This is a genomic window from Ruegeria sp. AWH4_226 (genome assembly GCF_056159225.1).
This window is the reverse complement of the sequence record NZ_JBSWUU010000001.1, coordinates 567,036-680,182: the sequence shown is the minus strand read 5'-3', so window position 1 is coordinate 680,182 and position 113,147 is coordinate 567,036. Positions and strand designations below refer to the sequence as shown.

Genomic DNA, 113,147 nt, shown 5'->3' with positions numbered 1-113,147 from the left:
CTGCGACCGGAATATCTGTGCATCACCAATCGGATAGCGATTGGTATTGTATAGGCGAAGTCGCGTTGGACGCGCCGGATTTGAACGCGCAGTTGTTTGCGCTGAGGGACCGGGCCTTCGCGCTGGAAAACAACCTGACGTGTCAGATCATCATTCCAGCTGATCAAGTTCGGTTCCTGTCCGTGGAAGCTGACGCTGAATTCCAGAGCCAAAATGCCGAACAAACGCTGGCGGACGCGACGCCCTATTCGGTCGATGACCTGGTTTTTGACAGCGCCAAAATCGGCCCAACAACCCATATCGCGGCCGTAACCCGACAAACGCTGATCGAAGCGCAGGATTTTGCCACCGAACATGGATTTGTTCCGGTTCAGATCACGACAGAGTCGGCTCCAGAAGACTTTCCTGCAAAACCAGTGTTTCCGGTGCCGGACATTCCGTCTGCTCCCGAAGAAACAGCCGAGGCGATTGAGACGGACCAACTGCCTGCAAACGTACATGTGATCGCTGATGAAACGCCTCCGGAGTCTTTCCGGTCCGTACCAACGCCGATCTCGCCGGGACAATCGACCACCAACGTTTTAGCAAAAAACTATGTCATTCCAGGAGCGGTAGCACTGGGTCTGGCGGTGTCGCTCGGCGCATGGGCGTTGTTTGGTTCAGACGCAGACGAAAGCGTCCAGACCGGGTCGGTGCAATCCGAAGAGGCTGTGCCTGAACCCGACCCTCAGGCCGATGTCGTATCAGAGGCCACACCCGAAACGCCTGCGAGCGGTACCGCACAAGTCGAGCCGCAGATAACCGACCGGGAAGTGGAACAACCAGACGTGGCTGAGGACGCGCCTGACATCTCGCCCACGGATGCGGCGATACTTGAAGCGCTGACTGTCGCACCGACTGAGACGCCTCCGACTGAAAAGGCCGAGATTGCGTCCCCACCAACCTCGTCATCGTCGCCCTCCGCTGACGACGCGCAGCCCGACCTTACTCCGGCGGATGAGGCGATACGAAATGCCCTCAATATCGCGCCGACGGTTGTGGAAGATATCGCCCGTGACCCCGAGCCGCCAGAGGGTCAGGCCCTGCCCGGTGTAAAGATCACAGCCCCCGAACCGCTGGAGCCACCGGTCCCTCTGTCACAAGACGAACCGTATCTGGCTTCTGTTGATGGCACCAACCTGTCAAATGACGCGATCGCCCTGCCCTCGGTCCAGAGCTATGACACCGATGCCCCCTTTGAACGGGTTGCTTTGCCCAGCGTCGCCGGTACCCGTTTTGAGCTGGATGATAGTGGCCTCGTTGCGCCCACCGTTGAGGGAACACTGAACCCCGAAGGCGTGGTCGTCTATCTTGGCCGCCCGTCGAAAGTGCCGCCCGAGCCACCTGTCCGGTTTGAAGAGGAACCAACGCTTGAGGAAGCCCCAGACAGCAGGCTTGCCGGGTTGCGGCCAAAACTTCGCCCCGCAGATCTGACCAGCCGGTTTGAGCGACAGCAATTGGGTGGCCGCACCCGAGAAGAGTTGGCTGTCCTGCGGCCCAAACTGCGCCCGGCTTCACTGCAACAGCAACCAGAAGTGGACGAAACGCCAACCGCGCTGGCCGTTGTACGTGTGCCGCGCCCTAAACTTCGCCCGGCGGGGCTGGCCCCAGCCGCTGCCACTGCGCAGCCTAGCAACTTGGGGTCGACGGCTGCTGTTGATCAGCCCGAAGCCGACACGTTCCAGCCCAAGGCGGTTGCGCCAAAAATTCCGTCCTCGGCGTCGGTCGCGAGACAAGCGACAATCGACAACGCGATGAACCTTCGAAAATTGAACCTGATAGGTGTTTACGGCACGCCCGCAAACCGCCGGGCCCTGGTGCGGTTACCAAGTGGTCGTTACAAAAAGCTAAAGGTCGGGGATAGGATTGATGGCGGCCGTGTCCTCGCAATCGGCGACAGCGAGTTGCGCTATCAGAAAAAAGGCCGGAACGTCACGCTGAAAATGCCGCGGCGATGATGCGGGCGTTATCGCCCGCACATGTTTAACGTTGAGGCTCAAGCCGCTGAAATTTCGCCGCTTTCGATCTGCTCACGCTCAATGGATTCGAACAGCGCCTGAAAGTTTCCTTCGCCGAACCCGTCATCGCCTTTGCGCTGAATGAACTCGAAAAAGATAGGGCCAATCACGGTTTTCGAGAATATCTGGAGCAGGATTTTCGTCTCACCACCATCCAGCAGGCCTTCGCCATCGATCAGGATGCCGTGTTTCATCATCTGATCCAGAGGTTCTTCGTGACCGGCAACCCTTTCCTTGGACAGCTCATAGTATGTTCGGTTTGGGCCGGGCATGAACTTCAGCCCCTTTTCCGCAATCGCATCGGTCGAGGCATAGATGTCCTCGCTCCCCACTGCGATGTGCTGAATACCCTCACCCTTGTACTTGTTGAGGTACGACACGATTTGGCCCGTTTCGCCCCGGTCTTCGTTAATCGGAATACGGATGCGTCCGCAAGGTGAGGTCAACGCACGGCTATACAAGCCCGTATACTTCCCCTGAATGTCAAAAAAGCGGATTTCACGGAAATTGAACAGACGCTCGTAGAACTCAAACCACTTGTCCATATTTCCGCGATAGACGTTATGTGTCAGGTGATCGAGGTAGTAAAAGCCGTCTCCGCGCGGTTTAGACTGAGCGATCCAATTGAACTCTTCATTATAGGGGGACGTGTCGTAGTATTGGTCGATGAAATAGATCAGTGACCCGCCAATTCCCTTGATCGCCGGAACGTCCATTGTCTTGTCCACTCCGTCATAGGGTTCGGCCCCTTTTGCGATCGCATGGTCGTACGCTTTCTGCGCGTCTGCGACACGCCAACCCATCGCCGGCGCGCAAGGACCATGTTCGTCGACAAAGCGAGCTGCAAAGCTTTCAGGGTCGGCATTCAGGATATAGGTTACGTCACCTTGCTGCCAAAGCTCGACCGCGGGCCTTTCCTTGTGGTGTGCAACCTTTTCGAAACCCATCTTAGCGAACAAGTCGCGCAGTTCCTGCGGATCGGGATGTGCAAACTCAACAAACTCGAACCCATCTGTACCAACAGGGTTTTCGGGGCTAATGGTGGATTTTGGGGCATTATGAGGGAACGGGCCCATCACGGATCTCCTTGAAATAGAAGTTTCCTAGCTGAGTCAAAAATAAACCTTTTGTAGCGCTGTTTCTGCGCATTGTTTTAATGTAAAATGGCGAAAAGCGCGCAAAACACGCATCATAACGCACAGATTAGGGAAAACTTCGCATATGCTGGACTCCACCGATTTGCGCCTTTTATCCGCATTGCAGGTCGATGCCCATCTGACGGCACATCAGCTGGGTGAGTTGCTGAACCTGTCGGCCAGCCAGGCCGGTCGGCGCCGACAGCGGCTTGAGGCCGAAGGATACATTACCGGCTATGCTGCGCGGTTGGACCCGTTAAAGCTTGGATTGCACGTTCAGGGATTCATTCAGGTACATCTGGGTACACATGGCCCCGAACAATCCGCCAGCTTTGCCCGCATGGTGGACACGCGCCCCGAGATCACCAGCGCCTGGACGATGACCGGAGAGGCAGATTACCTGCTGCATGTCTATTGCGACGATCTAGCCGCACTCAATCGCTTGCTTCACCAGGTGATACTGCCGCATCCTGCAGTGGCGCGAGTCCAAAGCCAAATCGTAATGGACCAACTTAAACGCGACGCCCCTTTGCCCACCTGATCCGTCGAAAGGACGACCATGGACGATTTCCTCTACCAGGCTTCGATCTATCTGGCAGCCGCCGTGATCGCCGTGCCCCTATCGGCGCGTCTGGGATTAGGGTCCGTGCTGGGATACTTGGCCGCAGGGATCGTGATCGGCCCTATGCTCGGGTTAGTGGGTGCCGAGACCGAGAGCTTGCAGCACGTGGCCGAATTCGGTGTGGTCATGATGTTGTTCCTGATCGGGCTAGAGCTTGAACCCCGTGCCCTATGGGATATGCGTGACCGCCTTTTGGGTCTGGGTGGTTTACAAGTCGGCCTGTCGACCGCTGCGATTGCTGCGGTGGCTATCTATGCAAACCATCCCTGGTCGGTCGCTTTGGCTGTTGGGCTGACGCTTTCACTGTCTTCAACTGCGATCGTGCTGCAAACCCTTTCCGAAAAAGGGCTGATGCAGACCAATGGTGGCCGGGCAACATTCTCGGTGCTGCTAACCCAGGATATCGCTGTGATCCCGATATTGGCGCTGCTGCCGCTGCTGGCACTGCCTGCGATGCCACATCTTGAAAGCGACGGGTCCATCGACCGCGGCGTGAAAGACCTGCATGACGCCGGGCACCATAGCCTTTCACTGGTCGAGGGGTTGCCGGGATGGGCGGTTACATTGGTTACGCTTGGTGCCATTGCCTTTGTCATTCTTGCAGGTGTCTACCTTACCCGTCCCCTGTTCCGCTTTATTCACGCTACGCGCCTGCGTGAAATGTATACCGCACTGGCCCTGATGATCGTTGTCGGTATCTCCTTTCTCATGACACTCGTGGGCCTGTCCCCCGCTCTAGGCGCGTTTCTGGCGGGCGTTGTGCTGGCCAGTTCAGAGTTCCGGCACGAGATGGAAAGTGACCTTGAACCCTTTAAAGGTCTGTTTTTGGGCTTGTTCTTCATCACCGTCGGTGCCGGGATTGATGTTGCCTATTTCTTCAACGACCCTTTGGAACTGATCGGACTGGCCCTTCTTGTCATCCTGACCAAGGGTATCATTCTGTTCCTCGTCGGGCGGGCGTTTCGGCTGAAAGGCAGAGATCACTGGCTGTTTACGCTCGGGTTGGCGCAAGCTGGCGAATTCGGTTTTGTCCTGTTGGCCTTTTCCACGCAACAAAACGTCATCCCGCCAGACCTGTCGCAGAAGCTATTGATGATCATCGCTTTGACCATGCTGATCACGCCATTGTTGTTTATCGTCTACGATCTTTTGTCGCGCCGGATCGGGGACAGTGCGCCCCAACCGGAGCCAGATGAGATTGACGAAAAAGGTCCTGTCATTATCGCGGGTATCGGGCGCTTTGGTCAGATTGTGAACCGGTTGGTTCGCGCCAGCGGGTTCAAGACCATCGTGCTAGACCACAATATCGAGACAATCCAACTGATGCGCCGCTTTGGTGTCAAAGGGTTCTTAGGTGATCCGACCCGGCCAGAACTGCTGCGCGCGGCTGGGCTTGAGAAAGCCGCCGTTCTTGTCGCGGCAATGGACGATCCAAAACACGTGACCCGCCTGGTCAGTTTTGCGCGCCGTCAGCGCCCTGATTTGCACATCATCGCGCGCGCGCACGACCGCACCCATGTCTATGAACTGTATCAGGCTGGCGCGGACGATATCGTGCGGGAAATGTTCGATAGCTCGCTTCGCGCAGGGCGATATGTGCTGGAGAATATCGGCCTTAGCGAATACGAGGCCGCGCAAGCAGAGCAGACTTTTTATCACCACGACCGTGAATCGATCCGTGAGCTTGCTGAACTGTGGATCCCCGGTATGCCGACAGCAGAGAACAAAAAATACATCGAGCGCGCCCAGCAATTCGAAAAAGAGCTTGAGACCGAACTACTGGAATTGGCTGAGAAACACGCCCAAAAATCTGCCTGATCTTCAAGTACAGATCATTCCACTCATTCCACCGGGGTCAGGCGTCTGAAACGCCTGCCTCGGCAAAAGTTGCCATGCCCGAGTGGCAGGCCACCGCGCTTTTAAGGATGTTGATGGCCAACGCGCCACCCGAGCCCTCACCCAGACGCAGGTCTAGGTTCAATAGCGGCTCTTTCCCCAGCTTCTGCAACAGGGCACCATGTGCGCCTTCAGCGCTCTGGTGTCCTGCTACGACGTGGTCAAGTGCTCCTTCGGTGATATCTGCCAAACAGGCCGCCGCTGCCGAGCAGATGAAGCCGTCGAGAATTACCGGTATGCGCAAGATACGCGCAGCCGCGATTGCACCGGCCATGGCCGCGATCTCGCGCCCACCGAGGCAGCGTAGAATTTCCAATCCGTCTTTTCCATCCGCATGCAGGGCCACACCTTCGGCTACCACGCGGGTTTTGATGACCAACCCTGCGTCATCAACACCCGTTCCGCGCCCGGTCCACTCGGCTGCCTCACCGCCGAACAGCGCGCATGAAATTGCGGCGGCTGGCGTCGTGTTTCCAATGCCCATTTCTCCGACAACCAAAAGGTCGGCGCTGAGATCAACTGCATCCCATCCCGCGCGCAGAGCCTTCAGCAGCCCATCTTCGGACAGGGCGGGTTCTTTGGTGAAATCTGCGGTGGGCTGATCCAGATCCAAAGCATGCACATCCATCCTGGCCCCTGCTGCCATTGCAAGTTGATTGATTGCCGCGCCGCCATGTTCGAAATTCATCACCATTTGGGCGGTCACTTCGGCTGGAAAGGCAGACACGCCCTGCGCTGTAACACCGTGGTTTCCTGCGAATACGATGACCTGTGGCTTCGAAATCTGCGGGCGGGCATCAGCGCGCCAGCCAGCATACCAGATCGCCAGATCCTCAAGCCGCCCCAGCGCCCCCGGTGGTTTCGTCAGCTGCCCATTGCGGTCTGCCGCCCCTTGCAGCGCGTCGTCGTCCGGACCAGGTGCATTGCGCAAAGCTTCGCGGAACGTTTTCAGATCAATAAGTTCGGGCAGCATTCAAAGCCTCGTTGCATCGGTGTGATCCTGCGTGTTTAACCGAAGTGTCCGATCCAACAAGACCCCGAAAGGCGCGGGAGTGCATAAAAACGACACCAACCTGATCTCTGCCTGGGATATTTCGCTTTCGCTGGTCTTGCTGACCCGCCTGCCAGTACCGCGTCTGCCTGAACAGGTCTTTACTCGGCAGTCTGCTGCTGTATGGGCTTTCCCTTTGGTCGGCTTGGCTGTGGGTCTACTCGCCTGTGCAGCCGGGTGGGTTGCACTCGTGCTAAGCCTGCCTGTGCCGGTCAGTGCAGTTCTGATAGTTGCGGTGCTAGTCGTATCGACCGGCGCTATGCACGAGGACGGGCTGGCTGACACGATCGACGGCCTATGGGGCGGTTTCACGGCCGAGCGCCGATTGGAAATCATGAAAGACAGCCATATCGGCACCTATGGTGTGTTGGCACTGATCTTTTCACAGACCCTGCGTATCATGCTGATATCAGCGCTTTTGGCCTCCGGAGGATTTGCCACCATCCTTGCGGCCTGCATCACGTCGCGGGCTGTATTGCCGGTGCTGATGGCTGCCCTTCCGAATGCCCGAACCAGCGGCCTGAGCCATTCGGTCGGCGCACCACGGGCTGGAACGGTCGCATTAGGCCTTGGGTTGGCCGTACTGTGTGCGGCGCTTTTGATGGGCGCTGCCGCCGTCCTTCCCGTGCTTGTCGTTGGACTGGCGATTGGCTTTTTTGCTCAGGTCGCAAGGTCCAAGATTGGTGGCCAAACCGGCGACATTCTGGGGGCCAGTCAACAACTGGCAGAGTTGACGTTCATGCTTACTGCGGTTGCTATACTTTAACCCGTGCCGCCGGTTTCGATCCTCAGCGTTTCGCCACAGTGCTTACAATGCACCGCGTCGGGATCATGTCGGTAAAGCCCGCAATTGGGGCATTTGTGACGAACCTTCTGTGGCATGAATATAGCCTGCGCCAGTCGCACGAACAAAGCCACGCCAACAACCATGATGAACACCGAAAACAGTTTTCCACCGGGGGTCGCCAAGGTGATATCTCCAAATCCGGTTGTTGTTAGTGTCGCCATGGTGAAATAAAGCGCATCAATATAGGGCGTTTGACTATCCTCTGGGATGAAGAACACCAGAACTGCCGTTGAGGTGGCGAACACGAACACCATCAGATTTATTGCAGCGATGACCGCATCTTCGTGGGTTCGAAAAAACTGACTGTCGCGTCGTAGGTCCCGCAGTAGGTGATAAGAGTGGATCAGGCGCAAAGCGCGCAAAATCCGCACGAAGGCCAGGTTTCCGGGCAAAAACGGCTCGAGCAACAGCGAGGCGATCACGACGATATCTGCCAGCGTGTAGACTTTGTACAGCAGTTTCCAGCGGTCTTTCGCAATCCACAACCGGGCGAGAAAATCCAGCAGGATGACAAGCCCGACACCCAGGCTGGCAATCTTTATCCCGGGACCATGTGGAACATTCGCCGTGGCCACGAAGAAGACGATGGACGCCGCATCAAAGAGGATCAGCCCGTAGCGAAACCAGACTGAAACCGGTTCATGCGCGATATACAGAAACTTGATAGTTTGTTTTAGTCTGACCATGTATCCGCCTCTTGTTGCTGGAAAATTAGCCGCAAAGGCACAATTCACCAAGGCCGGACACAAAAAGGCCGCCCCAGTGACGGAGCGGCCTAAACGTCAGAAACGGTTGAAATCAGGCAGCGCGTGAAGTCAGAACTTCATCTACCTGTTTGGCGGCCGAAACTTCTCCGGCCCCGGATACAGCTGCGACCTCACGGGTCAGACGCTCGAGCGCGGCCTCATAAAGCTGACGCTCGGAATAGCTTTGCTCGCGCTGGTCATCGGTGCGATGCAGGTCGCGGACAACCTCAGCGATCGAGATCAGATCGCCGGAGTTGATCTTTTGTTCATACTCCTGCGCCCGGCGAGACCACATGGCGCGTTTGACCTTCGCCTTGCCCTTAAGTGTCTTCATCGCCTGGCTGATGACATCGGGGGAGCTTAGGGAGCGCAAACCAGATTCAGTAATCTTGTTTGTAGGCACCCGCAAAGTCATCTTGTCTTTTTCAAACGAAATGACGAACAGCTCAAGCGAGTATCCCGCGACTTCTTGCTCTTCGATCGATATGATCTGGCCCACGCCATGCGCAGGATAGACAACATAGTCGTTGGGGCGGAACTCAAGCTTTTTCGACTTAGACATACAGGATCATCCTTGGTTACAGAGCGAGGTGTGGACGACAAAAAACCAGCCGGAGCCACGCTCGGCCCCAACATGCGGTCGTTTTGTCACAAAATCAGAACTCCAAAGCAGTCATACTTACGGAGCACATCCCCATCTCATTCATCATTCAGGAATAGAGTATATCACAAAAATACGACGCCTGAAAGGTCACGCCCTTTCGGGGACGTGAAACCCCTTTTATACCAGCGCGTTACAGCCTGATTTTACACCTAAACGAACAAGTTCAGAGAGCGAATCGCTCAGCCCCCTTCACCGGGCGCTTCAGAGAAGTATTTCTCCATCTTGCCCTCTTCACCATCACGGTCCGCCGCCTCGGGCAGTGGATCTTTCTTGGTGACGATGACCGGCCACATTTCCGAATACTTCCGGTTGAACTCAACCCATTGATCCATACCCGGCTCGGTATCAGGGCGAATAGCATCCGCAGGGCATTCCGGTTCGCATACTCCGCAGTCGATGCATTCATCGGGGTGAATAACCAACGTGTTTTCACCTTCATAAAAACAGTCGACCGGACATACTTCCACACAGTCGGTATATTTGCAGCCAATGCAGTTTTCGGTGACAACATAGGTCATTGTTTGAATCCCATTTGCGGTTTGGGAGTTTAGCTAATCCAGTCTTTTGGTGTCTTCAAGGGCAGATCACCCCTCTTTGGTGCGAGAAAGATCAAGCGCGCGCCGATCTTTCTTTGTCGGACGACCCTTTCCTTCGAAACCGGGATTCTTGGGCGGTTCGTCCCTTTTTTCCGTCAAATCCGTGTAAAGTGTTTGCGCTTCCGATGCCGGGCCTCGGCGGTCACCCAGTTCTTCAACCCGTACAACCCGCACACTACGTCCTTGCGGGAAGGTTAAGACATCCCCGGGTCCCACGGGCTGCGCCGATTTCAGAACCCGGTTTCCGTTTAGCCGGACATGGCCGCCGCTGACCTGTTTGGCGGCCAGGCTACGGGTCTTGAAGAACCGCGCCTGCCACAGCCATTTGTCGATCCGTAGCCTGGGATTGACCATCCCTACTTAGTTGCCGTCCTTCAAACCCATAAGCGCAGCCGCAAATGGGTTGTCTGGGTCGATCGCTTTTTCTTTCTTGGGTGGCCGCGACGAGAATGTTTTGGCCCCTTGCGGCTTGCCGCCTTTCTTACCTTGCGGTTTGCCGCGCCCGTCCTGAGGTTTGCCGCGCGGTTTTCCTTTGCCCTGCCCCTGTCGGTGTTCTCGACGCGGACCACGGTTTGCCTGACGCTGGCGACCCCAGGTGAAGGTATAAAACACCTCAACCTCTGGCTCATCTGTCGCAGGAGCCTCGGCTGTCGCCTCGGTGCTGTCGGTGGCCTCGGCTATCGCCTCGGCGGGTGCGGCTGTTTCTTCGGGTGCCGCTTCGGGCAATTCGGTTTCCGTCCCAGATGCCGGGGTTTCTTCGACCGACGACTGTTCTACCGGTTGCTCAGCAGCTGCGGGTTTTACCTTTTCCCGCTCGCCCCGCTCAGCGTTATAGCCCAGCCCGCGCATTAGATCAGCAAATTGATCCAACGTCATGCCGGTAATCGATAACATATCCGGCTTGGCTTCAAACCCGCCACGGCTGTCTTCGGCGCGCAGCATGTCGGCCAGCCGTTCAAGCATATCGATCCTGATCGAGCGATCTCCGGCATCGCGGTAGCCGCACATGGTGTCGTAACCCTTGGGCGCATCTTTGGCGACGGGTACAGTGACAAGCCCCGGCGGCGGTGCCTCGGGAAATTCCTGCAAACCGCTGGACAGTGCCCACAGAACCAGACGCAGACGCGTCGGCGCGGGCTTCAGCAGCAGCGGCATAAATATGGTGAACTGACCAAAACGGATGCCGTGCTTACGCAAGGCACCGCGGGCGTCCTGATCCAGATCCTTAACGTCCTGAGCGACCTGCGCGCGCGGCAAAACGCCCAGAGCCTCAACCATTCGGAATGCAAAACCCTTGGCCAGTCCCGACAACTCTTCATCGCGCGACAGGTTCAACAGCGGCTCAAACAGCGCGGCGATTTTGCGGTCGATGAAATGCTGCAGGCGACGTTGAACTTTTTGCTCAACATCCGGCCCGGCTGATTCATCTACAAACACCTCAACCATGGGCTTGAGCGGTTCGGACCCGGCAACAAGTTTGCCGATCGCATACTCGCCCCACATCAGGCCACCCTGATCAGTGAAATCAATTTCGGTATCGGGCGCGTTGTAGAAGCGGTCGGCGCGCAGATGGAATTGCGGCGCGAGTGCTTGCAGAGAGGCCGATTTCAAAGCTTTTGCTTCGGTTCCTTGCGCGCTTTTGTCCGGAATGAACCGGAACCCTTCAAGACGACCGACAAATTCACCTTCGACGGTCACTTCACCCTTGTCATTTACTTCGGCCAAAAGGGCCTCCTTCTGTTTGAGCCGGCGCAGCAACACGGACGTGCGCCGGTCCACAAATCTTTGCGTCAAACGGTCATGCAACGCGTCCGACATTCTGTCTTCTACAGCGCGGGTTACCGCACGCCAATGTGATTCGTCGCGCACCCAGCCGTTTCGCTGCGCAACATATGTCCAAGTGCGAATATATGCCAACCTTTTGGACAACGCATCAATATCCCCATCCGTTCGATCAATCCGACGAATCTGTCGCATCATAAAATCATCGGGTATCGATCCGCTTTGGTGCAGGTGGCCATAGATCACTTCAAGAAGGCTGGCATGTTCGGCGTGGCTGATGCCCCGGAAATCCGGAATCCGGCACACATCCCATAGCAGACGAACAGATTGCGGGTCGCTGGCACGGGCGTCAACTTCGGCGACCTGCGAAAGCGACTTGAGCGCATTCAAATCATCTGCGGGCCGTGCCTTTGTGAGGTGTTCGTCATTCGGGCTTACTTCAAGCGAGTCGATCAGCGCGTCGATTGACCCGAACCGCAAGGCTGCATTACGCCAGTTGAGTTTTTTCACCGGAGTAAAACGGCTGTCCATCATGGCTTGTGCCACACCTTCATCCAACGGCGGGGCCTCTCCGGTGACACCAAAGGTGCCGTCGGACATGCCGCGCCCTGCGCGACCTGCAATCTGGGCCAGCTCATTCGGTGCCAGAGGCCGCATCCGACGACCGTCGAACTTGGTCAACGAAGAAAACGCCACATGGTTCACATCAAGGTTCAACCCCATCCCGATGGCGTCTGTCGCAACCAGATAGTCCACCTCACCATTCTGATACAATTCGACCTGAGCGTTGCGAGTGCGAGGGCTAAGCGCGCCCATGACCACCGCCGCGCCCCCCTTTTGACGCCGCAGCAACTCGGCAATGGCATAGACGTTTTCGACCGAGAACCCGACGATGGCGCTGCGTGGCGGCATGCGGCTGATCTTCTTGGAACCGGAATAGACAAGCTGCGACATCCGTTCACGGCGCACGAACTGAGCGTCGGGGACAAGGGCGGCGATAGGGCCGCGCATGGTGTCAGCACCCAGAAACAGCGTTTCATGCGTTCCCCGCGCGCGCAACAACCGGTCTGTGAAAACGTGGCCGCGTTCGGGATCGGCGCAGAGTTGAATCTCATCAATGGCAACAAAATCCGCGCCCAGTCCCTCGGGCATCGCCTCAACCGTGCAGACCCAGTACTGCGTGCGCGGCGGCACGATCCGCTCTTCGCCGGTAACCAGGGCCACAACGGACGGACCACGGATTGCAACGATCTTGTCGTACACCTCGCGCGCCAACAAACGCAGCGGCAGGCCGATCACGCCAGTTCGGTAGCCCAGCATCCTTTCAACCGCGTAGTGGGTTTTGCCTGTGTTGGTCGGGCCCAGTACGGCCACTATTCGGGATGACCCGCTCAATTCTGCCCCCTGCCCCGATTCGTCAGAGGGCCGAACCCTCGACCTGAGGCTTCAGTCGATTCACCGCATTGGTTACTTCTTCGTGATGCGGATGTATAGCCAGCGCCCGCTGATAAGCCTTCAGGGCCTTGTCTGGTTGCTCGACAATCTCGAAAATCAGGCCCAGCCCAAAAATAGCCTCGTAATTGTAGGGGTTCAGCGTCAGCGCATGCTCAAGGTCTGCCACGGCCATGCCGAAGCGATCCATGCCAAAGAACGCCGACGCGCGCAGGTGCCAGCCTTCGGCAAACCCCGGCGCATGGTCGGTCAGCGCGGTCAGATGTTCGATTGCGGCCACGGTATCCCCGTCGTCCAAAGCCTCGCGCCCTCGCTCAAGCAGCAAATCTGCCGATGCTGATCCCGATTGAGACCAAAGCGCCTTGAGCTGACGATCAATGCCAATCGCCTGTTCCGGCGTCGACTGGGCCAATTGCTTAAGCAAAGCGGCTTCATCCCGCGAGTCCGCTTGTTGCGCAAGCAGACTGGTGGAAAACATGACCGTGACAAAAAGTGCCGCTACGGTACGTTTGAGATTGTCGATTGCAATACCCATAACAATGCGCAGTGTAGCGTTGCGACCGGGGATGTCCATCCACGGCGCATCAACAAAATGAGGAACACCATGAGTGACACTCTTGAAAAAGCAGCGGCCGCGCTGAACGACAAACTCTCGGGCGGCGATTTCGACTCGACCGCCAAGTTTGACATCACGGGTATGGGCGCAATCGTTCTGGATGCAAATGGCGCGCGCGTCAGCGACGACGACGCAGAAGTGACGTTGAGCGCAGATGCGGATACGTTCGAGCAAATCCTGAGCGGTGACTTGAATCCGACCGGCGCATTCATGTCAGGCAAGCTGAGCGTGGACGGAGACATGAGTGTCGCCATGAAACTCGCCTCGGTACTGGCATGACCGAGTTGTCGCCGGCCCCATTCTTTGCGGACGTGGCCGGCGGACCCGCCGGTGGGGCGGCACATTGGATTACGACCGCAGACAACACCCGTATCCGTGTGGGTCACTGGCGCCCGGACAACGAAACAAACGGCACGGTGATGATGTTTCCGGGCCGGACAGAATACATTGAGAAATACGGTGCAGCGGCAACGGAATTCGTCGACCGAGGATTTGCATTTCTTGCAATTGACTGGCGTGGTCAGGGGCTGGCAGATCGGCCGCTGCCCGATCCGCGCGTCGGGCATGTTGAAAAGTTCACTGACTATCAGCAGGACGTGCTTGCAACTATGGAGCTCGCCGAAAAACTTGGCCTACCAAAGCCATGGTATGTGATTGGTCATTCGATGGGTGGTGCGATTGGTTTGCGTGCGGTGCTTGAGGGTGACAGCTTCGCCGCCTGCGCCTTTACCGGCCCGATGTGGGGCATCTTTTTCACACCTATCATGAAACCGCTCAGCCGGCTCACGGCGTATTGGGGCCCGCGGATCGGGCTTGGGCAAAAGACGCCCCCGACAACATCGATGGAAAGCTATGTCGTCTCACAGCCTTTCGAAGGGAATATCCTGACACGCGATCCCGCGATGTACCAAATGATGAAAGACCAGTTGGCGGCCCACCCCGAACTGGCACTGGCGGCACCGTCAACGATTTGGCTGCGCGAAGCATTGGATGAATGCGCTTGGCTGATGGCGCAAACCGCGCCCACGACGCCTGGCCTGACCTTCCTGGGCAGTCACGAGCAAATCGTTGACCGCAAGGCGATCCGCGCGCGGGTGGCAAACTGGCCCAATGGAACTTTGGTTGAAATACCTGACGGCGAGCACGAAGTACTGATGGAGCCGCCCGAAGTGCGTGGACCGGTATTTGATAAAATGGCGGCGCATTTCATGGCAATACAGTCGGGTACCAAGTCCGCGACTTCAGTGTCCAGCTAACCGCCCCCTTACGCGAAGGCGGCTTGTGATCCGGGCCGCCCACGCCTAGATGTTTGCCAAAGCAGATAATCCGAGGTGATCCATGCGCGACCTTCCCTTTCCCGTCCGTGACGCAAACGCAGCCGGAGGCACCGGCGATCTTGGCAACCTGCCGGAATGGGATTTGACCGACCTTTATAGCTCGGATGAAGCACCGGAACTGGACCGCGATCTAAATTGGCTAGAGGGCGAGTGTGCCGCCTTCGCAACGGACTATGAAGGCAAGCTTGCCGATCTGGACGCCGACGGGCTTTTGACCTGCGTCCAGCGAAACGAAAAGATCAACACGATTGCCGGGCGTATCATGTCCTTTGCGGGTCTGCGCTACTATCAGCTGACCACCGATGCTGAACGCGCCAAATTCCTGTCGGACATGCAGGAAAAAGTCACCATCTTCACTACTCCGCTGGTTTTTTTCACGTTGGAAATCAACCGGATCGACGACGATGCTTTGAAAGCGCGGTTTGACGCAAATGCTGATCTGGCGCGGTACGAGCCTGTCTTCCGCCGTATCCGCGCGATGAAGCCTTACCAATTGTCGGATGAACTCGAGAAATTCCTGCACGATCTGGGCGTGGTCGGCGACGCGTGGGAACGTCTGTTTGACGAAACCATCGCCGGGCTGACATTCGACGTCGACGGCGAAGAACTGAACATCGAGGGCACCCTGAACCTGCTGACTGAGCAGGACCGCAGCAAACGCGAAGCCGCGTCGCGCGAGTTGGCGCGCGTGTTTCAGGACTACATCAAAACCTTTGCCCGTGTGCACAACACACAGGCCAAGGAAAAAGAAATCGTTGACCGCTGGCGCAAGATGCCAACGGCTCAGACCGGTCGTCACCTGTCGAATGACGTGGAACCAGAGGTGGTCGAGGCGCTGCGCGAGGCCGTCGTTGCAGCCTATCCCAAGCTGAGCCACCGCTATTACGAGTTGAAACGCAAATGGCTGGGCCTGGACGTTATGCAAGTCTGGGACCGAAACGCGCCGCTGCCCATGGAAGACACCCGCGTTGTTAGCTGGGATGAGGCGGAAAAAACCGTGATGGAGGCTTACAACACCTTCGATCCTCGCATGGGTGAGATTGCATCGCCCTTCTTCAGCAAAGGTTGGATCGACGCGGCGGTAAAACCGGGCAAGGCACCGGGCGCTTTTGCTCATCCAACGGTGACCGAGGTGCATCCTTACGTGATGCTCAACTATCTGGGCAAACCGCGCGACGTGATGACACTGGCGCATGAGCTTGGCCACGGTGTCCATCAGGTTCTGGCCGCCGATCAGGGCGAAATGCTGTCATCGACCCCCCTGACGCTGGCCGAAACTGCATCTGTCTTTGGTGAAATGCTGACGTTCCGCAAAATGCTGGATCAGGCAGAGACCCCCGAACAGCGCAAGGTTTTGCTGGCCGGTAAGGTCGAGGACATGATCAATACCGTGGTCCGCCAAATCGCGTTCTATGACTTTGAGTGCAAGCTGCACGCGGCCCGGCGCGAGGGCGAACTGACCCCAGATGACATCAACGCCCTGTGGATGAGCGTTCAGGCCGAAAGCCTTGGCCCGGCATTCGAATTCATGGACGGGTATGAGACTTTCTGGGCCTATATCCCACACTTCGTCCACTCGCCGTTCTACGTTTATGCCTATGCCTTCGGCGACGGCTTGGTGAACGCGCTCTATTCGGTTTACGAAAGCGGTTCCGAAGGATTCGAGGACAAGTATTTCGAGATGCTGCGCGCTGGTGGGTCCAAGCACCACAAGGAGCTGCTCGCCCCGTTTGGGTTGGACGCAAGCGATCCCAAATTCTGGGACAAAGGCCTTTCGATGATATCTGGCTTCATCGACGAACTTGAGGCGATGGAGGGGTGACACCCTCATCGAAGGATGGGCGCTGGGCCACGTTCAAGGCCAAACTGCGCCCTATCCTTGCGCGCATCCGACGAACCGTGCCCCGTGGTTTGCGGTTCGTCGTAGGCATACTAATGATTATTGGTGGTCTTTTCGGGTTTCTTCCCGTGTTGGGTTTCTGGATGATCCCGTTGGGCGTAATGGTGGCCGCAATGGATGTGCGGTTACTCCTTCGCTGGTGGAGAATGTCCAAATGAATTGTCTGCGCAGGGATTGCTGGGCATGTGCACGTTTCGACATTCCTGCACATCCCGGCGTATCAAACTATTTAAGCTGACTGTCCTTTGACCCGCGCCGATTTATTCCGCCACGTGAGCTAAAAGCTGCATCACGTTCTTGCTGGCATTCCAGGCACAATTTGACACCAGGCAAGGCAATCCGTCGTTTTTCAGGGATCGGCTCTTCGCATTCAGCACAATAGATGAGGCTTTCACCAGAGGGCTGCCTACGCGCCTGCATCCGCGCCAATTCGTCCGAAATCGACGCTTCAATCTGTTCACTCACCGCGCCATCACGCGCCCAGCCGCCAGCCATGTTCTCCTCCTGATTTGCTGTTTTACACAGTAAACCCGCGGAACGCAGTGCGGCAAGTCAGAGGGAAACAGCCCGGTCCAACACAAGGTCAATCATCTGTTGCGTCCCGCGTGAAAATTCCAGCGGACAAGGGTATTCCACCCCGTCGCGGACCGAACGGCAAAACGCCTCGACCTGAAGTTTATAGTGATCGTCGCCGGGGAAACGTGTGACCTCAACCTCAAGCCCCGGTCGATGCAGCTCAACACGCGCCTCTCCGAACACACGGGCATTGAACGGAGCGGTCAGACGGATTACCCCACCTTCACCGTGGAGCACCATCTCCTGATGCGGGTGCATGCGGATTGAGACATAGCTTGAATAGGTGAATTCCGGGAACTGCGCCCGAATTTCGGTGAACGTGTCTATTCCATCCTCCCAGCGGATCGCTGATTGCACCTTCGTGGGTTCCTGACCCGTCGCGAACCGGGCGCTGCCGATCACATAGACACCAATATCCCGGAGCCCGCCCCCGCCTGTTTCCGCGCGGTTTCGTATGTTTCCGGTGTCCGCGCGGTTGTCAAAGCTGAACGCCCCGGTCACATGAACAAGTTTGCCTATAGCCCCCTCAGCAATCAATTTTCGCACAAACTGCCACTGCGGATGATGAACGATCATGTATGCTTCGGCAGCCAGCAGACCCGTCTCATCCCGTTTCTGGATCAACGGTGAAAACTCGTTCGCTGTCATGGTCATCGGTTTTTCGCACAACACGTGCTTTCCGGCCTCCAGCGCCCTGAGGCTCCATTCCGCGTGCAAGTGATTAGGCAGCGGGATGTAGACCGCCTCAATCTGAGGGTCCGCCAGCAAAGCTTCGTAACTGTCATAGACCGTCAGATCGGGGCAAAAGGCCTTAAATGGCTCAGCCTTGGCCGCACTGGACGTCGCCAACCCCGCCAAACGCGCGCCGTTAGCGGCATGAATCGCGGGGGCCATGAATTGCCGAGCGAACTTTGCGGCGCCCAGAACGCCCCATTGAACCGGTTTGTGCATTTTTCCCTCCGAGATTCGTAGGTAATTGGCCGAATCTGATGGTTAACGCTAACAGTTCGGAATGGTGAACTTCTATCAATCAAAAGGCTTCACGTCAGGCTTTTCTGTTTCACAAGCCCGTATGATTGTTGGAAACAGATTGTTTACGCAAAAACACGGTTCCGTCAGATGTTCGCGCAGGGCACCCCTATCGGTTGTCCCTAATCGCGTAGATTGCGGTTTTCTTGAGTGATCCTTCACCGGAACCAAAGCTGATTGAAGGCAATAAAAAAAGCCCGCCGTGATTGGCGGGCTTTCTTCAAGTACTGCGATTTAGACCGCGTTTAGCATTCCTTTTTCACGGGCCAATTCACGCATTTTTTTCTGCAGTTTTTCAAAGGCACGAACCTCGATCTGACGAATACGTTCGCGGCTGACATTGTACTGCACGCTCAACTCTTCCAGCGTCACGGGTTGGTCCATCAACCGGCGTTGCGTCAGAATGTCTTTTTCCCGGTCGTTCAGCACGTCCAGCGCAGCTGCCAAAAGTTCGCGGCGTGCATCTAATTCGTCGCGGGCTTCATAGTCTCCGGCCTGATCGGCATCTTCGTCCTCAAGCCAGTCCTGCCACTGCATCGTGCCTTCACCTTCGGACCCTACAGTCGCGTTCAGCGAGGCATCCCCACCGGACATCCGGCGGTTCATGCTGATGACTTCTTCTTCTGTCACGCCCAGATCATTGGCGATCTGCGCGACGTTTTCAGGACGCAGGTCGCCCTCTTCCAACGCACCTATGCGCGCTTTGGCCTTGCGCAGGTTGAAAAACAGCTTTTTTTGCGCCGAGGTTGTACCCAGCTTTACCAGTGACCAAGACCGCAGGATATATTCCTGAATCGAGGCGCGAATCCACCACATGGCGTAAGTCGCCAACCGGAACCCTTTTTCGGGATCAAAGCGTTTCACCGCCTGCATCAGGCCTACGTTGGCCTCGGAAATCACCTCGGCCTGCGGCAATCCATAGCCGCGATACCCCATGGCGATCTTGGCCGCCAGACGCAGGTGCGATGTCACCATTTTATGCGCCGCTTCTGTATCTTGCTCTTCCACCCAACGCTTGGCGAGCATGTACTCTTCTTCCGGTTCCAGCAGCGGAAACTTGCGAATTTCCTGCATATAGCGGTTCAGGCCACCTTCCGGCGTCGGCGCGGGGAGATTTGCGTAATTTGCCATGTTTCATGTCCCTCCGACAAATGTTTAAGTCTTTAACATTGGATATGGTCATCCATATCAACTCGTTCAAGAGGTCACATTACCAGTTTGGAATTAACGTTAGATAAAGGAAACCTAAGAAAATCTTATTCACGCAACTTTGCATTTTATGTCAGCGGTGCGCGAAGTTGATCAATTAGTTTTTGCATGTCGTCGGGTAAACGGGCCTCGAACCGCAAATTTTCACCCGTGACAGGATGCTCAAACCCTAAAACAGCCGCATGAAGCGCTTGTCTCGGAAAGTTCCGAACAGCCTCGGACGAAGTGACGCTGAACGCCTTTGCGCCCAGTTTTCGTTTGCCACCGTAAACCGGATCGCCCACCAGACCATGCCCTGCATGTGCCATGTGAACGCGAATCTGATGCGTGCGACCGGTTTCCAGCCAGCATTCGATCAGTGCCAGCCCTGCCGGCGATCCAAAAGTTTCAACCACGCGCGCCCGCGTAACCGCGTGACGCCCGCCGTGAAACAGGACGGCCTGTCGTTGTCGGTCGGTCTTGTGCCGGGCTAGCTGAGTCGTCAGGCGCATGATGTTTCCGGGCTCAAAGCTGACACCTTTGACACCGCGCAGACGCGGATCATTTGCATCGGGCACGCCATAGCAAATAGCGCGGTAGTACCGCTCGACCGTATGCGCCTCGAACTGAGAGGCCAGACCGTGATGCGCCGCATCTGATTTCGCAACCACCAGAAGACCGCTGGTTTCCTTGTCGATTCGGTGCACAATACCAGGCCGTTTCACCCCTCCGACACCAGACAGATGATCGCCGCAATGATGCAGCAGCGCGTTCACCAGCGTCCCGCTTGGTGACCCCGGCGCAGGGTGAACAACCATGCCTGCGGGTTTGTTGATGACAATCAAATCATCGTCTTCAAATACTATGTCCAACGGGATGTTTTCGGGGCCAATATGGCTGTCTTCGACCTCGGGCACGGTGATCGCGACACTTGCGCCGCCAATCACCTTGGCCTTTGGGTCGGTAGCCGGAACACCGTCGATCAGTACGGCACCTTCGTCGATCAGCTTGGCCAATCGGGTTCGCGACAGGATTTCCTCGGCTGGCACATCGCGCGAAAGCGCCTTATCAAGGCGTGACGGCGGATCGGCCGCGATCTGAAATTCAATCTGACGGGTGCCCATGACTATCCCTTCCGAACCCCAAGAACCGCAGGAAACGCCGCAACTTCGCCTGCTGCGGAGAATGGTCATGCTGCTGACCGCGGTGATGATTGGCGGGGTTCTAGTGACATTCGCCCTGATTGTCATCCGGCTATCGGACAGAACCCCCACCCTGCCCGATCAGGTCGACCTGCCCGACGGTGCAAAGGCACAGGCTGTGACTATCGGCAGCAATTGGTACGCGGTTGTGACCGATGACAACCGCATTCTGATATTCGACAAGACAACGGGCCGCCAGCGTCAGGAAATCGTGATTGAACCGTAACGCTCAGGTTTTCAATGCCATGCGGAAAACGATTTCAGTCGCGCGATGCAAAGCTTCGTATTCTTCGGGTGTATCCCGACGGAATTTCTGGTCTTCTTCCCCCAACTCCATCGGTTCGAACAAGCCGGGCCGATCCGGGAAGAACTCTTGCTGAAACGCAACATCTTTCGTGGTCAGGTAGTCGTCCAGCCACGCGCGTTCATCCGGTTCCAACACGTCGTAGCGTCGGATCATGACCGGATCGCTTGCCACTTGCCGACGGAGTTGGCGGCTTGTCTTGCGCCCCATTGCCCGGGACACGATACCAAAGGCCTCACTGGCCGCACGCGATTGAGACAGGTTCGAGGGCCGGTCAACCGTCCCGCCCTCCGGCAACGCGACCCCGATGCGCGACAGGAAATCATCCACGACATTTCCCCGCACCATCTGGGTGCGGTCGTATAGCATCGGCACGATCTCAACACCGGGAAACGCTTGTCGAAGGTGCTCCACTTTCGCTGTAAAGCTGGACGTGTCCGGGTTGGTCTTGATTGTTGCCAGCCGATCCCTGACAAACGCGGACCCACTGATACCCAAACGGCCATTCTTGGCGCGCTGCTTGTAATCGGCCTCAAAGAAATCCGAGTAACGGCGGCAATAGAAAGTGATCCGCATCTCGCGCGCCGGGATTTCGGCAAAAACTTGCGCCAGCCTGCTCAGATCACAGGTGTAAAACATCTCGGAAGACACCAGACAGGTCTGATCACCGTGCATCTGATACTCGGTCGCCATAAGCTCACGGAACGGGTCCATCGGCTTGTTGCTCTGATTGATATAAAACGCGATTGGGTTGTGGCTGATCGCGAGGCGATCGCTCCCCTCCGCGCGGCGGCGGCCAGCCTCCATGTAACGCAGACCGACATCAGCCAGTTGCGCCTTGTTCTGGCGCACGTAGGACTGAAGCGCCGTCGTCCCAGTTTTGGGCATGCCGATATGCAGCCAAAGCATCAGAGGCCTCCTGCTTGAGACGTAAACCCGCTCATCCCTTGGAGCTTGCCGCAAAATCCGCCGTCATTTGCCGCATCAGATCCCGCATTTGCGGTTGCGCCCGAAGTTCCGCAATCTTCTGTCGGTGCAGATCACAGGACAAATGGTGCAGCCGTGCGATTTCGGGGTCTGACAACATCTCATAATAGTGGTCACGCTTGCGGTCCAGAATGACATCGATCGAACCATCCTCCTCGGCGTTGTGGTTCATCATGTTCCAATAGTCCATGCCAAGGCTTTCACCCAAGTGGTGCGCTCGGCCGCGCATTTTCTTGACCAGGTAGCTTTCGCAAGACTTCAACGCATAGTGGTTGATCTGCACCAGATCATAACCGATGGAATCCCGCGCGGACCGCCAGCTGCCGGTGAAATAACGATCCGGCATCAACTGCCCTGATCCATTGTACCAATGGCACTGCTGCATAGTCTCGACTGTGGGGCGCTTTGGCCGGTGGACGCCCAGCGCATTCCAAAGCTGTCTTTGGAACATTGTCTTGAAACCCCAGGCCTGCGGCGGGCGATATTTTTTCTCTTGTGCGGCCATTCGAAACTGATCCGAGAGGAACCGGTCTTCATATCGCACGACACCCGCGTTTCCGAACAGCCGCCATGTCATAGAGATCATTTTCGCATCCGGGATAGCACCGGTCAGAGCGCGCAAAGTATTGTCACCGGTTTTGACGTTAATATGCTCATCCGCATCAATCACAATCACCCAATCCTGGGGTCGCGCGACATCCATGTTCAGAAACTTCTTGTACGCCCGTTTTTGCGGGCTGGTCTGGCGTCGCGTGGTGTTGTCGACATGGGTAACGACACCCATGGCGTGCAGTCGCTGAAGCAAAGCATCTGTGCCGTCCGTGCAATCATTGGTCATAACGACCATTTGGTCGATGCCAATTGCACGATTGTGGGCCACCCATTCCAAAACGAACGGACCTTCGTTCTTCATTGGGGTAATACTGATAAATCGGGGGTCCTGATCAGACACTTATTCGCCTCGTCTTGTACCGCTGTGTGAACCTGCACTCGATATCCTGCGGTTTCCGCTCGCGGCACAGCTTAGGCCGACCGAGCGAAACAGCCAAGAGCGACCCGAGGTCGTTGTGAAAGCCTCTACCATTCTCATCGGGTACGCGCCAACTGGTTTGCGAACCGCTTGAACGGCGGAAACAGGTCATGAGCCTTTTGCAAGTATGGTCTAGCCTTATCCTTATCGCCCCGCCGCAGGTAAATTTGCCCGGCCATGCCTTGAATCGACGCAGTAGCATCGTCCAAATCCGCCGCCTGTAGTATCTGACTTTCGCCTTGCTCTGACGCGCCATTTCGTTCCAAAAAACGTCCCATAGCAAAGATCAAAAAAGGATTGTCCGGGTCGCATGCCAACGCCTCCGCCATGGTCAGCCTTGCCCGCTGCTGATCACCGTCACCCTCGTACAATTCTGCAAGCCTCTTGTAATACAAGGGATTGTCGGGCCGGAGCGAAATAACCGCGCGTGTGATATCGATGGCCCGGGATCTGGAAAACTCTCCAGTTTGCAAGCGCAAAACTGCCTCGAAGCTCATTCGTCGAGGGTCATTGTCAGGAACATCCGTCGCCCTTTCCAGGTTTTCTACGAGCAACGTTATCCGAGCCGGGGTGCTAAACAGTCTTTTTGCTTTCTGATCCAAAGCCAAGTCCGACCAGTCAAGCAGTACAAGGTCGAAGTTACAGGGCAACCGTACAAGCGCCTTTCGCTGCGCAAGATGAGAGTTAAAGTTGAACCAGGGTCGTCTAATATTTTTTTGCAGCGACCAATCTGTGGGTGGCAGCACACGCAAAGCCAACTGATCCTGGTAGAGGGCACGCGATCCAAGTACGACGACGTCTGGCCTAAGCGGTTTTGCCCAGAAAGCCTGACTAAAGGCCCGTGCCGCGCGCCATCTCTTTTTTAGTCGCCCTAACACCGCACATTGCAATGCACAAAGAACAGCATAATCTTCCGGCCAAAGGTTTTCGTTTTTCAGGGCCGCTTCAGACATTTCAAGAGCTTCGCGATAACGACCGAGATAGAATAAGTTCAAGGCCTGAAGTAGCGGCATAAAGGCGTTTTGTGCACCGGCTTTTATTAAGGTGTCCGCTAAATCAAAAGCCTCCTGCGAGCGATCTTCGGACCCGAATCGATGCATGTGAAACAAAGACTTAGCATAGATATGGGATGCCTCGGACACATTCAAAAAATCGCTGACGCCGCCTTTCAGCCGATGAACCACACGCTCGTTTGCGATGTGAAATTCTTCTTCGCTCAGCACATCCCGAAACACCAGTCGTTGTTGTCCGGATATTCGTGCAGCCGCCATCGAAAAGGCTGAGATGACGGGCGCGATCACCTGCTTGGCCCGTGACATGGTGTAGAGTTCAAGAAAGTCGCGTTGCGCTCGCGTCATGCCTGACACATCCGCAATATCTGACATCCGCAGCACTTGCGGATACCGGTCTTGAAACCGCGTGATCAATTCCGGTTGATCGGAGAACATGATGGCTGTTTGCCCGGCGTTCGCCTCAAGATGCGCTTCGTACAGCTCTTCGGGTTCGATTTTGGCGGGCCATGTCGTGTGCTTCCATGGCACGCCATTCAGGATGTCGCCTCGTCTGATATGGTAGGCGGACACGCCCTGCCCCGACAGTTTTTCGTCGGCGCGCGCCATAACCTTGCGAATTTCCCCGATGAAACCGATCTGATGAATGAAATCCCGATACCTTGGGCGAATGGTTTCGATATCCTCCCACGGAAAGGCCAAAACCTCGAACCCTTCCTCAACCAGAACCGAGCGACCATCATTCAGGTGCGCGATCAGGCGCTCGGCAGAGTTGTCGCCCTGAAAAGCCCAGATCGGCAAGGCCTGAGCGTTGAGCCTGTCAAACTCCTCGGCATCCAGGAAATGCGCATCCATCCAATCCCGCGTGAACAACTCTTGCGGCTGACCCAATTCTGGCGCGTCAGACCCTTGCGGGAACCAATTGACCTTGTAAGAGGTGTCAAAATCCTCGGCCAGACGGATGCAGGTCAGCATCATCAGCAGGCGCGCACCAATCCGGTCCTTGCGTTGCCCGATGAATACCCCTTTTGCTGATGTCATGGCGACCTCTCGCCCTCGGCCATAGTGGCGCGGCGCAGTAACCGGAACCTCTGGCGCGCTTGCCGGACCAATTTGGGATGGCGCTCACCCGCCTGCGCCTCGATCGCGCGCATGACCATCGGAAGGTTTCGACGCGCGCGCATCATTCGATAAAATTCACCGGGTTCAAGCGAACCATCCATTGCCTTCAACATTACGGGCTTGAGAACATCCAGCTTTCTAAGCATCGGCGCCGCAAAATGGTTCGAAAACCAAGTTTTTAGAAGCACGACATTGTCGCCTTGCAGCCGCGTAACCTGCCGTCGATCCAAATCGAAGAACGGATCATAAAAAACATAGGCCTTACCGGCGCGTTTCACCGTTTGTGCGGCATCCCCCAAGGGCAGATCCCAATCCTGTACCTGCCCGAAACGGTATCTGGTTTCCCAAGGCACCAGCCGTTCGTCCAGCGATGTTTGCGGGTTAAACGCGACCACATTCGCACCCGGCACCACCCCGGAAAAGACCAGCGCCCCAAAACCGCCCATCGAAGCCCCGGCAAAGACAACCTGATCGAATTGTTTGAAAAATCCTTCTGCCGCGCGGTTCTGGAAATAGGTGATGATCTCGGGGTCACGGTACCATGCCTTGCTGCGCGCAAAGACACCCATATGAGACCAGCCCGCATCACGAAAGAACTTCCACCCCCAGGGCTCGCGGGCGAACGACAGATCGTTGGCGTTGGCGATATTATCAAAGCTGACTACCAACTGAGACGCCGAGCGTTGATGAAACAGCACCGAATGCCGTTCAAGCTTTTGCAGGAAACCAGCGCCATCGCCACCCGGGTAAAGCTCAACAAACCACGGTGGTGCGGGATCAGTCAAAATGCGTTCGAACCCCGTTTTTCGGTCGGGGTGATCAGGTTTCAACTGCTGTTTCGATAGGTCGTCTGCCATGATCCTCAGATTAGATTATCAGCCAGCCACAGCCGAAAATCCACCCAATCCGGGCGCATCTTGATTTCGGCGATCTTGGCCCGATGCCAATCACAGGCCTGTTTATGCAACGCGCCCAGGGTTTCGTCCGCCTTCAGCTTCTCCAAAAGCGGTGCGGCACGCCGAGCGATGGGTTGGATCGAGGGGTCGGGCTGTTTGTTGGCGTTCATGTCCTGCCAATAGGACTGACCCTGATCCACCTTGATGTGATTGGTGCGCCCGCGGTCACGCTTAATCAAAAAGCCATCCAACGACCGGACCGAATAATGATGCAGCCGCCCAAGCGAATGGTCGAACCCACGCCAGGCCCGCCAGCCCACCTTGTCAGCCGGAAACAACTTGCCGCCCGCATCAGACCACGCAATCTCAGCCTCCTTGCCTTGCGGGATGCCTTTTGGGCGGTGCGGCCCGAACCGGGTAAACTTACCGTTGTTTCGAAACAGCGTCTTTAGACCATAAGCCCGGCCCGAGTGATACGGAAATTCTGTATCCCCCATCGCAAAAGCCTCGGTCACTGGTTTGTCTTCAAAACTTATGTTTCCGGAACTTCCGAACAGCTTCCACGCGAATGAGATTGCATCCACTGGTTGACCCGCTCGGCTCTCAACCTCAGCGATAAGTGCGCCAAAGCTGTTGTCTCCGTGCCGGATATTCCAGAACTCATCCACATCAAGGCACAGCAGCCAGTCCGCCTCTTTGACTTTTGGATGGCGTCGCGCCTGCCGCAGCATCTGATGCTGTGGGTTTCCGCCCTCTTTTACTTTGTTCACGACATGCGTGGCCAACCCAAGATCTTGCAACCTACTGGCGATATCGTCGGTGCCATCCTCACAATCGTTGGTAAAGATCACAAAGTGATCCACCCCGATCGTTTTATGGAATGCGACCCACTCCAACATATAGGGGCCTTCGTTCTTCATCGTGGTGAATACGGTAATGGCCTGCGACATCAATACTTCCCGACTTTCGTTACCTCTTGTCATACACATCCGAACGTACCGCGGCGAGACTGTAATTGAACCAGTCATTCAACGCCGCACGGATCCGTGATTTTGACGTGGGTGTTCGAGACGACCATCTTTTGACACGGCCTGCATTCGACCGATGATTGCCTGATGTTCTGTCTGGTCGGGAATGTTAACAGTTCGACCTAATCTGCTGTAAGGCAAAGCCCCAAGACATCTGGTCACCCATCCATAAAAGGTTTGGTGGCCTTCACGTCTGGCGAAAGGGATTGAGACAGTCCATCACTTGGTGCGGTCGAGAAGACTCGAACTTCCACGGGTGTTACCCCACAGCGACCTCAACGCTGCGCGTCTACCAATTCCGCCACGACCGCACTGCCAGTGACTTGGTAGAGGGGCGTATAGACCCTAACGATCAGGATGTGAAGAGGCAAAAAACACGCCGGTTTTAATTCCTTTACGGCGCCGTATTCTGTATCGACAAGGTATAACGCAACACACCGCAAGGAGCATGAATATGTCTGCCGCCGATACGCACCCCGCTGTTCAAGTTGACATCGTATCGGACGTTGTCTGCCCTTGGTGTATTGTCGGATTTCTGCAACTTGATCAGGCCTTGCAGCAAACAGGTATACAGGCGCGTATCAGGTGGCATCCTTTTGAATTGAACCCGGCCATGCCACCGGAAGGCCAGAACCTGCGCGAGCATATAATGGAGAAATACGGATCGACGCCGGATCAAAGCCAGCAGGCACGGCAACAGTTGACGAAGCTGGGGGCCGAACTGGGTTTTGCGTTCCACTTCGACGATGACAGCCGGATCATGAACACCTTTGCGGCGCACCAATTGCTAGACTGGGCAGAGACGCACGGTCGTCAACACCCGCTAAAATTGGCTTTGTTCAAGGCGTATTTCTCCGACCAGAAAGACATTTCTGAAGTTGATACCCTCTTGAGTGCGGTTTCCGAGGCCGGACTGGACGCCGAGGCTGCGCGATCGGTACTCGAATCCGGCCAACAGGCTGGCTCCGTGCGCGAAAAGCAGGAGTTCTGGACCAGCCGTGGGATTTCCGGCGTACCGTCGATGGTGTTTAGCGGCAAATATCTGGTGACAGGGGCGCAAGGTGTGGACGCGTACCGTCAGATTCTGCACCGCTGTATGGCCGAGGCCGCCTGACCCCTTTCCCTTGCTGCATCCGCGCGATAAAGAACCGTCATGGAATGGAAGATCACCGATGGTTTGACCGATTACACCGAAGCCGTTGCCTTTATGGAGGCGCGCGTGGCTGCAATCGCGGCTGGTGAAACGGATGAATGCATCTGGCTGCTGGAACATCCACCGCTCTACACGGCAGGAACATCGGCCCGGATCGAGGATTTGACAGACCCTCATCGATTTCCAGTTTACGAGGCCAAACGTGGCGGAGAATACACCTATCACGGTCCCGGTCAGCGTGTCGCCTATGTCATGCTGGATCTCAACACGCGTGGCAAAGACGTGCGTGAGTTTGTGAAAAAGCTTGAGAACTGGGTGATCGCGGCCTTGGCGGAATTCAACGTTAAGGGTGAAATCCGCAATGGCCGCGTTGGTGTCTGGGTGCGGCGGGACGACAAACCGTTGACCGCCACCGGGCAGCCCGCAGAAGACAAGATCGCAGCCATCGGCCTGCGTCTGCGCAAATGGGTCAGCTTTCACGGGATCGCAATCAATGTTGAACCAGACCTTGAGCATTTTTCCGGCATCGTCCCGTGTGGCATTACCGAACATGGCGTGACCTCTTTGGTCGATCTGGGTTTGCCAGTGACCATGGCCGATGTTGACGCCGCCCTGCAAAAAACCTTTGTGGAATGTTTCGAACCGATTGAGGCCTGAGCACGACCGAATCGCTCGTTTTCCCTTAGGGCGATTGACAATGGGCGAGCCAAATTCGCTTTGTTTCCATGCGGGGCCGAATTTCTGCAATAAGATTGCTGAATCTGGGGTTATTTCGGGGAATACACACTCTGACGAATACAAAACGCCGAGTCACGGCTAATGTAGTTTAACCGTTCTGGAGTGAGTGGTGTGTTAACCGGATAGCCTGAATGTTTTAGGTACCGGAAAAGTGTTTGGTTACGAGTCTGCCGTTCCGATCCCCAATCGGAACGGCAATTTTCTTCCAGAAACGTAGCAAATCGTTCCCATACAATTAGCAGCCTGGTGACCAACTGCGGCAACTGACACGATGGCATTACCACCTCGGCTTCGTCGCATCGGTCCGGCCTTCACGGCCAACCGTTCGACATACATAGCAAAGGATCAGGCCAGAGCGGCCTTTATCTTGTCTGCGTGTTTGGAAATCAGGTCGAAATCCCCCATCTTGCCCGGTGGTCGCATCGCGACGCCTTCCTGACGCGGAAGGATGTGGAAATGCAGGTGGAAGACTTCTTGCCCTCCGGCGGCCTCATTAAATTGCTGGACGGTCACACCATCCGCATCAAACGCCGTGACCACAGCTTTCGCCAGTTTCTGAACGGTTGCAGTCACGGCGGCAAGTTGCCCGGGGGTTGCATCCAACAAGTTGCGGCAGGGCGTTTTCGGGATCACCAGCAGGTGCCCGTCGGATCGCGGCATGATATCCATGAAAGCCAACGTTTCGTCATCCTCGTACACGCGGGTTGAGGGGATTTCCCCGCGCAGGATCTTTGCAAAGATGTTTTCGGGATCGTAGGCGGCCATAGTTTTTCTCCGATTTCGAGTGTTGGCCTAGTTCTGCGACCCCGTTCCCTTAGGGTCAAGGCGGAACTCTGCGCTGCTACAGCACAGGGCCTTGACGACCCCTTGAAATCCCAAACTCAGCCGCCACATACACCGCGTCAATGGCAACGATTTTGCGGGTTCTCCTCCTACCCGCGACAATTATTCTTGATCCAGATCAAACTCGGCCATTGAAGGTGCGTTCATCGCAATTTAAAACCGGCAGGAATCCCGCGCGTTGGAGAGGTCCGGCTGCGCGGTGCAAATGCAACAGGAGGCACCTATAATGGCAGACGCAGCCATTCATGGTCACGATCATGAAGATCAGCGTGGGTTCTTTACCCGCTGGTTCATGTCGACCAACCACAAAGACATCGGGATTCTGTACCTGATCTTTTCGGCTTTGGCTGGTTTGATCTCGGTCGCGATGACCGTCTACATGCGGCTCGAACTGATGCACCCCGGCGTGCAATACATGTGCCTCGAAGGCTTCATGGCCGATCCTTGTACCCCTAACGGACATCTTTGGAACGTAATGATCACCTATCACGGTGTTCTTATGATGTTCTTTGTGGTCATCCCGGCACTGTTCGGCGGATTTGGCAACTATTTCATGCCGTTGCAGATCGGTGCGCCGGATATGGCGTTCCCGCGGATGAATAACCTGTCTTTCTGGCTCTACGTCGCTGGTACGTCTCTGGGCGTCGCTTCGTTGCTGAGCCCGGGCGGAAATGATCAACTTGGCTCAGGTGTTGGGTGGGTCCTGTATCCGCCGCTATCGACGACCGAAGGCGGCATGTCGATGGATCTTGCGATCTTTGCCGTGCACGTATCGGGCGCCTCTTCGATCCTTGGCGCGATCAATATGATTACAACGTTCCTGAACATGCGTGCCCCCGGCATGACCTTGTTCAAGGTACCGCTCTTCAGCTGGTCAATCTTTGTCACCGCGTGGTTGATTCTGTTGTCGCTGCCAGTTCTGGCCGGCGCGATCACCATGCTGCTGATGGACCGTAACTTTGGTTTCACCTTCTTCGATCCGGCGGGTGGTGGTGACCCGATCCTGTACCAGCATATCCTTTGGTTCTTCGGCCACCCCGAAGTGTACATCGTGATCCTGCCTGGGTTCGGTATTATCAGCCACGTGATCGCCACCTTCTCACGTAAGCCGATCTTTGGGTATCTGCCGATGGTCTGGGCGATCATCGCGATTGGGGTGCTGGGTTTTGTCGTTTGGGCGCACCACATGTACACCGTTGGCATGTCGCTGCGTCAGCAGGCCTACTTCATGCTGGCCACGATGGTTATTGCGGTGCCAACAGGGGTTAAGGTCTTCTCGTGGATTGCGACCATGTGGGGCGGCTCGATAGAGTTCAAGACACCGATGCTGTTTGCCTTCGGCTTCCTGTTCCTGTTCACCGTCGGCGGTGTAACCGGCGTGGTTCTGTCGCAGGCCGGTATCGACCGCGCCTATCACGACACCTACTATGTGGTGGCACACTTCCACTATGTGATGAGCTTGGGTGCAGTCTTCGCCATCTTCGCAGGAGTGTACTTCTACTTCTCGAAGATGACGGGCCGTCAGTACTCGGAGTTCTGGGGCAAGGTGCATTTCTGGATGTTCTTCATCGGTGCGAACCTGACCTTCTTCCCGCAGCACTTCCTGGGCCGTCAGGGCATGCCGCGCCGCTACATCGACTATCCGGAAGCGTTCGCGCAGTGGAACTTCGTGTCTTCGATTGGTGCGTTCATTTCGTTCGCCTCGTTCCTGCTGTTCTTCGGCATCGTTTTCTATGCCCTGTTCCGCGGCGCCAAAGAGACACGTCCGAACCCGTGGAACGAATACGCGGATACTTTGGAATGGACCCTGCCGTCACCGCCGCCCGAGCACACGTTCGAGCAGCTGCCAAAGCAGGAAGACTGGGACAAGGGCCACGCGCACTAATCCCGCAAACGTAAAGAAACCCCGCCTTAACGGCGGGGTTTTTTCTTTGCAGGGGCATCACTGCTGAACCGTCGCACGAGTCGCGAAAATCGGCTATGATGCGACTGGCGGTTCAACCGGCAACCCGGGGTATACTCATGCCTGACATTGATTTTTGGTATTCCATTGGCAGCACGTATACGTTCCTGACCGTTATGCGTCTGGACGATTGGTGCGCTGAGAATGACGTTGCCGTGAAATGGCGACCATTCAACGTACGAACGGTGATGTCAGAGCAGCGCAACATACCCTTCGCGGGCAAGCCAGTTAAATCTGCCTATATGTGGCGGGATATCGAACGCAGGGCAGCAAAGTATCATATACACGCGCGGCTCCCTGCTCCCTACCCCATCTCTGACCTTGCACTGGCCAATCAGGTCGCCTTGCTGGGCATGGGTGATGGTTGGGGCAAGACTTTTACGCAAGTGCTGTATCGCATCTGGTTCGAAGACAATATTGAAGCCGGCAGCGAAACGGCGATCACCGAAGCGTTGCACAGGTGTCAACAAGACCCACGTATGGTGCTGGCGCGAGCCCGCAGCCGCGATACAGTGTCAGCGTTAGAGGCAGAAACCGAACAGGCGACGAAGCAAGGCGTTTTCGGCGCCCCCAGCCTTGTCGTCAACGGCGAGGTTTTCTGGGGAGATGACCGGCTGGATGACGCGCTGTCCTGGGCGCGAGTCGGTCACGTCGCCTGATCATTTCTCTTCGACAGCCCCCGGCTTTGCGCTAAAATCTCGATATGCCGTACGAATGGAATCAAACCTCTGAGACAGAGCAGGAATTGCGCCTTTGGCCCCACAACTCGCTGCCACCCCGCGGCGCGATGATTGTGATCCTGTCCGTATTCCTGTTTGGGTTGATCCCACTGCTTGCCATGCTTGGGTCAGTCATATTGTGGGGTTTGCTGCCTTTTCTCATTCTGACCGTTTTAGGCCTGTGGCTTGCAATCCAGACAAACTATCGCGCGCGCAGCATGTTCGAAGTTCTGACTTTGACTGGTACGCAAGCCCGTTTGATCCACCACACACCAGGAAAACAGCAGCAGGAATGGTCTTGCAACCGCTATTGGGCACGTCCAGAGATGCATGAAAAGGGCGGGCCAGTGCCGCACTATGTCACCCTGATAGGTGACGGGCGCGAAGTAGAAATCGGGGCATTTTTATCAGAAGACGAACGCATAGCGCTGTATGATGACCTGATACAGAGGCTTCGCGAACCAATCGCGACATAGCCCTGTATCGAAAGTCCGATCTATCAACCGCCTGACGCGGCACAAAGATGATCTTTGACCATCGGACCGACTTTGCCAAAATCCATGCGCCCGGTGTAACGCGTTTTTAACTCGCCCATCACCTTGCCCATATCCCTTATAGACCCGGCGCCCGTGGCCGTGATTGCGGTCTGAATAGCTTTTGAGACCTCATCATCATCCAACTGTTTGGGTAGAAACTCCTCAATAACTTCAACCTCGCGCAGTTCGCGCTCAGCCAAGTCAAGGCGGCCACCCTCTTCGTAGGCGCGCGCGCTCTCCTTGCGTTGCTTGGTCATTTTACCAAGTATTTCAAGGACTTCAACATCACCGCAACCCTTGGCCTCTTCATTTTCAGACGCTCGTGACGCGATATCTCGGTCTTTGATCGCAGCATTGATTAGCCGTAGCGTCGACAAACGCTCGGTCTCTTTGTCTTTCATCGCTTGCTTCAGGGCAGTGTTCACCCGTACTCGCATATCCATATGATCTGTCCATCCCCATGGAAAAGGAACCCCGACCTTATCGAAACAAAAAGCGCGACACAACAGGGGACGAATATATCTAACCCATTGATTTCACTCAATAGCCAAAAAATTGAACAGGCTTGACCCAGCGCCATAACGCCCTTAGGTATGCGCCGATTTACCTAAAAGGAGAGTCGCCCGATGGCCCAGAATGCACCGACCAAGCCCACCGCATGTCTGGCCTTGGCCGACGGAACACTGTTCTACGGAATGGGCTTCGGCGCAACCGGTCAGACCGTGGCTGAATTGTGCTTCAACACCGCAATGACCGGGTACCAAGAAATCATGACCGATCCGTCTTACGCGGGGCAAGTCGTGACATTTACTTTTCCTCATATCGGCAATGTGGGTGTAAATCCCGAAGACGACGAAACCGGTGATCCCGTTGCCGCCGGGATGGTGGTTAAATGGAACCCGACTGAGCCATCGAATTGGCGGTCTGCCGAAGAATTAAAGGCCTGGCTTGCCCGTCGCGGTCGCATTGCCATAGGTGGGATCGACACCCGGCGTCTGACCCGTGCCATCCGCCAGCAAGGCGCGCCGCACGTCGCCTTGGCTCACGACCCAGAGGGCAATTTCGACATTGAAGCGCTGGTCGCAGCGGCGCGCGCATTTGCCGGGCTCGAAGGCATGGATCTGGCCAAAGAGGTCACATGCGCACAAAGCTATCGCTGGGATGAAATGCGGTGGGCCTGGCCCGACGGCTATACCCGGCAGGAAGCACCCGCGCACAAGGTCGTTGCCATCGACTACGGTGCAAAGCGTAACATCCTGCGGTGCCTGGCCTCGGCCGGGTGTGACGTGACCGTGCTGCCGGCCACAGCGACGGCCTCCGAAGTGCTGGCGCACAATCCTGACGGTGTTTTCCTGTCCAACGGCCCCGGCGACCCGGCGGCCACTGGTGAATATGCTGTCCCGATGATCAAAGAGGTTTTGGATACCACTGACCTTCCGGTTTTCGGCATCTGCCTTGGACATCAGATGCTGGCGCTGGCGCTTGGCGGTCAAACTGTCAAAATGAACCACGGCCACCACGGCGCAAACCACCCAGTCAAAGACATGGAAACCGGAAAAGTTGAGATTACCTCGATGAATCACGGTTTTGCGGTGGACGCGCAATCGCTGCCGAATGGTGTTGTTGAAACGCATCGCTCGTTGTTTGACGGGTCGAACTGCGGCATCCGCATGACCGATCGACCCGTCTATTCGGTGCAGTATCATCCCGAAGCCTCACCCGGACCGCAGGACAGTTTTTACCTGTTCGAACGCTTTGCCGCAGCCATGGCGGATAAAAAGCTGCGGGCATAAGGACCAGTTTGGTTCCCAATTGGCTATGGTTAACCGGCTGTTAACCCAAATCAAACAACCCTGTCTCTTGATATACGCGTCAGGGTTGTTTCTTTATGGTCGAGTTAAACCTGCATCAATTCGCGCATGCGGCGCCGATACCAGCGCGCGACCGCAAGCCTCTAGGCGCGTGCCTGATTGACCGCGGCCTGATCACCCAGTCTCAACTGGACGAAGCGTTGTTCTTGCAAACCTGGCAACAATCCCCTTTAGGCGAAATTCTGGTATCAAAGGGATGGGTCGACCGTCAGGATGTGCTCCATGCGTTGTCAGATCAAACCGGTCTTCAGATTGCCGATTTCGACAGGTCTCCTCCGTCACCCGATCTGTGCAAGATAAAGCCGATTGAGTTCTGGCTAGCGCACAACGTCGTTCCCTGGCAGCGTATGGGCCCAATTCTGCTTGTAGCCACGGCACGCGCTGACCTTTTCCCTGACGTGCGCAGCGGGTTGCAGGAAGGGGGACTTAGCGTCATGCCCGTACTTGTAACCCCCGATCAGATTGACAGAGCCATTGCCCTGTTATTCTCGGATGCATTGGCAATGGCAGCCGAAACCCGCGTTGATCTGGACCAGAGTTGCCGCTCATGGACACCTAAGTCACGCGTCGGTCCAGCAGCGGGCTTAGCCGTTGTATTGGCGTCTTGTATCGCCTACCCGATGATCGGATTGTCCGTACTGGTTGCCGCAGCCGTACTCAGCTTGATCATGTTCACATGTCTTCGCCTTCTGGGCCTATTCGGATTTTTATGGCAGGCGCAGATGCACCGCTCCGATACGGTCACATCCGGCCCGCCACAAGTACTGCCGCGTGTGTCCATCATGGTCCCACTCTACAAGGAACGTGAGATCGCCGGTGCGCTCATTCGACGATTGCAACGTCTCACATACCCCAAAGCGCTTTTGGATGTCATTCTGGTACTGGAAGAATCTGACGAGGTGACGCGCACCACCCTTGCCGGTGTCGACCTGCCCAGTTGGATCAGGAGAGTCGAAGTGCCCGAACTGAACGGGCTGACTACCAAACCTCGTGCCATGAACTTTGCTCTGGATTTCTGTCGCGGTGACATTTTGGGGGTCTGGGATGCCGAAGATGCACCGCAGCCAGACCAGATCGAACGCGTCGCGAGACACTTTGCGCGGGCGGATGAAGATGTCGTCTGCCTGCAGGGTGTTCTTGACTACTACAATCCACGTACCAACTGGCGGTCGCGCTGCTTTACCATTGAATACAATAGCTGGTTTCGGGTCGTGCTGCAGGGCATCGCCCGGCTTGGGCTTGTCGTGCCACTGGGTGGCACAACATTCTTTTTCCGGCGCGACAAGCTGTTGGAACTGGGCGGCTGGGATGCCCACAATGTCACCGAGGATGCCGATCTGGGTGTACGCCTCTCACGTGCAGGCTATCGTACCGAGATTGTCGATACCGCAACTTATGAAGAGGCAAACTTTCGCGCGTGGCCGTGGGTAAAACAACGCTCACGTTGGCTGAAAGGTTTCATGGTGACGTATCTTGTTCATATGCGCTCTCCCCTGAAACTGTTCAGGGAGCTCGGTATCCTTAGGTTTCTGGGTGTTCAGGCCTTTTTTCTTGGAACCGTTGGACAGTTCCTGCTAGCCCCGGTTCTCTGGCTGTTTTGGCTGACGAGCTTTGGCTTGCCCAGCCCGCTGGACCCGATCCTCTCACGATCCATGCTGGGCGCATTGGTGGGCTTGTTCCTGATCGCCGAGATCACCAACGCAGCCGTCGGGTTCATTGCTGTGTCGGCCCGGGAACGACGGTTCCTGCTGCCTTGGGTGCCGACCATGCCACTTTACTTCCCGTTAGGTGTTTTGGCTGCGTACAAAGCCCTTTGGGAGTTGGTCCTGAACCCTTTTTTCTGGGACAAAACGCAACATGGTCAAGCCACTGAGGAAGACATGCTAACTCAGTGATCAGGTCTCGCGCTGAACTGCATCCTGTTTCAGGCGCGTCATGAACGCGACCGAAATGTGCTCCTTTAACGCGCGCTCCGCTGCTTGTTCATTGCGTGCAGCGATGGCTTCGACAATGCCTTTGTGTTCGCTCTGCGCGATTTCACCGCGCCCCTGCACGGCCAGGGATGTGGTGGCCATAAGCGCCATCGTGCGGTGCACAAGGTCAAGCTGCTGAACCAGATAACGGTTGTGCGAAGCGAGGTGTATCTGTTCGTGAAAGCGCCTGTTCGCGCGTGACAAGGCCGTCGGGTCGCCGACAAGCTCGTCATCGGCGGCCACCATATCCTGCAACACCTTGATTTCTTCTTCGGTGGCATGCTTGGCCGCCAGCTTTGCGGCCAACCCCTCCAACTCGCGTCTTACGACATACAATTCGGCCATCTGGTTGTGGTCAAGTGAAGCCACAATCAGCGACCGACCGTCCCGTTCCAGCAGCGATTGCGTCTCAAGCCGCTGCAACGCCTCGCGAATGGGGGTCCGGGAGACACCGAACCGTTCTGCAAGCTCGCTTTCGACCAGACGGTCGCCGGGTTTGTAAACGCCAACGTCTATCGCTTCGAGAATAAGACGATAGGCGTCTTTGGACGGTTGTCTGGATTGGGTCATGGGGTGGTTCGTCTCCTCGTTCGGATATGTCTATCCGTCACTTGCCCTGCGGATCAAGTGCAGCATTGAAAACCGGGCCGCAGCGCCCTAAACCCAAACCATGGTTAAACCTGCTTTTTCTCACGTCACCCAATGGGTGTTCGACCTCGACAATACACTCTACCCACCGCATATGCGCCTGTTCGACCAGATCGAGGTACTGATGACGGATTACGTCGTGCAGGCCATCGGCGTTGAGCGCGCCGAGGCGGACCGTCTGCGCTCGCACTATTGGCGGCAATACGGCACAACGCTGGCCGGTCTGATGGCCGAGCATGATCTGGACCCTGACCCCTATCTTCACGCGGTTCATCAGGTGGATATGAGCCACCTTGATCCCGACGTCGAACTGGCCGACCACATCCGGTCTCTGCCCGGCCGCCGCATCGTTTACACAAATGGCAGCGCGCCCTACGCCGAACGGGTGCTTGAGGCGCGTGGTCTTGACGGGCTGTTCGATGCAATCTACGGCGTCGAGCATGCAGGCTATCGCCCGAAGCCCGAAAAAGCCGCGTTTGAGGCGATTTTTGCACAGGATGGGATCGATACAGAACAAGCGGCCATGTTCGAAGATGACCCCCGGAATCTGGCTGCACCGCACGCGATGGGAATGCGCACGGTACACGTCGCGCCCGAGCCTCATGAGGCCGACCACATCCACCACCACACCGATGATTTAACTGCGTTTTTGGCGCGTCTGCGATAGGCTGTCACACTGCGACGATCTGCACGTTCTGCCGGTGCAATATCATCCATATATGCCCAGCAGCGACGAACAGAATCGGAGAAACCATGAGCGCGATCGAGATGCCTCGGCGCCTGCCCATTTGGCAGCGAGTTATATTTTCAATCCCACTGTTTGGTTGGATTGCCCGTGATGCTGCATATGGCAAGCCCGAGGATTGGGGCTATACCGCCGCTGCGCTTGTCAGCATGTGGGGGTGTTCGACCCTGATCTTTGGTCTGCCTGGCCTTTACATCCCGGCTGTGATGATGGTGCCGCTGATTTTCCTTCTTCTCATTCTGGTATCACGCGGCTGACGGACGGGACAGGATGTCACTTGGCACCGGCCTTGGAACCGAACTAGGTTCTGCTCAACCACTCGGAGACCAAGGCCATGAAAGACAGCTGTGACATCCTGATTTCCGGCGGAGGAATCGCCGGACTGACTGCTGCGGCGGCGTTTGGAACTGCCGGGTTCGACGTTGTGTGCGTCGACCCTGCCCCGCCAGTTACGGAGCGCGACGTGGACGGGTCAGACCTGCGCACCACGGCTTTTCTGCAACCGGCACGGGGATTGTTGGAACAATGTGGACTGTGGCAACGTCTGGCTGACCACGCATCGCCCCTGCAAATCATGCGGATCGTCGATGCAGGCGGAGACGTGCCAGAACCCCGCATCATAAGGGACTTCAACGCCTCTGATATCTCGGACCAGCCGTTTGGGTGGAACCTGCCCAACTGGCTACTGCGGCGCGAGATGGTGGCGCGCTTGGCCGAATTGCCTAACGTCGATTTTCGGCCCGGCACCGGCACCAACGGCCTATTTACCCGCACTGCTGAGGCGCGGGTAAGCCTCAGCGATGGTAGTCGAATTCGCTGCAAGCTGGTCGTGGCCGCCGACGGGCGCGCGTCACCCATGCGAGAGGCGGCCGGAATCAACGTCCATACCACACGCTACGGTCAAAAGGCATTGGCCTTCGCGGTGACACATCCCAACCGCCACCAGAATATCTCGACCGAGATTCACCGTTCGGGCGGGCCTTTCACTTTGGTTCCCTTGCCAGATTGGCAGGGTCAGCCGTCGTCTGCGATTGTCTGGATGGAACGTGGTCCACGGGCCATAGAACTGCTGAACGCTGACCCCGAAGAATTCGAGGCGTTGATGACCGAACGCTCATGTAGGGTGTTGGGGCCGCTAAAACTGGCGTCGCGCCGGACAATCTGGCCGATCATCAGCCAATCGGCAGAACGGCTGTCTGGCGAACGGATAGCCCTGATGGCCGAAGCCGCCCATGTCGTTCCGCCAATCGGCGCTCAGGGTCTTAACATGTCATTGGGTGACTTACGCAGCCTTCTGGACCTTGCCCAAGCCCGGCCGGAGGGCCTGGGTGACGCGCAAATGCTGGACGCCTATCACAAGGCCCGGCACACCGAGATTGAAGTGCGCGTCAAGGGCATCGATTTGCTGAACCGCGCCTCAATGATGGAGGCGCGACCGCTCCGCGATGTACGCGCTATGGGGTTGAATGCGCTTTATTCGCTACCGCCCGTGCGCAAAACACTGATGCAGATGGGCCTTGGCGTACGCTGAGGCCCGAGATCACAGAACCTGATCCAGAACACGCCTGAGCCGCGCGATTGTGCCGTCGACGTCATAAAGTTTGTCCAAGCCGAACAAGCCAAGGCGGAATGTGCTGAAATCATCAGGCTCATCACATTGCAACGGTACGCCTGCCGCGATCTGCATGCCAAGGGCGGCAAATTTCTTGCCGTTCTGAACCTCGGGATCCGAGGTGTAGCTGACCACGACGCCCGGCGCCCCGAAACCGTCAGCCGCAACCGAAACAACACCTTTCTCTTTCAGCAAAGCCCGAACGCCATTCCCAAGCGCCCACTGCGCATCGCGCAACTTTTCAAAGCCGTAGTCACGGGTTTCGACCATCGTATCACGGAACGCCTGCAACGCATCGGTCGGCATTGTGGCGTGATAAGCGTGCCCTCCGCTTTCATAGGCCTGCATGATCTGCCGCCATTTCTTCAGATCAACGGCAAAGCTGTCCGAGGTCGTTTCATACAGTCTTGCCTCGGCCCGTTCAGACAACATGACCAGCCCGGCACAGGGCGATGCGCTCCACCCCTTCTGTGGGGCCGAGATCAGCACATCAACCCCGGTGGATTTCATATCAACCCACGCGCAGCCCGAGGCGATGCAATCCAGGACCATGAGGGCACCGACCTCATGCGCCGCTGTGGCCGTGGCCGTTATATATTCATCGGGTAGAATAAGGCCCGCAGATGTCTCAACATGCGGAGCGAAAACGACATCCGGCCGCTTTTCACGAATTGTTGAAACCACTTCGTCAATCGGGGCAGGTGCAAAAGGTGACGGGCTAGAGTTCCCGGTCTGCCGAGCCTTAAGAACCGTCGCAGATGCAGTCAGCGTCGCAGACTCGATGATCTGACTCCAACGATAGGAAAACCACCCGTTGCGAACGACAAGAACATTCGCGTTGCGCGCAAACTGCCGGGCCACTGCCTCCATCCCAAAGGTCCCGCCCCCCGGAACCACAGCCACGCCATCAGCCTTGTATACATCACGCAGCATCTCTGAAATGTCTCGCATGACGGTCTGAAACCGGGTCGACATGTGGTTCAACGACCGATCTGTGAAAACTACCGAGAACTCTTCTAGACCGTTCGGATCAATTTCTTCCAAAAGTGCGGGCATGCTGTGTCCTTTCAAACTGCGTAACAGGATTTCTGGAGCCATTTTTCCGAATGGTAAAGCCCCGGCATCCCGGCCGCAATTGACGTTACGGAACCGCCCGTCGCAATAGAAAATTAACCTTCGAAAGCGCAAATCACACGGTGACTTGACGCCAAATAGTGTCACCACCCCTTTACACCCAGAGGTGTTTCTGAACAGATACATACACTTTGTAGAAGAAAGGTATTGTTGCCCGTGACTGCTCATAAGCGGACCAGTTTTCAGTTTGTAAGAGACGAAGTTAAACGGCGAATTGAAAGCCGGATTTGGCCACAGGGATCTTTGCTTCCCACGGAAACGCAATTGGCCGAAGAATTCCATTGCGCACGAGCGACCGTGAATCGCGCCCTTCGAGAGCTTGCCGATCAGGGAATTGTTGAGCGTAAACGCAAAAGCGGCACGCGGGTCAAAAAGGAACCCAGCAAGCATGCGAAAGTCGAATTCTCATTGGCTCGTCAGGCTGTTGAAAAGCAAAATTCGACCTATCGATATGCGCTTGTCGAGCGCAGCGTGGTCCCCAGCCCCGGCTGGCTGGCCTCTCAGCTCTGCGTTTCGCCCGACGCGCGTGTGTTGCATGTAATCTGCATGCACTATGCGGACAACCGTCCTTTTCAACTGGAAGAACGCTGGATCAATATCGAAACCGTCCCCGATGTTGAACATGCCGATCTGACCTCTCAAGGTCCGCACGAATGGTTGCTGAACGTTGCGCCTTTCACCGAGGCCGAGATTTCATTTTGCGCAATCTCAGCAGATGGCAGGCTGGCAGAATTCATGGGTACGACCACGGGCACATCCATGATTCAGCTAGAGAGAACAATTTGGAAAGACGGGGTTCCAATGACATTCGCCCGCGAAACTCATCACCCCGGTTTTTGCATCCGAACCAAGTACTGACGTCGTTCAGCCAATTGGGCCGGGCAGCCGCTCTTCGCTGAGCAATACGTTGGCTTCAACATCCCCTGCCCCCGGCAAGGTCATGATACGTCGCCGCAATACTCGTTCGAAATCGGACAGGTCTCGCGCGACGACCCTCAGGCGATAGTCATAAAGACCCAGAACGTGCTCAACTGTTTGCACCTCGGGGATGGCGCTCACAGCTCGCTCAAAATCCTCAAGACTGACTTGCCCCTTGCGGGCCAGCTTTACCCCCAGAAATACGGTTACGCCGAATCCCAACGCTTCGGCATTCAAGCGCAAGCGACGCCCTTTGATGACCCCTGCCGTCTCTAACCTGCGGATGCGCCGCCAAGTTGCGGGTTGAGACAAGCCAAGTTTGCGCCCCAGCGCCCCCGCGCTTAGCGTAGCGTCCTGAACCAGCGCACGCAGGATTTGGCGGTCGGTTTCATCAAGATCGATCATACCGGCAAAACCTCGTTGCGCTTGACGCGTGCAATGTGCATCAACGCCTCAATATCAGCGATATGCGGCAGAGTCAGGATACGGTCGCGGTAGAGTCGCTGATAATCGGTCATATCGCGCGCAAGAACCGACAGGCGCACATCAACACGCCCCAGAAAAGTCTGTATTTCAATCACTTCCGAAACTTTACGGGCGGCCGCTGTGAATTCATCAAAGGCCCGAGGCTGCGTTTTGTCCAACGTTATGCGCAGCGAAACCTCAACCGCATAGCCCAACGCGGTCCAATCTATCACCACCTGTTGCCCCTGGATGACGCCAGCGGCCTGCATCTTTTCAACCCGTCGCCAGCAGATACCCTGACTTACACCGCACCGCTCGGCCAACTCGGCCATAGACAGCGTCGGCTCGGCTTGAAGGTGGCGCAGGATACGTCGATCCATGTCGTCTAGCATGATAATCACGTCTTAATACATTTCGGCGAATAACTTTTCCTCTAATTCGCAAAAAGTCGGCTGTAAAGCACTCGCCAACAAAACCACGCCCTACTACAAGCACAGCAACCGTAACAGAAAGGACCGGATACATGCGCGTCTACTATGATCGCGATTGCGACATCAACCTGATCAAAGACAAGAAAGTAGCTATCCTGGGCTATGGCTCGCAGGGTCACGCCCACGCGCTGAACCTGCGTGACTCGGGTGCGAAGAACCTGGTTGTTGCGCTGCGCGAAGGCTCTGCCTCTGCCAAGAAAGCCGAAGCGGAAGGCCTCCAAGTTATGGGCATCGCCGAAGCCGCAGCCTGGTGCGATGTCATCATGTTCACCATGCCCGACGAACTGCAGGCAGAGACCTACAAGAAATACGTGCATGACAACATCAAACCCGGTGCAGCCATCGCGTTCGCTCACGGCCTGAACGTCCACTTTGGCCTGATTGAGCCGAAAGAAGGCGTCGACGTCATCATGATGGCCCCAAAAGGCCCAGGCCACACCGTACGCGGTGAATATGTCAAAGGCGGCGGCGTCCCTTGCCTCGTGGCCGTCAATACTGATGCGACCGGCAAAGCGCTGGAAATCGGGCTTTCGTATTGTTCAGCCATCGGCGGCGGTCGTTCGGGCGTCATCGAAACCAACTTCCGCGAAGAATGTGAAACCGATCTTTTCGGCGAACAGGCCGTTCTGTGCGGTGGCTTGGTCGAGTTGATTCGCTGCGGCTTTGAAACTCTGGTCGAGGCCGGCTATGCGCCTGAGATGGCCTATTTTGAGTGTCTGCACGAGGTGAAGCTGATCGTCGATCTGATCTACGAAGGCGGCATCGCGAACATGAACTACTCGATCTCGAACACCGCTGAATACGGCGAGTATGTTTCGGGTCCGCGCGTTCTGCCCTATGAGCAGACCAAGAAAGAGATGAAGGCCATCCTGTCCGACATCCAAACCGGCAAATTCGTGCGTGACTTCATGCAGGAAAACCAAGTTGGTCAACCTTTCTTCAAAGGCACCCGTCGTCTGAATGACGAGCACCAGATCGAAGAAGTTGGCCGGAAACTGCGCGCTATGATGCCGTGGATTTCCGCCGGTAAACTGGTGGATCAGGAAAAGAACTAAGGCACATAAAGCCTTGCGTCAGGGCGGCCCTACCGGCCGCCCTTTTTTGTCAATAACACGCAGCAACTTATTGTAAATGTTCGGTTTACGTGTTCACCAAGACGAAGAATAACGAGGTCAGCACACATATGGTTGATCAACCCACATCGCGCGACTGGAGTGGTGTCATCGCCCTTGGCCTTATCTGGGGCGGCACTTTCATGGTCGTTACCATGGCGCTTGAAGGGTACGGGCCGGTAACCGTTGCCACCGCGCGTACGACTTTAGGAGCGTTGACATTGCTTGCGATGATGGTGCTGACCGGGCGCACAATGCCTACCGGCCAAGCACAGCTTTGGAGGTACATTGCAATCATCGGTGTGCTGTCGACCGCACTGCCCTTTTTGCTGCTGAGCTGGGGTCAGCAATACGTGGCCTCGGCTTTTGCTGGCCTGTCGATGGCAGCGATCCCTTTGATGGTTCTGCCATTGGCGCATTTCTTTTCTGACGAACCCCTGAACCTCCGGCGGTTCGTTGGCGTCTCGCTCGGCTTCTGCGGTGCGCTGGTGTTGATCGGCCCGGGTCTGGCGCAAATTGGTCAAGGTGCAGAGCCGTTGGCGCAATTGGCCTGTATCGGCGCGGCGTTGTGTTACTCCTGCGCATCGATATTCACGCGGCGCTGCCCGCCGATTGATCCCGTGGTTCTGGCGGCGCTGTCGCTGGTTGTGGGCGCGACGCTCTTGCTACCGATTATGCTGCTGACCGAAGGTCTCCCGCGTTGGGAAGGCACGCGCCCTGGCCTTGCAATCATTGCGCTGGGTCTTGTACCGACAGCGTTTGCGACCCTCTTGCGCGTATCCATCATTCGCAGCGCCGGGTCCGTATTTCTGACCTTGGTCAACTATCAGGTGCCGATCTGGTCAATGGTCTTCGGCGCGTGGATCCTGTCCGAGGCTTTGCCCTTGCGGTTCTTCATTGCACTGGCAATGATCCTGACTGGGCTGGCCATCAGCCAGTGGTTCAGTCTGCGCAAGATGTTGTTTGGGCGCTAACCAGCGACGGCTTCAACCTCGGCCACAATTCCATCAACGACCTGCGTCAGCAGCGAGTCGTCCTCGCATTCTGCCATCACACGGATCAACGGCTCCGTCCCTGACTTGCGTATCAGCAAACGGCCCTGCCCGTTCAGGCGCGCCTCGGCATCAGCGATTGCGGCTTTGACACTGGTTGCGTCCAGTGGGGTTTGTCCGTCTTGATAGCGTACGTTTTTCAGCAGTTGCGGAACGGTTTCGAATTGAATTGCCAGTTCCGAGGCTTTGCGACCCGTATGCACCATTTCGGCCAAGAAGTGCAGGCCAGCCATAAGGCCATCACCAGTCGTGGCATAATCGCTCATAACGATGTGGCCCGATTGTTCACCGCCCAGATTGAACCCGCCTTCCCGCATCCTTTCAACGACATATCTGTCGCCAACAGCCGTCCGTTCCAGCCGCAACCCATGCGTCGCAAGGTGACGCTCCAGCCCAAGATTCGACATGACCGTCGCAACCAGCGCTCCGCCTTCCAAACGATCTGCCGCGGACCAACTGGTGGCCAGCAGCGCCATCAATTGATCCCCGTCCGCCACCTGCCCATTTTCATCAATCACCACAACGCGGTCAGCATCGCCGTCAAGGCAAATGCCCACATCCGCGCCGTGTGCCACAACCGTCTCTGCCGCGAGCTGTGGATTGGTCGAACCACAATTCAGATTGATGTTTTTACCATTCGGCACCACGCCGACCGGAATGACCTCGGCCCCCAGCTCCCACAAAACCTCGGGCGCGGTGCGGTGAGCGGCGCCATTGGCGCAATCGATCACCACCTTCAACCCGTCCAAACGAACATCGCGAGACAATGAGGATTTCACCCGCTCACCATACCGGAACCGCGCGTCGTCCACCCGTCGCGCACGGCCAATGTTCTGCGCTTGGGCTGGCTTCACACCGGTTTCGATCAGGCGCTCGATCTCCAACTCTGCCTGGTCGGAAAGCTTGTACCCATCTGGGCCAAAGAACTTGATGCCGTTATCTTCAGCTGGGTTATGGCTGGCCGAGATCATGACACCCAAATCAGCGCGCATCGAGCGGGTCATCAGCCCCACAGCCGGCGTAGGCACCGGACCCAACAGCAGCACGTTCATACCAGTCGAGGTTAAACCCGCCGTCAACGCATTTTCCAGCATATAGCCCGACAAACGCGTATCCTTCCCGATCACAACCCGATGCTCGACTGATTGATCCCGGCGGAAATACCGCCCCACGGCCGCCCCGATGCGCAGGGCCATTTCGGCCGTAATCGGATGGGTATTCGCGGTGCCCCGCACCCCATCGGTTCCGAACAGCTTGCGCATCGTGTTACTCCGTTCATTTCTTGCCTGTAATGGGATTACCGGACGGCGGCCCACAGACGCAAGGCCTGAGCGGTCTCAACCACGTCATGAACCCGTATGATTTGCGCGCCTTGCGATATACCGGACAATGCCACAGCTATGGATCCCGGCCCACGGGCGTGTTTGCGTGGCTCTTGCCCGATTTGCCCAATGAAACCCTTGCGCGACACCCCAAGCAGGACTGGACAGCCCAACCCATGAAACAGGCTTAGGTTTCGCAGAAGGGTCAGATTGTGATCCAGCGTCTTACCAAACCCTATACCCGGATCAACCACGATCCTGTCGCGGGTCAATCCCAACTGCTCTAGCTTGGAGACTTGTCCTGCAAGGAAATCGTAAACATCCAGTAACACGTCATCATACTGAGGGTCTTCCTGCATTGTGGATGGGTCACCCTGCATGTGCATCACACAAACGGGCGCGTCGACCTCAGCGCAAAACGGCGCAAGCTGTGCATCAAAGGTAAAACCAGACACGTCGTTGATCAGCCCTGCGCCCGTATCCCAGGCGATCCGCGCAACGTTAGCCTTGCGCGTGTCAATAGAGATAAGTGCTGTTGTGTTTGCGCGAATGGCTTCGATCACGGGTTGGGTGCGTGCGATTTCCTCACCCTCGGGTACAAATGACGCGCCCGGTCGGGTCGATTCGCCACCGATGTCCAGTATGGTCGCGCCATGTGCCACCATTTGTTCAGCGGCCGACAAAGCTCCTTCGACAGAGTTATGCAGCCCACCATCCGAAAAACTGTCGGGCGTCGTATTGAGGATGCCCATAATCTGCGGCTGACTCATTGACAGATCGGCAATGTCCGCCCGTGGACGGGTTAACCGATCCAACGCTTCGTGAGGAACATCCTGCGCGGTGACAATCGTCACGGCTTCGGTTCGGGATAGCTTTTCGGCATGCGTGAACCAAAGGGGCTGCCCCGCAAGAGGAACCGCGCCAGCCGGGCGGGTCGGCCCGTGTTGCACCAGGGGTCTGTAGTAAACAGTCACAATTGCGCCTGATCCAGCGGTATGGCACGAAGTGGCGTTTTGGGCGCGTTCGGCAATGCACCGCCGATCACCAACATCTCACTCGCCTCGAACGTGGCCGCGAACCATGCCGCTAACGCAACAGCGTCTGACGGAGCGGCAGACGGACCATCAACGGCGTCGAGGACAATCTTGGACGGCGCCCAAACGCAGATCTGTCCGTTTTTCATCGCCCAATCCAGCTCGGTCCGAGTGGATACCACCACGCAACGGTGGTCCCGTGCGGCCAAAACCCACGCGTTTTGCTCGATCGCCAACAGATCAATCCTGCGCTGCGTCATCGCATGCCCGGTTTGCGGCACCGCAAGGTCAGATGCACCGACGCACAGGATCAACGGGCGTTGTCGATTTTCCAACTGGTCAACCCATCCGGTCAGGTTGGTAGAAGCGATCGCTTCGTTCGACAGGAAAACAAGGCGTGGATGGGGGCGTTCTTCTTCGACAACATCATGGTGCAGCGCGTCTTTACCGCGAACGATTTCCACACCCAATGCCCCCGGACCACGATCCAGCTTTTCTATTCGAACAAAGGCTCTTACGGCCTGTGGCTCAAGTAAAATTCGTTCGGCAACACGCTCAGCCAGTGTCTCCAGCAAGTTGAGTCGTTCAGCAGCCAATTCATGCGCAATCGCTTCGGTCACACGGTCATAAGACAGGATGCGGTCGACATCATCGTCGATTGGGTCCGTCAGCGGGCGCACCTCGACCACGATATTAAAGCAGATCCGCTGAGTCGTGCCGCGTTCGGCCTGAAAGGCGCCGATCTCAACCTCGACGATATGATCGCGAAGCGAAATTCGATCCAGCGGGCCGCGCGTCGCAGTCGCCTCGGACCGCTCTGAGGGGTGCGCAAAGGCAAGACGGATTTCAGAACTCATGCGACGGACCTTTTCGCGCTTGGTTGACTATTGCGCCCAAATTAGACGATGCGCGGGCGTATAGCATCGCAGCAAGCGCCATTCCAGTCTATGAATGCGGCGTCCTGACGGCCACCAAGGTCAATTCGCTATACTAAACCGCGCACCGGCCACATGGCCGGTACACTCACATTGAACACTGCGCCCAAGTGTGAATCAGTTGCTCGCAGTTCTGAAGTTATGGCGATAGAAAATATGCACACCAATCCGCGCAGTTTCTTTGTAAACCCTCGCCCATGACGGACGTACTGCGGTTGTGTGGTAGTGTGTGGCCCCTTCGGTCAGCTCTTTGGCGATGCCGTCGATTGCCGCTCGCGCAACCTTGGCCACGCGCTCATACGCTTTCTTTTCGCGGATCACTTCCTTGCGGCCATCGCAGGTATAGGTGAACTGGCATTGGTATTTCTTGCCGGTCCCCTGATTGATCACGCCGCAGACAGAGTCCGGAAAACGGCCACTTTCAACGCGGTTCAGGATCACTTCTGCAACGGCGAACTGACCGCGAACACTTTCGCCACGCGCTTCAAAGTAGAGCGCTTCGGCCAGGCATTTAAAGTGTTCGTCTCCGGTTGCTTTGGGCTGTTGATCCAGCCACGCCTTAGAATAGGACACGTTCTTTGTCTCAAGCTGCTTTCGCGGCTTGAAAAGTTTCAGATAGTCACGCGTATTTTGTCCCGGGACTTCGGTCCGGGAAACAAGCTCGCGCTTGGCAGTATCGGTGGCTTCGCGTTCAGCGAAAGACACACTCGGCAGCATGGTTGCTGCCATCGTGGCAGCAGCCAGTATGTAGCGTAGCATCAGATAACCTCGCACAGGCACATATCGCGCCGTACCCTCCCCCGGCGGGCGCGACGTGCCATGTAGCGCAGTCTGGCGCAGACGTCCAGTTCCGAGCAAAAAGCAAGTGAAAAATCGCCCGTGAGGAAAAATAATTCCATCACGAGGTTACGTGAACACCACTATTTCTAGGGCTTCACGACCCTGTCAACCCCCAAGTCTGGACGAAATCGCCAGTTGAGCGGAAGCCAGCCGAGCGACAGGCACCCGGAACGGCGAACAGGACACATAGTCAAACCCCAGTTCGCGGCAAACAGCGATTGATTCGGGGTTTCCGCCATGTTCACCACATACAGACAGCGTAACATTCGGCTGAGCCTGTCGTCCACGCTCAGCGCCGAGTTTCAGCAATTCCCCTACCCCATCCGAGTCAAGCACATGAAAAGGGTCCTCGACAAAAACGCCCTGTCGGACATAGGCGGACATGAACCGCCCTGCGTCGTCGCGTGACAGACCATATGTCATCTGCGTCAGGTCGTTGGTACCGAAACTCAAAAAAGAAACCTGCGGCGCGATTTCATTCGCCCGCAAACAGGCGCGCGGCGTTTCCACCATGACGCCAAGGCGATACTCGAACTCCTTACCTTGCTCGCTCTCGACCGCTGCCGCGACCGAGTCGATGCGGGATTTGACCAATTCGACTTCGCGCTTGGCCGAAACCAGCGGAATCATCACTTCGGGCACCACGGGCGCGCCATCCTTGCTGGCCTCAAGCGTGGCCTCAAAGATTGCGCGGGCTTGCATGTCGTAGATTTCGGGCACTGTCACGCCAAGCCGCACACCGCGCAGACCCAGCATCGGATTGTACTCAGTCATCGCAGCAACACGCCGTTCGACATCAGAGACCGGCAGGTCCAATGCCTCTGCCAGCTCGCGTTGGCCGCTGCGAGTGGTCGGAAGGAATTCGTGTAGTGGAGGGTCAAACAGCCGGATACAGACCGGCTGGCCTTCCATAATCCGGAACAGTTGCACGAAATCCTCTCGCTGCATCGGCAAAAGCCGCTCCAGCACAGCAGCCCGCCCGGATGAGGTTTGCGCAAAGATCATTTCGCGCATCACGATCAAACGACCGGGATCGAAAAACATATGCTCTGTTCTGCACAGGCCGATCCCCTGCGCCATAAAGTTCCGCGCTGTCTGCGCATCAGCCGGAGTATCGGCATTAGCCCTGATATCAATGTCGCGCTCTTTATCGGCCCACGCCATAAGTGTCTGAAAACAATCGTCCAGCGCAGCCTCTAACATGGCTGGCTGCCCAGCCAGGACCTGCCCCGAAGTTCCATCAATTGTCAGCGTATCACCTGTTGTAAAGACACGCCCATCCGGTGCAGTCAGCAGGTTCTTTCTGGTCTGGAACCGCATCTCGGACGCGCCAACGATGCAAGGCAGACCCAAACCGCGCCCGATCACGGCTGCATGGCTGGTCATGCCACCTTTTTCAGTCAGAACCGCCACAGCGGCATGCATTCCACGCACATCCTCGGGCGACGTTTCCCGACGCACAAGAACACAGGGTTCTCCCCGCGCGGCACTGGCCTGGGCCTCGGCGGCGGTGAAGACAAGCTTGCCCGTCGCAGCCCCCGGACTGGCGGCAATACCCGTTGTCAAAACGTCCCTGCGTGCCTCTGGGTGAACCTGCCGGTGCAGCATTTCGTTAAGTGAGTGCGGATCGACCCGCATAACCGCCTCTTGCGGTGGAATGATCCCATCTTCCGCCAACCGAACGGCAATTCGCATCGCCGCCCGCGCGCTACGCTGAACCCGCACACCGTCCAGAATATGCAAATCCCCGTCCTCGATGACGAATTCCACCTGCATTTCTTCGCGCAGCTTGGCGCGCATCAACGCTGCATGGGCCTTGAGTTCCGCAAACGCTTCGGGCGCGACCTCTTCCAGCGACTTCCCACGCGGGTCCTTTGCCAGATAGAAAGCCGCGACATCGGCCCCTAACGCATCGCGGCCCTGGCTTTGGCTCAGGTACCGTCCGGTTACCTGCGGCATACCTGTTGTAGGATCAACAAGTTGTAAGACACCCGAGCCACACTCACCGTGTCCGACGCCGGGGATCATTTCTTGAATGACGAGTCCAAGGCCTGCATCCGCCGGAGCGCCTTTGGCTTGGCGCAGCAAACGAGCAGACGTGCCTCCCCATGCCCGTGCCATGGACCGCAGAACGGCGATCAGCTGCTCTCCGCGTTCCATGGGAAAGGATTCGTCGGTTTCGTCTTCATAGGCGCGCAGGGACATGCGCAGCCCCTCGCGACCATCTGCGTCAATGTCATCAAAAACGTCAGCATCCAGCCGGGCAACATGAACCGCATAGCTTTGGACAAAGCGCAGATACAGCGCAGCCGCAGCCTCGGCCCCTATCGTCTTGGACAGCTCTGAATAGCGCGCGTCATTCATACCGATATTCAGGATCGCCCCCGGCCCGCCCCAATCGGGATCTTCGGAGCTAGGTCGAACACATAGCAGTGTCGTTTCGTCGAACTGATCGAGAATTGCCGTGACGTCGGGTACATGACCCTCTGCAATCCGGCGCACCGCGTCAAAGGACAGCGCGACAGTCCGCGGTACCGGTAGATCCAGCCGAACCAAACGTTGCAGACATTTCGCCCGTCCGCCATGTGTGCTGGCGGATACGGGCGCTTCGGTCGTGATCAGAGTGGTATGCGGATTATTCTGCACTGCAGCACCTTTTAGTTAAACTGCAGCATAAGCCCTTGCTCCATTGGCGCAAGGGCGTTCTGGATCAGCCCTCGATCTTGCTGAGGTCCGCAACGCTGGAACATACCTGACGGATTTGGCTAAGCAGGTTCAAACGGTTGCGGCGCAGGATATCGTTGTCGGTGTTTACCTGAACCTCGTCAAAGAACGCATCAACCGGACCGCGCAGCGCAGCCATCGTCGCCATCGCCTTTGGGAAATCTTCGGCCTTCAGGGCGGGCTCGATTTCGCCTTGCGCCTGTTCCAAGGCGGCAAACAGCGCTTTTTCACTGTCGGTCTCGGCGAATTTCACATCCGCACCGTAGGAGTATTCGACCCCGTCGTTTTCCTCGGCCTGCGTCAGGATATTGTTGGCGCGCTTGAACCCCTGCACGAGGTTTTCCCCATCCTCGGTCACAATCACCGCATTCAGCGCGCGGGCGCGTTTGACCAGCAAGTTAAGGTCGTCATTCCCCTCCATCGCGATGCAGGCATCAATGATGTCGTGGCGAATGCCCTCGTCGCGGAGGAAGGTTTTGAGACGGTCGTGGAAGAAAGAGAGCAAGTCATCAGATGCATCCGGGACCTTTTTCTCAAGCTCAAGAAAGGCCGCTGCGGGGGATTCATCAAGCTTTTCCTTGACGGTATGGAAAGCAGCACCAAAAACGCCGTGATCTGCAATTTCCTCCAACAGGTGCTCAACATTTGATTCTGGCAAAGCATCGTTGAGAGCGCTTTCTGCGCGGACCAACTGGCTATCAAAGAAACGATCCAGTTTTAGACGGAGGTCGTTATCAAGGATCAGACGAATTACCCCCAAAGCCGCGCGGCGCAGGGCAAACGGGTCTTTTGATCCGGTCGGCTTCTCATCAATCGCCCAGAACCCGGTCAGCGTGTCCAGCTTGTCGGCCAGTGCCACGGTCACCGAGAGCGGCGCGGTCGGCACGTCGTCTGACGGACCCAGCGGCGAGTAATGTTCCTGCGCCACAGCGGCAACGGCGGCGTCTTCGCCTGCGGCTTCGATGTAATAGCGGCCCATAAGTCCCTGAAGTTCGGGGAATTCATAGACCATCTCGGAGCTCAGATCAGCCTTGGCCAAACGCGCGGCTTTCTCGGCCTGATCCGCGTCCGCTCCTGTCACAGGGGCTAGTTCGCGGGCCAGAGCAGCGATACGGTTGATTCGTTCGGCCTGTGTGCCCAGCTTGTTGTGGAAGGTCACATTCTCCAGCGCACGGGTCCATTGGGTGATATCCGATTTGGCGACGCGCAGGTCGTTTTCCCAGAAGAATTTTGCATCGGCCAGACGCGCCGACAAAACCTTTTGGTTCCCCGCCAGAATGGTCGCCCCATTGTCAGCGGTTTCGCGGTTGGCGACGGTGATGAACTGCTCAATCCGGCCGGACTTCGGATTGCGAACCGAAAAGAATTTCTGGTGCTCTTTCATCGAGGTCTGCAGCACCTCGGGCGGTAACTCAAGGAATTCGTCGTCGATCTGTCCCATCAGAACGACGGGCCATTCGACCAGACCGGCGACCTCGGCCAGCAGACCTTTGTCCTCGACTACTTCCAGACCGGCAGCAAAAGCCATGTTCTGCGCGTCGTTCCAAATGTGCTCGGCCCGGTCGGCGGGATTCAGCACCACAAATGCGCGTTTCAGCTTGGCGGCGTAGTCGTCAAACGAGGTCACAACAAAACGATCAGGCGCCATGAAACGGTGACCTGCGGTGATATCACCCGCTTTGATCCCTTCGACCTCCAACGGCACGACCTGCGCGCCCGCCTCATCAGACAGGATACAGAGGATCGCCTGCAGCGGTCGCACCCAGCGTAGCGGGCCACTGCCCCAGCGCATCGACTTGGGCCAAGGGAAGTTGCGAATGGTCGCCTCAAGCACTTCTGCCACGATCTCAGCCGCCGGACGACCGGGTTTTTCGATGGTCGCGAAATAGACGGCACCTTTGGGTGTATCACGCTCTTCCAACTGATCGCGTGTCACGCCTGCGCCGCGCAAGAACCCTTCGATGGCCTTGTCGGGTGCGCCAACCTTGGGGCCTTTGCGTTCTTCGCGGGTGGTGGGGCTTTCTGCCAGCAGCCCCTCAACCGCCAAGGTCAGGCGGCGCGGCGTCGTCATCGCGGCAGCCCCGGCATAGGTCAATCCAGCCTCGACCAAACCATCGGTGATCCGCTTTTTCAGATCCTCGCCGGCACGGGTCTGCATGCGGGCGGGGATTTCCTCGGAAGACAGTTCGATCAACAGGTCGGGCATTTTCGGTCCTTAGAAATTAACGATCGTTTGAATAACGATTGCATTGGCGATGTCCACAAAGAACGCGGATACAAGGGGCAGCACGATAAAGGCAATAGGAGACGGTCCATATCGTTTGGTGACTGCGGTCATATTGGCGATCGCAGTCGGAGTAGCGCCCAAGGCAAAACCACCAAACCCCGCAGACAGCACCGCGGCACGGTAATTACTGCCCATAACGGGGAACAGCACCCAAATCACAAAAACAATGGTAAACAGCGTTTGCGCGCCCATGATCACCACGATGGCAAGACCAAGCTCGGCAATGGTCCACAGCTGCAAACTCATCAGCGACATGGCCAGAAACGCGCCCAGCGAGAACTCTGAAATCAGCGCCAGCGAAGGCGTTCGTGAAACTGGCGGAGCGTTTGGCGCAAGTGCGGTCCGGATGTTCGCGATAACGATCCCCATAATGAGACAAGGAACGAACAAAGGCAGCCTAAGCCCGGTTGCTTCGATAACTTCGTTCAGCAGATATCCAAAGATGATCGCAAGATTCACGTGCAGCAGAACGCGCATGATCGTCAGGTGATCGATCTTGGTGTCGGCCCCGTCCCCATCATCCGGCAACCCAACCGTGTGCTCTTCGTCCGGTCGATCAGGGGTTAGGTTTTTACCTTCGACCAACAGGCGTGCAATCGGCCCACCGACCAGTGCCGCAAGCACAAGACCTAGGGTTGCCACGGCCACGCCCAATTCGGTTACGCCCTCAAGCCCGGTCACTGCACCTACCTCGGGTGCCCAGGCAATGGCTGTCCCGTGCCCGCCAATCAAAGCAGCTGAGCCGAACAAAACACCTGCCTGCGCTGGAAATCCGAACGTAACTGCACCAACCGCTCCGATGGCGTTCTGGGAAACGATTGTGATCAACGTCAGGATAAGCAGCAGAAACAGAGGCTTACCGCCCGCTATCAAATCAGACAGCCGGGCGTTCAGGCCGATCCCTGCAAAAAACACGATCAGCAGGAAATCTCGTGAAGCCAGGTCAAATGTCAGCTCTATTCCCGTAACGAGATAAAGAAACAGCAAGGTAAACGACGCCAGCAATCCGCCCGTCACGGGTTCAGGAATATTGAACTGACGCAGCACCGCGACCCGAGCGTTGATCTCAGCCCCGATCAGATAAATCGCGATACCAAGCGTGGCTGTTAGAAAACTGGGAACGTGGAGCGCTGCGTCTGTCATACTGCCTCAGTTTTCGGGTCGGGGTGGGCATTCCTCACCCACGACTGTTCCATCATAGGCTTTTTCACCGCAATTGTTCAGCGCGTGCCAGACATAGCCCTTGCCATCATTGGTTACGACAACGATCCGGTCAACGCCGTAGTGAATATTCTTGGTGCCCATAAAGGCTTGCGCCTGTCCGGATTTCAATGCATCCGCGATGGCCACCGCGTCATAGCAGTCAAACCACCCCGGCGCGGTCAACGGCTCGGGGTCTTTTACCAGCTGAAACGTGGAAAAATCCTCGTAGGTCAGGTCGGTCTCAAAACACGCCCGGTATCGGATCGGAGAGCTGTCAGCATCAATAGCCTGAAACGCGGAATACGAGATCGGCTGAGGGTCCTCTGCCCCCTCGGCAAGCAACATGACATCCTCACCGGGTTTGGCGGCGACGTCATAATAAAACCCATAGACCTGCAGATAGTACATGCCCGCACCAGCCGCGACAGCGGATACAAGCAGAATGATGGCAAGCAGTTTTCCGGTCATCTTCTGAACATCCTGATCACGCAGCCTCTTTCAACTTTTGGATAAATAGGCCAGTTTCCAAATCGATACAGGCTGAACCGAGGTCTTTGCGATGGACACGACCCTTGCCGTTGGGTTCTTTGGCGCGCTGTTTGCGATCATGAACCCGATCACCAACCTGCCCGTTTTCCTGAGTGTCACCGACGGCCTGCCCCCCAGCGACCAACGCAAGGTTGCGGCAAAGACGGCCACCTATTGCCTGATCCTCGGCGGAGCATTCGCCGGTATCGGTAGCCAGACGCTGGGTCTGTTCGGGATCAGCGTCGACGATCTGCGGGTCGCAGGCGGATTGGTTGTCTTGATGATCGGCCTGAACATGTTGAGCGGCAACCAAAGCTCCTCGCATCACGGGACGGAAGGCGAAAAGCAAGCCTACCCCGAACCGGCCACGGTCGCCTTCTATCCGTTGGCTTTTCCCATTCTGGTTGGCCCCGGTACGATCACGACGCTGATCCTTTATGCGCACCATATCTCGAAACCTATGGATGCAGTGATCTATGCCGGTGTTTTCCTGATCGTGCTGTTCTTGCTTTTCATAACCTTTTGGAACGCCTCGGCCCTGTCCAAGCGCCTGTCCCAGAACGCCCGCGTCATCATGAGCCGCTTCATGGGCATGATCCTGTCGGCCATCGCGATCGGTATGATTGCCGATGGCCTCAAGGTGCTGTTGCCGGGATTGGCCTGAGCGCGCCATTACACCTCGAACCCGGCGGCTCCGGTCTGTACGAAGGCATCGGCACATTGCTTGGCCAGCGCCCTGACCCGCCCGATATAGGCTTGCCGTTCGGTGACCGAGATCACGCCCCGCGCGTCCAGAAGATTGAAGATGTGCGACGCCTTGATGCACTGGTCATACGCAGGGTGCGCCATGACAATACGCTTGCCGGTTTTGGGGTCGTCATGCTCTTGCCCCAAAATGGCAGCGCATTCCGCTTCGGCCTCTTCGAAGTTGCGCAGCAAAACCTCGGTGTTCGCGACATCGAAGTTCCACCGCGCGTATTCTTCTTCGGTTTGCTTGAAAATGTCGCCATAGGTCAGCGGGCTTGGCGACTGAGGATCGTTGAAGGGCATCTCCATAACGTGATCAATACCCAGCACGTACATCGCCAAACGTTCAAGACCATAGGTCAGTTCACCGGAAACGGGCGTACAGTCGTGGCCGCCGACCTGCTGGAAATAGGTGAATTGGCTGACTTCCATACCATCGCACCAGACCTCCCAACCAAGCCCCCAGGCGCCAAGGGTCGGACTTTCCCAGTCATCCTCGACAAATCGGATGTCATGCAGGTCCATATCAATGCCGATAGCTTCCAAACTGCCCAGATACAGCTCTTGCAGATCCGGGGGGCTTGGCTTGATCAGCACCTGATACTGGTAATAGTGCTGCAACCGGTTCGGGTTTTCACCATAGCGCCCGTCGGTTGGACGACGAGAGGGCTGTACATAAGCGGCGGCCCAAGGCTTTGACCCCAACGCGCGCAGCGTGGTCGCCGGATGAAACGTGCCTGCGCCGACCTCCATGTCATATGGTTGCAGAATGGCGCATCCCTTTGCGGCCCAGTAGGTCTGCAGTCGAAGGATTATCTCCTGAAATGAACGTGGTGCGCTGGACTGTTCGGTCATGACATTCCCTTTGGACGCATCTGCGCCCGGTTCCGGTGGGTTTTGTCCTTCCTATGCAAGGGGCCAAGGTGCGTCAACGGGCCAATGCGGTCCGCTGTCACTGCGCCGCCACACTGGAAATTCCCCGTATTCCGGGCATGGCGTTTCCCCCTTCAAATCGCGTAGTCTGGGGAAAAGATAAAACACTGCGGACACAGGCAGACAATGACACGCATCATCACGGCACTTCTGTTTCTAATTCTCTTCGGCATCCGCGCAGTTTCGGCGCAGCAGGACGCAGGTGTCTGGGTTCAGGTCGAAGCACACCCCTCGCTGCGCGAAGCACAGGAACGCGCGCAGGCATACGCAAATGTTCTGCCAGACGTGAACGGATTCCGCCTGAACTCTGGCTGGTATGCCATTGTTATCGGACCATATTTACGAAGCGACGCCGATCAGGTTCTGAGGGTATACCGGGCCGAAGGTCAGATCCCCTCAGACAGCTACATCACCTTTACAAGCGCGATGGGTCAGCAGTTTTGGCCAATCGGGGCGAATATTCTGAACCGTGGCGTGGTCACGCCGCCCGTTGACCCAACCCCGCAACCCGATCAAACCATTTCGGGCCTTAGCCCAAAACCGACAGATGAAACCCGTTCGCAAGCCTTGCAGTCTGAGCGTCTTTTGACCGCGCAAGAGAGAAGGGACTTGCAGACTGCCCTTCAAGCGGCTGGGTTTTACAACGCGACCATTGACGGGGCGTTCGGTCAGGGAACGCGTCGCTCGATGGGTGAATGGCAACGGTTTAACGGATATGAGGCGACTGGCGTATTGACCAGTGTCCAGCGCAAAGCGCTGATGGACGACTATAACGCGCCATTAATCAGCGTGGGTATGCAGCGATATTCGGATCCGCAGGCGGGAATAGACCTCGACTTGCCGTTGGGCATTCTGACCTTCGACCGCTATGAGGCACCTTTTGCGCATTTCGAAAGCACGTCCGATCTGGGTGCGACGGCCCTTTTGATCAGCCAGGAAGGTGATCGGGCGACCCTAAGGGCGTTGTACGAGGTCATGCAATCGCTCAAGATTGTTCCTTTGAATGGCCCACGAGAGCTGCGCGGCGACCGGTTTACCCTTGAGGGTCGCGGCAACGGCATCGTGTCATATACCGAAGCAACCCTGAAGGACGGCCAAATCAAAGGCTTTACACTGGTCTGGCCCGAAGGTGACGACGCTCGTCGCGCAAGAGTTCAGGCCGCGATCAAAGCCAGCTTTTCGACAAACGGAGCGGTCCTTGATCCCGGTGCCGGCGCGGATGCAGATCAACGCATTGACCTTGTTTCGGGATTACAAATCCGCACGCCCCGCCTGTCGCGGTCGGGGTTCTTTACGGATGCAAATGGCACGATCCTCACAGTGTCCGAGGCCACAGACAGTTGCACCCGGATCACCCTTAACGACGATCAAGAGGTTCAGGTTGCCTGGGCCGATGCTGATCTGGGTGTTGCCGTACTGCGCCCGCGCCGCACGCTAGCACCTATCAACATCGCAGAGTTCAGCGCGGATCGACCGCGCATTCAGTCCGAGGTCGCAGTGTCAGGCTTTTCGTACGAAGGCGCGCTGGGTGCGCCGACACTGACTTATGGCCAGATCACGGACGTGCGCGGTTTGAACGGAGAGGACGGTGTGAAGCGTCTGGCTTTGGCTGCCCAACCGGGCGACGCGGGTGGACCTGTCTTTGATGACGCGGGACAAGTTGTTGGCATGCTTCTACCGACGCCTTCCGACGGGCGCACACTGCCCGCCTCGGTCAGTCTGGCGGCTACGGCAGAGCGGTTGAACAAGGTCCTTGAACAGGCTGGGGTGTCAGGTCAACCTGGTCAGGCCAGCGCGGGAATCTCACCAAATGAACTAAGCCGCAGGGCCAATGGAATGACTGTTCTCGTTCATTGCTGGGACTAACGCGATTGGCTCAGAGACGCCGCCCTAAGGGGCGGCTTTCCAGACTAGACGATATCCGGTGTCACTCGGATCAGTGTTGGTAGTGGCGCATCAAAGGCCGAACGCACAGCAGCCTGCATCTCTGCCAAGTTTGACGGCGCGGCAGATAAGGCGCCAAAAGCCTCAGCCAACTTGCAGAAATCGGGGTTTCGCGCGACCACCGCGTTCGGCGCTATCTGACTACGAACCATGCTGTCTTCGATTTCTTTCAGTTTGCCGTTGTCCCAAAGAATAATGGGCAGCGACAGGCCAAGCTCGACTGCGACACCCAGCTCCATCATCGTGTAATGAAACCCGTAGTCGCCCACTATGGCGGCCGTCGGTTTCCCCCTACGCGCCACTGCGCCGCCAATTGCCGCCGGCAACGCATATCCCAGCGTGCCAAATCCGGTCGGGTGATGCCAGTGATAGGGATAGGCCATGTCCCAGACCTCTTTCGCGACATAGGCGATTTGGGTCATGTCCGAATAAATCATCGTGTCCGCAGGCATGGCATCGCGCAAAGCGTCAAGTACCGGTACAATCCCTGGACGCTCGGCATCCACTCCGGCCTTCCAACGGGCGCGTGCCTGGCTCACTTCTGCGGGCGTCCAGCCTGTGGCGGGTTTCACGCTGTCAATCGCGGCCCATAACGCCTTGGCAAAGCTTTCACCATCCGCTTGCAGCTTGATTCCGGCCCGGTGTTGGTCACCCAGAACCTTTGGATCAAGGTCGACCCGAACCAAATGGGCCTTGTGTCCGAGCGTATCGCGCCACAGATCAACCTCACCCAGCTCCGCCCCCACCGCGACGACAAGATCGGCCGACCCGATTACCTCGGCACTTGCGGGACGCGGCAGCGTGGCGCCAAAATCAAGCTCATAGCCCAACCCCACCAAGCCCCGCCCGGCATAGGTTGTGAAACAGGCCGCGCCCACTTCTGTCAGAATCTGCCGCCAGAGGTTGGATCGCGCGCCACCTCCTAAAATGAACAGAGGTCTGCGCGCGATATTCAGCAAAGACACCACTGGGGCGACATCGGGCGGCAATACCTTGGTTCGCAATGCGGGCTGGTTGGGAAACGGCGCCGGATCAGCGTCGGCCTCAAGCTGAGAGATCGGCACCTGGATATGCTTCGGACGCGGGCGGGATAGTTCGAACTCTTCAAACGCGCGTTCGATCAGACCATATGCCGCCTGTGCGGTGTTTGCCTGACATGACCAGTCCGCCACCGTATCAGCAGCCCCGCGTTGATCCTTCATCTGATGAAGCTGCCCATGCACGGCTAGCGTTTCATCCAGACAGGACGACACCACCAGCATCGGCACCGAGTCCGAATAGGCTTGCCCCATCGGTGTCATGATATTGCACAGGCCAGGCCCCGTGATCACATAGGCTACCCCTGGCTTGCCGGTCGCGCGGGCATAACCATCTGCCATGAACCCTGCACCTTGCTCATGCCTGGTCAAAACATGCGTCAGTCCCGCCTCTTCGATACCTCGATACAGTTCCTGATTGTGCACGCCCGGGATACCGAAAATCACACCAACGCCCCGATCCTTTAGCATGTGCGAAATCTGGGCGCCCAGAGGTCTCTTCATCAGTTTCTCCAGAATTGAACGGTAAACAATGCGTAGACCGCCAGCAGCTCCAGCCGCCCGACCAGCATGCCGATCGACAACAGCCATTTTGCGGTGTCGTTCAGCCCGGCAAAGTTTCCCGCCGGACCGATTTGATCGCCCAACCCCGGCCCTACATTCGCCAGTGCAGTTGCCGCGCCCGAAACCGACGTTATGAAATCCAGCCCGGTCAGCGCCAACGCCCAGGCAAGTACCCCAAGCGACAGCACGAAGAACATGAAAAAACTCATGACCGATGTCAGAACATCCGGCCCGACCGTGCGGCCGTCATACCGCGGGGCGAAGACGCCGTGTGGCGAGCGGATACGGCGGATCTGGGTTTTGATCGAAGCAAACAGCAATTGATACCGGAATATCTTGATTGAACAGGCTGTCGAGCCCGCGCAGCCTCCGATCAAACCGATCAGAAAGAACAGCATCACCGGAAAGCTGCCCCATCCCATGTAATCGACACTGGCATAGCCGGTGCCCGAGATGATCGAAGTGATGTTAAACAGGGATTCCCGAAATGCTTGCTCCCAGCCGCGCGGAAAAACCGAAATCAGGAACACGGCCATGATCAGAACCAACACGAGGATCGTGACAAGAAAGGTCCGTATCTGACTGTCCTGCCACAAGGAATTCGTATTGCCATTTGCAAACTGCACGTAGCGCACGAAAGGCAACGCCGCCAATATCATAAAGACCGATGCCGCATATTCGGTCGGTCCGGAAAACTGCGCGAAGGACGAATCATAATTCGAAAATCCACCAGTAGCGATGGTTGTCATCGCATGCACGACGGAGTCGAAAAACCCCATTCCAAGACCCGCGTAAACCAAAGCACAAACAACGGTCAGGAAAACGTAGATTAGGGAAATCTGGCCCGCGATCTCCTGCGCGCGCGGCAGGATTTTTCCCATGGTCTCAAACCCTTCCGAACGGAAGATTTGCATCCCTCCGACCCGAAGCTCAGGCAAGAACACCATGGCAACGACGATAATGCCGATCCCACCCAGCCATTGAAGCAAGCCACGCCATAACAACAGGCCCTGCGGCAAATCATCCAAGCCAGAAATGACGGTTGAGCCGGTGGTGGTCAGCCCTGACATCGCCTCGAAATACGCATCGACAAAGCGCAGTTCGGTCTCACCGAACAGAAATGGAATTGCGCCAAAAAACGGAAGCGCAACCCAGACACCCGTGGTCAGCAAAAAGGTCTGACGGATCGTCAGACCTTCACCCACCCCGTTCGAACAGCTAATGGAAAGCACCACCCCGGCCAGGATGGTGATGACCCCACTTTCAAAAAACACATGCCATTCGCCGCGCCCCTCGATCAGATCTGCAAGCATAGGCAGCGTCATGGTCGCCCCAAGTATGGCGACCAACAGGCCAATCACATATCCAACCGGGCGCATATCCGTCATGAGGCGCAGCGTTGGCGCGCCTGCACGACCGAGTCAAGCGGATGTCCCGTTTAGCTGTCAGTTTTGCTGACAGGTGTGGGCATAGCGGGCGGCATCGAGGGCGCACGCGTCTTGCGCACAGGTTCCGAAGGTTTGGCATCTGCCACCGCTAAAGCCGCCGTTTTCGGGGTTATGGCGTTAGCGGCCGTTGAACTCTTGGATGGTGACACAGCGGGCTTCGCCACATCTATATTGCTCGCCTCAGGCTTGGTGCCCACAGGTTTTTCGCTGATTGGTGTTTCAGCCTTCATCGCGGTTGCCGGTTCGACTGGTTTCGTTTCCGCTTTCGCGGCGAGTTTCGCCTCAGCGGGCTTCGGTGCGGCCTTCGGCGTCACCGCCTTGACGGAAGGTTTCGGCGCAGCAGGCTTGGCTGCTTGGGCTTTTTGGGCTTTCGGAGCAGATTTAGGCTTAACAGCCTGTGTTGAGGCCTTCGGCGTTGCAGCCTTGGCCGCAGGTTTCTGCGCAGAGGGTTTGGATGCCAGCGCTTTCGCGGCAGATTTAGGCTTAGCAGCCTGCGGTGCGGCCTTCGGCGTTGCAACCTTGGCGGCGGGTTTCAGCGCAGCGGGTTTGGATGCCAGCGCTTTCGCGGCAGATTTAGGCTTAGCAGCCTGCGGTGCGGCCTTCGGCGTTGCAACCTTGGCAGTAGGCTTTGACGCAGTAGGTTTGACAGGTTGGGTCATCGGTGCAGCTTTGGGCTTTACAGTCTGCGCCGATGACTTTGGCGTCGCGGCTTTGGCGACCGGTTTGCTTTGTTGTGTTTTGGGGGCGGCAGCGGCTTTGGTCGGTGCAGTGCGCTGCGTGCGCGTCGCCGGCTTCAGCTCGGCATTTTTTGCAGACTCTGATGATTCGACCTTTGGCGATGCATTACGAACACTTGACTTGGGCTTCGCTGTTGCCGCCTTTCTGGACCTGACAGCAGGCTTGGCTGCGGCCGCCTTTGGCTTTGCTTTCGTCTTTGGCGCCGCTTGCGCAGGTGCCGACGAAGACGCGTGCAGAACTTGCATCGGCACGAATGGCAACTCCATCGCCGAGGTCGTGAAAATCTGAATGATCTTCAGTTGGTTGCTAATCGCATAACCTGCCATACGAATGGCCGCCGCCTGAAACTCAAACGGTTGGGTGATCGGGTTCATTAGTCATTTCTCCTGTGAAAGAAATGCAGCCATCAAAGGAAAGAAGAACCGTTATCCGCCCCGATCCCTCGGACGGAGTGCAGAGGCCTGAGGTTCCGGGGCGTCGCACGTCTCGGCTTCCTTTCAGTGGGGCGTGATCACGCACGCCACGGCAGCATTCCACACCAGTTTATCGCGAAACGCACTGCGCGTGCAGAAATTTTGCTGCACTGCGGCAAAAATTCGCCAATTCAGATGTATTGAGGCTTTTGAGCCTCAATATCGATCACCCGACGTGAAACAAGGTCGAGAACAGACGCGGATCGAGGCTAGCAGAGACAAAGGTAGGTCCTTCGGTCAGAACCGATACCGCGTCATGACTGTGAAGGCTTTCCTGATGGCTGGCCACAACGCGGAAATCGCCAACATGGTGATCTGCCAAAAGCTCAGCACAGAAAAGACGGGCTGCGTCTTCGACGAAGATCGGGTTGGCGGCATTCAACTCGGCAAAGGCTTGCTCGTCTTCGCGCTTGACCATGACCTGAGTTTCCGTCGGAACCGCACGGCGGCAGAGCGCAATCAGGTCTTCGAACCAAAGGCAGTCTGCATCGCAATCCAGAACGACCGAAATCCGCGCGACCGAGCGTTGTGAATGCGGTGTCGCGAGCTGTCCTCGCGTCGCGCGCGCATGCTCGCTCAATTCCAAAGAACACGGACAGGTCGACGAATAGACATAATCCAGATGCATGATCTTTTGGCGTACACCATTCTGCTCAACCAGTTCCAATGCTATGTCGTAATACTGATAACCTTCCAACCCAGACCGCAGGCTTTTCACCCGATCAGGATAAGAGAACCGCATCTGCAAACGCGCGTCAAAGCTGTCCAGATCGGTTAGGTAATCATCTAACGCAGCTTCCATGACCTCAAAACTGAACGTCCGCTCGGCATGTTTGTAGAACGAGCGCATGATCCGGGACATATTGATGCCCTTCTTTTCGGCATCAAGGCTGACCGTACCGGTCACGGATGTCTCAAGCGTCAGATCCTCACCATGTTTGCGGTGAAACCGGATCGGCAGGCGGAAGTTGGAAATCCCCACATGCTGAATCTGCTGTTTGGCCCCACGGATCAGGCTGGACGGCCCATTTTGCAGGTCCGGCAGAGTCGCGCGATACGCCTTGTCGACCTGAAAACCCTCGGGATAGTCGCGCGAAAGGGTCGGATAGTTCATGGGAACCAACCCCGGCACAAGGCGCGCGATGGCTGGATCAAGCTGGCTGATCTCGGCCTCGGTCGCGGTCTGAGCCCACTTACGGAGCGTTTTCAGCGCCGCAGTGGCCTCATCAGTGTCAGGTGCGTCATCAATGTTGCGGGGATGGACGTTCATAAGCCGGGGTTCCCTGGTTGGTCGATCACTAAAATAGATGTCGAGGGTTCAATTACTAGTTTAGCCCGATACGTGCGGGATATCAGTCCGGATTTAAAAAACCCAGCAGAAAACCGTCACACTCCAAACACCTGCGACCTGACGTTCGGCAATTATTCAAGCTGTGATACCCGATAGATCGCCTGCGGCAGTCAGGCCATCGTCGATGGATTGACGGTTTGCGGGCCGTCACAGGTAGGTTAGCCACTGGCGATCGCTTTGCAAGCAACTCAATCCCGGAACACTGAACGTTTTCAAGGACAAAAACCACGCGCACCGGGTGATCACGGCTCTCGAAGATATTGCGCGCTTGATTGCAGTGTTCTCTTGCTATCAAAACCCCGGCGTAACCGTCTCGGATCAAGCTTGGATGCGGCTTATGGCCGAACCTGATCCGGGCGCCCCAAAGCGGTTCAACCGCTTCAGGGCATCACAGATCACTTTTGCGACGCGTCCAGTGCCTGCATGATATCGGACAGCAGATCGCCTGCGTCCTCCAAACCGATGGACAGGCGGATCAGGCCGGGCGTGATGCCCAGCTCAGCTTTCTGGTCGTCACTCAGGCGTTGATGCGTCGTTGTGGCAGGATGGGTCGCTATCGACTTGGAGTCACCGAGGTTGTTGGAAATAATCGGAATTCTCAGCGCGTTCAGAAACGCAAACGCCGCCTTTTTCCCGCCTTTGATATCCAGGGACAGAACCGTGCCGCCCCTACCGCCCAGCTGAGTCTGCACCAGCGCATTCTGAGAATGGGTTTTGAGCCCCGGATACAGCGTCCGCTCTAGCGCGGCATGGCCTTCGAGTGCCTCGGCCACGATCTGAGCGGTATCGACCTGTGCATTGACCCTTAAGGCCATTGTCTCCAACCCCTTCAGCATGATCCAAGCATTGAACGGGCTGAGCGCTCCGCCAGTGTGCTTAAGGTATGGCTCGACTGTGCCACGGATAAAGTCCTTGGTACCCAGAATGACGCCACCCAGCGCCCGCCCCTGCCCGTCAATATGTTTGGTCGCTGAGTACACAACCACATCTGCCCCCTGCTCAATCGCACGGGAGAAGACCGGAGTAGAGAAAACATTGTCTACAATCACCACTGCCCCGACCGCATGGGCCAGTTTCGCAACGGCAGCGATATCAATCACTTCAAGCGTCGGGTTCGACATCGATTCAAAGAAAACCGCCTTCGTGTCCGGGCGGATCGCTGCCTTCCACTGCGCAAGGTCGGTGCCATCGACAAAACTCACATCCACGCCGAAACGGGTCAGAATATTTTCAACGATGTAAAGGCACGACCCAAACAGTGCTTTGGCGGAAACAATATGGTCCCCAGCCTTCAGCATCGAAGTCAGCGCGCCGTTAACCGCCGCCATGCCCGACGCGGTTGCAAAGGCATCCTCGGCCCCCTCCAACACGGCAATACGCTGTTCGAACATCGACACTGTGGGGTTGCCGTAGCGGGCATAAATGAACTCATCCGGGCCACATTCCAGAAACCGAGCCTCAGCCTGTTCGGCATTTTCATAGACGAACCCTTGGGTTAGGAAAATCGCCTCACTGACCTCGTTATACTGGCTGCGGCGGATGCCACCATGGACGGCTTGGGTGCGTTTGTTCCAGCTCTCGCTCATATCTTTCCTCTCGGCCCGTGTCTGGCACGGGCATCAAAAAAACCCCAGACGCGGTCAAGCGAAAGGGGCCTTTCATCCTGACCTTTTAGCGGTTTCGTTTAGCGTGGCCCGCAATCCGGTAACAAATCGCCACGTAGTGATGTTGCCATTACGCCGCATGCGCGAACGCGTCAACCCTGACAGGGGCAACGTCACGGTTCTGTAACTGTCCTTTCACCAAAGCGTCATAGCGTTATGACAGACGTGCACCACAACATCTTGTATAAGGCAGAGCAGATGCCAGTAATCAGGATCAACGCCACCGGCGAAACGTGCACCGTGCACTGCAGCCCACGATCTCCGCGCAGCGTCCTTCGGCAGACGCGTGACACGCCTGGACCGGTTATCATCATGACTCATGGGTACAAGTATCGCCCTGATCATGTCAGGGCTTGCCCTCACGCTCGCATTCTGTCGCTGCAGCCGATGACCATGCACAGGCCTTGCTCAAGCTGGCCGCAACAATTGGGGTTCGGGTCAGGCTTTGACGACGAAGGGCTTGGCATCGCATTTGGTTGGAATGCGCAGGGGCCGTTGTGGGTTGCGCACCGCCGCGCGGCAGAAGCGGGCCGCGCACTGGCCGCCCTGATCAGGGATCTGCACGACCTGAATCCAAAACGCCCAATTCACTTCATCGGGCATTCGATGGGTGTCGAACTTGCGGTCGAAGCATTGCACCACATCGCGCCCGGATCGCTGAATCGCATTATCTCGATGACCGGTGCGGCCTACCAGAGCCGGACGTTGCGCGCAATGCAAACGCCCGCGGGCCAGCAGGCCGATTTTATCAACGTGACCAGCCGGGAAAACGACCTGTTCGATTTCTTGTTTGAGTGGTTGATACAACCGCCGCAACGCGGTGACCGAAGCATAGGCACCGGGCTTTACGCACCAAACGCTGTAACCTTGCAAATCGACTGTGGCCGAACGCTTGACCACCTGTCGCGCCTGATCTTCCCAATAGCAGCCCCACAGCGCCGCGTTTGCCATTGGTCCAGCTACACACGCCCCGGAGTGCTGCGTGTTTACAACGCTTTGCTACGCCATCATGACCGACTGAGCCTGTCTCAGTTACAGAGCAGCTTGCCCACAAACCCAACCCGTCGGTGGTCACGGCTTTTTGCCCTGCCGCGCCCGGAAGGCATCTTGCCGTTTGCACAGAAAGCTTCATGATCCCCCTCCAACCCCAAGGAGAAATCATGATCGACCTGTACTTCTGGCCCACGCCGAACGGCTGGAAAGCATCCATCGCTTTGGAAGAGATGGAGCTGCCCTACACCACCCACCTGATCAATATCGGAAAGGGCGATCAGTTCGACCCTGAATTCCTGAAAATCTCCCCTAACAATCGGATGCCCGCCATCGTAGATTCTGATGGCCCGGACGGTGCTCCGATCTCGGTCTTTGAAAGCGGTGCGATCCTGATGTATCTCGCCCGCAAAACTGGCCGCTTTTATGGCCAGACCGAGCGAGATCGTATCGCCGTTGAAGAATGGTTGATGTGGCAGATGGGCGGACTTGGGCCGATGGCTGGCCAGGCGCATCATTTCCTGAAATACGCCCCAAACATGGACCCTCCGCAAGATCTGCCATACGCCAAGGACCGCTACCGCACCGAGGTCGGGCGCCTTTATGGTGTACTCGATCGGCGTCTGGCCGAGAATGAGTATGTCGCGGGCGATTTTTTTTCTATCGCCGATATGTCGATCTGGGGATGGGCGAGCTTGTGGGAAGGTCAGCAGCAAACTCTTGAGGATAAACCCAACTTTGCCCGGTGGTTAGAAACGGTCAGCGCCCGCCCCGGGGTACAAGCCGGGCGCGCGCTGCACGCAGAGTTGCGCGGCGACCATAGCAGCAAGCAAGCTCAGGACAATTTGTTCAAACGCTGACGCGCCCAATACCTACTGGACGTAGCGCGATATCAACAGCTTGGCCTCGTGTTTGCACAAAACCTTGGCCGCTGTTGGGCCGTATTCCGGACGTGACACATCAGAAAGATCGGGAAAGATTTCCAATAGCTCTAAGCGGCTTTGATGCTCCATTCCGCTTAGGGCGATATCACCCGGAAACAGGCTTTCGGTTTGAGCCCCGTTGGACATCACGATCTCGTGCTCATCAAAGATGAAGTGATAGTAAGATACCCGCTGTGCGTCGGCCACAACGTCGACGCCGTGAAGGCCCAACAGGAATTTTGCCGGCACCAGCACCTCAGCCTCTTCGAATAGTAACTGCAAATCTGCAGATGGCATCAGAATGCGGTGATTTGGCGACACGAAAAGATCGCTGCTAGGCACACCTTCAGCCAATGCTCCTTTTGCAATCCGTATCGGCCTCAGATGAAGTGCATCCGAGCGTGAAACGTCAACGATGCGGGATCCAATCCAACGGATTTCTTTTGCCTGCCCACCTGCCGTTACGACCAGATCGCCAACCTCCAGATCTTCGACAGCGGTTTGCCCCATTGGCGTTTGGATCAATGTGCCCTGAACAAAGCACGGCACATCAACAAGCGCAGTTGGGTCTGTTGTGTCCGGCGCATTACTGGGACCAACGTCTCTGAAAATGTACGTATAAACGACCCCCGGAACCAAAGGTTCGGACGTGACGTAACCGGCAAGAACACCGTCAACTTCTACACTGTAGAAGTTAATTGTGTCCCCTTCCGGATTCATGATCTGGAAATTTGTTTGAAGGAAGATATCACCGCCCGGGGTCAGCCCTGGAATGTTGTTCCCGGCAATATCAGTCACTGTCCCTTGTTGGGTTGCGTCGTCACCTTCTTCGAAATTGATGCGGTTACCGTCGAAGATCGTACCAGTGTCCGGATCTCCATTCGCAATCGGCACCGGTCCTGCTTGATCCACAACATTGAAGACGCGGCGGTCCTCGCCCGGGTCAAAGCTCTCATCCAACATGATCTCTTGCTCGAACCCCCCCACACCCAGAATAATATCAGGTGCGTATCCGATATAGGAATAAGTAGCCATTTCGACCTCAGACGCAGTTGCAACAGGAGCTCTCACCAGGTGAGCTGTTAACACTATACAGCACTCCTTTTGCAGCTTAAGTAACTGTTTTGTTTTATTTTATTATGCTTCTATTTGATTATGTTTTGTTATTGTCCGCAGAGGCCCGCGTACCCTCTTCCTGTACCAGCACATCCAGCATCCCCGAGATATCCTCGATCTCTTCCGCAATCACATGGGTCACCGAATGCGCCCGCTGCATCTGCCCGGTGACCCGCAACAATCGCCCCGAGATCACCGCGCGACGGAAGCGTTCATAGATCTTGCGCCAAACCACCACATTCACGATGCCGGTCTCATCCTCAAGCGTAAGGAAGATCACCCCTTTGGCCGTCCCCGGCCTCTGCCTCAGGATCACCAGCCCGGCCACGGCAACACGCGCGCCCTCGGGCGGGTCGTCCAGCCGATCCGAGGGCAAACAGGCGGGTGGGCGCGGCCAGTCCCGGTGCGATGCCGCAGGACGATGAGTGACAACAAGCATGAGAACAAAAATAGAACAAACAGCAGGAAAGTCCAGACACGGCGCGATGAGTCGCAAATGAGGCTGGAAAGACCTATTTGCCTTGACTAAGGAAGAAATCGACAAACGAAAAAGGAAGACGCACGCAATGGCAAAGATCACCTATGTCGAGCATGGCGGTACCGAACACACAGTCGACGTCGCCAACGGACTGACCGTCATGGAAGGAGCCCGGGACAATAACATCCCAGGCATTGAGGCCGATTGCGGCGGAGCCTGTGCCTGCTCGACCTGCCATGTCTATATCCATCCCGACTGGGTCGAGAAAATCCCGGCCAAGGATGACATGGAAGAGGATATGTTGGACTTTGCCTATGAACCAGACCCGGCCCGCTCGCGCCTGACCTGTCAGATCAAGGTCACGGATGAATTGGACGGTCTGGTCGTGCAGATGCCTGAAAAGCAAATCTGATGCTCTCCAAAGCGCCGCGTCTGCCGACCCGCTTGCGGCGGGTGCAGGTCCGCGGCGCCGTGCTGGCGATGTGCGTTTGGTTGGCGGGGCTAACACCTGCCGTTGCTGATGGCATTACTCATGCCCGTTTTACAGACCCCACAACACGTTATGCTCATGGCGTGTTGGGCGACACCATCGAGTACGGTGCGCTCGAGCTGACGGTTCAGGGCAAAAAGCTACGTATTCAATTGCCACCCGACAGGGTCTTTGAAGACCTTCAGCCGCGTCTGGTGGATGTGGACTTAGATGGATCCTCAGAGGTCATCGTCGTCGAGTCTCAGGACAGTACAGGCGCGCAACTCGCAATCTATGACAGTACTGGCGACAAAATCGCAGCGACGCCGCATATCGGCACCCGGTTTCGCTGGCTCGCTCCAATCGGAGCCGCCGATCTGGACGGTGACGGACATGTCGAGATCGCTTACATCGACCGCCCTCATCTGGCAAAAACCTTGCGCATCTGGCGCTTTCAGAACGGAAGATTAACGGGAATTGCCACCCTGCCCGGCCTTACCAATCACCGTATCGGCCAGGACTTCATCACCGGTGGCATCCGGGATTGCGGTCGCGGCCCCGAATTGATTGTCGTCAGCGCCGATTGGCAGCAGATCGTTAGCGTCAGCTATCATCAAGGTTGGACACCCGAGGTTCTGACCTCGTTCAACCCTCAATCAATGAAACAAGCCCTGAACTGCTCGGGTTAGAGCACCCGCAGCCCGCATCAGCGGGCTGCCCGGCCCAAGGCCTTTGGCGATGCATCTTTGATGCAGCGTCAGGGCGCGGGAGCCTTGCGGCTCACAAAGCCCGCCAACCAATATCGCGCCGAAAGAACCCATCGGGCCAATCAATCCCGTCCACGGCTGCATAGGCACGATCCCGCGCTTCCTGCAAAGTGTTGCCGCGCGCGGTGACGTTCAATACACGACCACCCGACGCCACGATCTGTCCGTCGGAGGTTTTGGTACCGGCATGAAACACCATGTTCCCGCTGTCCTCGGCCAGCCCATCCAACCCCTTGATGACGCTGCCCTTATTATACGATCCAGGATAACCATTCGCTGCCATAACCACGGTAAGCGCGTGATCGTCCGCCCAGTTCACCCGCGCTTCACCCAGCCGGCCTTCGGCGGCGGCGTGCATCAGGTCCATTGCCTGCGCGCCAAGGCGCATCATCAGAACCTGACATTCCGGGTCACCAAAGCGCACATTGTATTCGACAAGGCGCGGCTGACCGTCCTTGATCATCAGGCCAGCATAGAGAACACCCTGAAACGGCGTGCCGCGACGCTTCATTTCTGCAACGGTGGGCTTGATAATCTCCTCCATTGCGCGTTCCTCGATCTCGGCGCTCAGCACGGGAGCCGGAGAGTAAGCGCCCATACCACCGGTGTTCAAACCCGTATCGCCCTCGCCCACGCGTTTATGATCCTGTGCGGTGCCAACGGACAGGATGTCGTCGCCGTCGCACAACACAAAAAGCGACGCCTCTTCACCCTCCATGAATTCCTCAATGACGACCTCAGCCCCTGCGCCGCCAAAAGCGCCGCCAAACATATCGTCGATTGCTTCCAAGGCGGTTGTTTCGTCCATCGCAACGATCACACCTTTGCCAGCAGCCAGACCATCGGCCTTTACCACGATCGGCGCACCCTGCTTTCGGATGTAAGCTTTCGCAGGTTCGGCTTCGTTGAAGTGGGCATAAGCCGCCGTTGGTGCACCCGACGCGTCACAGATTTCCTTGGTAAAGTTTTTCGAGGCTTCCAACTGCGCCGCTGCAGCCGACGGGCCAAACACCAGCACACCCGCTTCACGTAGGCGATCGGCCACGCCGGCAGCCAACGGTGCCTCGGGGCCGACAATCACGAAATCAATCGCGTTTTCTTCGGCAAAGCTGACAACCGCGCCGCCATTCTCAATATCCAGTGCCGCACAATCTGCGATCTGCGCGATCCCGGCATTGCCCGGCGCTACGATCAAGCGGTCGCATTTGGGGTTTTGCATTACCGCCCAGGCCAGACTGTGTTCTCGCCCACCACTGCCGAGAATAAGGATATTCATGACTGCACTCCGATCTGCTTGGCCTCGCCTTGCGGGCGTTCTAAGCTGGCCGGACATTTGACACAAGGCGCTGAAATGTCCGACCTGCTTGACGACCCCATTCCCGGCCAAAACACCCCTGAATACACAGTTTCCGACATCTCGGGTGAGGTGAAACGGACGCTCGAAGGTGCATTCGGGCGAATCCGCGTTCGGGGTGAAGTTGGTCGCGTGTTCAAGGCGCGGTCGGGTCATCTGTATTATGACATCAAGGATGACCGGAACGTGCTGGCCTGCACCACGTGGAAAGGTCAGATCTCGGGACTGTCCGTTGTCCCTGAAGAAGGGCTTGAAGTTGTCGTCACCGGACGGCTGACCGCCTTTGGAGCACAGTCCAAATACAACCTGAACGTCGATGAGGTCGCCGTTGCCGGGCAAGGCGCGCTGATGGCACTGCTGGAAAAGCGCAAAAAGCAGCTTGAATCTGAGGGGCTGTTCGCACCTGAACGCAAAAAGCCTTTACCCTATCTGCCGCAGATCATTGGCGTCGTGACCTCTCCGTCAGGGGCAGTGATCCGGGATATTCTGCACCGGCTGCGCGACCGATTTCCGCGCAAAGTGCTGATCTGGCCAGTGGCTGTACAGGGATCGAACTGCGCGCCCGAGGTCGCCAATGCAATCAATGGTTTCAACCAACTGACACCCGGCGGAGCACTTCCGCGCCCTGATCTGATCATCGTCGCCCGCGGCGGTGGATCGATCGAGGATTTGTGGGGATTCAACGAAGAAATCGTTGCACGCGCTGCAGCGGCTTCGGACATCCCACTGATCTCGGCCGTGGGGCACGAGACCGACACAACCTTGATCGACTATGTCTCGGACCGCCGCGCGCCTACCCCCACAGCCGCCGCCGAACTGGCCGTACCTGTGCGGATGGAATTGCTGGCCTGGACCGGAGAACAAGGCGCCCGTCTATCCCGCGCTGCAACCGATGCGGTCCAACGGCGTTCGCAGCGCCTGCGCGATCTGTCCCGCGCGTTGCCACGCCCAGACAGCCTGTTGAACACCCCCCGGCAACGGCTTGATTTAATTGCAGATCGCCTGACGCCTGCGTTAGAGCGCGGGATCCAGAACCGTCACCTTCAAGTGGTAAAACTCTCTGCCCATCTGCGCCCGTCAACCCTGCGCAATCTTGTGACAAGCCGTCAGGAGGCCGTGCGCAACCTGTCCTCACGCCTGTCTTTGCGTCCTATTCAGCGTGAAATCAAACTGCAGCGTCAAACTCTCTCGCGTCTGGGTGAGCGATTGGACACGGCACAGGCGACACGGCTGGATCGGATGCGGCAACAGTTGGATGCAACCGACCGTCTGCGCGAAACGCTTAGTTACAAGGCGACGTTGCAGCGGGGATATGCGGTGGTACGGGCTGACGATCAGGTCGTCACGACGAAAGCTCAGGCCGCGAAACACAGCGCGCTTCAGATTGAGTTTGCCGACGGCGTGTTGAACACTGATCAACCGGCAGCGCCCCGACCATCTCAAAAGAAACCGTCCAAAAAGGATGCAACAGATCAGGGTTCGCTGTTCTGACGACGCCTCAAACCCCGACATCAGGCCCGTAGCAGATCATCTCTTGGTCGATATCTTCGGCCTCATAGAGTTCCGTTTCCTCTGGGTCGCCCTCAAACTGCGCGACCAGGCCAGTTCCTGACTGCCGGAAAACCCAGCATTGGGGGTCAAGCCGGTCTTCATAGATGAAACAGATTTGGTCGCCCTGCTCGTACCAGACACCTTCTTTGCAATCGCCGTCCAGAAACGACCAGATCACGCGACGATTGGGCAAATAGCGCTCGACCCCGTAGACCTGCCCATCGAAGCCATAGAATAACGTCTTGCCTTGAGTGTAGTCATCGAATTCCGCACCCGACAACGCGGATTGGGCTGACGCGGTATAGGCTGGCAAAAGGAAAAGAATCGCAAGAGCTTTCAGCATAGGCGCATTGTGTCAGAAGCATTTGCCCAGCGCCAATAACCAATTCCGCAAAGCCACTTGCCTCGACGTCACAGGTTGAGGCAAAGCACCTGCGCGTCGCAGGCTGTTTAAAAAGCATGAGGTATACATGACAACTGTCCTATTCTGGCTCGCGGCCGCCTGCGCCTTGGCATACCTGCCATTGTCACCTCGCCCGGCCAGCGGATCGAGATCCGTGTTAAAGACCGCCTCAGTTGCTTTGCTGGCTGTGATTGCGCTGCTGGATGCCGCCCCGTTACTGTTGGCGCTTGCATTGCTTCTATGCGCCACTGGTGACGCTTTGCTGTCTCGGGAAACGGACAACAGTTTCATGGCGGGCATAGGCGCTTTTGCCGGGGGTCACTTGGCATATATCGCCCTGTTTTTGACCCACCCGGCTAGCGATCCGTCGTTGATTTTCAACAAGCCCGCATATTTCTGGTCGCTGATCATCCTTGGTATCGTTACTGCCACACTGCTCATCCCGCGCGCCGGAGACCTCAAAGCACCCGTTCTACTCTACATCCCGATCATTCTGGGGATGGGCATAACCGCTCTCGCCTTACCCGACAGCGGGGCTTTGCGTTGGGCTTTGCCCGCTGCATCGGCATTCATCGCGTCCGACCTTATCCTGGCGACCGAGAAGTTCCTGCTGCCACCCGACCACCGCGCCCACAGGATCACGCCCTATATGATTTGGCTGCTTTATTGGGGGGCGCAGGCCGGTTTGCTGATCGCGTTCCTCTGACCCTTTGCAACTGCCGCAAATCCGCATTAGGTGAGGGGAACACCTGCGGAGACCAAAATGGCGTTTTTCTCAAAGCTCAAGGATAAGCTCTTCAAATCCTCGTCTCGCCTCGAACAGGGGCTGGAAGCCATCGTCGAGGATGGTGGCGAGGAAACAACCGCGCCGGATCCGATCATCCCCGAGCCTGAGCCGAAGCCGGACCCGGTGCCGGAGGTTCCGCAACCAGTACCCGAAGGTCCAGAGCCCGCGCCAATTCCAGAGCCGGTCGAGGTCCCCGACCCTGCACCGGTTGATCCAACGCCTGCGCCTCCGCCCCCCGAAGCGGCGCCCTCCAAGGGGGTGCTGGGCCGATTGTTTGGCCGCAGTGAAGCCAAAACTGCAGTGCGTCGCACCCTTGACGATGACATGCTGGAACAGCTCGAAGAGTTGCTTATCGCATCGGATATGGGCGTAGACACTGCCCTTCGCGTCACCGCCAACATGGCTGAGGGGCGCTATGGTCGCAAGCTTTCTACGCAGGAAATCAAGCAGCTTCTGGCACAAGAAGTCGCCCGCGTCATGGAGCCGGTGGCAAAGCCCCTGCCCATCTATGCAAAGCGCCCACAGGTGGTGCTAGTCGTTGGGGTAAACGGATCGGGCAAAACCACTACGATCGGCAAGCTGGCCAGTCAGTTCAAGGCAGCTGGCAAAAAGGTGGTGATCGCCGCCGGCGATACCTTTCGCGCCGCAGCGGTTGAACAACTGCAAGTTTGGGGTGAGCGCGCCGGTGTTCCCGTATTGACTGCGCCCGAGGGATCAGACCCGGCCAGCCTGGCCTTTGATGCGCTGACAAAAGCACAAGAAGACGGCGCCGACCTGCTTATGATCGACACTGCGGGCCGTCTGCAAAACCGCGCTGACCTGATGGAAGAACTTGCCAAGATCGTCCGCGTCATCCGCAAGAAAGACGAAACCGCGCCACACAACACCCTGCTGGTGCTCGACGCCACCACAGGCCAGAACGCCCTGAGCCAGGTGGAAACCTTCCGTAAGTTAGCCGACGTTTCGGGCCTCGTGATGACCAAGCTGGACGGCACGGCCAAAGGCGGCGTTCTGGTCGCATTGGCCGACAAGTTCGGCTTGCCAATCCATGCCATCGGAGTCGGAGAGCAGATTGACGACCTTGCCCCCTTCGACCCCGAAGAATTCGCCGCCGCCCTCACCGGACTGGGCCAAAACTGATCCCCCCTTCATCTGGTTGAAAATATCCTCGGGGGTCTGGGGGCAGACAGCCCCCAGCCTCTCTACCTAGCGAAAAGACCCGACACTTGAGCGACTGGCTGATCTCTCTCGAAGGCACGGAAGCAGGCCATCAACTCGCCCTTGGCCTCGCCCTGTCGGCCGCGTTCTTGCACGCGGTCTTCGGCGCTCTGCAAAAAGGCCGCCACGATCCGTGGCTGTCCCGCGGGGCAATCGACGCGTGCTATTGCCTGATGGCTGCGCCCTTCGCCTTTTTTGTGGTGCCATGGCCTGAACCTTACATGTGGCCCATCTTCGCCGTCGTCTGGCTAATCCACATCGCTTATAAAACCCTGCAAGCGATGGCCTATACCAAGGGCTCTTATACCGTCGTCTATCCCGTTGTCCGCGGCACTGGCCCTCTGTTCACTGTGATCGGTGCCTATCTGCTTTTCGGGGAAACCTTCACCGGCACGCAATGGTTCGGCGTGGCCGTTCTGTTGGCCGGTATTTTTGGCCTCGCGGCCTACAACTTCCGCTTTCTGGAAACCAACCGGGAAACGCTTGGTATCGCGCTGGTGCTGGCCGTTACGACCGGACTTTTCGTGGCACTCTATACAACCTACGACGCCTACGGCATCCGCGCCACGGCTGACCCGTTCACCTTCCTGGCGTGGTTCTTCATGATCGACGGCGCGGCGATGCCGTTCTACGCGTTCCTCAGGTGGCGCGCGATGATCAATCGCCCGGCCATCGGTCCTTTGATGCTGCGCGGCCTTGCAGGCGGCATCATCGCCCCCATGTCTTTCGGAGCTATCATGATGGCCACGAGGCTCGACAAAGTTGGCGAAGCCGCTGTTTTACGGGAAACCTCGACCGTGTTTGCCGCACTGATTGGATGGCTTGTGTTGAAAGAAACCGTCGGGCCACGGCGCATTGCGCTGATGGCATTGATTGCATTGGGCGCCGTAATAGTTGAAATGGGCGGGTAAACAGCAGGAAGAAATGATGACAGCCAAAAAAGAGATCAACCCGTTTTTGAAACAGGTGCTGGAGCTTGGCCCTCCGCTCGCGTTCTTTGTCATCTACCTGCGTCTGCGTGACGATAGCTTCCTGATCGGTGGCGTCGAGTATTCCGGTTTCATCGTCGCCACCATTCTTTTCGTACCGCTGATGCTGGCCGCTATCGGCGTTCTTTGGTACCTCACCGGAAAGTTGAGCAGGATACAGATTTTCACCGCAATCATGGTCATTTTCTTCGGCGGCCTGACCGCCTGGTTTAATGACGAACGGTTTTTCAAAATGAAAACCACGCTGGTCTACGGCTTCTTTTCGATCATGCTGGGCATCGGACTTCTTCAGCGCAAATCCTACCTTGCCTATATTCTGGACGAGATGCTGCCCATGCGGCACGAGGGCTGGATGATTCTAACCAGACGTCTCTGCGGGTGTTTCGCCTTTCTGGCCATCGCCAATGAATTTGTTTGGCGCACCATGTCAACCGACCTTTGGGTCAAGATCGAAACCTTTGGCTTTCCCATCGCGTTGATGGCATTCCTGATGCTGCAATTCAGCCTTTTGCAAAGCTATATGGATGACCCTGACCACCAGTAGGTGAACTGGATTCCAAGGGTTCGCCTTATAGTTCGTCGAATGGCTCTACGCATGTTCTGATCAGATTACACGGAAAAGTGGACAAAAATCCTTGGCGAAACGCAGAAGCTGTGAAAAGTTGTGGCACCACCCACCACTCATAGCCGGAGACACTTGTACGCATGACGGCTTTTCCAGACAGCGGTTTTCTGTCCGACGCGTCAGACAGGCTAAAGGCCATGCTTTCCGCTCAGGCGACGGAAATCAAACTGGACCGTGGCGATGTGCTGTTTGAACAAGGCGACGAAGGTGACGCGCTCTATGCGATCCTCGAAGGAACGCTTGAGGTGTCCTTTCTGGCCATGAGCGGCCGCAAGCTGTCGCTGACCCTGATGCGCCCGGGCGAGGTTTTTGGTGAGATTGCGCTGTTTGACAGCGGCCCCCGAACAGCGACCATCGTCGCGGCCGAACCGTCCAGCGTTTTGCGTGTCAGGCAGGGCGACGTGATGAATCAGATACGGCAGCATCCAGACTTGGCGGTTGACATGATCCGACTGGCTGGCCTTCGCATGCGATGGATGGGATCGCAACTTAACGAGCAGGTGTTTCTGCCTTTGCCGATCCGATTGGCGCGCAAGCTGTTACACTTGTCCGGGCTTCAGGATGATCCCTCAACCCGGATTACCTTGTCGCAAAGCGAATTGGCTGAATTCGTTGGCGCCACCAGAGAGGCCGTGTCCAAGACAATATCCACCTGGAAGCGCGACAATGTCGTTCAAGCTTCACGCGGTGGCTTGATGATCCAGGATTTCGAAGCCCTGCGCGAACTGGCTGAGTCCGATCTTATCTGATCCCAGTGATCTGCTTCACAGACTGCAGGCGGCACGGAGTCTAATTTCGTACCTGTTACCGTAGGAGGTCAGAGAATCATCCCCGATATCTGTCCACTGACCTCTCCCTGTATCAGAGCCACACGTCTTTTCGGCGTGTGGCTCACTTCTTTCAAAGTATACAGTTCTATAGAACCCGACGTCAAAAAAGGCCAGAGCATCCACTCTGGCCTTCTAATTCGCTTGTGCCTTGACTTACTCGCCGAGGCTCAACGCAACAAAGCGGGGTTCTCCGCCGCGACGCACCAAAAGCAACAGCGACTTGCGCCCTGCTTCGCGTGCCTCTTCCATGCGGGCCTCAAGATCCTGAATCGATGTGACTGCCTGCTGGCCAGCCTCGGTGATCAAATCGCCCGCGCGCAGCCCTTTGGAGAAGGCTTCGGACGCTTCGTCGACTTCGGTTACAACCAGACCTTCGGCATCCGCATCCAAACCAAGATCCGTGCGCAGCGTATCCGTCAGCGGTGAGATCGTGAGGCCCAGAATGTCTGCATTTTCCTCGACCGGTGCGTCAGGAACTTCATCCTCGGAGCTATCCGCGCGTTCCGCATCCTCGCGACGTCCCAAGGTGACCAAGACAGTCTGAGTGCCGCCATCACGATGAACCATGACGCGGACGGATTTGCCAACCGTGGTTTCACCCACCTGACGCACCAACCCGCGTGTATCTTCAACCTCTACCCCATCAAAGCTGAGTATCACGTCACCTGCCAGCAGACCGGCGTCTTTCGCCGGGCCGTCTGGCACATCGCTGATCAACGCGCCGCCGGGCTTGTCCAGCCCCATCGCCTCGGCCATGTCTTCAGTCACGTCCTGAATACGCACACCCAGCCATCCGCGACGGGTTTCACCGAACTCGCGCAGTTGATCGACAACCTTGACGACCACGTTGGACGCCATCGAAAACCCGATCCCGATCGAGCCGCCATTTGGCGACAGGATCGCGGTGTTTACGCCAATCACCTCACCATTCATATTGAACAGCGGCCCGCCCGAGTTACCCCGGTTAATAGCCGCATCCGTTTGAATATAGTCATCGTAAGACCCGCTGAGCGCCCGATTACGTGCTGACACAATACCTGCCGAGACCGAAAAGCCCTGCCCTAGCGGGTTGCCCATTGCGATCACCCAATCACCAACCCGCGCAACGTCGCTGTCGCCGAACTGCACATATTGCAGGGGACCGGACGCTTCGACTTTCAGCAAAGCAATGTCAGTTTTGTCATCCGTACCGATCACCTTGGCAGGGAGTTCCTTTATCGGCTGACCGTCGCCGGGGAAGAACTCAACCAGAATTTCATCGGCTTCCGCGATTACGTGATTGTTGGTAACAATGTAGCCATCTTCCGAGATCACAAAACCAGAACCCAGCGCGTTACTGCGCCGAGGGCGGTTGTCATCTTCACCATTGCGATCCTGAAACTCGCGAAAGAAATCCTCGAACGGAGAGCCCTCGGGCACAATCCCTTGCGGACCGGTCTGACCTTCAACCAACGTCGTGGTCGTGATGTTGACAACTGCCGGGCTGATCTGTTCTGCCAAGGGCGCAAGGCTCTCGCTGCGTGCCTGGGCGGCCGCAGACTGAGCCAGAATAAAAAGTAGCCCTGCAAAGGCCACCCACATCAGCCGCATAAAACCAACAACCTCGTCCCGACGGACGGAAATACTGCGCGCTTGTGCCTGCACTTGGGAACTCCTTGTCGACAATTCTTGTGCGGTCGCCCAACGGCAACCTTTCTTAGCAACCAATGTAGTCAGTTTGTCCAAGCCCGCAACTCGGGATCGCGGGGAATTCACCGGCAATTGAAAACACCAGCCTAAAACCCGACTTGATACGCGCCCCACAACAGCACGAAACCACTGACCACACACAGCAACCCTGCCAGTCGCCGCGCATGTTCAGGCAGGGACCGCAGCGCTTCGAGCATACGTTCAATAAGCGAAGGGGCCAGCGCATAGGCCAGCCCCTCGACAATCAGTACCAGCCCGAGGGCCAGAAGGATCATACCCATTACTGGCTTGCCTGCCCGGTCGGCGACTTAAGGTAGTTAAAGAACTCCGAATCCGGGCTTAGCACCATCGAGCTGTTGCCGCCGCCCAAGGCCCGCTCATATGCAGACAGTGAGCGATAAAACTCGAAGAACTCCGGGTCTTTGCCAAAGGCTTCCGCAAAGATTGAGTTGCGTTCAGCGTCCGCCTCACCGCGAATGATCTCAGCCTCGCGGTTTGCGTCCGAGACCAGCTCGACCACGGTACGGTCTGCCTGAGCACGAACGCGCTGTGCGGCCTCGTTACCACGAGCGCGTTCGTCAGTCGCCTCACGTTCGCGTTCAGCCTTCATCCGTTCGAAGGTGGCTTCAAGGTTCGCTTGCGGCAAGTCGGTCGCTTTAAGACGCACGTCGATAACACTCACACCCAGCGCCTGCGCTTCGGCAATCGCGCTGTTACGGATACGCAGCATCAGGGCAGCACGGTCAGAGCTAAGAATGTCGCGGGACGACACCGAGCCCAGAACCTCACGCGTTTCGGCACGCAGGATAAGATCCAGTCGATCCTCGGCCTGCGGAATACCGCCGACACCAACCGCTTGCCGGAACCGTTCCAGATCCGAGATCCGGTAACGCGCGAAGGCGTCGACCACGAGGCGACGATCATCCAAAGGTGTAACCTCAAGCGGTTGGACGTCAATCGACAAGATGCGGTCATCATAACGAACAACTTCCTGAATCACAGGGATTTTAAACGCCAGACCGGGTTCGTCTTTTACCGCAACCACACGACCAAACTGCAGCACGAGTGCGCGTTCACGTTCGTCGACGATAAAGATCGACGACAGGCCAAGAAGCCCGAGGATCACGATGGCGATAAGAATAATAGGTGACCTACGCATCAGTTGCTCTCCTGAACCTGACTACGGCGCAATTCGTTCAGCGGCAGATACGGCACGACGCCCTGCCCCTGACCCGTCGAATTTTCGTCCAAGATGATCTTGTCGACATCACCCAGAACCTGCTCCATCCGCTCAAGATACAAGCGCTTGCGCGTTACATCCGGTGCTTTCGAATATTCTTCGAGAACAGCGCTGAAACGACTGGCCTCACCCTGAGCGCTGTTGATCTGTTGCGCGCGATAAGCTTCGGCTTCTTCCAAAACCTGCGCAGCTTCACCGCGCGCTTCCGCCAGAACGCGGTTTGCGTAGGCGTCAGCCACGTTTTGCAAACGGTCGCGTTCCTGCGCGGCAGCCTGAACGTCGCGGAATGCGGCGATCACGTCTTGCGGCGGGTCGGCCTTGTCAAAGTTCACGCGGACAATGTTCACGCCCGAATCGTAGCTGTCCATCGTAAGTTGGATCAAATCCTGCAAACGGTCCGCGATGATTCCGCGATCGCGGTTCAGGATGGGTGCAAGTTCGCTTTGAGCGATAATCTCACGCATCGCCGATTCTGACACCGCACGAATTGTCTGGCGCGGGTCGCGCAAGTTAAACAAGAACTTCGCGGGGTCATTGATGTTCCAGACCACCTGGTAGTCAATATCAACGACGTTTTCGTCGCCGGTGAGCATGAGACCGTCATCGCTGCCGCGCGCGCCACCCATGTCTTCATTCTGTTCGCGCGTGACCGGGATGACCTCAGCGGTCACGAAAGGCCACGGGGCAAAGTTCAGACCCGGATTACCAACGGCCGAAAACTCACCCAGGAACAATTCAACCGACTGTTCTTCTGGCTTGACCGTGTAGAAACTTGCTGCTCCCCAAAGAACGGCAGCAACGACAACACCGATAAGCACGGTGCCTTTGGTGAAAATAGGACCACCCCCACCTGTACCTTGGCCACCGCCACGGCCTGATCCACCGCGACCGCCCATCAGGACGCGCAGTTGCTCCTGGCCTTTTTTCATCAACTCGTCGATTTCGGGGATTTGCGGGCCATCGCCTTCAGGGGGTTTACGACCGCCCCCGTTGTTTCCCCGATTTCCTCCGCCGCCCGAGGAGCCTCCGCCCCCCCAGGGGCCACCGCTGTTGCCCGCCATGTGTATCTATTCCCTTATGTTGGACCGTGTGATCACGGATTACCTTGTAACTTGTGTGCGCGCGCTTGCAAATCAAGCAGTGCGCACAGGTTGCCGCAATGTCACCAGTTCTTCGGCCATAACCGGGTGGACCGCGACAGTGCGATCAAAATCTTCCTTGGTCGCGCCCATCTTTACGGCAATTCCGGCCAATTGGATCATCTCGCCTGCACCCGGAGCGACAATATGGCATCCCAGCACCTTTCGGTTAGCCTGGCTGACGATCAGTTTCATCAATACGCGCTGGGTTCCGCCGGCAAAGGCGGTTTGCATCGGTTTGAAGGACGTCGCATAAACCTCGATCGCTTCCTGTTCTGCCGCGTCCTCTTCGCTGAGCCCGACTGTGCCGAATTCCGGCTGCGTGAAGATTGCCGTCGGGATCAGCTCATGATCCACCGGGGTTGGATTTCCTTTGAATACAGTTTCAACAAAAGCCATACCCTCACGGATCGCAACCGGAGTAAGGTTCACGCGGTCTGTCACGTCGCCAATCGCATAAATCGACGGTACACCCGTTTGGCTATAGTCATCAACGATGATTTCACCTTTGCGGCCACGTTCAACACCGACACCCTCAAGGCCAAGGTTGTCCGCGTTCGGTGTGCGACCAGTCGCGTACATGACCACGTCGAACTGATCTTCTGTGCCGTCTGTCGCTTTGACCCGGATCTTGTCGCCCTCTTTGGTCATCTCAAGCACGTTAGTACCCAGCCGTACATCAATACCGTTCTGGCGCATCTCTTCGCAGATGAGTCCACGCGCTTCTTCGTCAAAGCCGCGCAGAATTTGCGCCCCGCGATAGAACTGAGTGGTTTTTACGCCCATTCCATTCATGATACCGGCGAATTCACTGGCGATGTAACCGCCACCCACGATCAGGATGCTTTCAGGCAGTTTATCCAGATGAAAAATCTCATTCGAAGTAATTGCCAGGTCTGAGCCCGGAAACTGCGGAACAACAGGTCGGCCGCCGGTGGCGATCAGAATATGCTTGGCCGTTTTGCGCGTCCCATCTGCCAGTTCCACCGTGTGCGCATCAACCACATGGGCGCGTTGATCGAAGCTTTCGACGCCGTTATTTTTCAGAATGTTCCGATAAATACCCTCAAGCCGATCCAATTCAGCATAGAGCTTACCGCGGAACACATCCCAATCGAACGCGCCGGGCTTGATATCCCAGCCATATGCCTGCGCATCTTCCACCATGCTTGCGTATTCACTGGCAAACACCATCAGTTTTTTCGGAACGCAGCCCCGAATAACGCAAGTGCCGCCGTAACGATCCTCTTCAGCCAAGGCCACTTTGGCGCCGTTCTCACCAGCTGCCACACGTGCTGCGCGGACCCCGCCCGAGCCGCCACCGATGACGAACAGATCATAGTCAAAACTCATAGTGTTTCCCGTCATTGTTCTGATTGGGGTAAATTTCAGCAACCCTAGATATGGTCGACTTCAAGAGTTGCAATTCATTCTGTATCGACGGACTGCGCGCACCCCACATCCGGGATAGCTGGCCGATGCTTCTGGCATTTTCGGCGCTTGGCAACGCGGCTTTTCCTTAGTCCGCCAAATCCGAAAAAAGGTTTTCCCCACCGTCGACTAGCTTGTCCATTTCCGTGGTTCCGGCGTTAATGTCGCGCAATTCGACCCGACCATCGCCGTGGCCGATCACAACTTTGTCACAGATGTCGATAAACAAACCGTTCTCAACCACTCCGGGCACTTGATTGAGCACAAGCGCCAGCTGACGCGCATTTCCAATGCGCTGCAAATGCAGGTCCAGAATGTGGTTACCCTCATCCGTCACGAACGGCGCTTCGCCATTCATGCGCAGCTTGGCCGAGGTGCCAAGAACATCCATCGTGTCCAGCGCCTCTTCGATCAGGGTGCGGGTGGTTTGCCAGCCAAAAGGGATAACCTCGACCGGCAAGGGGAATGCACCCAGCGTTTCAACCTCTTTACCGGCATCAGCGATGACAATCATCTGATCGCTGGCTGTGGCGACGATCTTTTCCTGCAGATGCGCACCGCCGCCGCCTTTGATCAGGTTCAGTTCGCCGTCAAACTCATCCGCTCCGTCAATTGTCAGGTCCAGCCAACCAGCCTGATCCAGCGAGACCACTTCGATCCCGACCTCTCGGGCCAGTTGCGCTGTGCGGGTCGATGTCGGAACACCTTTGATACGCAGCCCTTCATTCTGCACCCGCTCGCCGATGCGGCGCACCATCCAGGCAGCGGTTGACCCCGTGCCCAGGCCGACCCGCATACCGTCCTGAACCATGTCGGCAGCGCGTCGTGCAGCGTTAAATTTGGCTTTGTCTATGGGCGACAGATCCCGGGTCATAGCAGCCTTTCCCTCTGTTACTGCCGGACTTATAGGGAATGCGCCCTCCAACTGCGAGAGCCAATTCACCCCTGTTGGCCGCAAACATGCAAAGAAATACGCGTTTCCGATGGGAAACGTCGCAATCAAGACTTTCGCCCCCATCGTCTCGTTATAAATAATCGCTATGAAAGCGCCTTATCGCCTGCACTATGCCCCCGACAACGCTTCGCTCGTGATCAGATTGACGTTGGAAGAAATGGGTCTGCCCTATGAAACCGTACTGGTGGATCGCCGCCAGAACGAACAGAACGGCGCGACCTATCGTTCGCTGAATCCGAACGGATTGATCCCCGTACTGGAAACGCCGCAAGGGCCGATCTTTGAAACAGCCGCCATACTGCTTTGGTTGGCAGATACGCATGCGCGCCTCGCTCCCGCTCCAGACCGCCCGGACCGTGCGGCGTTTCTCAAGTGGCTCTTTTTTGCATCCAACACATTGCACGCGGATCTTCGCATCCTTTTCTATGCAGAAAAATACATCGATGCCCAATATGCAGAGAGCTTGCGCACCGGCATTCGCCCGCGTCTGCGCGAACATCTGCGTGTTCTGGATGACGTGGCTCGGACAGCGCCACATTGGTTACACTCAAATCAGCCTTCGGTCCTGACCTATTATTTGGCCTGCCAGATGCGCTGGATGGCACTCTATCCGGCCAGATCTGACCGCAGTTGGTTTCAACTGGCCGACACACCCTACCTGCAAAGAATACTGATGCAATTAGAAACCCGCCCCGCAACCCGTACTGCTGTTGCAGCCGAAGGGTTGGGGGTTACTCCCTTCACGTCTCCAAGTTACGCTAACCCTGTAGAAGGCTCGGCTACCTGACATGTTTCTTTCAGTTTTTGATATGTTCAAAGTGGGCATTGGCCCGTCCTCGTCTCATACAATGGGGCCGATGGTGGCGGCTGCGCGCTTTCTGGACCTAATGCGCGCGTCACCGTTTGAGTTTGCGGGGCTGCGCGGGTCGCTGCATGGCTCGCTGGCGTTCACCGGGGTGGGCCACGCAACCGACCGCGCAACGATCCTTGGGTTGGCCGGCTTTGTTCCTGAAACATATGACAACGATAAGGCCGAGGCCGCGTTGGCCGAGATTGCCGAAACGCATTCTGTGACGCCCGAGGGTTTGCCAATCCTGAAGTTCAACCCGAAAGATGACCTCGTTTTCGACTACGAACAGACCCTGCCCGGTCACGCCAACGGAATGATCCTGATGGCCACTGATGCGCAAGGTGACGTCATTCTGCGTCAGGTATACTATTCGATCGGCGGCGGGTTTGTTTTGACCGAAGAAGAGCTTAACGACGGTGCCGCAACCGACGAAGGTGCGCCGGTTCCTTTTCCATTCAAGTCTGCGGCCGAAATGCTTGAAATGGCGAAATCCAGCGGCAAAAGCATCGCGGAAATGAAACGCGACAATGAGATATCGCGTGGTTGCGCCCAGAGCTTCGCCAAGGGCTCGGCCCGTTTGTGGCAGGTCATGAATGATTGCATCGAGCGTGGCCTGACGACCGATGGCATCCTGCCCGGAGGTCTGAAAGTCCGGCGTCGTGCCAAGAAAATCCATGACGCGCTTATGGCCGAGCGTGGCATGAACCTGACCGCACCGCACACGATCAACGACTGGATGAGCGTTTATGCCATGGCGGTGAACGAGGAAAACGCAGCCGGCGGCCAGGTGGTGACCGCCCCCACCAATGGCGCGGCAGGCGTACTTCCGGCGGTGTTGCGCTATTATCTTGACCACGTGCCAGGGGCGTCGGAGTCGCATATCGAAGACTTTTTGCTGACCGCTGCCGCTATTGGTGGGCTGGTCAAATTCAACGCTTCAATCTCGGGCGCGGAAGCCGGATGTCAGGCCGAGGTTGGCAGTGCATCGGCCATGGCTGCGGCAGGGCTTTGTGCCGTGATGGGCGGCACCCCGGAACAGGTTGAGAATGCCGCAGAGATCGCGCTTGAACATCATCTGGGAATGACCTGCGATCCGGTCGCCGGACTCGTTCAGGTTCCGTGCATTGAGCGTAACGGGCTTGGTGCCATAAAGGCTGTTTCGGCCGCTTCACTGGCGCTGCGTGGCGATGGTCAGCATTTTGTGCCCCTGGACGCGGCGATCGAGACCATGCGGCAAACCGGGCAAGATATGAATGAGAAGTACAAAGAGACATCTCTGGGCGGACTTGCGGTGAATGTACCCAATTGCTGACGCTAAAAGGCATAGGTGCAGAAAGCTCGTTGCACGGCAATTGTTCATCTGGAACGCGCTAGGTTCTATATCCCTGAATCCTGCGCTTGCGTAATGGCCGAGTGGGTTTAACTCAAGCGACGCGCTCGCCTGTGGTATCGGCCCTTACCAGCACTGGTCTAACGACTTTCCACCGACAGACAAAAGGCTTAGCGTCGCGCCTATGACACAGGACCGTCCCGTCTTTGGCATCACTTTGATGCTTGGCTTCTGCATCCTCGCACCGCTCGGGGATGCAATGGCAAAGCTGTTGGGCGAGACGACTCCGATCGGAATGCTTGTTTTTGTACGCTTTGCCGTTCAGGCGCTGGTACTAATCCCCCTCGTCGCTTTAACCGGGCGCAATTGGCGAATGCGTGGACGAGTATTACGACTCACTTTCATTCGTACCGTGCTGCACATCATCGGTATTTCCGCCATGTTCAGTGCATTGCTTTTCCTGCCGCTGGCCGATGCCATCGCCATCGCCTTCGTAATGCCTTTCATAATGCTGATCCTTGGCAAATACGTTCTGAGCGAAGAGGTCGGGCTGCGCCGTCTGATCGCCTGCGTCGTAGGATTCTCCGGCACGCTTCTGGTCATCCAGCCCAGCTTTGCAGAGGTGGGTTTTGCAGCGCTCTTGCCCCTTGTTGTTGCGCTTGTTTTTGCCCTGTTCATGCTGGTCACACGCCAGATCGCAAAAGAGACCGACCCGATTGCCTTACAGGCCGTCTCAGGTGTGATTGCAACTGTGCTGATGTTGCCGGTCTTGTTGGTTGGGGCATTCAGCGACACATGGGCTATATCCCTGATTGCGCCACACCCCGACAGCTATTTCCTACTGTGTGCAATTGGTCTTCTTGGTACGTTTGCACATCTGCTGATGACTTGGTCGTTGCGCTACGCGCCCTCTGCCACGCTGGCGCCGATGCAATATCTGGAAATCCCTGCGGCCACCCTGTTCGGCTGGCTGATCTTTCACGACCTGCCCGACGGGCTCGCCGCTATCGGTATCGGAATCACCGTGACTGCCGGTCTGTATGTCATTCTGCGTGAGCGGGCCATTGCCCGGTCTGCCCCGACAGAAACGCCCGCATAACCTCGTCCAGAGCGTCGCGCGGTACCATCATCAAAAGCCCGGGCCCATCGACCGACAGCTCCACCTTTGCCAGCGCCCTGTTTGAGGTACCAACGCGGCCGCTTGGTTCCAGCACCAACTCGTCAATGGGCCATTCGAGGCCCCGACTGCGGCCTGTCACTGTCTGAAAGGGAAACAGTGAAACGATGTCACCCGGTGTCAGGTTCAACTTTATACGTGGCGGCGCATGAAACACGACCTCACGTTCACCAAGCAAAATACAAGGACGGTCTGGAAGGCGGACCAGAGAGTTCAGCACCGCAAGCTGATGATCCAAACGGCCGCCCAGGAACCCGACGCCTAGGATCATAGGTGCCACTACACTGCGCAATGCCTTGTCAAAATCTGTGCTCTCCTGCTCACGGATAGGAAACAGATGGTCCGCCGGAATACGGTCACGATAGGCCCCATCAAGCGAATCAAAATCGCCGATAACCGCATCAGGAACACGACCCGAATCCATAACCGGCGCCGCGCCACCATCCACCGCAACGACCGTGTTGACGCGAATCAGCGTCAGATTTAAGTCATCAGGTCCAAGTTGACCACCGCCAACCAGCGCGATTGGCTCGTCAGACCGCACAATCGGCTTATTTTTCGTAAGATTGATCATTTTTCCCGGATTTGGACACATTGAGACCACAAAATGATAGGTTCATGCAGAGAGTTCCGAGCCATTAATGTGCCCGCTGTCGGCTATAGTGGCTCTCGTAGTTTGTAAAGGACGTGCGTCTGATGGTACAGAATAACAAGGTCTTAACCGTTTCTTATGGAACCTTCTCGTGCACTTTGGAAGGGTTTGATGATTCCTTTGAGACGATGAAAGCGATTGCCGAGTACTTTCGCGACCTCGCGGCGGATGATCGTTACTTTGGTTCTGAACCCCCGCAACCCGACGCCGAAATGCTGACACGGATCGCTCAGCGCGACATATCCCGCAGGGTCGAAGCCAGTCAGAACGACTCTGGCCTTTTGATCCGCGCGACAGAGAATTCCGCCCCATCGCAGCCTGCGGCCAGCGCATCAGGTCTGAATGTTGTCGACACACCGCCGCCTTCTCAGCCCTCGTTTAACGAGGCGGAGGCAGTCGATGACGCCCCTGCTCCAGCCGCCGACAGCATTGCCGCCAAGCTACAGCGCATCCGGGCCGTTGTTTCGCATTCCGAAGAGAACTCGGTCATCTACACCGAAGATGAAGAGACGGCCCTTGTCAAAAGCGCGGGTCCCTCGGATGCGGTTGCTGCGGCGTTTGCGGCAGGTTCGCTGGAGCCAGCTGATCTGGATAGAACCCCCGACGCCACTGAGCCTGTTTCAGCACATGGCGATGTGCAGGAGGAAATTCAGGACGAACTGCAAGAACCAGCCCAGCCCGAGTTGGACACACAGGGTACCGAAGAACCTGAATCCTTAGTCATGGAAGGCGAACCAGAAGCCTCTGTGGAGGAAAACGAACTTGAGGCTTCGGTAGTGGAAAGCGAGCCAGACGCTTCGGTCATGGAAAACGAAACCGACTCCGAAGAAATTGAGGTTGCGGACACTCCTGCGGAAGATCAGGTCGAGGAAGAGATCGCCGCACAGGACGCTTTGTTCTCGGACCTTGAAGAAACGGTCGAAGACGAACAGGAAGCGGACGCAGAGCCCAATATCCTCAGCGAAAGCGAAGATGATGCGGAAATCACAGCCGCAGTCAGTGACAGCGTCCTTACCGAAGAGGACGAGATCGACCTGCTTGAAGAGATTGCCAGTGTCGAGGCCGTTCTGGCAAAACGCTCATCCATGTCTGCCACTGAAGACACTGAATTGGATCGGGATGTTTCACGCCTCATGGACAAGGCAGGTGAGCAACTGAACGATCCAGATACCAGCAATCAGCGTGAGGCGTACACACACCTTCGCGCGGCCGTGGCAGCCACCGAAGCTGAACGGGGCGAAGCAAAACCCAAGGATCAGGAAAGCGATGAACAGGGGTATCGCGGAGACCTGTCATCGGTCGTCAGCCCACGCCGTCCAGAAATTCAGGTCACAAGCAAACGCCCAAGCAGCGATGCTTCTGCCCCACTGAAACTGGTCGCGGAACAGCGGATCGACAATCAATCCGGTGAAACCGGACCGGTTACCCCCCGTCGCGTAAAATCCGACTCTGAGGAAGAAGCGACCGAAGAAGGTGGCTTTGCGCAGTTCGCCGAGGAACAGGGCGCGCAGTCCCTGCCCGACCTGTTGGAGGCTGCCGCAGCTTATCTTTCCTTTATCGAAGGACAGGAGCAGTTTTCGCGCCCGCAACTGATGAACAAAATCCGCTCGTTGAAGCAGGACGACTTCAACCGCGAAGAAAGCCTGCGTTCCTTCGGACAATTGTTGCGCGATGGTAAAATCGAAAAGGCCGGCGGGGGGCGCTTTGCCGCGTCGACCGAGATTGGGTTCCGCCCGGATGACGAACGCGAAGCCGGTTAATTTCTGAACAAATTGCCAATAAATGAGCCGGGATTACCCCTGGCTCATTTTTTTTGCACATATGCCTCACTGCCCGTGTTTGGTGCCACAGTCACACTGCACCTTCTATGCTGCATTGCAGAAAGATGTTATAAACGGGCGTACCGTGATCGGTTTGTCACGAGTTGTTCAAGCAAAGGCTACGCCATGTATGAACTTCCGATACGACGTCTCAGAATTTATGACCGCCCAAAGATCGAAAGCCATTTCAATACCCTGGGCAGCGATACGCTGGCAGCACGGTTCGGCACGCAGGTCAGTGCCGCGTTTGTGCAGGACTATCTTTCCGGGATTTTTGAAAATTCCGCCGTTGTTTTCGGCGCATTTCCTGATTCCTGTCTACGTGGCGTGGGAGAACTTCGGCTGGTTCCGGATAACGAAACCCAGATGGCCGAGGCCGCTTTTACGGTCGAAGCCGAATGGCAAGATCGAGGGATTGGCGACGCCTTGTTGTCGCGGATCATCACTGCGGCCCGCAATCGCGGTATTCGAGAGGTTCACATGCTGTGCCTTGCAACCAACCAAAAAATGCGACGCCTTGCGGCCAAGCACGATGCTGAGCTAAGCCTTATCACCGGGCAGGTCGCGGCAACACTGACGGCACCTTGGCCTACCCCCCTCAGCGTCGCCGAAGAGATTTCCGGTGAGTATCACGCGATGGCACGTGCGATCTTTAGCTGGCCTTCATTGGCCCGACGCACGGGCTAAGGTGCTGTTTCGCTGTCTGCAAATCATCCAGGCATCAAATCAAAAAACACAAATCAGGCCAGACGAACAAATGGGTTACTAGGTCCATTTGGACAATTGTGGTATAAATCGTCGCTTGTGGGAGGAGCGAAGATGAAGGCCGAAATGGAACGCCGCCTTTCTACGGTACTTGCCACAGATGTCGTTGGCTACTCTGCGCTGATGCAGCGTTCTGAGGAGGACACAATATTGCGTCTGAAACGGCTACGCAAAATTGTGCGCCAACAGGCGGAACGTCATGGTGCCAGAATAATCAGCTGGTCAGGCGACGGCGCATTGGCTGAGTTTACCAGCCCCGTTTCGGCCGTGCGCGGTGCCTTCGAATTACAGCGCGAACTGGCGGCCCCTCATAACGCTCAGCAAATCGGGCTGCAACTTCGGATCGGAATTCATCTTGCTGATGTGATAGCGGATGGCGAAGATCTTCTTGGCGACGGTGTGAACATCGCGTCGCGTATCGAAGCCGAGGCTGAACCCGGCGGTGTTTTGGTTTCACAAACGGTTTTCGAGCAAGCAAAACGCGGCGCGCAGGTTCGGTTCAAAAAGCTTGGTCCGCGTCAGTTGAAAAACATTGATGATCCCGTCGAGCTTTATTCGGTTGAAGGGGACCTTGGAATACACAGCTGCATGCTGACACAAGAGACTGCTGTTACTCAGCCCGCGGCGCAGTCTCAACGTGACAACGGCGTCGTTGTCGTACCATTTCAAAACCGCAGCGCAGACGCCGAACAAGACTACTTCGCCGACGGATTCACTGAAGATTTAATTACGGAATTGTCACGCTTTAAGGAGCTTTTTGTAATTTCACGCAACGCCAGTTTTTCGTTGGCAAAACGGGATGCTCCATCAGAACAAATCTGTAAGGAAACCGGCGTGCGCTACGGTATCGAGGGCGGCGTGCGCGTGCTTGGCGCGCGCGTAAGGATTTCAGCAAGCCTGATTGACGGCATCACAAAGGAGCAGGTTTGGTCAGAGAAATATGATTGTGATGTGAATGACCTTTTCGACGTTCAAGATGACATGGTTGCCAAAATCGCAGCTGCAGTGGCCGGTCGTGTTGAAAGACAGGCAGAGGAAACAGCCCGCGCAAAACCTACGGAAGACATGGCAGCCTATGATTGTCTAAAGCGCGGTTTGCATTATCACCGAATGGGCGGCGTCACGCGTGACAATGCCGAAGAAGCGATGGGGTGGCTTGAAAAGGCTCTGGAGAAAGACCCCAATTTCGGTCGGGCACAGGCATGGCTGGCTTGCGCTGTGGCAACGCGCGACGAATGGCTTGGTGTCAACGATGTGGATCACTATTGGTCTATGGGGCGCCGCGCGTTGGAATTGGACAGTGACGATGCTGAGGTCCACAGGATCATGGGTTCATTGGCTCTTTACAAAGAAGACTTTGACAGCGCCCTTTACCATTTCACCCGCGCGCTCGAGATTACGCCGAACCATGCCTACATTGTTGCCCATGCTGGGAATGTTCATAACTACATGGGCGACGGTGAAACGGCGCTTGAATTTCAGCAGCGCGCGCAAGAGCTCGATCCGTTTCTTCCCGAGTATTGCCGTGAGGTGGGAGTGATCGCCAATTACGTCCTGGGCGAGTGGGAGGCGTGCTATAGCGCAGCGACAGCATTTCCACGCATGACCCGCCGTGCCGCCGCATACAGGGCTGCTGCCGCATTGCACTTGGATGATGACGTCCGATTGAAGCGCGCAACGCGCCGTTTGGCCACCGTTGATCCCGAATTTGATGCTGATGGCCTGCTGTCAGTGGAACGATTTCAAGAGGACTGGCGCAACGAAAAACTTAAAGACGATATGTATAGGGTAAGCGCCTTGATACACGGCAACGACTTGCGAGCCGTTGTCTGACAGGAACGCTTTGTAGTGTCCTCTGACAGCCTTTTCAGCGTGTGATGCAAGGACGGATCGTAAAAAAGGATTGCGCGCGAATGCGTCGTTGCAAACCGCTCGCACCCATCCGGCGCATGGGCCGAATGCGAAAAGTCCAAAGATGCCTGGCCAGTGGTCTTCACGACCTAGAGCTTGGCTGCATCAGTGTCGGACCGCATTACACCTGTTCAAGCTCCCGCCAAAGACTGCATTGTAAGACTTAAGACTTGTGAATCCCCCAAAGCAGAAATCAATCCGCGTCTTTATCCGGGTCTTCTTTGCCAACACCTTTGAAAACAAATTTGAAAGGCAGCGCCCAAAGAATGCCCAGCCCGATATAGACCAGCAGCTCCAGCCAGATCGGTGGCCGGTCCAGCCGGTTCACGATCGTCACAACCGCCACGATATAGATCGGCAACCCAATCACGAGCAGCACCAGAGACCATCGCCGCCTGGCCTTGTAGCTCAGGCCGGGTTTTTCCTTATCGCTCATCAGTCAGCAAACGGGTCGGTCACCAGGATGGTGTCGTCCCGCTCCGGGCTGGTGGACAAAAGGGCCACAGGGCATTCGATCAGCTCTTCAACGCGGCGCACGTATTTGATGGCGTTGGCTGGTAAATCCGCCCAACTGCGCGCGCCTTCAGTGGATTCGCTCCACCCCGGCATTTCCTCATAAACAGGCGTGCAGCGGGCTTGTTGATCTGCCGCGGTTGGCAGATAGTCCAACCGCTCACCATCCAGTTCATATCCCACGCAGATTTTCAGCGTTTCGAAACCATCCAGCACGTCCAGCTTGGTCAGCGAGATACCATTGACACCACTGGTCGCACAGGTCTGGCGCACAAGGCAGGCATCAAACCAACCGCAGCGGCGCTTGCGGCCGGTCGTAGTGCCGAACTCATGCCCACGCTCGCCTAGGCGTTGGCCATCGTCATCGTCCAGCTCGGTTGGGAACGGACCCTCACCCACGCGGGTTGTGTAGGCTTTCACGATACCCAGAACAAAATCAATCGATCCCGGGCCGATGCCAACACCGGTCGAGGCCTGTCCGGCAATCACGTTGGATGATGTCACGAACGGATAGGTGCCAAAGTCGATGTCCAAAAGTGCGCCCTGTGCGCCTTCAAAGAGGATACGCTTTCCGGCTTTACGCTTTTCGTTCATGACCTTCCAGACGGGTCCGGCGTATTGCAGGATTTGCGGCGCAATCTCGGTTAGCGATGCAATCAGTTCATCACGATTGATGGGTTCAAGTCCCAAACCATTGCGGAGCGCGTTATGGTGGACCAGCGCGCGATCAACGCGAAGGGCAAGCGTCGCTTCATCGGCAAGATCAGCGACACGGATAACGCGGCGACCGACTTTATCTTCGTAGCATGGGCCAATCCCGCGCCCGGTGGTGCCGATTTTCGCAACCGAGTTCTGGTTTTCACGCGCCCTGTCCAGTTCTCCGTGGAATGGCAGGATCAAAGGTGTGTTTTCGGCGATCATCAGTGTCTCGGGCGTGATATCTACGCCCTGTGAACGGATCGTTTCGATCTCTTTGATCAGGTGCCAGGGGTCTAGCACAACGCCATTGCCGATGACGCTCAGCTTACCGCCGCGCACGACGCCCGATGGCAATGCGTGCAGCTTGTAAACCTCACCATCAATGACCAGAGTATGACCGGCGTTATGTCCACCTTGGAAACGCGCGATGACGTCTGCCCGCTCGCTTAGCCAGTCGACGATCTTGCCTTTTCCTTCGTCACCCCACTGGGCGCCGACAACAACCACATTGGCCATATCCGGTCCTTTTGCGCTGAGTTATCAAACCCGGCTCGTATAGCGGGGACAAAGCGGCAGGGAAACCGGTATTTCGCCGCAGTTCCCGCCCTTACCCAGATGTCACTACCTGTCGGGATATCCTCGGGTGCGTTTTCAAAAAATGCACCCAACGCACTTAGTCGCGCGGCGCCAACCTCACCGGTTCACCATGAGGTGTTGTTAGGTACGCCTCTTCCCATGCATTCCTGAAATCAGAGATTTCCCCCTGAGCGGTCGCGCCTTGTTCGGCTAAGAGATGTTCCAGCGTTTCCAGCCAGGCGTTGAAATAGTCATCCCCGCCATCCAGTTCGCGGTCCAGGCCTCGACGCTTGAGTGTCGCTGAAAAACGGGCAACCCAGTCGGACCAATCGAAGCGACCGTCCTCGTTCAGGGCCACGGTTATGGCGAACACCTGTGCGTGCCACGGCTCAGAGAACGCGGGTTCAGGGGCGGTATGAGTGACGCAGGTGCTCATATCGGCTCCAGATAGCTTTGCCACAGATCAAGCACCACTTCATCCTTAGGATGCTCTGGTTGCGCCCAGAGTTCAGACGCAGCGAACGCCACAGCATAGAGCGGTTCTGGCGCCTCACCTAAACCGTGTGCATTTGAATCGGGAAACACATGCGCGCCATGTAGCCGAACAATTCTACCGACCGCACCGGATGCATAGGACGGCAGGCGCGTATGGCCACCATCAACAAGGCGATTGGCCGTTGGGCGCACCGTGCGGACATTCTGCCCGGTCTCAAATCGTGCCGGCACGGTCGAAGGTCGTTCCGTTGGCCCACCCTTGGCAAGGACCGCGGGAACAGATTCGGCTTTCAAGGCGCGTGACGAAAGAGGATGTGACTCAGCAGTGCCCCCGTCACAATAATCCTGTGCATTTAGCACACCCTTTTCCACCAGCAGGTCAGCAACTGCGGAAATCCACCTTTCGTAATAGGAGAACCGGACACTATCCTTGGGCGATAGTCTTTCCCGTGCGTGCCGCGTGACATCAAGGTTCCACTGTCCCAAAGATCCGGCGGCAAGCGTCACTGCCAAGGCCCGCCCTTGCCATTTTTCGGCGAAAACCGGTGCATCTTCGGCCTCGGGCCGAACCGGACCGTCCCCAAACCGTCCACCCATATCGTGCACGCGCGTCATGTCGGCACTTTGGGCAGCCCAGTGCCGATCATGCTGTCGCGGGTGACAAGCGCCACCAGGTCATCTTCGCTGAGCCCCTCTGAGCCTTCTGGCCGCATCGGAAGCACGAGGTAACGAATTTCCGCCGTCGAATCCCACACGCGCACGGCCGTCTCCGGTGGTAAGGTGACACCAAACTCTGCCAGAACTTTGCGCGGCTCACGCACGGCACGGGCGCGGTAGGTGTCGGACTTGTACCAGCCCGGCGGAATCCCAAGCAGAGGCCAAGGGTAGCAACTGCACAGCGTGCAAACGACCATATTGTGCTGCTCGGGCGTATTCTCGACAACCACCATATGTTCGCCCTGTCGGCCATAGAATCCTAGATCAGTGACAACCGAGGTTGCATCTTCCAGCAGGTCTTTTTTGAACTGCTCGTCAGACCAGGCCTTGGCGACGACGCGCGCACCGTTTTGCGGTCCGATCTTGTTCTGATAGGCGTCAATGAGTTCGTCCAGCGCCGCGGGGTCAACAAGCCCCTTTCGGGTCAGAATCGTCTCAAGCGCTTTTACGCGCAGCGCGGGTTCGGGTGGGAGCAAAGCGTGCGGGTGATCGTGGTCGTCATGCGGCATGAACCGCACCCTGCTTGAACAGCCGTCCCTCTGTCCAGTCAATTTGATGCGATGCCGCGCATCCCGTGTTATGATGTCAACTCGTCCCTTGCCCCCGCTGGCAAACTTGCATAAGTACCACGCGATACACGCCACGCTGTACAGGACCACCATGGAAAACGTTGTTCTCATCATCCATCTTCTTTTGGCTCTGGGCCTGATCGCTGTCGTTCTGATGCAGCGGTCCGAAGGCGGTGGCCTTGGTATGGGCGGTGGCGGCGGTGGTGCCATGACTGGCCGCGCGGCAGCGACCGCACTGGGCAAAGTGACTTGGATTCTGGCAGCGTGCTTTATCGTGACTTCAATCACTCTGACGATTCTGGCGGCTCAGAAATCCTCTGGCAGTTCGGTAATTGACCGCTTGGGCGTTCCCGCTCCGGCCCCGACCGAAGAAAGCGCCCCTGCAGTGCCGTCGGCAAATGATCTGTTGCCGCCAGCAGAAGGCGACAACGCGCCTTTGATTCCGCAAGCGAACTGATCCACAAAACCTAGAAATCATACAGAGGACTGCAACAGCATCTTGCGGTTCTCTTGCGCTTTTGGCGCGAATCCTTTATGTGTGAAGTCCCGTGATGCAGCGGTTTTTTGGAACCGTCGGGCAGCTGATATTGACGTCTCACGGGAGCAGCCGAAAAACATGGCGCGTTTTATTTTCATCACCGGTGGTGTGGTTTCGTCCTTGGGCAAAGGGCTGGCTTCGGCGGCTCTGGGTGCGTTGTTGCAGGCCCGGGGATACTCGGTACGTCTGCGCAAGCTGGACCCCTATCTGAACGTCGATCCCGGCACCATGTCGCCGTTTGAGCATGGCGAAGTCTTCGTGACCGATGATGGGGCCGAAACTGATCTGGACCTTGGGCACTACGAACGGTTCACCGGTGTAGCAGCGCGCAAGACCGACTCGGTCAGCTCGGGCCGGATTTATTCAAATGTGCTCGAAAAAGAACGTCGCGGCGACTATCTTGGAAAAACCATTCAGGTGATCCCCCACGTCACCAACGAGATCAAGGATTTCATCGCCATCGGCGAAGATGAGGTCGATTTCATGCTATGTGAGATTGGCGGTACCGTTGGCGATATCGAAGGCCTGCCCTTCTTCGAAGCCATTCGTCAGTTCAGCCAGGACAAGCCGCGTGGTCAGTGCATCTTTATGCACCTCACTCTGCTGCCGTACATCAAGGCGTCTGGCGAATTGAAAACCAAGCCGACCCAGCACTCGGTCAAAGAACTGCGCTCCATTGGCTTGGCGCCTGACATTCTGGTCTGTCGGTCCGAAGGTCCGATCCCACCGAAAGAGCGTGAAAAGCTGGCGCTGTTCTGCAATGTGCGCCCTGATAGTGTGATTGCTGCGCAGGACCTCAGCACGATTTACGACGCCCCGCTGGCCTATCACCGTGAAGGACTGGATCAGGCGGTACTGGATGCCTTCCAGATCAGCCCGGCCCCCAAGCCTGATCTGGCGAAATGGGAAGACGTCAGCGACCGTATTCACAATGCCGAAGGCGAGGTGAGTGTAGCCATCGTCGGGAAGTACACTCAGCTGGAAGACGCCTACAAGTCAATTGCCGAGGCTTTGACCCATGGCGGTATGGCCAACCGCGTCAAGGTCAAGGTCGAGTGGGTCGATGCCGAGGTTTTCGACACCGAAGATGCTGCCCCCTATCTGGAAGGCTTCCACGCGATTCTCGTCCCCGGTGGCTTTGGTGAGCGCGGCACGGAGGGCAAGATAAAGGCCGCCCAGTATGCGCGCGAACATAAAGTCCCTTACATGGGTATTTGTCTCGGTATGCAAATGGCAGTAGTCGAAGCGGCGAGAAACGCCGCCGGGATCACCGAAGCCGGGTCAGAAGAGTTCGATCACGAGGCCGGAAAGAAGCGTTTTGAACCAGTAGTTTACCATTTGAAGGAATGGGTACAGGGAAATCATACTGTCGAACGCAAAGTTGGAGACGATAAGGGCGGCACCATGCGTTTGGGTGCGTATAATGCCGTACTGGCCGAGGGATCGAAAGTGGCCGAAGTTTACGGCGGCACCAATATCGAAGAACGCCACCGGCACCGCTATGAGGTGGATATCAAGTATCGGGAAAAGCTGGAAAAAGCGGGCTTGAAGTTTTCAGGCATGTCGCCGGACGGACGTCTGCCAGAGATCGTCGAATGGTCGGATCACCCGTGGTTCATCGGTGTGCAGTACCACCCCGAACTCAAATCAAAACCGTTCGACCCGCACCCCCTGTTTCGCGATTTCGTACGCGCGGCCAAGGACAGCTCTCGCCTCGTATAACGGCGGGCGAGTCACTGCATTGTGACGGTGAGCGCAAAAAGAAACTATACGTGCCAGCCGTTTCCACGGATAACTGTCGCCAACACAGCGACAGGAGGCCGGCCATGACCAAACAGATCAAACAAGCGGAGACTTTCGCAGCCCTGCACAAAAAGGGTGACCCGGTAATTTTGTACAACATCTGGGACGCGGGCAGTGCAGGTGCCGTACGCGACGCGGGCGCCAAGGCGATTGCAACCGGGAGTGCCCCGGTTGCTATGGCGCAAGGGTATGGTGACGGTCAGAACATCCCGATCGAAGCCGCCCTTGAGAATGCTCGCCGGATTGTTGCCGCAGTTGACCTGCCGGTCACATTGGATTTCGAAGGCGCGTATGCCGAAGATGTGATGGGCGTTGCGGAAAACACCCAGCGTGCGCTGGAGTCCGGGGTCATCGGCTTTAACTTCGAAGACCAAATCGTTGGAACAAGTGATCTTTATGATACCGAAACTCAGGCCGCACGGGTGCGGGCGATGCGCGAAGGATGCGATGCCGCTGGCATACCGGCGTTCATCAATGCCCGTACCGACATCTTTCTGAAGGCAAAGCCTGATACCCATAACGATGCCATGCTAAACGACGCAATCGCCAGGGCCCGAGCTTATGCTGACGCCGGTGCCAACGGTTTCTTTGCTCCGGGGCTGAGGGACAAGGATATGATTGCCACTTTGTGCGAATCATCGGACTTGCCCGTGAACATCATCGCCCTGCCCGGAACCCCTGATACGGCCACACTGGCATCGCTGGGCGTAGCCCGGATCAGCTATGGTCCCGTTCCATACCGGCACATGTTGACCTGGCTGCAGGAACAAGCAAAAGAAGCGCTTCAAAAGGGGTGATTTCGCTGCAAGTGGTTCGCGCTGAGCGTGTTTCTGCCACCTTAAGGAACGGCTGAATCATTCAAGGCTATGACGGGTAGTCGATGCTTGGCGGGCCACAAAATATGGAATAACCTCAGGGCATGTTAAAGAAGTTCTTTCAGGCCCTGCGCCCACCGCAACACGACAATTTACCGGACCCGGATGCAGAGCTTGCTCTGGGTGCGCTCATGGTTCGCGTTGCGCAGGCGGACCGGGACTATAAATTGGAAGAAATCAGCCTTATCGACAGGATTCTTGCCCGGCTCTATCAGCACAACGCGATCGAAGCCGCCAAGGTCCGCGCCACTTGCGAAAAGCTGCACGCCGCCGCGCCTGATACTGACACGTTCGGCAAATTGATCCGCGAAACCACCGACCTGCACGAACGCCTCGCGGCACTGGACGCCCTGTGGGAGATTGTTCTGGCCGATGGAAACTCGGACGAAGGCGAAATCAAGATCGTGGAGGAGGCGCGCATTGCCATGGGGTTGAGCTTTATGGACAGCCAGTCTGCACGCCAAAGGGTGCAAAGACGCTTGGAAGAGCTTTGAGCCCCATTTATATCTAACTCATGTTTAGTGATTTTCTGTCCCGGCTCACGCGGCCCGACCCCGACCCTCTTCCCGAAGTTGACGCGCGCCTCGCGCTGACGGCACTGCTGGTGCGCATCGCCCGATCCGATAACGATTATGCTGACAGCGAGATGGCGCGAATCGACCGGGTTTGCGTCGAACGCTATGGCCTTTCACCATTCGAAGCCGCTTCATTACGTGCCCGAGCCGAAGATCTTGAGGCCGAAGCCCCCGATACCGTGCGCTTCACGCGCGCTATCAAAGAAGCCGTAGCATACGACGACCGGCTTGCCGTTGTGCAGGCAATGTGGTCGGTCGCACTGGCAGATGGGCACCGTACCGGGGAAGAGGACTCGCTGTTGCGGTTGGTCGTTAGCCTGCTGGGCGTGAGCGATGTTGATTCCGCTTTGGCACGTCAAAAGGCAGCAAAATCGTGATCGCGATGCTGGGCATGTATGACATGCCCCCTTTGCAAGACGCCAACGATCGCTTTTGGGCGTTGATTCGAAATCACCTAGGCTTCGGTCCCGATCACCTGACGCGTGACGCTGACATGTGGGACGTTTGGCTGAGCCCGGACCTTACCTTTGCCCAGACTTGCGGCATGCCCTATCGCACCCGCCTCCATGACAAGGTGCAACTGGTTGGCACACCGGACTATGGGCTAAAGGAATGCCCGGCTGGCTACTACCGATCCATATTCCTGGCGCGCAGGGGTGATCCGCGTGATCTGGACGCGCTTTCGGTCGGTACCTTTGCTTTCAATGACCATCTTTCGCAATCAGGCTGGGCAGCACCGTTGGTTCATTTGGGCGCACGCAGCCAACGTTTGGCCGCGACCGTTGAGACCGGAAGCCATGCGCTGTCTGCGGATGCTGTGGTAGAAGGCAAGGCTGATTTTGCCGCGTTGGATACGCTTACCTGGGAACTGCTCAAGGAACATTCCAACTTGGGGTCCAGCTTGCGTGAGGTTGACGCAACACGCCCCACACCCGCCCTGCCCTACATCACCGCTAGTGGCCAAGACGCGACAGGCATCGCCCATGCCGTGCGCGCCGCGATTGACGACTTGCCTGCTACGGATCGCGAGATGCTGCACCTTCGCGGCCTGATCAAAATTCCAGCAGATGCCTATCTGTCTGTCGCCAATCCGACGGTAAAATAGCCGATCCAAACGCACTGGCTGACCATTTTGAGCAGTACCTTTGGTCAAATTGACGGTTTCGGCACGTAATCATGACAATTGCGCATTGCATTACCATGATTTTTAAGCCCTAGTACCGCACCAACACCGACAACACATGGGCCACCTGTGACAGATTCCTCTCCAGTTATCGAAATCAAAAACCTACACAAGAGTTTCGGCAATCTGGAGGTGCTGAAAGGGGTCGATATTACGGCCAGACGCGGGGATGTCGTATCCCTGATCGGGTCCTCCGGATCCGGAAAATCAACCCTTCTACGTTGCTGCAATCTGCTGGAAGATAGCCAAGAGGGTGAGATACTGTTTAAAGGCGAGCCCGTGCACTGGTCAGGTGAACGGCATAACCGCCGTCCAGCGGATCCAAAGCAGGTTATGCGCATTCGCACCAATCTTTCGATGGTGTTTCAGCAGTTCAACCTTTGGTCCCATATGACCATTCTGCAAAACGTGATGGAAGCTCCGGTGACCGTATTGGGCCGCGACTCAAAAGAAGTCGAAGACAGTGCGCGCAAGTACCTGGACAAGGTTGGTATCGGCGACAAGTGCGACGTCTACCCGGCGCAATTGTCCGGTGGCCAGCAGCAGCGCGCGGCCATTGCGCGTGGTCTGTGCATGGAGCCCGAGGCGCTGTTGTTCGACGAGCCAACCTCAGCGCTGGACCCAGAACTGGAACAGGAAGTAATCAAGGTGATCAAGGATTTGGCTGCCGAAGGTCGTACCATGATCATTGTGACCCACGACATGAAAATGGCGGCTGATATTTCAAGCCACGTCGTATTCCTGCACCATGGCCTGATCGAAGAAGAAGGGTCACCGAAAGATATCTTCACGTCCCCCGAATCCGAGCGACTTCGGGGCTTTCTCTCCGCCACAAAGGCGGCTTAAATTCAGGACAGAAAACTAACTGGGGAGTATCCAATGAAAAAACTAATTCTGACCACTGCAGCCCTGGCGCTTAGCGCGGGCATGGCTATGGCGGAGACCATCCGTCTGGGCACCGAAGGCGCATACGCACCTTGGAACTTCGTCAACGACGCGGGCGAAATCGACGGGTTCGAGCGTGAACTGGGTGATGAGCTGTGCAAGCGCGCCGATTTGGAATGTGAATGGGTCAAAAACGACTGGGATTCGATCATTCCTAACCTCGTTTCGGGCAACTACGACGCAATCATCGCGGGCATGTCCATCACTGACGAGCGTGATGAGGTCATCGACTTCACTCAGAACTACACGCCGCCAGATCCGTCTGCCTATATCGCGATGTCCGATGGTGTTGACCTGTCCGGTGGCGTGATCGCGGCACAAACGGGCACCATTCAGGCTGGCTATGTCGCCGAATCCGGTGCAACTCTGGTTGAGTTTGCAAGCCCCGAAGAAACCATCGCAGCCGTGCGTAACGGCGAAGCAGATGCAGTTCTGGCTGACAAATCCTTCTTGCTTCCGTTTACCGAAGACGGCTCAGGTCTTGTTTTCGTTGGCGACGAAGTACCGTTGGGTGGCGGCGTCGGCATGGGTATCCGTGAATCCGATGGTGAGCTGAAAGAAAAGTTCAACGCAGCCATTCAGTCCATGAAGGATGATGGCAGCCTGAACGAGTTGATCACCAAGTGGGAAGTGTCCTCGACCTTCTAATATTGCACATCGCGGCGCGCCCGCTTTCTCAGGCGCGCCGCCTCTGAGCCCTTGCCCGTCAAGGAGGCCGACCATTTTTTCGTTCTGTACAGATCCCGAAACTCTCGGCACATTCCGTTGGTTTTCATGCTATCTGACCAATGGTGTGCACTGGGTGTTCTACCTGTCTTTTTTCAAGGTTTTACTGCTTCTGGCGATCACAGCTCCGGTTGCACTGGGGTTTGGTTTCCTGGGCGCAATGGCGGCACGGTCGCATGTCCTTCCGCTCAGCCTGCTGGGTAAGGGCTATATCGCCATCGTGCGCGGCGTACCGGATATTGCCTTTTTCATGTTCTTCGTGATCGCGCTGGATCAAGCGTTCGAATGGACACGGCACCAAATTCTGTGCCCCGAATGGACCGACCCAATCCGTCAAGGCAATGACTTCATCGTATGTCAGGCCGCGAAACTGCCACTAGGCAGCGCACCGGAATGGGTACACGAAACTTACGGTTTCTTTCTGGCTGTTATTACTTTTTCCATCGTTTTTGGTGCGTTTGCCGCCAATGTTCTGTTCGGCGGTATGCGCGCCGTGCCCCATGCACAGCTGGAAACGGCCGAGGCTTACGGCATGACCCGCCGACAAACGTTCTGGCGCATTCTCGTGCCGCAAATGTGGGTCTATGCCCTACCCGGCCTGTCGAACCTGTGGATGGTGTTGATCAAAGCAACGCCACTGCTGTTCCTGCTTGGGATCGAAGATATCGTCTATTGGGCACGCGAACTGGGTGCCTTCAAGAACCCGCGCTTCACCCAATACCCGCATGGCGACTGGCGCATGTGGTACTTCCTAGGCCTGCTTGTGTTCTACCTTGGCATGACCCGCGTCTCAGAAATTACTTTGGAAAAGCTGATGCGCCGCTTGTCCCACGGACAGGCAACCTCGGGCGGTGAGTTGCTGCGCAAGGAGACAACCGCATGAGCTGCTTGCAAACAATCCAGGACTACGCCCTGCGCTCAGTCGGAATTGGCGAACGTCTTCTGCCAACAAACGACTTTACCCTTTGCCAGCAGTTCACCCTTATTGGCTCGGGCATGATCTGGAACATCTATTTCGGAATTATGGCACTGGCGACCGGGTTTTTTCTGGCTACGGCCCTGGCCCTTGGCAAGGCGTCCACGAACACATGGCTGCGAAAACCGTCAGAGTGGTTCATCTTTCTGTTCCGAGGCTCTCCGCTGTTCATTCAGTTCTTCTTTGCCTACTTCTTCTTCCTGTCACTTAAGCAGAGCTTGCCATTCCTCGACGCACTTACGTCTGCATGGCTGGGCGCTTTGATCGTGCTGTTTTTCAACACCGCGGCCTACTCGGGTGAGATTTTCTATGGCGCGCTGCGCTCAATCCCAAAGGGCGATATCGAGGCCGCGGATGCCTATGGCATGACCGGTTGGTCGCGGTTCCGTCGGATCATCTGGCCTACAATGCTGCGCCTGGCGTGGCCCGCTTACACGAATGAGGCGATCTTTCTGTTTCATGCCACCACGCTGGTGTTCTTCTCGGCCTTCCCAGTCTGGCAGCAACGGGGCGACGCCCTCTATTATGCCGGTTACTTCGCGGACAAGACGTTCAATCCGTTCATTCCATATCCGATTCTTGCCTTCTACTTCATTCTGCTGACTTTGGTGGTCATCTGGGGGTTCGGAATGGTCAACAAGCGATTGAACAGGCATCTGCCCGAAGCAAATCGCAGTAAAATGCGGCTTAGGCTGAACCTGGCGCGCTAAGTAAAAGCGCGCCAGCCGTCAACTTGGCTGACACCAAATTAATCGCAGAACGGCTAGTGACCGAGCGCTCAAACCGCTCAATTCCCGACGTATTGTGAAGAAGATGGTACCGCCTCCCTGGCTTGAACAGGGGACCTCTGGATCCACAATCCAGCGCTCTAACCAACTGAGCTAAGGCGGCACTCGTGAGGGGCGATTTACCGAACGTGCTCGGGGAATGCAAGGGGATTAAAGCCTAATTTTCCAGCTTTGTTCGACAAGATCGACCCCAAAGGATTGTACAGGTTTGCTGCCTAGCAATTGCCACCCATTCGCGCGGTACAACGCACAAGCCGCACGGTGGCTTTCATGGGTCCACAAGTGCATTTCCGCATAACCCGCACCGCGCGCGAACCCTGTACAGGCGTCCAATAGCCGCTTTCCCAGCCCCTGCCCTCGTGCCTCTGGCACCAACAGGAAAAGCCGCAGCTTTGCAGTTTGTTCATCAAGTTTCACGCAAAAGATGCTACCAAGCCTTTGCCTATCGTGTTCCGCAATCCAACCCCGTTCGCACGAAGGATCATGGCCGGAAACAAAGTCTTCCAGGATTTGCCCGACCAAGGTACCGAACGAAGCATCGAACCCTTCGGCCTGTGCATAAAGCGTTCCGTGTTGCTCAACCAACCAAGGTGCATCGGACGCGCAAAAAGGTCTGATCTGAACGTTTTTCATACTGCACCAAACCTCAAACGCAGCTTGATTCTCAACCCTTTCAAGGTTAGCAAAAACGCTCAGTCCCGGAGGCGAAAATGGGCATCAACACCGAACGCGACATTCAGGCCAACCTGCAGATCGGCCCAACGGATCAAGGCATGATACGTCTTTTCATCGAGGCGGACGGCATTGAAATTCCCATGGATTTCGACCCTGAGGAAGCTGAAGAAATCGCGGACGAGATCCGCGCGGCCGCGCAGGCCGCCCGGGCTGTGAAGGGCTGACCTTTAAACCCGGGGATCGCGCAGGGCCTGCAATCTGCGAGCAGCATCGGTTGCAAATTTCTGCATCATCTTTTTGCGCCTGGCTGGAGCAAGCTTGTCCTCGGGCGCCATACGTATAATTTCCGCGTCATACGCATCAGCAATGATCAGCCCGGTTTCCGCAGGCAAAAGATCCGTCGGAAAGTCTGTGTCGACCGCCCAGAAAAACCGATCACACCACTCAAGATACCCCTGCCACTTGGAATCGGCCTGATAGTCCGCCCGACTGGACTTACACTCAATCACCCAAAGTTCGCCCTTTGGGCCTAAGCCCATCACGTCCACGCGCAACCCACGTGCCGGAACGAATTCCTCAACCGAAACAAAGCCATGCGCCCAAAGATGGCGGGCGACGCCGCGTGCCAGTTTCTGTCCGGGCTGCAATTCCAATGTCATGCTAAGAATGTGAACAATTGGTGAACAAAAGTAAAGTCTACACTTCGCGCTTGACATGATACCTTTTAGTATCACATATATATAATACCAAATGGTATCTTTACCGAGGTGACGAATGCAGACCCTTACCCAAAACGCGTTCCGTGCGCTGGCCGACCCAACTCGTCGGGACATCGTCAAACTGCTAGCGTCAGAGGACATGACAATCGGACAACTAACAGACCGGTTCGACATGACCCGAGCCGCTGTAAAGAAGCACCTGACGGTCCTGTCTGACGGCGGGCTGATCACTGTTGAGGCGCGTGGTCGAGAGCGCATAAACCGCTTGGAACCGCGCGGTATGGCCCCGGTGCTGGATTGGCTCAGCTACTTCGACCAGTTCTGGGATGACCGCCTCAACTCTCTCAAGGAAGCTATTGAAAGGAAATAAAAATGACTAAAGCTGTTTTGCAAAAAACAATCTTTCTGCGGGCCGAACCGGAAACCGTTTGGGCTTTTTTGACTGAGCCTGAACGTTTGTCAGAGTGGTTTCACAAACCCCGGAACACGTTGGTCAAAGGACAAAAACTTGAGATGTACGGAACCACTAGTGGTGACCTTCTCATTTGGGGTGAAGTGCGCGAAGCACGCGCGCCGGAATATCTCGAGTATACCTTCACCGTCAAACCGATGGGAGACGCGGTCAGCGTTGTCAAATGGATGCTTGCCCCCGTCGCGGGCGGGACACGCCTAAGCTTGCAGCACGAAGGATTGCCGCAATCTGCTGAGGCCTTTGATCTGATCCTGGCGCTGGACAATGGGTGGGACGAGCATTTCGGTAAGATGCGCGCCGCCCTACATGAAACAGTTGACGCGTAACCCCTTGTACCAACCCGCCGGACGCCCTAATTAGTCGCTTGGCGGGTTCTGCCCTTCTTGTGACTGGTAGCATTCTGGTGGCCTTAAGCAATTCCGAGGGGGCTGGCTCTGTTCAGGTCCTGGCCTGATTACCTGGCGCCCACCTGTACATACAGGTCCTCGGGAATCACACCGCACGGTTGACTGGTGGTCCCGCCACATTTCAAATCTTACCGCAGCACCAAAACGGGTGTGATGAAACGGCATAGCTGCATCACACTTAGTGAGCGGCAGCGCTTACAGCCACATGGGTGCCCCTAACGCACGTGCATTAAGTGCCAATGAGAGTTTTTGGTCGCCCTTTAAAACGTCAGCTCTGTTCGACCTTCACCGGAGCGGGTTTGAAGTCGACAGCTACAGGTGTTCCACGTCGCGGACCCTGCGGTTTTTCGGCCATGTTCATGATCGCATAGGCAAATTGCACGCCCGCGAAAACGATCCCGTTCATGATCCAGATCATGACCAGCGCGATCAGCCCAATATCCGAACCAGAGATAAGGCTGCGCAAGTTCGCGACGTTCAGCGCAAGAAGGACCCCAACAAAAACGGCTGAGATCACAAAGCCCCAGGCGGTTTGCGTAATGTATAGACGAATAAGCTTGGGCATGATGGGCCTCCTTGAGATCTGAGCACGAGGTTAGCGCATCTAGTGCGGCGGTAAAGGTGTCAGAACGCCTCGGGCTTGGCTTCGCGCGCCATGTGATCCACTACCGCGTTGACAAATTTGGGTTCTTTGCCTTCCGGGAAAAAAGCGCGTGCAACATCAACGAATTCGGTAATGACGACTTTGGGTGGCGTATCGCTTTGGGTCAGTTCTGCCCCTGCCGCGCGGAACGTAGCGCGCAAGGTTGGGTCAATGCGTGCGATCGGCCATTTTGCAACCAGTGCTCGGTCGGTCATCTGGTCGATTGACGCCTGGTAGTTCACCGCATCTTCAACCAGTTTGCGGAAAACGCTGATATCGCCGTCCAGCATCTCTTCGCCCTCATAGACAGCGCCGAAACGGTGATCCAGAAATTCATTCACAACCTGTTCGGTCGTTTGGCCTGACTGTTCCATTTGAAACAGCGCCTGCACGGCGTAAAGCCGGGCGGCGGATTTCATCAGGCGTTTCTGGTTGGCCGGTTTCGGCGCGTCTGTCTGGGTCATGCTGTCGTGGATCCGTTGCTGTCGCCTGCCACAAGGATGGACTCGGACGGAGGTTTGAAACCTACGCCCTTTCTCGAAGCGCCCCACTTACGGCTGAGTGCGATCAGATGCAAGGCCGCAGCGGCTGCACCGCCACCCTTATTCATCTTTTTGGGGTTCGCGCGCACTTCGGCCTGACTGTCATTTTCAACGGTCAGTATTCCGTTGCCGATACAAAGACCTTGCAAACCCATCAACTGAAGCGCGCGACTTGAGTCGCTGCATACGGTTTCATAATGCGTGGTTTCGCCACGAATGACACAGCCCAGCGCGACATAGCCATCGAAATTGCATTGGCGATCTGCCATGGCGATGGCGGTTGGAACTTCCAGCGCACCGGGCACTTCGACCACCTCACATGTGCCGCCCGCGGCTTCGATCTCGGCTTTTGCACCGGCGATCAGGTCATCTGCAATTGCGCGGTAGAACGGTGCCACTACCAGCAACAGCTTCACTGGTTTATCAAAACTTGGGGTCGGCAATACGCCGTGTTTGTCTTGTTCTGCCACGATCAGTCTTCCTTGAGGATGGAGCGGGTGCCGACAATGGACAAGCCAAATGCGTCAAGCCCCAGATATACGGTTTTCGGCGAGTCGGTCAGCAATATCAGTTCCTGAATGCCCATCTTAGACAGGATCTGCGCACCCAGACCGGTTTGTTTGATAGTGCGGGGGCCTTCATCCTCAACCGCATACAGCGAATTGCGCGGCTGGCGGAACAGGCAGACCACGCCGCGCCCTTCATCAGCGATCTTTTCCATCGCGCGCGGTAATTCACGCGACGATTTTGGTCCAAGACCAAGAATATCGGGCGCTTCGTGCAGGGCATGGGTGCGAGTCAGGACCGGTTCGGGCGTGGTTATGTCACCCTTGATCATGACCACGTGTTCGATGCCGTGGGTTTGATCGGTGAAAATTCGCATTTCCCACTCGCCACCATATTCAGACGTGACGGTGCTGCGCGACGTTTCGACCACCAGATTGTCATTGCGCGCCCGGTAAGAGATCAAATCGCTGATCGTACCGATCTTCATGTCGTGTTTCTTGGCAAAGTCCACCAGATCAGGCAGGCGTGCCATAGTGCCGTCAGGTTTCATGATCTCGCAGATCACTCCCGAAGGGTTCAACCCGGCCAGGCGCGAAATGTCCACCGCGGCCTCAGTATGGCCCGCGCGCACGAGAACCCCACCCCGCTTGGCCCTTAACGGAAAGACGTGACCAGGGGTGGCGATATGCGCCATCGTGTTTTGTTCGTTGATTGCCGTCGCCACAGTCAACGCGCGATCAGCGGCAGAAATACCGGTGCTGACGCCCTCACGCGCTTCGATAGATACGGTAAACGCAGTTTCGTGGCGGGACGAGTTATTGACGGCCATCATCGGCAGGCCCAGCGCTTCGATCCGCTCGGCTGTCATCGGCAGGCAGATCAGACCCCGCCCGTGCGTGGCCATAAAGTTAATCGCCTCGGCGTCGGCAAATTCGGCTGGGATCACCAGATCGCCTTCGTTTTCGCGATCTTCGTGGTCGACCAGAATATACATCCTGCCCGCGCGCGCCTCATTGATGATGTCTTCAATCGGGCTGATCGCGTCTCGCAGGTGGGTCTCGACGGGTCCGGGGTTTGCAAAGCTCATGAGGCAGTCTTTCACAGGGCACGTTTGATCGGGTGGATAGACTACCAGAGTGCCAAATGCCAGAGCACATCCGGCATCAGGTTACACCGATGCGACGTTGTTTCAGGACATCTCGGCCAAACGCGCGACGTAGCGAGCCAGAGTGTCGATCTCAAGGTTCACCCTGTCACCCACCGAAACGTCACCCCAGGTCGTGACCTCTTTGGTGTGTGGGATGAAGTTAATTCCGAAATCACAATCCTCGACATCGTTCACGGTCAGCGAGGTACCGTTCAACGCGACCGACCCTTTCGGCGCAATGAAGCGCGCCAGTTCCTTGGGTGCACGCAATGTGACGCGGGTGCTGTCGCCTTCGTCCTGCACCGCCACCACCTCGGCCACGCCATCCACATGGCCCGACACAATGTGCCCGCCCAGTTCATCACCAACCTTCAGAGCGCGTTCCAGATTGACGCGCTTGCCCACCTGCCAGCCATCCAGATTGGTTTTTGAAACCGTCTCGGCACTGATTTGAACGTCATACCAGTCATCACCCAGCGCGATCACGGTCAGACACACACCGTCGCTGGCGATCGAGGCGCCGATATCTATACCGGCAGTGTCATAGTCCGTTTTGATCCGGGCCCGCAGATCGCCCTTCTGATCCAGCTCGGTAACAGTGCCGATATCGGTGACGATCCCTGTAAACATTCCGCTAACCCTTAGTTCCTGATCTGGTCCAGTGTTCTCAGCCGAGGTAAGCGCATGCAGCGCGGCGGGCAAGCCCAACCTTGCCGTGAAAGGCCGAAACAGGCATATTTTCTGAACAACAGGCAAGAGCAGTACCCATGTCACCCAAACCCACAGGCGAGAAGCGCCGTGTTTTCCTGTTTCTGCAGGGGCCGCATGGTCCGTTTTTCAACGGGCTTGGGCGTGTGCTTCAGGCGTCAGGCGCCACAGTATGGAGGGTTGGGTTCAACGCCGGGGATCAGGTGTTCTGGTTTAACAAATCAACCTATATCCCATACTTCGACACGCCCGATCATTGGCGGGCTACACTATCCGATCTGATCGATACGCACGCCATCACGGATATTGTCCTTTACGGCGACACCCGCCCCGTTCACGCCGAAGCCGTGCAAGTCGCACGCGAAAAGCAGATCACAGTTCATGTCTTCGAAGAAGGTTACCTGCGCCCTTGGTGGGTGACATATGAACGCTTCGGTTCGAACGGCAACTCGCGTCTTATGTCACTGAAGGTGGACCAGATGCGATACGCGCTGGATCAATCCTTGGCGCAATCGCCCCCACCGCCGTCACATTGGGGAGACATGCGACAACATATCTTCTACGGCGCGCTCTACCATTGGTTTGTAATGTTCCTGAACAAGCGTTACCGCAATTTTCGACGGCATCGTGATCTGCCGGTTTCCAAGGAGTTCAAACTGTATTTCAAGCGTTTGGCGCTGATGCCATTTCACCGGCTTCAACGTCATTGGGCCACGGCACGCGCCCTTGGAAGCGGTCATCCCTATCATCTGGCGTTGTTGCAATTGGGGCATGACAGTTCCGTTCAATCTCATTCCGATTACTCCAGAATGACCGAATTTCTTGAGGATGTGATCGAAGGATTCGCTAAAGGTGCCCCACCGCATCACCAGCTTTTGGTAAAAGAACACCCGCTGGAAAACCACCGAGAACCTTTAAGGCGCCGTGTGCGTGAGCTGGCGCGTACCCAAGGGGTGGCAGATCGCGTGCACTACGTACCGGGGGGTAAACTCGCGAAACTATTGGACGGAGCAAATTCTGCGGTCACGATTAATTCCACCGCCGGACAGCAGGCCTTGTGGCGGGGTATCC

General features: G+C 56.7%; 114 protein-coding genes, 2 tRNA genes and 1 riboswitch (2 of these 117 cut by a window edge). Of the genes, 55 read left to right on the top strand and 61 right to left on the bottom strand.

Features of this window, described 5'->3' with window-relative positions:
* Positions 1–1,997, top strand: the 3' portion of a protein-coding gene (locus tag ACXAET_RS03300) for a hypothetical protein (RefSeq protein ID WP_475181060.1). 28 nt of this gene lie to the left of the window's left edge; 1,997 of the gene's 2,025 nt are visible here — the last part of the coding sequence; its start codon lies beyond the left edge, outside the window; the stop codon is at positions 1,995–1,997.
* Between the two features lie 38 nt (positions 1,998–2,035).
* Here the strand turns inward: ACXAET_RS03300 and hppD are convergent, their stop codons facing one another.
* On the bottom strand, positions 2,036–3,133 hold the full coding sequence (hppD, locus tag ACXAET_RS03295) for a 4-hydroxyphenylpyruvate dioxygenase (RefSeq protein WP_475181057.1): 1,098 nt from the start codon (positions 3,131–3,133) through the stop codon (positions 2,036–2,038).
* Positions 3,134–3,278: 145 nt separating this feature from the next.
* On the opposite strand from hppD, the gene ACXAET_RS03290 reads away from it, so the two are divergent.
* Together ACXAET_RS03290 and ACXAET_RS03285 are read left to right on the top strand one after the other, a co-directional pair.
* Entirely contained in the window at positions 3,279–3,734 is a 456-nt protein-coding gene (locus ACXAET_RS03290; protein ID WP_475181053.1) for an Lrp/AsnC family transcriptional regulator, read from the top strand.
* 18 nt (positions 3,735–3,752) lie between these two features.
* Positions 3,753–5,633, top strand: coding sequence for a monovalent cation:proton antiporter-2 (CPA2) family protein (locus tag ACXAET_RS03285; RefSeq protein WP_475181049.1), 1,881 nt, complete (start codon positions 3,753–3,755; stop codon positions 5,631–5,633).
* 37 nt (positions 5,634–5,670) lie between these two features.
* On the opposite strand, the gene cobT is transcribed toward ACXAET_RS03285, so the two are convergent.
* On the bottom strand, positions 5,671–6,684 hold the full coding sequence (gene cobT, locus ACXAET_RS03280; protein ID WP_475181045.1) for a nicotinate-nucleotide--dimethylbenzimidazole phosphoribosyltransferase: 1,014 nt from the start codon (positions 6,682–6,684) through the stop codon (positions 5,671–5,673).
* Positions 6,685–6,763: 79 nt separating this feature from the next.
* On the opposite strand from cobT, the gene cobS reads away from it, so the two are divergent.
* On the top strand, positions 6,764–7,528 hold the full coding sequence (gene cobS, locus ACXAET_RS03275; RefSeq protein ID WP_475181041.1) for an adenosylcobinamide-GDP ribazoletransferase: 765 nt from the start codon (positions 6,764–6,766) through the stop codon (positions 7,526–7,528).
* On the opposite strand, the gene ACXAET_RS03270 is transcribed toward cobS, so the two are convergent.
* The 6 genes from ACXAET_RS03270 to ACXAET_RS03245 all read right to left on the bottom strand — a co-directional run bounded on the left by ACXAET_RS03270 (position 7,525) and on the right by ACXAET_RS03245 (position 13,423).
* Positions 7,525–8,295: an ion channel gene (locus tag ACXAET_RS03270; RefSeq protein WP_475181037.1), complete on the bottom strand. Its 771-nt coding sequence runs from the start codon at positions 8,293–8,295 to the stop codon at positions 7,525–7,527. The two genes, cobS and ACXAET_RS03270, sit on opposite strands and share 4 nt — an antisense overlap.
* 112 nt (positions 8,296–8,407) lie before the next feature.
* Complete coding sequence (locus ACXAET_RS03265; protein WP_475181034.1) at positions 8,408–8,917, bottom strand: CarD family transcriptional regulator; 510 nt, start codon at positions 8,915–8,917, stop codon at positions 8,408–8,410.
* A 281-nt stretch (positions 8,918–9,198) separates the two neighbouring features.
* Positions 9,199–9,537 (bottom strand): ferredoxin FdxA, encoded by a 339-nt coding sequence (gene fdxA, locus ACXAET_RS03260; protein ID WP_068334695.1) that lies wholly within the window; start codon positions 9,535–9,537, stop codon positions 9,199–9,201.
* A 66-nt stretch (positions 9,538–9,603) separates the two neighbouring features.
* The gene (locus ACXAET_RS03255; protein WP_475181030.1) at positions 9,604–9,969 is read right to left on the bottom strand and encodes an RNA-binding S4 domain-containing protein; all 366 of its coding nucleotides are present in this window, start codon (positions 9,967–9,969) and stop codon (positions 9,604–9,606) included.
* Between the two features lie 6 nt (positions 9,970–9,975).
* The gene (locus ACXAET_RS03250; protein WP_475181027.1) at positions 9,976–12,792 is read right to left on the bottom strand and encodes a helicase-related protein; all 2,817 of its coding nucleotides are present in this window, start codon (positions 12,790–12,792) and stop codon (positions 9,976–9,978) included.
* Positions 12,793–12,814: 22 nt separating this feature from the next.
* On the bottom strand, positions 12,815–13,423 hold the full coding sequence (locus ACXAET_RS03245) for a tetratricopeptide repeat protein (protein ID WP_475181023.1): 609 nt from the start codon (positions 13,421–13,423) through the stop codon (positions 12,815–12,817).
* Positions 13,424–13,453: 30 nt separating this feature from the next.
* Between ACXAET_RS03245 and ACXAET_RS03240 the strand changes: the two genes are divergently transcribed.
* The 4 genes from ACXAET_RS03240 (at position 13,454) to ACXAET_RS03225 (ending at position 16,860) form a co-directional block, all read left to right on the top strand.
* A complete protein-coding gene (locus tag ACXAET_RS03240) occupies positions 13,454–13,744 on the top strand; it encodes an SCP2 sterol-binding domain-containing protein (RefSeq protein WP_475181020.1) in 291 nt (96 codons plus the stop codon).
* On the top strand, positions 13,741–14,721 hold the full coding sequence (locus ACXAET_RS03235) for an alpha/beta hydrolase (protein ID WP_475181016.1): 981 nt from the start codon (positions 13,741–13,743) through the stop codon (positions 14,719–14,721). Before ACXAET_RS03240 ends, ACXAET_RS03235 begins: the two co-directional genes overlap by 4 nt.
* Positions 14,722–14,803: 82 nt before the next feature.
* Positions 14,804–16,624 carry a M3 family oligoendopeptidase gene (locus ACXAET_RS03230; protein WP_475181014.1) on the top strand — a complete coding sequence of 607 codons (1,821 nt, stop codon included), beginning with the start codon at positions 14,804–14,806 and terminating at the stop codon, positions 16,622–16,624.
* Complete coding sequence (locus ACXAET_RS03225) at positions 16,621–16,860, top strand: hypothetical protein (protein ID WP_475181010.1); 240 nt, start codon at positions 16,621–16,623, stop codon at positions 16,858–16,860. Before ACXAET_RS03230 ends, ACXAET_RS03225 begins: the two co-directional genes overlap by 4 nt.
* A 67-nt stretch (positions 16,861–16,927) precedes the next feature.
* On the opposite strand, the gene ACXAET_RS03220 is transcribed toward ACXAET_RS03225, so the two are convergent.
* From ACXAET_RS03220 to ACXAET_RS03205, 4 genes are all read right to left on the bottom strand, one after another.
* Positions 16,928–17,197, bottom strand: coding sequence for a DksA/TraR family C4-type zinc finger protein (locus ACXAET_RS03220; RefSeq protein ID WP_475181009.1), 270 nt, complete (start codon positions 17,195–17,197; stop codon positions 16,928–16,930).
* Positions 17,198–17,254: 57 nt separating this feature from the next.
* Positions 17,255–18,229, bottom strand: coding sequence for a Gfo/Idh/MocA family protein (locus ACXAET_RS03215; protein ID WP_475181005.1), 975 nt, complete (start codon positions 18,227–18,229; stop codon positions 17,255–17,257).
* 312 nt (positions 18,230–18,541) lie between these two features.
* Positions 18,542–19,438 carry an RNA polymerase sigma factor RpoH gene (rpoH, locus tag ACXAET_RS03210; RefSeq protein WP_068334669.1) on the bottom strand — a complete coding sequence of 299 codons (897 nt, stop codon included), beginning with the start codon at positions 19,436–19,438 and terminating at the stop codon, positions 18,542–18,544.
* Between the two features lie 146 nt (positions 19,439–19,584).
* Entirely contained in the window at positions 19,585–20,619 is a 1,035-nt protein-coding gene (locus ACXAET_RS03205; protein WP_475180999.1) for an RluA family pseudouridine synthase, read from the bottom strand.
* Between ACXAET_RS03205 and ACXAET_RS03200 the strand changes: the two genes are divergently transcribed.
* Entirely contained in the window at positions 20,618–20,923 is a 306-nt protein-coding gene (locus ACXAET_RS03200) for a DUF6476 family protein (protein ID WP_475180996.1), read from the top strand. The two genes, ACXAET_RS03205 and ACXAET_RS03200, sit on opposite strands and share 2 nt — an antisense overlap.
* 3 nt (positions 20,924–20,926) lie before the next feature.
* On the opposite strand, the gene ACXAET_RS03195 is transcribed toward ACXAET_RS03200, so the two are convergent.
* From ACXAET_RS03195 to ACXAET_RS03170, 6 genes are all read right to left on the bottom strand, one after another.
* Positions 20,927–21,910, bottom strand: a complete 984-nt coding sequence (locus ACXAET_RS03195) for a hypothetical protein (RefSeq protein ID WP_475180993.1) — start codon at positions 21,908–21,910, stop codon at positions 20,927–20,929.
* Between the two features lie 31 nt (positions 21,911–21,941).
* Positions 21,942–22,940: a glycosyltransferase family 2 protein gene (locus tag ACXAET_RS03190; protein ID WP_475180988.1), complete on the bottom strand. Its 999-nt coding sequence runs from the start codon at positions 22,938–22,940 to the stop codon at positions 21,942–21,944.
* Between the two features lie 134 nt (positions 22,941–23,074).
* Positions 23,075–25,069, bottom strand: a complete 1,995-nt coding sequence (locus ACXAET_RS03185; protein WP_475180984.1) for a tetratricopeptide repeat protein — start codon at positions 25,067–25,069, stop codon at positions 23,075–23,077.
* Positions 25,066–26,007: a hypothetical protein gene (locus ACXAET_RS03180; protein ID WP_475180979.1), complete on the bottom strand. Its 942-nt coding sequence runs from the start codon at positions 26,005–26,007 to the stop codon at positions 25,066–25,068. Before ACXAET_RS03180 ends, ACXAET_RS03185 begins: the two co-directional genes overlap by 4 nt.
* Before the next feature lie 5 nt (positions 26,008–26,012).
* Positions 26,013–26,996, bottom strand: coding sequence for a glycosyltransferase family 2 protein (locus ACXAET_RS03175; protein ID WP_475180975.1), 984 nt, complete (start codon positions 26,994–26,996; stop codon positions 26,013–26,015).
* A 302-nt stretch (positions 26,997–27,298) separates the two neighbouring features.
* A tRNA-Leu gene (locus ACXAET_RS03170) sits at positions 27,299–27,385 on the bottom strand.
* A gap of 143 nt (positions 27,386–27,528) precedes the next feature.
* On the opposite strand from ACXAET_RS03170, the gene ACXAET_RS03165 reads away from it, so the two are divergent.
* The gene (locus tag ACXAET_RS03165) at positions 27,529–28,188 is read left to right on the top strand and encodes a DsbA family oxidoreductase (RefSeq protein ID WP_475180969.1); all 660 of its coding nucleotides are present in this window, start codon (positions 27,529–27,531) and stop codon (positions 28,186–28,188) included.
* Positions 28,189–28,227: 39 nt separating this feature from the next.
* Complete coding sequence (gene lipB / locus ACXAET_RS03160; protein ID WP_475180967.1) at positions 28,228–28,884, top strand: lipoyl(octanoyl) transferase LipB; 657 nt, start codon at positions 28,228–28,230, stop codon at positions 28,882–28,884.
* 426 nt (positions 28,885–29,310) lie between these two features.
* Here lipB and ACXAET_RS03155 read toward each other — a convergent pair whose 3' ends face one another.
* The gene (locus ACXAET_RS03155) at positions 29,311–29,730 is read right to left on the bottom strand and encodes an HIT family protein (protein WP_475180962.1); all 420 of its coding nucleotides are present in this window, start codon (positions 29,728–29,730) and stop codon (positions 29,311–29,313) included.
* A gap of 304 nt (positions 29,731–30,034) precedes the next feature.
* On the opposite strand from ACXAET_RS03155, the gene ctaD reads away from it, so the two are divergent.
* From ctaD to ACXAET_RS03140, 3 genes are all read left to right on the top strand, one after another.
* Positions 30,035–31,693, top strand: a complete 1,659-nt coding sequence (ctaD, locus tag ACXAET_RS03150; protein WP_068334613.1) for a cytochrome c oxidase subunit I — start codon at positions 30,035–30,037, stop codon at positions 31,691–31,693.
* 137 nt (positions 31,694–31,830) lie between these two features.
* Positions 31,831–32,430, top strand: a complete 600-nt coding sequence (locus ACXAET_RS03145) for a DsbA family protein (RefSeq protein ID WP_475180955.1) — start codon at positions 31,831–31,833, stop codon at positions 32,428–32,430.
* A 44-nt stretch (positions 32,431–32,474) separates the two neighbouring features.
* Positions 32,475–32,966, top strand: coding sequence for a DUF2244 domain-containing protein (locus ACXAET_RS03140; RefSeq protein WP_475180952.1), 492 nt, complete (start codon positions 32,475–32,477; stop codon positions 32,964–32,966).
* A 23-nt stretch (positions 32,967–32,989) separates the two neighbouring features.
* Here the strand turns inward: ACXAET_RS03140 and ACXAET_RS03135 are convergent, their stop codons facing one another.
* The gene (locus tag ACXAET_RS03135) at positions 32,990–33,469 is read right to left on the bottom strand and encodes a GatB/YqeY domain-containing protein (protein WP_475180950.1); all 480 of its coding nucleotides are present in this window, start codon (positions 33,467–33,469) and stop codon (positions 32,990–32,992) included.
* A gap of 183 nt (positions 33,470–33,652) precedes the next feature.
* On the opposite strand from ACXAET_RS03135, the gene carA reads away from it, so the two are divergent.
* Both carA and ACXAET_RS03125 read left to right on the top strand, forming a co-directional pair.
* Positions 33,653–34,819, top strand: a complete 1,167-nt coding sequence (gene carA, locus ACXAET_RS03130) for a glutamine-hydrolyzing carbamoyl-phosphate synthase small subunit (RefSeq protein WP_475180946.1) — start codon at positions 33,653–33,655, stop codon at positions 34,817–34,819.
* Positions 34,820–34,914: 95 nt separating this feature from the next.
* Entirely contained in the window at positions 34,915–36,792 is a 1,878-nt protein-coding gene (locus tag ACXAET_RS03125; RefSeq protein ID WP_475180942.1) for a glycosyltransferase, read from the top strand.
* Here ACXAET_RS03125 and ACXAET_RS03120 read toward each other — a convergent pair whose 3' ends face one another.
* Complete coding sequence (locus ACXAET_RS03120; protein WP_475180938.1) at positions 36,793–37,440, bottom strand: GntR family transcriptional regulator; 648 nt, start codon at positions 37,438–37,440, stop codon at positions 36,793–36,795.
* 100 nt (positions 37,441–37,540) lie between these two features.
* Here ACXAET_RS03120 and ACXAET_RS03115 point away from each other — a divergent pair, with 100 nt between their 5' ends.
* From ACXAET_RS03115 to ACXAET_RS03105, 3 genes are all read left to right on the top strand, one after another.
* Positions 37,541–38,185, top strand: a complete 645-nt coding sequence (locus ACXAET_RS03115; RefSeq protein WP_475180936.1) for a pyrimidine 5'-nucleotidase — start codon at positions 37,541–37,543, stop codon at positions 38,183–38,185.
* Positions 38,186–38,271: 86 nt separating this feature from the next.
* Complete coding sequence (locus ACXAET_RS03110; protein ID WP_475180933.1) at positions 38,272–38,520, top strand: hypothetical protein; 249 nt, start codon at positions 38,272–38,274, stop codon at positions 38,518–38,520.
* Between the two features lie 77 nt (positions 38,521–38,597).
* A complete protein-coding gene (locus ACXAET_RS03105) occupies positions 38,598–39,794 on the top strand; it encodes a UbiH/UbiF family hydroxylase (protein WP_475180931.1) in 1,197 nt (398 codons plus the stop codon).
* Between the two features lie 9 nt (positions 39,795–39,803).
* On the opposite strand, the gene ACXAET_RS03100 is transcribed toward ACXAET_RS03105, so the two are convergent.
* Positions 39,804–40,931 (bottom strand): aminotransferase class V-fold PLP-dependent enzyme, encoded by a 1,128-nt coding sequence (locus tag ACXAET_RS03100; protein WP_475180928.1) that lies wholly within the window; start codon positions 40,929–40,931, stop codon positions 39,804–39,806.
* Positions 40,932–41,165: 234 nt separating this feature from the next.
* On the opposite strand from ACXAET_RS03100, the gene ACXAET_RS03095 reads away from it, so the two are divergent.
* Positions 41,166–41,867 (top strand): GntR family transcriptional regulator, encoded by a 702-nt coding sequence (locus ACXAET_RS03095; RefSeq protein WP_475187069.1) that lies wholly within the window; start codon positions 41,166–41,168, stop codon positions 41,865–41,867.
* A 6-nt stretch (positions 41,868–41,873) separates the two neighbouring features.
* Here the strand turns inward: ACXAET_RS03095 and ACXAET_RS03090 are convergent, their stop codons facing one another.
* Together ACXAET_RS03090 and ACXAET_RS03085 are read right to left on the bottom strand one after the other, a co-directional pair.
* Positions 41,874–42,332, bottom strand: coding sequence for an Lrp/AsnC family transcriptional regulator (locus tag ACXAET_RS03090; RefSeq protein ID WP_475180923.1), 459 nt, complete (start codon positions 42,330–42,332; stop codon positions 41,874–41,876).
* Positions 42,329–42,784 carry an Lrp/AsnC family transcriptional regulator gene (locus ACXAET_RS03085; RefSeq protein WP_475180921.1) on the bottom strand — a complete coding sequence of 152 codons (456 nt, stop codon included), beginning with the start codon at positions 42,782–42,784 and terminating at the stop codon, positions 42,329–42,331. The genes ACXAET_RS03090 and ACXAET_RS03085 overlap by 4 nt, the downstream gene beginning before the upstream one ends.
* A gap of 131 nt (positions 42,785–42,915) precedes the next feature.
* On the opposite strand from ACXAET_RS03085, the gene ilvC reads away from it, so the two are divergent.
* Both ilvC and ACXAET_RS03075 read left to right on the top strand, forming a co-directional pair.
* Positions 42,916–43,938 carry a ketol-acid reductoisomerase gene (gene ilvC / locus ACXAET_RS03080; protein WP_475180916.1) on the top strand — a complete coding sequence of 341 codons (1,023 nt, stop codon included), beginning with the start codon at positions 42,916–42,918 and terminating at the stop codon, positions 43,936–43,938.
* Between the two features lie 128 nt (positions 43,939–44,066).
* Positions 44,067–44,969, top strand: a complete 903-nt coding sequence (locus ACXAET_RS03075; protein ID WP_475180911.1) for a DMT family transporter — start codon at positions 44,067–44,069, stop codon at positions 44,967–44,969.
* On the opposite strand, the gene glmM is transcribed toward ACXAET_RS03075, so the two are convergent.
* From glmM to ACXAET_RS03035, 8 genes are all read right to left on the bottom strand, one after another.
* The gene (glmM, locus tag ACXAET_RS03070; protein ID WP_475180908.1) at positions 44,966–46,309 is read right to left on the bottom strand and encodes a phosphoglucosamine mutase; all 1,344 of its coding nucleotides are present in this window, start codon (positions 46,307–46,309) and stop codon (positions 44,966–44,968) included. The genes ACXAET_RS03075 and glmM overlap by 4 nt on opposite strands.
* Before the next feature lie 35 nt (positions 46,310–46,344).
* Complete coding sequence (gene folP / locus ACXAET_RS03065) at positions 46,345–47,343, bottom strand: dihydropteroate synthase (protein WP_475180905.1); 999 nt, start codon at positions 47,341–47,343, stop codon at positions 46,345–46,347.
* Positions 47,340–48,260: a dihydroneopterin aldolase gene (locus tag ACXAET_RS03060; RefSeq protein ID WP_475180902.1), complete on the bottom strand. Its 921-nt coding sequence runs from the start codon at positions 48,258–48,260 to the stop codon at positions 47,340–47,342. The genes folP and ACXAET_RS03060 overlap by 4 nt, the downstream gene beginning before the upstream one ends.
* Before the next feature lie 195 nt (positions 48,261–48,455).
* Complete coding sequence (locus ACXAET_RS03055; RefSeq protein WP_475180900.1) at positions 48,456–49,097, bottom strand: cell wall hydrolase; 642 nt, start codon at positions 49,095–49,097, stop codon at positions 48,456–48,458.
* A gap of 186 nt (positions 49,098–49,283) precedes the next feature.
* Entirely contained in the window at positions 49,284–51,824 is a 2,541-nt protein-coding gene (locus ACXAET_RS03050) for a putative PEP-binding protein (protein WP_475180895.1), read from the bottom strand.
* A 64-nt stretch (positions 51,825–51,888) separates the two neighbouring features.
* Positions 51,889–54,108, bottom strand: a complete 2,220-nt coding sequence (glyS, locus tag ACXAET_RS03045) for a glycine--tRNA ligase subunit beta (RefSeq protein WP_475180894.1) — start codon at positions 54,106–54,108, stop codon at positions 51,889–51,891.
* 9 nt (positions 54,109–54,117) lie between these two features.
* On the bottom strand, positions 54,118–55,332 hold the full coding sequence (gltS, locus tag ACXAET_RS03040) for a sodium/glutamate symporter (protein WP_475180891.1): 1,215 nt from the start codon (positions 55,330–55,332) through the stop codon (positions 54,118–54,120).
* Positions 55,333–55,338: 6 nt separating this feature from the next.
* Positions 55,339–55,860, bottom strand: coding sequence for a DUF6446 family protein (locus ACXAET_RS03035; protein ID WP_475180889.1), 522 nt, complete (start codon positions 55,858–55,860; stop codon positions 55,339–55,341).
* 91 nt (positions 55,861–55,951) lie between these two features.
* Between ACXAET_RS03035 and ACXAET_RS03030 the strand changes: the two genes are divergently transcribed.
* A complete protein-coding gene (locus tag ACXAET_RS03030; protein WP_475180884.1) occupies positions 55,952–56,584 on the top strand; it encodes a MarC family protein in 633 nt (210 codons plus the stop codon).
* 8 nt (positions 56,585–56,592) lie between these two features.
* Here the strand turns inward: ACXAET_RS03030 and ACXAET_RS03025 are convergent, their stop codons facing one another.
* A complete protein-coding gene (locus tag ACXAET_RS03025) occupies positions 56,593–57,522 on the bottom strand; it encodes a glycine--tRNA ligase subunit alpha (RefSeq protein ID WP_475180879.1) in 930 nt (309 codons plus the stop codon).
* 204 nt (positions 57,523–57,726) lie between these two features.
* Between ACXAET_RS03025 and ACXAET_RS03020 the strand changes: the two genes are divergently transcribed.
* Complete coding sequence (locus ACXAET_RS03020; RefSeq protein ID WP_475180874.1) at positions 57,727–59,466, top strand: serine protease; 1,740 nt, start codon at positions 57,727–57,729, stop codon at positions 59,464–59,466.
* Between the two features lie 44 nt (positions 59,467–59,510).
* Here ACXAET_RS03020 and ACXAET_RS03015 read toward each other — a convergent pair whose 3' ends face one another.
* Positions 59,511–61,085, bottom strand: a complete 1,575-nt coding sequence (locus ACXAET_RS03015) for a thiamine pyrophosphate-binding protein (RefSeq protein ID WP_475180870.1) — start codon at positions 61,083–61,085, stop codon at positions 59,511–59,513.
* Entirely contained in the window at positions 61,085–62,533 is a 1,449-nt protein-coding gene (locus tag ACXAET_RS03010; protein WP_475180868.1) for a TrkH family potassium uptake protein, read from the bottom strand. Before ACXAET_RS03010 ends, ACXAET_RS03015 begins: the two co-directional genes overlap by 1 nt.
* A 63-nt stretch (positions 62,534–62,596) precedes the next feature.
* Between ACXAET_RS03010 and ACXAET_RS03005 the strand changes: the two genes are divergently transcribed.
* Positions 62,597–63,619 carry a hypothetical protein gene (locus ACXAET_RS03005; protein ID WP_475180865.1) on the top strand — a complete coding sequence of 341 codons (1,023 nt, stop codon included), beginning with the start codon at positions 62,597–62,599 and terminating at the stop codon, positions 63,617–63,619.
* Positions 63,620–63,970: 351 nt separating this feature from the next.
* On the opposite strand, the gene folE2 is transcribed toward ACXAET_RS03005, so the two are convergent.
* Positions 63,971–65,074: a GTP cyclohydrolase FolE2 gene (gene folE2 / locus ACXAET_RS03000; RefSeq protein ID WP_475180862.1), complete on the bottom strand. Its 1,104-nt coding sequence runs from the start codon at positions 65,072–65,074 to the stop codon at positions 63,971–63,973.
* 476 nt (positions 65,075–65,550) lie between these two features.
* Positions 65,551–66,741 (bottom strand): O-succinylhomoserine sulfhydrylase, encoded by a 1,191-nt coding sequence (gene metZ / locus ACXAET_RS02995; protein ID WP_475180860.1) that lies wholly within the window; start codon positions 66,739–66,741, stop codon positions 65,551–65,553.
* Positions 66,742–66,806: 65 nt separating this feature from the next.
* Positions 66,807–66,884: riboswitch (SAM riboswitch) on the bottom strand.
* Positions 66,885–66,975: 91 nt separating this feature from the next.
* Between metZ and ACXAET_RS02990 the strand changes: the two genes are divergently transcribed.
* Positions 66,976–67,953 carry an alpha/beta hydrolase gene (locus ACXAET_RS02990; protein WP_475180858.1) on the top strand — a complete coding sequence of 326 codons (978 nt, stop codon included), beginning with the start codon at positions 66,976–66,978 and terminating at the stop codon, positions 67,951–67,953.
* 26 nt (positions 67,954–67,979) lie between these two features.
* Complete coding sequence (locus ACXAET_RS02985; RefSeq protein WP_475180855.1) at positions 67,980–68,669, top strand: glutathione S-transferase N-terminal domain-containing protein; 690 nt, start codon at positions 67,980–67,982, stop codon at positions 68,667–68,669.
* A gap of 12 nt (positions 68,670–68,681) precedes the next feature.
* On the opposite strand, the gene ACXAET_RS02980 is transcribed toward ACXAET_RS02985, so the two are convergent.
* Together ACXAET_RS02980 and ACXAET_RS02975 are read right to left on the bottom strand one after the other, a co-directional pair.
* Positions 68,682–69,767 carry a Hint domain-containing protein gene (locus tag ACXAET_RS02980; RefSeq protein WP_475180852.1) on the bottom strand — a complete coding sequence of 362 codons (1,086 nt, stop codon included), beginning with the start codon at positions 69,765–69,767 and terminating at the stop codon, positions 68,682–68,684.
* Positions 69,768–69,885: 118 nt separating this feature from the next.
* Entirely contained in the window at positions 69,886–70,287 is a 402-nt protein-coding gene (locus ACXAET_RS02975; protein WP_475180849.1) for an OB-fold nucleic acid binding domain-containing protein, read from the bottom strand.
* 127 nt (positions 70,288–70,414) lie between these two features.
* Here ACXAET_RS02975 and ACXAET_RS02970 point away from each other — a divergent pair, with 127 nt between their 5' ends.
* Entirely contained in the window at positions 70,415–70,738 is a 324-nt protein-coding gene (locus tag ACXAET_RS02970; RefSeq protein WP_475180847.1) for a 2Fe-2S iron-sulfur cluster-binding protein, read from the top strand.
* Entirely contained in the window at positions 70,738–71,484 is a 747-nt protein-coding gene (locus ACXAET_RS02965; protein WP_475180844.1) for an FG-GAP repeat domain-containing protein, read from the top strand. The genes ACXAET_RS02970 and ACXAET_RS02965 overlap by 1 nt, the downstream gene beginning before the upstream one ends.
* Before the next feature lie 91 nt (positions 71,485–71,575).
* Here the strand turns inward: ACXAET_RS02965 and purD are convergent, their stop codons facing one another.
* Positions 71,576–72,838 carry a phosphoribosylamine--glycine ligase gene (gene purD / locus ACXAET_RS02960; protein ID WP_475180839.1) on the bottom strand — a complete coding sequence of 421 codons (1,263 nt, stop codon included), beginning with the start codon at positions 72,836–72,838 and terminating at the stop codon, positions 71,576–71,578.
* A gap of 75 nt (positions 72,839–72,913) precedes the next feature.
* Here purD and xseA point away from each other — a divergent pair, with 75 nt between their 5' ends.
* A complete protein-coding gene (gene xseA, locus ACXAET_RS02955; RefSeq protein WP_475180837.1) occupies positions 72,914–74,407 on the top strand; it encodes an exodeoxyribonuclease VII large subunit in 1,494 nt (497 codons plus the stop codon).
* 7 nt (positions 74,408–74,414) lie between these two features.
* On the opposite strand, the gene ACXAET_RS02950 is transcribed toward xseA, so the two are convergent.
* Positions 74,415–74,810, bottom strand: a complete 396-nt coding sequence (locus tag ACXAET_RS02950; RefSeq protein WP_475180834.1) for a hypothetical protein — start codon at positions 74,808–74,810, stop codon at positions 74,415–74,417.
* Positions 74,811–74,937: 127 nt separating this feature from the next.
* On the opposite strand from ACXAET_RS02950, the gene ACXAET_RS02945 reads away from it, so the two are divergent.
* The 5 genes from ACXAET_RS02945 (at position 74,938) to ACXAET_RS02925 (ending at position 79,238) form a co-directional block, all read left to right on the top strand.
* Positions 74,938–75,576, top strand: a complete 639-nt coding sequence (locus ACXAET_RS02945) for a lysoplasmalogenase family protein (RefSeq protein ID WP_475180831.1) — start codon at positions 74,938–74,940, stop codon at positions 75,574–75,576.
* Positions 75,577–75,633: 57 nt separating this feature from the next.
* Positions 75,634–76,797, top strand: coding sequence for a signal recognition particle-docking protein FtsY (gene ftsY, locus ACXAET_RS02940; protein WP_475180827.1), 1,164 nt, complete (start codon positions 75,634–75,636; stop codon positions 76,795–76,797).
* An 86-nt stretch (positions 76,798–76,883) separates the two neighbouring features.
* Positions 76,884–77,786, top strand: coding sequence for an EamA family transporter (locus ACXAET_RS02935; RefSeq protein WP_475180823.1), 903 nt, complete (start codon positions 76,884–76,886; stop codon positions 77,784–77,786).
* A 16-nt stretch (positions 77,787–77,802) separates the two neighbouring features.
* On the top strand, positions 77,803–78,408 hold the full coding sequence (locus tag ACXAET_RS02930; protein ID WP_475180819.1) for an inner membrane-spanning protein YciB: 606 nt from the start codon (positions 77,803–77,805) through the stop codon (positions 78,406–78,408).
* A 161-nt stretch (positions 78,409–78,569) separates the two neighbouring features.
* A complete protein-coding gene (locus ACXAET_RS02925) occupies positions 78,570–79,238 on the top strand; it encodes a Crp/Fnr family transcriptional regulator (RefSeq protein WP_475180818.1) in 669 nt (222 codons plus the stop codon).
* A gap of 234 nt (positions 79,239–79,472) precedes the next feature.
* On the opposite strand, the gene ACXAET_RS02920 is transcribed toward ACXAET_RS02925, so the two are convergent.
* The 6 genes from ACXAET_RS02920 to rpiA all read right to left on the bottom strand — a co-directional run bounded on the left by ACXAET_RS02920 (position 79,473) and on the right by rpiA (position 85,692).
* On the bottom strand, positions 79,473–80,909 hold the full coding sequence (locus tag ACXAET_RS02920; RefSeq protein WP_475187065.1) for a Do family serine endopeptidase: 1,437 nt from the start codon (positions 80,907–80,909) through the stop codon (positions 79,473–79,475).
* A gap of 185 nt (positions 80,910–81,094) precedes the next feature.
* Positions 81,095–81,289: a DUF2065 domain-containing protein gene (locus tag ACXAET_RS02915; protein WP_475180816.1), complete on the bottom strand. Its 195-nt coding sequence runs from the start codon at positions 81,287–81,289 to the stop codon at positions 81,095–81,097.
* A complete protein-coding gene (hflC, locus tag ACXAET_RS02910; RefSeq protein WP_475180813.1) occupies positions 81,289–82,167 on the bottom strand; it encodes a protease modulator HflC in 879 nt (292 codons plus the stop codon). The genes ACXAET_RS02915 and hflC overlap by 1 nt, the downstream gene beginning before the upstream one ends.
* Positions 82,167–83,309, bottom strand: coding sequence for an FtsH protease activity modulator HflK (gene hflK / locus ACXAET_RS02905; protein ID WP_475180811.1), 1,143 nt, complete (start codon positions 83,307–83,309; stop codon positions 82,167–82,169). The genes hflC and hflK overlap by 1 nt, the downstream gene beginning before the upstream one ends.
* A gap of 72 nt (positions 83,310–83,381) precedes the next feature.
* Positions 83,382–84,740 carry a glutathione-disulfide reductase gene (gene gor, locus ACXAET_RS02900; RefSeq protein WP_475180809.1) on the bottom strand — a complete coding sequence of 453 codons (1,359 nt, stop codon included), beginning with the start codon at positions 84,738–84,740 and terminating at the stop codon, positions 83,382–83,384.
* Positions 84,741–84,906: 166 nt separating this feature from the next.
* Complete coding sequence (rpiA, locus tag ACXAET_RS02895; protein ID WP_475180807.1) at positions 84,907–85,692, bottom strand: ribose-5-phosphate isomerase RpiA; 786 nt, start codon at positions 85,690–85,692, stop codon at positions 84,907–84,909.
* A 166-nt stretch (positions 85,693–85,858) separates the two neighbouring features.
* Here rpiA and ACXAET_RS02890 point away from each other — a divergent pair, with 166 nt between their 5' ends.
* The 3 genes from ACXAET_RS02890 to ACXAET_RS02880 all read left to right on the top strand — a co-directional run bounded on the left by ACXAET_RS02890 (position 85,859) and on the right by ACXAET_RS02880 (position 89,052).
* On the top strand, positions 85,859–86,560 hold the full coding sequence (locus ACXAET_RS02890; RefSeq protein WP_475180804.1) for a glutathione S-transferase family protein: 702 nt from the start codon (positions 85,859–85,861) through the stop codon (positions 86,558–86,560).
* A gap of 1 nt (position 86,561) precedes the next feature.
* Positions 86,562–87,935 (top strand): L-serine ammonia-lyase, encoded by a 1,374-nt coding sequence (locus ACXAET_RS02885; protein ID WP_475180802.1) that lies wholly within the window; start codon positions 86,562–86,564, stop codon positions 87,933–87,935.
* 202 nt (positions 87,936–88,137) lie between these two features.
* A complete protein-coding gene (locus ACXAET_RS02880; protein ID WP_475180801.1) occupies positions 88,138–89,052 on the top strand; it encodes a DMT family transporter in 915 nt (304 codons plus the stop codon).
* On the opposite strand, the gene ACXAET_RS02875 is transcribed toward ACXAET_RS02880, so the two are convergent.
* Positions 88,997–89,704 carry a thiamine diphosphokinase gene (locus tag ACXAET_RS02875; protein ID WP_475180798.1) on the bottom strand — a complete coding sequence of 236 codons (708 nt, stop codon included), beginning with the start codon at positions 89,702–89,704 and terminating at the stop codon, positions 88,997–88,999. The genes ACXAET_RS02880 and ACXAET_RS02875 overlap by 56 nt on opposite strands.
* Positions 89,705–89,826: 122 nt before the next feature.
* Between ACXAET_RS02875 and ACXAET_RS02870 the strand changes: the two genes are divergently transcribed.
* The 3 genes from ACXAET_RS02870 (at position 89,827) to ACXAET_RS02860 (ending at position 94,200) form a co-directional block, all read left to right on the top strand.
* Positions 89,827–91,542 carry a hypothetical protein gene (locus ACXAET_RS02870; protein WP_475180796.1) on the top strand — a complete coding sequence of 572 codons (1,716 nt, stop codon included), beginning with the start codon at positions 89,827–89,829 and terminating at the stop codon, positions 91,540–91,542.
* 186 nt (positions 91,543–91,728) lie between these two features.
* The gene (locus ACXAET_RS02865; protein ID WP_475180795.1) at positions 91,729–92,289 is read left to right on the top strand and encodes an N-acetyltransferase family protein; all 561 of its coding nucleotides are present in this window, start codon (positions 91,729–91,731) and stop codon (positions 92,287–92,289) included.
* Between the two features lie 132 nt (positions 92,290–92,421).
* Positions 92,422–94,200 (top strand): adenylate/guanylate cyclase domain-containing protein, encoded by a 1,779-nt coding sequence (locus tag ACXAET_RS02860; RefSeq protein ID WP_475180792.1) that lies wholly within the window; start codon positions 92,422–92,424, stop codon positions 94,198–94,200.
* A gap of 271 nt (positions 94,201–94,471) precedes the next feature.
* On the opposite strand, the gene ACXAET_RS02855 is transcribed toward ACXAET_RS02860, so the two are convergent.
* The 5 genes from ACXAET_RS02855 to nthA form a co-directional block, all read right to left on the bottom strand.
* Entirely contained in the window at positions 94,472–94,714 is a 243-nt protein-coding gene (locus ACXAET_RS02855) for a DUF2842 domain-containing protein (protein ID WP_475180790.1), read from the bottom strand.
* Entirely contained in the window at positions 94,714–96,006 is a 1,293-nt protein-coding gene (locus tag ACXAET_RS02850; protein WP_068334446.1) for an adenylosuccinate synthase, read from the bottom strand. Before ACXAET_RS02850 ends, ACXAET_RS02855 begins: the two co-directional genes overlap by 1 nt.
* A gap of 157 nt (positions 96,007–96,163) precedes the next feature.
* A complete protein-coding gene (locus ACXAET_RS02845) occupies positions 96,164–96,502 on the bottom strand; it encodes a nitrile hydratase accessory protein (protein ID WP_224890347.1) in 339 nt (112 codons plus the stop codon).
* Positions 96,499–97,176: a nitrile hydratase subunit beta gene (nthB, locus tag ACXAET_RS02840; RefSeq protein WP_475180785.1), complete on the bottom strand. Its 678-nt coding sequence runs from the start codon at positions 97,174–97,176 to the stop codon at positions 96,499–96,501. Before nthB ends, ACXAET_RS02845 begins: the two co-directional genes overlap by 4 nt.
* On the bottom strand, positions 97,173–97,787 hold the full coding sequence (gene nthA, locus ACXAET_RS02835; protein WP_475180783.1) for a nitrile hydratase subunit alpha: 615 nt from the start codon (positions 97,785–97,787) through the stop codon (positions 97,173–97,175). Before nthA ends, nthB begins: the two co-directional genes overlap by 4 nt.
* Before the next feature lie 151 nt (positions 97,788–97,938).
* On the opposite strand from nthA, the gene secG reads away from it, so the two are divergent.
* From secG to ACXAET_RS02785, 10 genes are all read left to right on the top strand, one after another.
* A complete protein-coding gene (gene secG / locus ACXAET_RS02830; protein ID WP_475180779.1) occupies positions 97,939–98,304 on the top strand; it encodes a preprotein translocase subunit SecG in 366 nt (121 codons plus the stop codon).
* A 159-nt stretch (positions 98,305–98,463) separates the two neighbouring features.
* Positions 98,464–100,107, top strand: coding sequence for a CTP synthase (locus ACXAET_RS02825; protein WP_475180775.1), 1,644 nt, complete (start codon positions 98,464–98,466; stop codon positions 100,105–100,107).
* A 104-nt stretch (positions 100,108–100,211) separates the two neighbouring features.
* Positions 100,212–100,985 (top strand): isocitrate lyase/PEP mutase family protein, encoded by a 774-nt coding sequence (locus ACXAET_RS02820; RefSeq protein ID WP_475180771.1) that lies wholly within the window; start codon positions 100,212–100,214, stop codon positions 100,983–100,985.
* Positions 100,986–101,107: 122 nt separating this feature from the next.
* On the top strand, positions 101,108–101,557 hold the full coding sequence (locus ACXAET_RS02815) for a tellurite resistance TerB family protein (protein WP_068334428.1): 450 nt from the start codon (positions 101,108–101,110) through the stop codon (positions 101,555–101,557).
* A gap of 20 nt (positions 101,558–101,577) precedes the next feature.
* On the top strand, positions 101,578–102,015 hold the full coding sequence (locus ACXAET_RS02810) for a tellurite resistance TerB family protein (protein WP_475180769.1): 438 nt from the start codon (positions 101,578–101,580) through the stop codon (positions 102,013–102,015).
* Positions 102,016–102,020: 5 nt separating this feature from the next.
* Positions 102,021–102,743 (top strand): phosphate/phosphite/phosphonate ABC transporter substrate-binding protein, encoded by a 723-nt coding sequence (locus ACXAET_RS02805; RefSeq protein ID WP_475187063.1) that lies wholly within the window; start codon positions 102,021–102,023, stop codon positions 102,741–102,743.
* A 147-nt stretch (positions 102,744–102,890) separates the two neighbouring features.
* The gene (locus tag ACXAET_RS02800; RefSeq protein WP_475180766.1) at positions 102,891–103,667 is read left to right on the top strand and encodes an ABC transporter ATP-binding protein; all 777 of its coding nucleotides are present in this window, start codon (positions 102,891–102,893) and stop codon (positions 103,665–103,667) included.
* 33 nt (positions 103,668–103,700) lie between these two features.
* Positions 103,701–104,414, top strand: a complete 714-nt coding sequence (locus tag ACXAET_RS02795; protein WP_475180763.1) for a transporter substrate-binding domain-containing protein — start codon at positions 103,701–103,703, stop codon at positions 104,412–104,414.
* Positions 104,415–104,487: 73 nt separating this feature from the next.
* Complete coding sequence (locus ACXAET_RS02790) at positions 104,488–105,375, top strand: ABC transporter permease (RefSeq protein WP_475187059.1); 888 nt, start codon at positions 104,488–104,490, stop codon at positions 105,373–105,375.
* Positions 105,372–106,178 (top strand): ABC transporter permease, encoded by an 807-nt coding sequence (locus ACXAET_RS02785; RefSeq protein WP_475180759.1) that lies wholly within the window; start codon positions 105,372–105,374, stop codon positions 106,176–106,178. The genes ACXAET_RS02790 and ACXAET_RS02785 overlap by 4 nt, the downstream gene beginning before the upstream one ends.
* 104 nt (positions 106,179–106,282) lie before the next feature.
* On the opposite strand, the gene ACXAET_RS02780 is transcribed toward ACXAET_RS02785, so the two are convergent.
* Positions 106,283–106,359: transfer RNA gene (locus ACXAET_RS02780), tRNA-His, on the bottom strand.
* A gap of 47 nt (positions 106,360–106,406) precedes the next feature.
* Positions 106,407–106,889, bottom strand: a complete 483-nt coding sequence (locus ACXAET_RS02775) for an N-acetyltransferase family protein (RefSeq protein ID WP_475180757.1) — start codon at positions 106,887–106,889, stop codon at positions 106,407–106,409.
* 77 nt (positions 106,890–106,966) lie between these two features.
* On the opposite strand from ACXAET_RS02775, the gene ACXAET_RS02770 reads away from it, so the two are divergent.
* Positions 106,967–107,155 carry a DUF6324 family protein gene (locus ACXAET_RS02770; RefSeq protein ID WP_068334412.1) on the top strand — a complete coding sequence of 63 codons (189 nt, stop codon included), beginning with the start codon at positions 106,967–106,969 and terminating at the stop codon, positions 107,153–107,155.
* Positions 107,156–107,158: 3 nt separating this feature from the next.
* Here ACXAET_RS02770 and ACXAET_RS02765 read toward each other — a convergent pair whose 3' ends face one another.
* The gene (locus tag ACXAET_RS02765) at positions 107,159–107,590 is read right to left on the bottom strand and encodes an MmcB family DNA repair protein (RefSeq protein ID WP_475180754.1); all 432 of its coding nucleotides are present in this window, start codon (positions 107,588–107,590) and stop codon (positions 107,159–107,161) included.
* 115 nt (positions 107,591–107,705) lie between these two features.
* On the opposite strand from ACXAET_RS02765, the gene ACXAET_RS02760 reads away from it, so the two are divergent.
* Positions 107,706–108,020 carry an ArsR/SmtB family transcription factor gene (locus ACXAET_RS02760; protein WP_475180751.1) on the top strand — a complete coding sequence of 105 codons (315 nt, stop codon included), beginning with the start codon at positions 107,706–107,708 and terminating at the stop codon, positions 108,018–108,020.
* A 2-nt stretch (positions 108,021–108,022) separates the two neighbouring features.
* A complete protein-coding gene (locus ACXAET_RS02755) occupies positions 108,023–108,448 on the top strand; it encodes an SRPBCC family protein (RefSeq protein WP_475180749.1) in 426 nt (141 codons plus the stop codon).
* Between the two features lie 349 nt (positions 108,449–108,797).
* Here the strand turns inward: ACXAET_RS02755 and ACXAET_RS02750 are convergent, their stop codons facing one another.
* The 5 genes from ACXAET_RS02750 to ACXAET_RS02730 form a co-directional block, all read right to left on the bottom strand.
* Positions 108,798–109,094 (bottom strand): hypothetical protein, encoded by a 297-nt coding sequence (locus tag ACXAET_RS02750; protein ID WP_475180746.1) that lies wholly within the window; start codon positions 109,092–109,094, stop codon positions 108,798–108,800.
* Positions 109,095–109,153: 59 nt separating this feature from the next.
* The gene (gene nusB, locus ACXAET_RS02745; protein ID WP_475180742.1) at positions 109,154–109,636 is read right to left on the bottom strand and encodes a transcription antitermination factor NusB; all 483 of its coding nucleotides are present in this window, start codon (positions 109,634–109,636) and stop codon (positions 109,154–109,156) included.
* Positions 109,633–110,184, bottom strand: coding sequence for a 6,7-dimethyl-8-ribityllumazine synthase (locus tag ACXAET_RS02740; protein WP_475180739.1), 552 nt, complete (start codon positions 110,182–110,184; stop codon positions 109,633–109,635). The genes nusB and ACXAET_RS02740 overlap by 4 nt, the downstream gene beginning before the upstream one ends.
* Before the next feature lie 2 nt (positions 110,185–110,186).
* Positions 110,187–111,308, bottom strand: coding sequence for a 3,4-dihydroxy-2-butanone-4-phosphate synthase (gene ribB / locus ACXAET_RS02735; RefSeq protein ID WP_475180735.1), 1,122 nt, complete (start codon positions 111,306–111,308; stop codon positions 110,187–110,189).
* A gap of 102 nt (positions 111,309–111,410) precedes the next feature.
* A complete protein-coding gene (locus tag ACXAET_RS02730; protein ID WP_475187056.1) occupies positions 111,411–111,998 on the bottom strand; it encodes a riboflavin synthase in 588 nt (195 codons plus the stop codon).
* Between the two features lie 137 nt (positions 111,999–112,135).
* On the opposite strand from ACXAET_RS02730, the gene ACXAET_RS02725 reads away from it, so the two are divergent.
* Positions 112,136–113,147 carry the 5' portion of a capsule biosynthesis protein gene (locus ACXAET_RS02725; protein ID WP_475180732.1) on the top strand. 287 nt of this gene lie beyond the right edge of the window, so only the first 1,012 of its 1,299 coding nucleotides appear in the window; it begins with the start codon at positions 112,136–112,138; its stop codon lies off the right edge, out of view.

Bases quoted from the DNA above. Each gene is read 5' to 3' on its own strand.
- hppD (WP_475181057.1), bottom strand. From the start codon at position 3,133: ATGGGCCCGTTCCCTCATAATGCCCCAAAATCCACCATTAGCCCCGAA.
- ACXAET_RS03290 (WP_475181053.1), top strand. From the start codon at position 3,279: ATGCTGGACTCCACCGATTTGCGCCTTTTATCCGCATTGCAGGTCGAT.
- ACXAET_RS03285 (WP_475181049.1), top strand. From the start codon at position 3,753: ATGGACGATTTCCTCTACCAGGCTTCGATCTATCTGGCAGCCGCCGTG.
- cobT (WP_475181045.1), bottom strand. From the start codon at position 6,684: ATGCTGCCCGAACTTATTGATCTGAAAACGTTCCGCGAAGCTTTGCGC.
- ACXAET_RS03270 (WP_475181037.1), bottom strand. From the start codon at position 8,295: ATGGTCAGACTAAAACAAACTATCAAGTTTCTGTATATCGCGCATGAA.
- ACXAET_RS03265 (WP_475181034.1), bottom strand. From the start codon at position 8,917: ATGTCTAAGTCGAAAAAGCTTGAGTTCCGCCCCAACGACTATGTTGTC.
- fdxA (WP_068334695.1), bottom strand. From the start codon at position 9,537: ATGACCTATGTTGTCACCGAAAACTGCATTGGCTGCAAATATACCGAC.
- ACXAET_RS03255 (WP_475181030.1), bottom strand. From the start codon at position 9,969: ATGGTCAATCCCAGGCTACGGATCGACAAATGGCTGTGGCAGGCGCGG.
- ACXAET_RS03245 (WP_475181023.1), bottom strand. From the start codon at position 13,423: ATGGACATCCCCGGTCGCAACGCTACACTGCGCATTGTTATGGGTATT.
- ACXAET_RS03240 (WP_475181020.1), top strand. From the start codon at position 13,454: ATGAGTGACACTCTTGAAAAAGCAGCGGCCGCGCTGAACGACAAACTC.
- ACXAET_RS03235 (WP_475181016.1), top strand. From the start codon at position 13,741: ATGACCGAGTTGTCGCCGGCCCCATTCTTTGCGGACGTGGCCGGCGGA.
- ACXAET_RS03230 (WP_475181014.1), top strand. From the start codon at position 14,804: ATGCGCGACCTTCCCTTTCCCGTCCGTGACGCAAACGCAGCCGGAGGC.
- ACXAET_RS03220 (WP_475181009.1), bottom strand. From the start codon at position 17,197: ATGGCTGGCGGCTGGGCGCGTGATGGCGCGGTGAGTGAACAGATTGAA.
- ACXAET_RS03215 (WP_475181005.1), bottom strand. From the start codon at position 18,229: ATGCACAAACCGGTTCAATGGGGCGTTCTGGGCGCCGCAAAGTTCGCT.
- rpoH (WP_068334669.1), bottom strand. From the start codon at position 19,438: ATGGCAAATTACGCAAATCTCCCCGCGCCGACGCCGGAAGGTGGCCTG.
- ACXAET_RS03200 (WP_475180996.1), top strand. From the start codon at position 20,618: ATGACTATCCCTTCCGAACCCCAAGAACCGCAGGAAACGCCGCAACTT.
- ACXAET_RS03205 (WP_475180999.1), bottom strand. From the start codon at position 20,619: ATGGGCACCCGTCAGATTGAATTTCAGATCGCGGCCGATCCGCCGTCA.
- ACXAET_RS03195 (WP_475180993.1), bottom strand. From the start codon at position 21,910: ATGCTTTGGCTGCATATCGGCATGCCCAAAACTGGGACGACGGCGCTT.
- ACXAET_RS03185 (WP_475180984.1), bottom strand. From the start codon at position 25,069: ATGACATCAGCAAAAGGGGTATTCATCGGGCAACGCAAGGACCGGATT.
- ACXAET_RS03180 (WP_475180979.1), bottom strand. From the start codon at position 26,007: ATGGCAGACGACCTATCGAAACAGCAGTTGAAACCTGATCACCCCGAC.
- ACXAET_RS03175 (WP_475180975.1), bottom strand. From the start codon at position 26,996: ATGTCGCAGGCCATTACCGTATTCACCACGATGAAGAACGAAGGCCCC.
- ACXAET_RS03165 (WP_475180969.1), top strand. From the start codon at position 27,529: ATGTCTGCCGCCGATACGCACCCCGCTGTTCAAGTTGACATCGTATCG.
- lipB (WP_475180967.1), top strand. From the start codon at position 28,228: ATGGAATGGAAGATCACCGATGGTTTGACCGATTACACCGAAGCCGTT.
- ACXAET_RS03155 (WP_475180962.1), bottom strand. From the start codon at position 29,730: ATGGCCGCCTACGATCCCGAAAACATCTTTGCAAAGATCCTGCGCGGG.
- ctaD (WP_068334613.1), top strand. From the start codon at position 30,035: ATGGCAGACGCAGCCATTCATGGTCACGATCATGAAGATCAGCGTGGG.
- ACXAET_RS03145 (WP_475180955.1), top strand. From the start codon at position 31,831: ATGCCTGACATTGATTTTTGGTATTCCATTGGCAGCACGTATACGTTC.
- ACXAET_RS03140 (WP_475180952.1), top strand. From the start codon at position 32,475: ATGCCGTACGAATGGAATCAAACCTCTGAGACAGAGCAGGAATTGCGC.
- ACXAET_RS03135 (WP_475180950.1), bottom strand. From the start codon at position 33,469: ATGGATATGCGAGTACGGGTGAACACTGCCCTGAAGCAAGCGATGAAA.
- carA (WP_475180946.1), top strand. From the start codon at position 33,653: ATGGCCCAGAATGCACCGACCAAGCCCACCGCATGTCTGGCCTTGGCC.
- ACXAET_RS03125 (WP_475180942.1), top strand. From the start codon at position 34,915: ATGGTCGAGTTAAACCTGCATCAATTCGCGCATGCGGCGCCGATACCA.
- ACXAET_RS03120 (WP_475180938.1), bottom strand. From the start codon at position 37,440: ATGACCCAATCCAGACAACCGTCCAAAGACGCCTATCGTCTTATTCTC.
- ACXAET_RS03115 (WP_475180936.1), top strand. From the start codon at position 37,541: ATGGTTAAACCTGCTTTTTCTCACGTCACCCAATGGGTGTTCGACCTC.
- ACXAET_RS03110 (WP_475180933.1), top strand. From the start codon at position 38,272: ATGAGCGCGATCGAGATGCCTCGGCGCCTGCCCATTTGGCAGCGAGTT.
- ACXAET_RS03105 (WP_475180931.1), top strand. From the start codon at position 38,598: ATGAAAGACAGCTGTGACATCCTGATTTCCGGCGGAGGAATCGCCGGA.
- ACXAET_RS03100 (WP_475180928.1), bottom strand. From the start codon at position 40,931: ATGCCCGCACTTTTGGAAGAAATTGATCCGAACGGTCTAGAAGAGTTC.
- ACXAET_RS03090 (WP_475180923.1), bottom strand. From the start codon at position 42,332: ATGATCGATCTTGATGAAACCGACCGCCAAATCCTGCGTGCGCTGGTT.
- ACXAET_RS03085 (WP_475180921.1), bottom strand. From the start codon at position 42,784: ATGCTAGACGACATGGATCGACGTATCCTGCGCCACCTTCAAGCCGAG.
- ilvC (WP_475180916.1), top strand. From the start codon at position 42,916: ATGCGCGTCTACTATGATCGCGATTGCGACATCAACCTGATCAAAGAC.
- ACXAET_RS03075 (WP_475180911.1), top strand. From the start codon at position 44,067: ATGGTTGATCAACCCACATCGCGCGACTGGAGTGGTGTCATCGCCCTT.
- glmM (WP_475180908.1), bottom strand. From the start codon at position 46,309: ATGCGCAAGCTGTTCGGAACCGATGGGGTGCGGGGCACCGCGAATACC.
- ACXAET_RS03060 (WP_475180902.1), bottom strand. From the start codon at position 48,260: ATGAGTTCTGAAATCCGTCTTGCCTTTGCGCACCCCTCAGAGCGGTCC.
- ACXAET_RS03055 (WP_475180900.1), bottom strand. From the start codon at position 49,097: ATGCTACGCTACATACTGGCTGCTGCCACGATGGCAGCAACCATGCTG.
- glyS (WP_475180894.1), bottom strand. From the start codon at position 54,108: ATGCCCGACCTGTTGATCGAACTGTCTTCCGAGGAAATCCCCGCCCGC.
- gltS (WP_475180891.1), bottom strand. From the start codon at position 55,332: ATGACAGACGCAGCGCTCCACGTTCCCAGTTTTCTAACAGCCACGCTT.
- ACXAET_RS03035 (WP_475180889.1), bottom strand. From the start codon at position 55,860: ATGACCGGAAAACTGCTTGCCATCATTCTGCTTGTATCCGCTGTCGCG.
- ACXAET_RS03030 (WP_475180884.1), top strand. From the start codon at position 55,952: ATGGACACGACCCTTGCCGTTGGGTTCTTTGGCGCGCTGTTTGCGATC.
- ACXAET_RS03025 (WP_475180879.1), bottom strand. From the start codon at position 57,522: ATGACCGAACAGTCCAGCGCACCACGTTCATTTCAGGAGATAATCCTT.
- ACXAET_RS03020 (WP_475180874.1), top strand. From the start codon at position 57,727: ATGACACGCATCATCACGGCACTTCTGTTTCTAATTCTCTTCGGCATC.
- ACXAET_RS03015 (WP_475180870.1), bottom strand. From the start codon at position 61,085: ATGAAGAGACCTCTGGGCGCCCAGATTTCGCACATGCTAAAGGATCGG.
- ACXAET_RS03010 (WP_475180868.1), bottom strand. From the start codon at position 62,533: ATGACGGATATGCGCCCGGTTGGATATGTGATTGGCCTGTTGGTCGCC.
- folE2 (WP_475180862.1), bottom strand. From the start codon at position 65,074: ATGAACGTCCATCCCCGCAACATTGATGACGCACCTGACACTGATGAG.
- metZ (WP_475180860.1), bottom strand. From the start codon at position 66,741: ATGAGCGAGAGCTGGAACAAACGCACCCAAGCCGTCCATGGTGGCATC.
- ACXAET_RS02990 (WP_475180858.1), top strand. From the start codon at position 66,976: ATGACAGACGTGCACCACAACATCTTGTATAAGGCAGAGCAGATGCCA.
- ACXAET_RS02985 (WP_475180855.1), top strand. From the start codon at position 67,980: ATGATCGACCTGTACTTCTGGCCCACGCCGAACGGCTGGAAAGCATCC.
- ACXAET_RS02980 (WP_475180852.1), bottom strand. From the start codon at position 69,767: ATGGCTACTTATTCCTATATCGGATACGCACCTGATATTATTCTGGGT.
- ACXAET_RS02975 (WP_475180849.1), bottom strand. From the start codon at position 70,287: ATGCTTGTTGTCACTCATCGTCCTGCGGCATCGCACCGGGACTGGCCG.
- ACXAET_RS02970 (WP_475180847.1), top strand. From the start codon at position 70,415: ATGGCAAAGATCACCTATGTCGAGCATGGCGGTACCGAACACACAGTC.
- ACXAET_RS02965 (WP_475180844.1), top strand. From the start codon at position 70,738: ATGCTCTCCAAAGCGCCGCGTCTGCCGACCCGCTTGCGGCGGGTGCAG.
- purD (WP_475180839.1), bottom strand. From the start codon at position 72,838: ATGAATATCCTTATTCTCGGCAGTGGTGGGCGAGAACACAGTCTGGCC.
- xseA (WP_475180837.1), top strand. From the start codon at position 72,914: ATGTCCGACCTGCTTGACGACCCCATTCCCGGCCAAAACACCCCTGAA.
- ACXAET_RS02950 (WP_475180834.1), bottom strand. From the start codon at position 74,810: ATGCTGAAAGCTCTTGCGATTCTTTTCCTTTTGCCAGCCTATACCGCG.
- ACXAET_RS02945 (WP_475180831.1), top strand. From the start codon at position 74,938: ATGACAACTGTCCTATTCTGGCTCGCGGCCGCCTGCGCCTTGGCATAC.
- ftsY (WP_475180827.1), top strand. From the start codon at position 75,634: ATGGCGTTTTTCTCAAAGCTCAAGGATAAGCTCTTCAAATCCTCGTCT.
- ACXAET_RS02930 (WP_475180819.1), top strand. From the start codon at position 77,803: ATGACAGCCAAAAAAGAGATCAACCCGTTTTTGAAACAGGTGCTGGAG.
- ACXAET_RS02925 (WP_475180818.1), top strand. From the start codon at position 78,570: ATGACGGCTTTTCCAGACAGCGGTTTTCTGTCCGACGCGTCAGACAGG.
- ACXAET_RS02920 (WP_475187065.1), bottom strand. From the start codon at position 80,909: ATGCGGCTGATGTGGGTGGCCTTTGCAGGGCTACTTTTTATTCTGGCT.
- ACXAET_RS02915 (WP_475180816.1), bottom strand. From the start codon at position 81,289: ATGGGTATGATCCTTCTGGCCCTCGGGCTGGTACTGATTGTCGAGGGG.
- hflC (WP_475180813.1), bottom strand. From the start codon at position 82,167: ATGCGTAGGTCACCTATTATTCTTATCGCCATCGTGATCCTCGGGCTT.
- hflK (WP_475180811.1), bottom strand. From the start codon at position 83,309: ATGGCGGGCAACAGCGGTGGCCCCTGGGGGGGCGGAGGCTCCTCGGGC.
- gor (WP_475180809.1), bottom strand. From the start codon at position 84,740: ATGAGTTTTGACTATGATCTGTTCGTCATCGGTGGCGGCTCGGGCGGG.
- rpiA (WP_475180807.1), bottom strand. From the start codon at position 85,692: ATGACCCGGGATCTGTCGCCCATAGACAAAGCCAAATTTAACGCTGCA.
- ACXAET_RS02890 (WP_475180804.1), top strand. From the start codon at position 85,859: ATGAAAGCGCCTTATCGCCTGCACTATGCCCCCGACAACGCTTCGCTC.
- ACXAET_RS02885 (WP_475180802.1), top strand. From the start codon at position 86,562: ATGTTTCTTTCAGTTTTTGATATGTTCAAAGTGGGCATTGGCCCGTCC.
- ACXAET_RS02880 (WP_475180801.1), top strand. From the start codon at position 88,138: ATGACACAGGACCGTCCCGTCTTTGGCATCACTTTGATGCTTGGCTTC.
- ACXAET_RS02875 (WP_475180798.1), bottom strand. From the start codon at position 89,704: ATGATCAATCTTACGAAAAATAAGCCGATTGTGCGGTCTGACGAGCCA.
- ACXAET_RS02870 (WP_475180796.1), top strand. From the start codon at position 89,827: ATGGTACAGAATAACAAGGTCTTAACCGTTTCTTATGGAACCTTCTCG.
- ACXAET_RS02865 (WP_475180795.1), top strand. From the start codon at position 91,729: ATGTATGAACTTCCGATACGACGTCTCAGAATTTATGACCGCCCAAAG.
- ACXAET_RS02860 (WP_475180792.1), top strand. From the start codon at position 92,422: ATGAAGGCCGAAATGGAACGCCGCCTTTCTACGGTACTTGCCACAGAT.
- ACXAET_RS02855 (WP_475180790.1), bottom strand. From the start codon at position 94,714: ATGAGCGATAAGGAAAAACCCGGCCTGAGCTACAAGGCCAGGCGGCGA.
- ACXAET_RS02850 (WP_068334446.1), bottom strand. From the start codon at position 96,006: ATGGCCAATGTGGTTGTTGTCGGCGCCCAGTGGGGTGACGAAGGAAAA.
- ACXAET_RS02845 (WP_224890347.1), bottom strand. From the start codon at position 96,502: ATGAGCACCTGCGTCACTCATACCGCCCCTGAACCCGCGTTCTCTGAG.
- nthB (WP_475180785.1), bottom strand. From the start codon at position 97,176: ATGACGCGCGTGCACGATATGGGTGGACGGTTTGGGGACGGTCCGGTT.
- nthA (WP_475180783.1), bottom strand. From the start codon at position 97,787: ATGCCGCATGACGACCACGATCACCCGCACGCTTTGCTCCCACCCGAA.
- secG (WP_475180779.1), top strand. From the start codon at position 97,939: ATGGAAAACGTTGTTCTCATCATCCATCTTCTTTTGGCTCTGGGCCTG.
- ACXAET_RS02825 (WP_475180775.1), top strand. From the start codon at position 98,464: ATGGCGCGTTTTATTTTCATCACCGGTGGTGTGGTTTCGTCCTTGGGC.
- ACXAET_RS02820 (WP_475180771.1), top strand. From the start codon at position 100,212: ATGACCAAACAGATCAAACAAGCGGAGACTTTCGCAGCCCTGCACAAA.
- ACXAET_RS02815 (WP_068334428.1), top strand. From the start codon at position 101,108: ATGTTAAAGAAGTTCTTTCAGGCCCTGCGCCCACCGCAACACGACAAT.
- ACXAET_RS02810 (WP_475180769.1), top strand. From the start codon at position 101,578: ATGTTTAGTGATTTTCTGTCCCGGCTCACGCGGCCCGACCCCGACCCT.
- ACXAET_RS02805 (WP_475187063.1), top strand. From the start codon at position 102,021: ATGCTGGGCATGTATGACATGCCCCCTTTGCAAGACGCCAACGATCGC.
- ACXAET_RS02795 (WP_475180763.1), top strand. From the start codon at position 103,701: ATGAAAAAACTAATTCTGACCACTGCAGCCCTGGCGCTTAGCGCGGGC.
- ACXAET_RS02785 (WP_475180759.1), top strand. From the start codon at position 105,372: ATGAGCTGCTTGCAAACAATCCAGGACTACGCCCTGCGCTCAGTCGGA.
- ACXAET_RS02775 (WP_475180757.1), bottom strand. From the start codon at position 106,889: ATGAAAAACGTTCAGATCAGACCTTTTTGCGCGTCCGATGCACCTTGG.
- ACXAET_RS02770 (WP_068334412.1), top strand. From the start codon at position 106,967: ATGGGCATCAACACCGAACGCGACATTCAGGCCAACCTGCAGATCGGC.
- ACXAET_RS02765 (WP_475180754.1), bottom strand. From the start codon at position 107,590: ATGACATTGGAATTGCAGCCCGGACAGAAACTGGCACGCGGCGTCGCC.
- ACXAET_RS02760 (WP_475180751.1), top strand. From the start codon at position 107,706: ATGCAGACCCTTACCCAAAACGCGTTCCGTGCGCTGGCCGACCCAACT.
- ACXAET_RS02755 (WP_475180749.1), top strand. From the start codon at position 108,023: ATGACTAAAGCTGTTTTGCAAAAAACAATCTTTCTGCGGGCCGAACCG.
- ACXAET_RS02750 (WP_475180746.1), bottom strand. From the start codon at position 109,094: ATGCCCAAGCTTATTCGTCTATACATTACGCAAACCGCCTGGGGCTTT.
- nusB (WP_475180742.1), bottom strand. From the start codon at position 109,636: ATGACCCAGACAGACGCGCCGAAACCGGCCAACCAGAAACGCCTGATG.
- ribB (WP_475180735.1), bottom strand. From the start codon at position 111,308: ATGAGCTTTGCAAACCCCGGACCCGTCGAGACCCACCTGCGAGACGCG.
- ACXAET_RS02730 (WP_475187056.1), bottom strand. From the start codon at position 111,998: ATGTTTACAGGGATCGTCACCGATATCGGCACTGTTACCGAGCTGGAT.